100 protein-coding genes, 2 tRNA genes, 1 other RNA gene and 2 riboswitches (1 of these 105 running past the window's edge) are annotated in these 115,343 nt (G+C 43.3%); of the genes, 30 read left to right on the forward strand and 73 right to left on the reverse strand.

The window, feature by feature from the left end:
• Positions 1–42 precede the first annotated feature (42 nt).
• Positions 43–351, reverse strand: coding sequence for a helix-turn-helix domain-containing protein (locus tag FPZ42_RS11735; RefSeq protein WP_146271609.1), 309 nt, complete (start codon positions 349–351; stop codon positions 43–45).
• A gap of 318 nt (positions 352–669) precedes the next feature.
• Here FPZ42_RS11735 and FPZ42_RS11740 point away from each other — a divergent pair, with 318 nt between their 5' ends.
• Entirely contained in the window at positions 670–1,278 is a 609-nt protein-coding gene (locus tag FPZ42_RS11740) for a GIN domain-containing protein (RefSeq protein ID WP_146271611.1), read from the forward strand.
• Positions 1,279–1,365: 87 nt separating this feature from the next.
• On the opposite strand, the gene FPZ42_RS11745 is transcribed toward FPZ42_RS11740, so the two are convergent.
• The 10 genes from FPZ42_RS11745 to FPZ42_RS11790 form a co-directional block, all read right to left on the reverse strand.
• Complete coding sequence (locus FPZ42_RS11745) at positions 1,366–2,727, reverse strand: pyridoxal-phosphate dependent enzyme (protein ID WP_146271613.1); 1,362 nt, start codon at positions 2,725–2,727, stop codon at positions 1,366–1,368.
• Positions 2,728–2,931: 204 nt separating this feature from the next.
• Complete coding sequence (locus FPZ42_RS11750; RefSeq protein ID WP_146271615.1) at positions 2,932–3,792, reverse strand: AMP nucleosidase; 861 nt, start codon at positions 3,790–3,792, stop codon at positions 2,932–2,934.
• Positions 3,793–3,927: 135 nt separating this feature from the next.
• The gene (gene clpX / locus FPZ42_RS11755) at positions 3,928–5,166 is read right to left on the reverse strand and encodes an ATP-dependent Clp protease ATP-binding subunit ClpX (protein WP_146271617.1); all 1,239 of its coding nucleotides are present in this window, start codon (positions 5,164–5,166) and stop codon (positions 3,928–3,930) included.
• A 90-nt stretch (positions 5,167–5,256) separates the two neighbouring features.
• The gene (locus FPZ42_RS11760) at positions 5,257–5,988 is read right to left on the reverse strand and encodes an ATP-dependent Clp protease proteolytic subunit (RefSeq protein WP_146271619.1); all 732 of its coding nucleotides are present in this window, start codon (positions 5,986–5,988) and stop codon (positions 5,257–5,259) included.
• Between the two features lie 362 nt (positions 5,989–6,350).
• Positions 6,351–7,700, reverse strand: a complete 1,350-nt coding sequence (gene tig / locus FPZ42_RS11765) for a trigger factor (protein WP_146271621.1) — start codon at positions 7,698–7,700, stop codon at positions 6,351–6,353.
• Between the two features lie 230 nt (positions 7,701–7,930).
• Positions 7,931–8,659, reverse strand: a complete 729-nt coding sequence (locus FPZ42_RS11770) for a head GIN domain-containing protein (protein WP_146271623.1) — start codon at positions 8,657–8,659, stop codon at positions 7,931–7,933.
• Between the two features lie 125 nt (positions 8,660–8,784).
• Entirely contained in the window at positions 8,785–9,378 is a 594-nt protein-coding gene (locus FPZ42_RS11775) for a GIN domain-containing protein (protein WP_146271625.1), read from the reverse strand.
• A 202-nt stretch (positions 9,379–9,580) separates the two neighbouring features.
• Positions 9,581–11,137, reverse strand: a complete 1,557-nt coding sequence (locus FPZ42_RS11780; RefSeq protein ID WP_146271627.1) for a glycosyltransferase family 39 protein — start codon at positions 11,135–11,137, stop codon at positions 9,581–9,583.
• A 138-nt stretch (positions 11,138–11,275) separates the two neighbouring features.
• Positions 11,276–12,583, reverse strand: a complete 1,308-nt coding sequence (gene murA / locus FPZ42_RS11785) for a UDP-N-acetylglucosamine 1-carboxyvinyltransferase (protein ID WP_146271629.1) — start codon at positions 12,581–12,583, stop codon at positions 11,276–11,278.
• A gap of 153 nt (positions 12,584–12,736) precedes the next feature.
• On the reverse strand, positions 12,737–13,483 hold the full coding sequence (locus FPZ42_RS11790) for a DUF4290 domain-containing protein (protein WP_146271631.1): 747 nt from the start codon (positions 13,481–13,483) through the stop codon (positions 12,737–12,739).
• A 190-nt stretch (positions 13,484–13,673) separates the two neighbouring features.
• Between FPZ42_RS11790 and FPZ42_RS11795 the strand changes: the two genes are divergently transcribed.
• Positions 13,674–14,777, forward strand: coding sequence for a mandelate racemase/muconate lactonizing enzyme family protein (locus FPZ42_RS11795; RefSeq protein ID WP_146271632.1), 1,104 nt, complete (start codon positions 13,674–13,676; stop codon positions 14,775–14,777).
• Positions 14,778–14,853: 76 nt separating this feature from the next.
• Here FPZ42_RS11795 and FPZ42_RS11800 read toward each other — a convergent pair whose 3' ends face one another.
• The 3 genes from FPZ42_RS11800 to FPZ42_RS11810 all read right to left on the reverse strand — a co-directional run bounded on the left by FPZ42_RS11800 (position 14,854) and on the right by FPZ42_RS11810 (position 17,693).
• Positions 14,854–16,224 carry a dipeptidase gene (locus tag FPZ42_RS11800; protein WP_146271634.1) on the reverse strand — a complete coding sequence of 457 codons (1,371 nt, stop codon included), beginning with the start codon at positions 16,222–16,224 and terminating at the stop codon, positions 14,854–14,856.
• A gap of 183 nt (positions 16,225–16,407) precedes the next feature.
• Positions 16,408–16,740 (reverse strand): YbjQ family protein, encoded by a 333-nt coding sequence (locus tag FPZ42_RS11805; protein WP_146271636.1) that lies wholly within the window; start codon positions 16,738–16,740, stop codon positions 16,408–16,410.
• A gap of 26 nt (positions 16,741–16,766) precedes the next feature.
• A complete protein-coding gene (locus tag FPZ42_RS11810; RefSeq protein ID WP_146271638.1) occupies positions 16,767–17,693 on the reverse strand; it encodes an alpha/beta fold hydrolase in 927 nt (308 codons plus the stop codon).
• Between the two features lie 74 nt (positions 17,694–17,767).
• Between FPZ42_RS11810 and FPZ42_RS11815 the strand changes: the two genes are divergently transcribed.
• The 5 genes from FPZ42_RS11815 (at position 17,768) to FPZ42_RS11835 (ending at position 20,457) form a co-directional block, all read left to right on the forward strand.
• Positions 17,768–18,550, forward strand: coding sequence for a Rossmann-like and DUF2520 domain-containing protein (locus FPZ42_RS11815; RefSeq protein WP_146271640.1), 783 nt, complete (start codon positions 17,768–17,770; stop codon positions 18,548–18,550).
• 20 nt (positions 18,551–18,570) lie between these two features.
• Entirely contained in the window at positions 18,571–18,903 is a 333-nt protein-coding gene (locus FPZ42_RS11820; protein ID WP_146271642.1) for a 2Fe-2S iron-sulfur cluster-binding protein, read from the forward strand.
• 43 nt (positions 18,904–18,946) lie between these two features.
• The gene (iscX, locus tag FPZ42_RS11825; RefSeq protein WP_146271644.1) at positions 18,947–19,189 is read left to right on the forward strand and encodes a Fe-S cluster assembly protein IscX; all 243 of its coding nucleotides are present in this window, start codon (positions 18,947–18,949) and stop codon (positions 19,187–19,189) included.
• A gap of 108 nt (positions 19,190–19,297) precedes the next feature.
• On the forward strand, positions 19,298–19,819 hold the full coding sequence (locus tag FPZ42_RS11830) for a KdsC family phosphatase (RefSeq protein ID WP_146271646.1): 522 nt from the start codon (positions 19,298–19,300) through the stop codon (positions 19,817–19,819).
• A gap of 71 nt (positions 19,820–19,890) precedes the next feature.
• On the forward strand, positions 19,891–20,457 hold the full coding sequence (locus FPZ42_RS11835) for a Maf family protein (RefSeq protein WP_146271648.1): 567 nt from the start codon (positions 19,891–19,893) through the stop codon (positions 20,455–20,457).
• 164 nt (positions 20,458–20,621) lie between these two features.
• On the opposite strand, the gene FPZ42_RS11840 is transcribed toward FPZ42_RS11835, so the two are convergent.
• Positions 20,622–22,583: a M1 family metallopeptidase gene (locus FPZ42_RS11840; RefSeq protein ID WP_186458753.1), complete on the reverse strand. Its 1,962-nt coding sequence runs from the start codon at positions 22,581–22,583 to the stop codon at positions 20,622–20,624.
• Positions 22,584–22,665: 82 nt separating this feature from the next.
• Between FPZ42_RS11840 and FPZ42_RS11845 the strand changes: the two genes are divergently transcribed.
• Genes FPZ42_RS11845 through FPZ42_RS11855 form a run of 3 tightly spaced genes read left to right on the forward strand, consistent with a single transcriptional unit; the run spans position 22,666 to position 25,101 of the window.
• Positions 22,666–23,415: a prolipoprotein diacylglyceryl transferase gene (locus tag FPZ42_RS11845; RefSeq protein ID WP_146271650.1), complete on the forward strand. Its 750-nt coding sequence runs from the start codon at positions 22,666–22,668 to the stop codon at positions 23,413–23,415.
• Positions 23,408–24,808 carry a radical SAM protein gene (locus tag FPZ42_RS11850; RefSeq protein WP_146271652.1) on the forward strand — a complete coding sequence of 467 codons (1,401 nt, stop codon included), beginning with the start codon at positions 23,408–23,410 and terminating at the stop codon, positions 24,806–24,808. The genes FPZ42_RS11845 and FPZ42_RS11850 overlap by 8 nt, the downstream gene beginning before the upstream one ends.
• 2 nt (positions 24,809–24,810) lie before the next feature.
• Complete coding sequence (locus FPZ42_RS11855; RefSeq protein WP_146271654.1) at positions 24,811–25,101, forward strand: hypothetical protein; 291 nt, start codon at positions 24,811–24,813, stop codon at positions 25,099–25,101.
• Here FPZ42_RS11855 and FPZ42_RS11860 read toward each other — a convergent pair.
• The 3 genes from FPZ42_RS11860 to FPZ42_RS11870 form a co-directional block, all read right to left on the reverse strand.
• On the reverse strand, positions 25,090–26,028 hold the full coding sequence (locus tag FPZ42_RS11860; RefSeq protein WP_146271656.1) for a Ppx/GppA phosphatase family protein: 939 nt from the start codon (positions 26,026–26,028) through the stop codon (positions 25,090–25,092). The two genes, FPZ42_RS11855 and FPZ42_RS11860, sit on opposite strands and share 12 nt — an antisense overlap.
• A gap of 70 nt (positions 26,029–26,098) precedes the next feature.
• On the reverse strand, positions 26,099–27,343 hold the full coding sequence (locus tag FPZ42_RS11865; RefSeq protein ID WP_146271658.1) for an ABC transporter permease: 1,245 nt from the start codon (positions 27,341–27,343) through the stop codon (positions 26,099–26,101).
• Positions 27,344–27,346: 3 nt separating this feature from the next.
• Positions 27,347–28,252 (reverse strand): ABC transporter ATP-binding protein, encoded by a 906-nt coding sequence (locus FPZ42_RS11870; RefSeq protein WP_146271660.1) that lies wholly within the window; start codon positions 28,250–28,252, stop codon positions 27,347–27,349.
• Positions 28,253–28,500: 248 nt separating this feature from the next.
• On the opposite strand from FPZ42_RS11870, the gene FPZ42_RS11875 reads away from it, so the two are divergent.
• Positions 28,501–28,956 carry a hypothetical protein gene (locus FPZ42_RS11875; protein WP_146271662.1) on the forward strand — a complete coding sequence of 152 codons (456 nt, stop codon included), beginning with the start codon at positions 28,501–28,503 and terminating at the stop codon, positions 28,954–28,956.
• 116 nt (positions 28,957–29,072) lie between these two features.
• Here the strand turns inward: FPZ42_RS11875 and dnaJ are convergent, their stop codons facing one another.
• From dnaJ to FPZ42_RS11900, 5 genes are all read right to left on the reverse strand, one after another.
• Positions 29,073–30,233 (reverse strand): molecular chaperone DnaJ, encoded by a 1,161-nt coding sequence (dnaJ, locus tag FPZ42_RS11880; RefSeq protein WP_146271663.1) that lies wholly within the window; start codon positions 30,231–30,233, stop codon positions 29,073–29,075.
• 128 nt (positions 30,234–30,361) lie between these two features.
• Positions 30,362–30,928 (reverse strand): nucleotide exchange factor GrpE, encoded by a 567-nt coding sequence (gene grpE, locus FPZ42_RS11885; RefSeq protein ID WP_261382280.1) that lies wholly within the window; start codon positions 30,926–30,928, stop codon positions 30,362–30,364.
• Positions 30,929–31,108: 180 nt separating this feature from the next.
• Complete coding sequence (locus tag FPZ42_RS11890; RefSeq protein WP_146271667.1) at positions 31,109–31,792, reverse strand: cell division ATP-binding protein FtsE; 684 nt, start codon at positions 31,790–31,792, stop codon at positions 31,109–31,111.
• Between the two features lie 6 nt (positions 31,793–31,798).
• The gene (locus FPZ42_RS11895; protein ID WP_146271669.1) at positions 31,799–32,002 is read right to left on the reverse strand and encodes a fructose-6-phosphate aldolase; all 204 of its coding nucleotides are present in this window, start codon (positions 32,000–32,002) and stop codon (positions 31,799–31,801) included.
• Positions 32,003–32,107: 105 nt separating this feature from the next.
• Positions 32,108–33,130: an acyl-CoA reductase gene (locus FPZ42_RS11900; RefSeq protein ID WP_146271671.1), complete on the reverse strand. Its 1,023-nt coding sequence runs from the start codon at positions 33,128–33,130 to the stop codon at positions 32,108–32,110.
• Between the two features lie 101 nt (positions 33,131–33,231).
• On the opposite strand from FPZ42_RS11900, the gene FPZ42_RS11905 reads away from it, so the two are divergent.
• The gene (locus tag FPZ42_RS11905) at positions 33,232–33,585 is read left to right on the forward strand and encodes a 4Fe-4S dicluster domain-containing protein (RefSeq protein ID WP_146271673.1); all 354 of its coding nucleotides are present in this window, start codon (positions 33,232–33,234) and stop codon (positions 33,583–33,585) included.
• 105 nt (positions 33,586–33,690) lie between these two features.
• Complete coding sequence (locus FPZ42_RS11910; protein WP_146271675.1) at positions 33,691–34,452, forward strand: C40 family peptidase; 762 nt, start codon at positions 33,691–33,693, stop codon at positions 34,450–34,452.
• On the opposite strand, the gene FPZ42_RS11915 is transcribed toward FPZ42_RS11910, so the two are convergent.
• The 11 genes from FPZ42_RS11915 to FPZ42_RS11965 all read right to left on the reverse strand — a co-directional run bounded on the left by FPZ42_RS11915 (position 34,449) and on the right by FPZ42_RS11965 (position 45,378).
• The gene (locus tag FPZ42_RS11915; protein ID WP_146271677.1) at positions 34,449–35,351 is read right to left on the reverse strand and encodes a WD40 repeat domain-containing protein; all 903 of its coding nucleotides are present in this window, start codon (positions 35,349–35,351) and stop codon (positions 34,449–34,451) included. The two genes, FPZ42_RS11910 and FPZ42_RS11915, sit on opposite strands and share 4 nt — an antisense overlap.
• 116 nt (positions 35,352–35,467) lie before the next feature.
• On the reverse strand, positions 35,468–36,055 hold the full coding sequence (gene hisIE / locus FPZ42_RS11920; RefSeq protein WP_146271679.1) for a bifunctional phosphoribosyl-AMP cyclohydrolase/phosphoribosyl-ATP diphosphatase HisIE: 588 nt from the start codon (positions 36,053–36,055) through the stop codon (positions 35,468–35,470).
• 93 nt (positions 36,056–36,148) lie between these two features.
• Positions 36,149–36,904: an imidazole glycerol phosphate synthase subunit HisF gene (gene hisF, locus FPZ42_RS11925; RefSeq protein ID WP_146271681.1), complete on the reverse strand. Its 756-nt coding sequence runs from the start codon at positions 36,902–36,904 to the stop codon at positions 36,149–36,151.
• A 128-nt stretch (positions 36,905–37,032) separates the two neighbouring features.
• On the reverse strand, positions 37,033–37,782 hold the full coding sequence (locus FPZ42_RS11930; RefSeq protein WP_146271683.1) for a 1-(5-phosphoribosyl)-5-[(5-phosphoribosylamino)methylideneamino]imidazole-4-carboxamide isomerase: 750 nt from the start codon (positions 37,780–37,782) through the stop codon (positions 37,033–37,035).
• Positions 37,783–37,786: 4 nt separating this feature from the next.
• On the reverse strand, positions 37,787–38,377 hold the full coding sequence (gene hisH, locus FPZ42_RS11935; RefSeq protein ID WP_146271685.1) for an imidazole glycerol phosphate synthase subunit HisH: 591 nt from the start codon (positions 38,375–38,377) through the stop codon (positions 37,787–37,789).
• Between the two features lie 80 nt (positions 38,378–38,457).
• Positions 38,458–39,600, reverse strand: a complete 1,143-nt coding sequence (gene hisB, locus FPZ42_RS11940) for a bifunctional histidinol-phosphatase/imidazoleglycerol-phosphate dehydratase HisB (RefSeq protein ID WP_222431574.1) — start codon at positions 39,598–39,600, stop codon at positions 38,458–38,460.
• Positions 39,597–40,703: a histidinol-phosphate transaminase gene (gene hisC, locus FPZ42_RS11945; RefSeq protein WP_146271687.1), complete on the reverse strand. Its 1,107-nt coding sequence runs from the start codon at positions 40,701–40,703 to the stop codon at positions 39,597–39,599. The genes hisB and hisC overlap by 4 nt, the downstream gene beginning before the upstream one ends.
• A 29-nt stretch (positions 40,704–40,732) precedes the next feature.
• Positions 40,733–42,028: a histidinol dehydrogenase gene (gene hisD, locus FPZ42_RS11950; protein ID WP_186458754.1), complete on the reverse strand. Its 1,296-nt coding sequence runs from the start codon at positions 42,026–42,028 to the stop codon at positions 40,733–40,735.
• A 71-nt stretch (positions 42,029–42,099) separates the two neighbouring features.
• A complete protein-coding gene (hisG, locus tag FPZ42_RS11955; RefSeq protein WP_146271689.1) occupies positions 42,100–42,951 on the reverse strand; it encodes an ATP phosphoribosyltransferase in 852 nt (283 codons plus the stop codon).
• 346 nt (positions 42,952–43,297) lie between these two features.
• Positions 43,298–44,833 carry a hypothetical protein gene (locus FPZ42_RS11960; protein WP_146271691.1) on the reverse strand — a complete coding sequence of 512 codons (1,536 nt, stop codon included), beginning with the start codon at positions 44,831–44,833 and terminating at the stop codon, positions 43,298–43,300.
• 53 nt (positions 44,834–44,886) lie between these two features.
• Complete coding sequence (locus FPZ42_RS11965; RefSeq protein WP_146271693.1) at positions 44,887–45,378, reverse strand: D-glycero-alpha-D-manno-heptose-1,7-bisphosphate 7-phosphatase; 492 nt, start codon at positions 45,376–45,378, stop codon at positions 44,887–44,889.
• A 251-nt stretch (positions 45,379–45,629) separates the two neighbouring features.
• Between FPZ42_RS11965 and gltB the strand changes: the two genes are divergently transcribed.
• Both gltB and FPZ42_RS11975 read left to right on the forward strand, forming a co-directional pair.
• Complete coding sequence (gene gltB, locus FPZ42_RS11970) at positions 45,630–50,153, forward strand: glutamate synthase large subunit (RefSeq protein ID WP_146271695.1); 4,524 nt, start codon at positions 45,630–45,632, stop codon at positions 50,151–50,153.
• 8 nt (positions 50,154–50,161) lie between these two features.
• Positions 50,162–51,652 carry a glutamate synthase subunit beta gene (locus FPZ42_RS11975; protein WP_146271697.1) on the forward strand — a complete coding sequence of 497 codons (1,491 nt, stop codon included), beginning with the start codon at positions 50,162–50,164 and terminating at the stop codon, positions 51,650–51,652.
• A 184-nt stretch (positions 51,653–51,836) separates the two neighbouring features.
• Here FPZ42_RS11975 and FPZ42_RS11980 read toward each other — a convergent pair whose 3' ends face one another.
• The 6 genes from FPZ42_RS11980 to katG form a co-directional block, all read right to left on the reverse strand.
• Positions 51,837–52,988, reverse strand: a complete 1,152-nt coding sequence (locus FPZ42_RS11980) for an acyl-CoA dehydrogenase family protein (protein WP_222431575.1) — start codon at positions 52,986–52,988, stop codon at positions 51,837–51,839.
• Positions 52,989–53,015: 27 nt separating this feature from the next.
• Positions 53,016–54,611 (reverse strand): acyl-CoA carboxylase subunit beta, encoded by a 1,596-nt coding sequence (locus FPZ42_RS11985; RefSeq protein WP_146271699.1) that lies wholly within the window; start codon positions 54,609–54,611, stop codon positions 53,016–53,018.
• 230 nt (positions 54,612–54,841) lie between these two features.
• Positions 54,842–55,288, reverse strand: a complete 447-nt coding sequence (locus FPZ42_RS11990) for a MarR family winged helix-turn-helix transcriptional regulator (protein WP_146271701.1) — start codon at positions 55,286–55,288, stop codon at positions 54,842–54,844.
• The gene (locus tag FPZ42_RS11995; protein ID WP_146271702.1) at positions 55,289–55,708 is read right to left on the reverse strand and encodes an EVE domain-containing protein; all 420 of its coding nucleotides are present in this window, start codon (positions 55,706–55,708) and stop codon (positions 55,289–55,291) included.
• Positions 55,708–56,079, reverse strand: coding sequence for a VOC family protein (locus FPZ42_RS12000; RefSeq protein WP_146271704.1), 372 nt, complete (start codon positions 56,077–56,079; stop codon positions 55,708–55,710). The genes FPZ42_RS11995 and FPZ42_RS12000 overlap by 1 nt, the downstream gene beginning before the upstream one ends.
• A gap of 163 nt (positions 56,080–56,242) precedes the next feature.
• A complete protein-coding gene (gene katG, locus FPZ42_RS12005) occupies positions 56,243–58,519 on the reverse strand; it encodes a catalase/peroxidase HPI (RefSeq protein ID WP_146271705.1) in 2,277 nt (758 codons plus the stop codon).
• Between the two features lie 145 nt (positions 58,520–58,664).
• On the opposite strand from katG, the gene FPZ42_RS12010 reads away from it, so the two are divergent.
• A complete protein-coding gene (locus FPZ42_RS12010; RefSeq protein ID WP_146271707.1) occupies positions 58,665–59,903 on the forward strand; it encodes a deoxyguanosinetriphosphate triphosphohydrolase family protein in 1,239 nt (412 codons plus the stop codon).
• Between the two features lie 51 nt (positions 59,904–59,954).
• Here the strand turns inward: FPZ42_RS12010 and FPZ42_RS12015 are convergent, their stop codons facing one another.
• Complete coding sequence (locus FPZ42_RS12015; protein ID WP_146271709.1) at positions 59,955–61,085, reverse strand: cysteine desulfurase family protein; 1,131 nt, start codon at positions 61,083–61,085, stop codon at positions 59,955–59,957.
• A 69-nt stretch (positions 61,086–61,154) separates the two neighbouring features.
• Positions 61,155–61,264, reverse strand: a riboswitch (SAM riboswitch).
• Between the two features lie 391 nt (positions 61,265–61,655).
• Between FPZ42_RS12015 and FPZ42_RS12020 the strand changes: the two genes are divergently transcribed.
• A tRNA-Cys gene (locus FPZ42_RS12020) sits at positions 61,656–61,726 on the forward strand.
• 17 nt (positions 61,727–61,743) lie between these two features.
• A tRNA-Cys gene (locus FPZ42_RS12025) sits at positions 61,744–61,815 on the forward strand.
• A gap of 203 nt (positions 61,816–62,018) precedes the next feature.
• On the opposite strand, the gene FPZ42_RS12030 is transcribed toward FPZ42_RS12025, so the two are convergent.
• Positions 62,019–63,473 (reverse strand): SusD/RagB family nutrient-binding outer membrane lipoprotein, encoded by a 1,455-nt coding sequence (locus FPZ42_RS12030; protein WP_146271711.1) that lies wholly within the window; start codon positions 63,471–63,473, stop codon positions 62,019–62,021.
• A 3-nt stretch (positions 63,474–63,476) separates the two neighbouring features.
• A complete protein-coding gene (locus FPZ42_RS12035) occupies positions 63,477–66,692 on the reverse strand; it encodes a SusC/RagA family TonB-linked outer membrane protein (RefSeq protein ID WP_146271713.1) in 3,216 nt (1,071 codons plus the stop codon).
• A gap of 293 nt (positions 66,693–66,985) precedes the next feature.
• Positions 66,986–67,097: riboswitch (SAM riboswitch) on the reverse strand.
• Positions 67,098–67,313: 216 nt separating this feature from the next.
• On the opposite strand from FPZ42_RS12035, the gene FPZ42_RS12040 reads away from it, so the two are divergent.
• Entirely contained in the window at positions 67,314–68,687 is a 1,374-nt protein-coding gene (locus FPZ42_RS12040) for an aspartate kinase (protein WP_146271715.1), read from the forward strand.
• Positions 68,688–68,690: 3 nt separating this feature from the next.
• On the opposite strand, the gene FPZ42_RS12045 is transcribed toward FPZ42_RS12040, so the two are convergent.
• The gene (locus tag FPZ42_RS12045) at positions 68,691–69,260 is read right to left on the reverse strand and encodes an ACT domain-containing protein (RefSeq protein WP_146271717.1); all 570 of its coding nucleotides are present in this window, start codon (positions 69,258–69,260) and stop codon (positions 68,691–68,693) included.
• A 315-nt stretch (positions 69,261–69,575) separates the two neighbouring features.
• Between FPZ42_RS12045 and FPZ42_RS12050 the strand changes: the two genes are divergently transcribed.
• Entirely contained in the window at positions 69,576–72,839 is a 3,264-nt protein-coding gene (locus tag FPZ42_RS12050) for a S41 family peptidase (protein ID WP_146271719.1), read from the forward strand.
• Between the two features lie 48 nt (positions 72,840–72,887).
• Here FPZ42_RS12050 and FPZ42_RS12055 read toward each other — a convergent pair whose 3' ends face one another.
• The 8 genes from FPZ42_RS12055 to FPZ42_RS12090 all read right to left on the reverse strand — a co-directional run bounded on the left by FPZ42_RS12055 (position 72,888) and on the right by FPZ42_RS12090 (position 78,997).
• Entirely contained in the window at positions 72,888–74,186 is a 1,299-nt protein-coding gene (locus FPZ42_RS12055) for a sensor histidine kinase (protein ID WP_146271721.1), read from the reverse strand.
• A gap of 91 nt (positions 74,187–74,277) precedes the next feature.
• On the reverse strand, positions 74,278–74,604 hold the full coding sequence (locus FPZ42_RS12060) for a DMT family transporter (RefSeq protein WP_146271723.1): 327 nt from the start codon (positions 74,602–74,604) through the stop codon (positions 74,278–74,280).
• 64 nt (positions 74,605–74,668) lie between these two features.
• On the reverse strand, positions 74,669–76,393 hold the full coding sequence (locus FPZ42_RS12065) for a c-type cytochrome (protein WP_146271725.1): 1,725 nt from the start codon (positions 76,391–76,393) through the stop codon (positions 74,669–74,671).
• Positions 76,390–76,581, reverse strand: coding sequence for a hypothetical protein (locus FPZ42_RS12070; protein WP_146271727.1), 192 nt, complete (start codon positions 76,579–76,581; stop codon positions 76,390–76,392). The genes FPZ42_RS12065 and FPZ42_RS12070 overlap by 4 nt, the downstream gene beginning before the upstream one ends.
• A 73-nt stretch (positions 76,582–76,654) precedes the next feature.
• On the reverse strand, positions 76,655–77,005 hold the full coding sequence (locus FPZ42_RS12075) for a hypothetical protein (RefSeq protein ID WP_146271729.1): 351 nt from the start codon (positions 77,003–77,005) through the stop codon (positions 76,655–76,657).
• Between the two features lie 80 nt (positions 77,006–77,085).
• On the reverse strand, positions 77,086–77,484 hold the full coding sequence (locus tag FPZ42_RS12080) for a DUF1634 domain-containing protein (protein ID WP_146271731.1): 399 nt from the start codon (positions 77,482–77,484) through the stop codon (positions 77,086–77,088).
• 12 nt (positions 77,485–77,496) lie between these two features.
• Positions 77,497–78,330 carry a sulfite exporter TauE/SafE family protein gene (locus FPZ42_RS12085; RefSeq protein ID WP_146271733.1) on the reverse strand — a complete coding sequence of 278 codons (834 nt, stop codon included), beginning with the start codon at positions 78,328–78,330 and terminating at the stop codon, positions 77,497–77,499.
• Between the two features lie 10 nt (positions 78,331–78,340).
• A complete protein-coding gene (locus FPZ42_RS12090) occupies positions 78,341–78,997 on the reverse strand; it encodes a FadR/GntR family transcriptional regulator (RefSeq protein WP_261382282.1) in 657 nt (218 codons plus the stop codon).
• Positions 78,998–79,234: 237 nt separating this feature from the next.
• On the opposite strand from FPZ42_RS12090, the gene FPZ42_RS12095 reads away from it, so the two are divergent.
• The 3 genes from FPZ42_RS12095 (at position 79,235) to FPZ42_RS12105 (ending at position 83,014) form a co-directional block, all read left to right on the forward strand.
• The gene (locus FPZ42_RS12095; RefSeq protein ID WP_146271735.1) at positions 79,235–80,590 is read left to right on the forward strand and encodes a Gfo/Idh/MocA family protein; all 1,356 of its coding nucleotides are present in this window, start codon (positions 79,235–79,237) and stop codon (positions 80,588–80,590) included.
• A gap of 3 nt (positions 80,591–80,593) precedes the next feature.
• The gene (locus tag FPZ42_RS12100; RefSeq protein ID WP_146271737.1) at positions 80,594–81,634 is read left to right on the forward strand and encodes a DUF6807 domain-containing protein; all 1,041 of its coding nucleotides are present in this window, start codon (positions 80,594–80,596) and stop codon (positions 81,632–81,634) included.
• A 138-nt stretch (positions 81,635–81,772) separates the two neighbouring features.
• A complete protein-coding gene (locus tag FPZ42_RS12105; RefSeq protein WP_146271739.1) occupies positions 81,773–83,014 on the forward strand; it encodes an alkaline phosphatase family protein in 1,242 nt (413 codons plus the stop codon).
• Between the two features lie 80 nt (positions 83,015–83,094).
• Here the strand turns inward: FPZ42_RS12105 and FPZ42_RS12110 are convergent, their stop codons facing one another.
• The 9 genes from FPZ42_RS12110 to FPZ42_RS12155 all read right to left on the reverse strand — a co-directional run bounded on the left by FPZ42_RS12110 (position 83,095) and on the right by FPZ42_RS12155 (position 92,655).
• Positions 83,095–84,201 (reverse strand): glycosyltransferase family 4 protein, encoded by a 1,107-nt coding sequence (locus tag FPZ42_RS12110; protein ID WP_146271741.1) that lies wholly within the window; start codon positions 84,199–84,201, stop codon positions 83,095–83,097.
• Positions 84,201–85,325, reverse strand: coding sequence for a glycosyltransferase family 4 protein (locus FPZ42_RS12115; protein WP_222431576.1), 1,125 nt, complete (start codon positions 85,323–85,325; stop codon positions 84,201–84,203). The genes FPZ42_RS12110 and FPZ42_RS12115 overlap by 1 nt, the downstream gene beginning before the upstream one ends.
• Positions 85,318–86,622 (reverse strand): O-antigen ligase family protein, encoded by a 1,305-nt coding sequence (locus tag FPZ42_RS12120; RefSeq protein WP_146271743.1) that lies wholly within the window; start codon positions 86,620–86,622, stop codon positions 85,318–85,320. The genes FPZ42_RS12115 and FPZ42_RS12120 overlap by 8 nt, the downstream gene beginning before the upstream one ends.
• Positions 86,623–86,627: 5 nt before the next feature.
• Positions 86,628–87,794, reverse strand: a complete 1,167-nt coding sequence (locus FPZ42_RS12125) for a glycosyltransferase family 4 protein (protein ID WP_146271745.1) — start codon at positions 87,792–87,794, stop codon at positions 86,628–86,630.
• On the reverse strand, positions 87,794–88,300 hold the full coding sequence (locus tag FPZ42_RS12130; protein ID WP_146271747.1) for a serine acetyltransferase: 507 nt from the start codon (positions 88,298–88,300) through the stop codon (positions 87,794–87,796). Before FPZ42_RS12130 ends, FPZ42_RS12125 begins: the two co-directional genes overlap by 1 nt.
• Positions 88,301–88,304: 4 nt before the next feature.
• Positions 88,305–89,690, reverse strand: coding sequence for a lipopolysaccharide biosynthesis protein (locus FPZ42_RS12135; protein WP_146271749.1), 1,386 nt, complete (start codon positions 89,688–89,690; stop codon positions 88,305–88,307).
• A gap of 1 nt (position 89,691) precedes the next feature.
• Complete coding sequence (locus FPZ42_RS12140; RefSeq protein ID WP_146271751.1) at positions 89,692–90,741, reverse strand: lipopolysaccharide biosynthesis protein; 1,050 nt, start codon at positions 90,739–90,741, stop codon at positions 89,692–89,694.
• 579 nt (positions 90,742–91,320) lie between these two features.
• Positions 91,321–91,938 (reverse strand): histidine kinase dimerization/phospho-acceptor domain-containing protein, encoded by a 618-nt coding sequence (locus tag FPZ42_RS12150; protein ID WP_146271755.1) that lies wholly within the window; start codon positions 91,936–91,938, stop codon positions 91,321–91,323.
• A 135-nt stretch (positions 91,939–92,073) separates the two neighbouring features.
• Entirely contained in the window at positions 92,074–92,655 is a 582-nt protein-coding gene (locus FPZ42_RS12155) for a Crp/Fnr family transcriptional regulator (protein WP_146271757.1), read from the reverse strand.
• A 206-nt stretch (positions 92,656–92,861) separates the two neighbouring features.
• Between FPZ42_RS12155 and FPZ42_RS12160 the strand changes: the two genes are divergently transcribed.
• Positions 92,862–93,932 (forward strand): SDR family oxidoreductase, encoded by a 1,071-nt coding sequence (locus FPZ42_RS12160; RefSeq protein WP_146271759.1) that lies wholly within the window; start codon positions 92,862–92,864, stop codon positions 93,930–93,932.
• A 161-nt stretch (positions 93,933–94,093) separates the two neighbouring features.
• Here the strand turns inward: FPZ42_RS12160 and FPZ42_RS12165 are convergent, their stop codons facing one another.
• Entirely contained in the window at positions 94,094–95,227 is a 1,134-nt protein-coding gene (locus FPZ42_RS12165) for a hypothetical protein (protein ID WP_146271761.1), read from the reverse strand.
• Positions 95,228–95,672: 445 nt separating this feature from the next.
• Here FPZ42_RS12165 and bla point away from each other — a divergent pair, with 445 nt between their 5' ends.
• Positions 95,673–96,545 (forward strand): subclass B3 metallo-beta-lactamase, encoded by an 873-nt coding sequence (gene bla / locus FPZ42_RS12170; RefSeq protein WP_146271763.1) that lies wholly within the window; start codon positions 95,673–95,675, stop codon positions 96,543–96,545.
• Positions 96,546–97,138: 593 nt separating this feature from the next.
• Here bla and FPZ42_RS12180 read toward each other — a convergent pair.
• The 4 genes from FPZ42_RS12180 to FPZ42_RS12195 all read right to left on the reverse strand — a co-directional run bounded on the left by FPZ42_RS12180 (position 97,139) and on the right by FPZ42_RS12195 (position 100,963).
• Positions 97,139–98,281: a glycoside hydrolase family 18 protein gene (locus FPZ42_RS12180; RefSeq protein ID WP_146271765.1), complete on the reverse strand. Its 1,143-nt coding sequence runs from the start codon at positions 98,279–98,281 to the stop codon at positions 97,139–97,141.
• A gap of 319 nt (positions 98,282–98,600) precedes the next feature.
• Positions 98,601–98,968: a transfer-messenger RNA gene (gene ssrA, locus FPZ42_RS12185) on the reverse strand.
• A 121-nt stretch (positions 98,969–99,089) separates the two neighbouring features.
• Complete coding sequence (locus tag FPZ42_RS12190) at positions 99,090–100,289, reverse strand: pyridoxal phosphate-dependent aminotransferase (protein ID WP_146271766.1); 1,200 nt, start codon at positions 100,287–100,289, stop codon at positions 99,090–99,092.
• 281 nt (positions 100,290–100,570) lie between these two features.
• Entirely contained in the window at positions 100,571–100,963 is a 393-nt protein-coding gene (locus FPZ42_RS12195; RefSeq protein WP_146271768.1) for a DUF1573 domain-containing protein, read from the reverse strand.
• Positions 100,964–101,100: 137 nt separating this feature from the next.
• Here FPZ42_RS12195 and FPZ42_RS12200 point away from each other — a divergent pair, with 137 nt between their 5' ends.
• Positions 101,101–103,533 (forward strand): alpha-ketoacid dehydrogenase subunit alpha/beta, encoded by a 2,433-nt coding sequence (locus tag FPZ42_RS12200; RefSeq protein ID WP_146271770.1) that lies wholly within the window; start codon positions 101,101–101,103, stop codon positions 103,531–103,533.
• 50 nt (positions 103,534–103,583) lie between these two features.
• Entirely contained in the window at positions 103,584–103,961 is a 378-nt protein-coding gene (locus FPZ42_RS12205; RefSeq protein WP_222431577.1) for a putative quinol monooxygenase, read from the forward strand.
• 95 nt (positions 103,962–104,056) lie between these two features.
• Here the strand turns inward: FPZ42_RS12205 and FPZ42_RS12210 are convergent, their stop codons facing one another.
• The gene (locus tag FPZ42_RS12210) at positions 104,057–105,412 is read right to left on the reverse strand and encodes a DUF6089 family protein (RefSeq protein ID WP_146271772.1); all 1,356 of its coding nucleotides are present in this window, start codon (positions 105,410–105,412) and stop codon (positions 104,057–104,059) included.
• A gap of 340 nt (positions 105,413–105,752) precedes the next feature.
• Here FPZ42_RS12210 and FPZ42_RS12215 point away from each other — a divergent pair, with 340 nt between their 5' ends.
• Both FPZ42_RS12215 and FPZ42_RS12220 read left to right on the forward strand, forming a co-directional pair.
• On the forward strand, positions 105,753–106,331 hold the full coding sequence (locus tag FPZ42_RS12215; RefSeq protein ID WP_146271774.1) for a nitroreductase family protein: 579 nt from the start codon (positions 105,753–105,755) through the stop codon (positions 106,329–106,331).
• A gap of 176 nt (positions 106,332–106,507) precedes the next feature.
• Positions 106,508–107,302 carry a murein L,D-transpeptidase catalytic domain family protein gene (locus FPZ42_RS12220; protein WP_146271776.1) on the forward strand — a complete coding sequence of 265 codons (795 nt, stop codon included), beginning with the start codon at positions 106,508–106,510 and terminating at the stop codon, positions 107,300–107,302.
• 52 nt (positions 107,303–107,354) lie between these two features.
• Here FPZ42_RS12220 and FPZ42_RS12225 read toward each other — a convergent pair whose 3' ends face one another.
• Entirely contained in the window at positions 107,355–108,923 is a 1,569-nt protein-coding gene (locus FPZ42_RS12225) for a L,D-transpeptidase family protein (RefSeq protein ID WP_146271778.1), read from the reverse strand.
• Positions 108,924–109,027: 104 nt separating this feature from the next.
• Here FPZ42_RS12225 and FPZ42_RS12230 point away from each other — a divergent pair, with 104 nt between their 5' ends.
• Entirely contained in the window at positions 109,028–109,555 is a 528-nt protein-coding gene (locus FPZ42_RS12230) for a DinB family protein (protein ID WP_146271780.1), read from the forward strand.
• Here the strand turns inward: FPZ42_RS12230 and FPZ42_RS12235 are convergent.
• From FPZ42_RS12235 to FPZ42_RS12255, 5 genes are all read right to left on the reverse strand, one after another.
• Positions 109,545–110,168, reverse strand: a complete 624-nt coding sequence (locus tag FPZ42_RS12235) for an HAD family hydrolase (protein WP_146271782.1) — start codon at positions 110,166–110,168, stop codon at positions 109,545–109,547. The genes FPZ42_RS12230 and FPZ42_RS12235 overlap by 11 nt on opposite strands.
• Positions 110,169–110,184: 16 nt before the next feature.
• Positions 110,185–111,417 carry an MFS transporter gene (locus FPZ42_RS12240; protein WP_146271784.1) on the reverse strand — a complete coding sequence of 411 codons (1,233 nt, stop codon included), beginning with the start codon at positions 111,415–111,417 and terminating at the stop codon, positions 110,185–110,187.
• 76 nt (positions 111,418–111,493) lie between these two features.
• Entirely contained in the window at positions 111,494–112,585 is a 1,092-nt protein-coding gene (aroC, locus tag FPZ42_RS12245) for a chorismate synthase (RefSeq protein WP_146271786.1), read from the reverse strand.
• A 244-nt stretch (positions 112,586–112,829) separates the two neighbouring features.
• Positions 112,830–114,131, reverse strand: coding sequence for a 3-phosphoshikimate 1-carboxyvinyltransferase (gene aroA / locus FPZ42_RS12250; RefSeq protein ID WP_146271788.1), 1,302 nt, complete (start codon positions 114,129–114,131; stop codon positions 112,830–112,832).
• Positions 114,132–114,238: 107 nt separating this feature from the next.
• On the reverse strand, positions 114,239–115,343 hold the 3' portion of the coding sequence (locus FPZ42_RS12255) for a chorismate mutase (protein WP_146271790.1). 23 nt of this gene lie beyond the right edge of the window; 1,105 of the gene's 1,128 nt are visible here — the last part of the coding sequence; the start codon falls outside the window, past its right edge — the gene reads right to left on this strand; the stop codon is at positions 114,239–114,241.

Below are 115,343 nucleotides of genomic sequence, written 5' to 3' on the forward strand. Positions count from 1 at the left end.
GTCTGCATAATCCACGCAAGCCGCGTGAACGGCTCCTCATGCTTATTTCGACCGCCTGGTGCCAGACTTTTTTCTGATATCAACACCCAGCTCCTTACTGGCTATATCGAGCATATTGTTGAGCAACTCGTTCTTAAGCTGCTCCTTACGGAGTTGGGTCTTCAGCAGCGCTATCTCTGACTGCTCCGATCTGCTGCTCCCTGCATCCCCAATGGGTTCTTCTGCTTGCTTTTTGCTTAACATCTTGTGTATCGTGCTTGCCGGTATCCCGTGTTTGCTTGCTAAGCTACGAAAACTTAATCCGCCCAACTCGCGGTCATGCCTTATCAATAACTCTTTTATACTGTTCATCGTTTACTTTTTTGTGTAAACCTATTTCAGGACAAGACATGGCTTGTCAGCGCGGTTTTCCTTTGCATTAAACACAAACTTTGGGCATAGCATTGAATAGGATCGATCTGTCATATATCAAAATATAGACTTAAATTCTTTAGTGGGGTCAAAATTTCTTCCTCATTTCACCGACCATAAACTGTCATTCACCGACACATTTGCCCCGCCTGTCTATTTCCCGGAAAAGTGCTGTAACGTTTCTTCGTAGTGCTCGTCTTATCAGTGTAATTAATAACAAGAAATAATTAAAACACTTACAATCAAAATATTACAGTCATGAAAGCGAAATTTTTAACCATAGCAACTATCGTAACTTTAGCCTTAGGAACAACTACTGCAACCTTTGCAAACGATAAAAACAACAACGAAGAAGTTAGCACAACTTTAACAAACGTAACCAAGATCAACAAGATAGAATTACACGGTAACGTAGAACTATATGTATCTGATGGCGCCGCAGACCAGGTAAAGGTTTACAACAAATACTATTCTGAAAACGCTTTAGTGCAAAACAAAGATGGTGTGTTACGCATATCTTCTTACAACGACAAAAAATTAGTGGTTTGGGTAACTGCCAATGACCTTAGAGCTATCACCGCTTATGATAATGCCGCAATAAAATCATTTGGCAACCTTTCAAAAATTGAGTTGAACGTAACGCTTAACAACAACGCATCTGCCGATCTGAAATTAGATGCTTATGCTGCCAACATCAACGTTAATGATCGTGCTAAAGCAAACATCAGCGGTAGCGTTAACGATTACAGCATTACTCAAGATCAGTCAGCTACCGTTAACGAAAGTAAATTGGTTGCAGGTAATACTAAAAAAACAACCACTAACAAATATGTAAAGGCTGATAAAGCAGAATTAGCCATCCTGTAAAGCAATTACTTTTAAAAAGTCCAACATATATTAAAATCAAAAGCCATCAGTGTTTGACTGATGGCTTTTTTGTTTGTTTGGTTTTGCTTACGCCGATATAGCGTTGATAATATCGTACTGGGTGATGATCTCGATCTTTCCCTGCTCATCTTCAACTAAAACAGCGATGTTGTCCTTATTGATCATGCCTGAGATACGGTCGATAGATGTATTAAGATCAATGAAAGGGAACGGGGCTGTAGAGATGCTTTTAACCGGCTGAGATTTGATACCCGGATTTTCCATTAACGAGTTAAGAATATCACTCTCTGTGATCTTGCCAATCACCATGCCTTGCTGTGTTACCGGTATCTGGCTTATATTAAGCGATTTGATAACATTAATGGCCTCAAGTACTGTTTTTTCGCAATCGATTGTAATGATTTCGGTGCTTTCTTTTTTAGAGATGATATCCTTAGCAGTAAGTTTGCCATCTTTCAAGAAACCGCGATCGCGCAGCCAGTCATCATTGTACATTTTGCCCAGGTAACGGGTACCATGGTCAGGGAAGATGATCACTACTACGTCGCCTTCTTTAAACCTGTCTTTCATTTGGAGGGCACCTGCAACAGCAGCACCGGTTGAGTTACCTGCAAAAATACCTTCTTTACGCGCAATCTCGCGCGTCATTAAGGCCGCATCTTTATCGCTTACCTTTTCAAAATAATCTATCAGGCTAAAATCAACATTCTGAGGCAGAAAGTCTTCACCGATACCTTCGGTGATGTACGGATAGATCTCGTCCTTATCAAAAATGCCGGTCTCTTTATATTTCTTAAATACAGAGCCATAAGTATCAATACCCAATACCTGTATGTTTGGATTTTTCTCCTTTAAATAACGTGCAGTGCCTGAGATGGTACCACCAGTACCTACGCCCACAATAAGGTGGGTTATCTTACCTTCGGTTTGTTCCCATATTTCGGGGCCGGTTTGCTCATAATGGGCCTGCGAGTTAGATAAGTTATCGTACTGGTTTGGCTTCCAGGAATTTGGGACCTCGCGCTCCAGGCGTGATGATACAGAGTAATATGACCTTGGATCTTCTGGCTCAACATTGGTAGGGCACACGATAACCTCGGCACCAAAGGCGCGAAGAGCGTCAAATTTTTCCTTCGACTGTTTATCGGTACTGGTAAAAATACATTTATATCCCTTTATAACAGCCGCAATGGCCAGGCCCATACCTGTATTACCTGATGTACCCTCAATTATGGTTCCTCCCGGTTTAAGCTTTCCGCTTCTCTCGGCATCCTCTATCATTTTGAGGGCCATACGGTCTTTTATAGAGTTACCGGGATTAGTTGTTTCGATTTTAGCTAATACGGTAGCCGGTATGTCTTTTACTATTTTATTGAGCTTAACCAAAGGTGTTTGGCCAATGGTTTCTAATATATTGTTATACCACATAGTCTATTGTCTACTTATCCTGTATATTTAATTGGATAGTACACAAAATTAGGAAAATTATTGGGCAGATGCCCAATTTAACCATTCACTAAATGTCAAGAAATGATAGGGGTGAACATAATTTCAGGTGTCCCACACGCCGACTATAGCGTAGCGGCAATGCGGGTTTCCGAAATAAAGGAAAGTGATTAAAGCACTTACGCTTTAAAACTTCAGGTGCTTAACGGTTAAGCCACCATTTATGAGTTGTTTTAACGATTCAATACCTACGTGCAGGTGGGTCTCCACATACTTTTCGGTAACTGTTGAGTCGCTTTCTGCGGTCTTTACACCTTCAGGTATCATTGGTTGATCTGATACCAGGAGTAAGGCGCCGGTAGGTATTTTGTTGGCAAAACCGGTGGTGAATATGGTTGCAGTTTCCATATCTATTGCCATGGCACGTAGTTGCTTAAGATATTTCTTAAACTCTTTATCGTGTTCCCAAACGCGGCGGTTAGTGGTGTAGCAGGTTCCGGTCCAGTAGTCACGCGAGTGATCGCGGATGGTGGTTGAGATCGCTTTCTGTAGTGCAAAAGAAGGCAATGCAGGCACTTCCGCCGGCAGGTAATCGTTTGATGTACCTTCACCACGAATGGCCGCAATCGGCAGGATAAGGTCGCCTACGTTATTTTTCTTTTTAAGGCCACCGCATTTGCCCAGGAAAATTACTGCTTTGGGTTTAATGGCAGTTAGCAGGTCCATCACGGTTGCAGCAACCGAGCTGCCCATACCAAAATTGATGATAGTGATACCACCAGCAGTTACGCTTTGCATTGGCTTATCTAAACCCATTATAGATGCGTTATCATTCCATTCAGAAAACAACTGGAGGTACTTTGAGAAATTGGTTAGGATAATGTACTCGCCAAATTGATCAAGCGGCCTCCCGGTGTAACGTGGCAACCAGTTTACAACAATGGCATCTTTGGTTTTTAAACCACTCTTAACAGGGGAGTTTACCTCTTTGGGCGCTTTAACAGTTTGGGTACTGTCGTCTTTTTTAACATCTAATTCTTCGTTCATATGCTATTATTTTAGGCGGCCGGGCGGCCGCAGTGTACAAAAACGAAACGTTTTTACACAGCAAACCCCGGCTAATTGCCAGGGTGCCTTGTGTTTTGAGATATGCAAATATAGTAATTTACTATGATATTTTGGTTAAGCCACCTTTAACTTTTTAAGATCGCTTTTTTCAAACTTCTCTCTTGCATAGTCAAGCGTAACTGTTAAACGCTTTACATCTTTTTTAGAAGGGAACTCAAACATGGCATCTATCATGATAGCCTCACATATAGAACGAAGGCCTCGTGCGCCCAGTTTAAATTCCATTGCCTTATCAACTACAAAGTCTAAAACATCGGCATCAAATTCCAATTTCACACCCTCATATTCAAACAGCTTTTTGTACTGTTTAAGCAGCGAGTTCTTAGGCTCGGTAAGAATGTTGTGTAAAGCTTCGCGATCAAGCGGGTTCAAATAGGTAAGAACCGGCAAACGACCGATCAACTCCGGAATCAACCCGAATGATTTAAGATCCTGTGGCGTAATATATTTGTACAGGTTCTTCAGGTCCACCTCGGTATCTTCGCGTTTAAACTTGTAGCCAACGGTTTGTGTACGTAAGCGGTTAGCTATCTTTTTCTCGATGCTATCAAAAGCACCACCGCAAATAAAAAGGATATTGCTGGTGTTCACCGTGATCATTTTCTGATCCGGATGTTTACGGCCGCCTTGCGGTGGTACGTTTACCATTGTACCCTCTAATATCTTTAATAAAGCTTGTTGCACGCCTTCGCCGCTCACATCACGGGTAATTGAAGCATTATCGCTTTTGCGGGCAATTTTATCAACCTCATCAATGTAAACTATGCCGCGTTCGGCAGCATTTACATCATAATCAGCAGATTGCAGTAAGCGTGTAAGTATACTCTCAACGTCTTCGCCAACGTAGCCGGCTTCGGTTAGCACGGTGGCGTCACAAATACAAAAAGGTACATTAAGCACTTTGGCAAGCGTTTTAGCCAGCAGGGTTTTGCCTGTGCCGGTTTCGCCAACCATAATAATGTTCGATTTTTCTATCTCAACCTCGTCCTTATCAACACGCTGGTTGAGGCGTTTGTAGTGGTTATAAACCGCTACCGACAATACTTTTTTTGCATCGTCCTGACCGATAATGTATTGATCGAGGTGTGTTTTTATTTCAGAAGGTTTCAGCACCGACGGTACGGCAGGGGAAGCCTTAACCTTGCGTACTTTAAGTTCTTCGGCTAAGATCTCGTTCGCCTGGTCAACACACTTATCACAAATATGGGCATCCAAACCGGCGATCAGCATCAGGGAGTCTTGTTTACCTGCGCCACAAAACGAGCATCTGATCTCCTTGCTGTTCTTGTTCATTTTAAAACGGTTTTATCAAAAATAATCAATTAGCGGATGTTTACAAATCCAACTACAGTTAAAGGATCTCACCCGCTAATTGTTTATAAATTATTTACTTGAGCTTGCTCGCAGCACTTCGTCAACCATACCAAACTCTTTTGCTTCTTCGGCAATCATCCAGTGGTCACGGTCTGATGCGTCCCAAACTTTCTGGTAATCGGCACCGCTGTGTTCGGCTATTATCTCGTACAATTCTTTCTTCAGTTTGGTGATCTCGTGGTAAGTGATCTCGATATCAGATTGCTGGCCTTGTGCACCGCCTGATGGCTGGTGTATCATCACCCTTGAGTGTGGCAACGCAGCACGCTTACCTTTTGTACCGGCCACTAAAAGCACAGCACCCATTGATGCTGCCATACCTGTACAGATAGTAGCTACATCGTTAGAGATAAATTGCATAGTATCATAGATACCTAAACCTGCGTATACCGAACCACCCGGCGAGTTGATATAGATCTGAATATCGCGTTTTGCATCAGCCGATTGCAGGAACAATAGTTGCGCCTGGATGATGTTAGCGTTTTGATCGTAAATGGCATCGCCAAGAAAGATGATACGGTCCATCATCAAACGAGAGAACACGTCCATTTGGGCAATATTCATTGGGCGCTCTTCAATGATGTAAGGCGTCATACCGGTGATGCCGGGGCCGGTAACAATACCCGACGGTGTTGACGACCGGTTTACGCCGCCAATAAATTTATCTACGTAAGTGCTGCTTATACGGTGATGTTTAACAGCATATTTTCGGAATTCATTTTTATCTGGAATGCTACTCATGGTATTTAATTATTCTTGTTAGGTATTGGGTAAATATAGTTTTTAGTTGAATAGATTTTGAACAATATAGTTTTTAGAAAGTAAAATTTCTGGCCTGGACCATCCATGTCATTCTGAGCGGGAGCGAAGAATCTGATCTGCGCCGCACTCGTCGGCGAACAGATGCTTCATTACGTTCAGCATTACAAAGGTTGTTTTAAGAGCCCCCTCTAAATCTCCCCCGATAGGAGAGACTTAAGAAAAAGTTCTCTAAAGCTCCTCTCCCTCGGAGAGGGGTTTGGGGAGAGGCTTGCTGCATAAAACACAAAAGCACCTGCCTTTTGGGCAAATGCTTTTGGTAAAGGTTGTATGTAAGAAAAATATTAGTCTTCCAGCTTGTTAAAATCTGTGAACAAAATTTCTTTCTTATCAAGTGTAATTACACTTTTAATGTAATCAAAAACCCTAACGGCTTTCACTTCTTCAAATATCTTGTTTGCATTTTCTTTGTTTTGCAGATATTGAACAGTGTATTGTGCCAATTGCTCGTCAGTTAATGATTGCTGGCTGTACATCCTGAACTGGTTGTTCAGGCTTTGTTTAGCGTAAGCAAAAACCTCGTCGTATTTAATATCGATCTGGTTATCAACTACAATTTTATTGGCAATAAGCGTCCATTTAAGGTTTTTCGCAAAGTCTGCATAACCGCCTTCTAATTCTTCATCAGAAAGTTTTTCGTTGGTTGCTTTTAACCAGCGTTTCAGGAACTCATCAGGCAATTCAAATTGTACTTTATCTAAAGTGTAGTTATAAATATCGTTTTGCAATTTGCGTTCGCTGTCCTGCTGCATCATGGTCTCAAGCTCTTCAGTGATCTTCTCACGGAAACCTTCTTCGGTTGTAACAACACCTTCACCAAATAATTTATCAAAGAACTCCTGGTTAAGATCTGCCTCATCTAAACGGTTTACATTTTTAACCGTAAGCTGGAAGTTTGATTTTAACTCAGCTGCTTCATCTTCTTCAATTTTTAATAAACCGGCAACTTTAGCTGCATCATTTTCAAAAGCTTTTTGAAGATCGATAGTAACTACATCACCCTTTTTTAAACCGATCAAAGATTTTTTAACATCTTCGTTTTTGATCTGATCTAAACGTACAGATGTAGTATTGCTAATGCCTCCTTCAAAAACAGAACCATCCGGAGAAAGTTGCACTAAATCAGAATAAAGCACGTCATCCTCTGCCGATACGTCAGGGTTTGTCATTTTGCCATACGCACGACGGATGTTTTTCTCGCGTGAAGCCAATGTCTCTGCATCAACTTTGATCACGTATTGGGTTAATTTATCTTTTGATGAGAACTCAACGGCAAACTCAGGCGCTAAACCTAATTCGTAAACAAACTCAAACTCATCGTTAAAGTCCCAGTTGTATTCTTTCTCGTCATCAAGCTTAGGTAGGGGCTGGCCCAATACTTCAAGCTTTTCGTCTTCAATATATTTGTTCAGTTTGTCTGATAACAAAGTATTGATCTCGTCAACCAAAATGCTTTTACCGTACATTTTTTTGATGTGGCCTGCCGGAACCATGCCTTTGCGGAAGCCCGGAAGCTGCGCTTTTTTAGCTTGTTCTTTAATAGCTTTATCAACTTGTGGCTGGTAATCTGCCGGGCTAAGACTGATCTTTAACGTTGCATTCAGGGCGTCTTTTTTCTCCTGTGATATATTCATCTTTTACAGTTTTGTTAATGTGTTGTGTATAGCCGTTTTAGGGTAATCGGCAATACAAAATTGAGGCGCAAAAGTATGAATTAATTCTGAGAAAAATCAGGCTTTTGTGTTTTGCTTTGCAGCAGGTGATCTATGGTGCTTAGATATTTGAACCGACATGTTTAAATTACAATGGCGACCAAGGGCCGCCATTGCATATGTTTGGATTAACAAGAAGAGTTAAATCCTGATCAATCTATTTTTTTAACCGATGCAGCACCGGTTTTATCAGTATTAACGGTCGACGGTGTGCCCCTGTATTTCACCTCAGATGCGCCGGTGCTGTGCACGTTAAGTTCGTTTAACACATTAATGTTGCAATCGCTGGCGCCTGTAGTTTCAAGGTTGTAACGGCCAACAACAAATTCAAGTGCATTGATGTTTCCCGAACCGGTCAAGCGCACATCTGCACTTGCAGCCTGGCCACGCAGGTCTAATTCGGTTGAGCCTTTCCCTGTAACGCGAACATTGGTTGCGCTTAGATCCATATTAATTTTGGTAGCTCCCTTTAATTCCAGCTCCAGCTCTTTAGTATTTAAACGGCCGTCAGATTTCAGTTCTATGCCGCCCGAAGCTTTTAAAGCCTCGAGATTGCGCACACCTACAACTAAGTTCATTTGATGGCTACCACATATATTGCGCTTATTTTTTATCAGCAGTGTGTTGCCGCTTACTTCTGTTTGGATGTATTGTAACAGGTTATCATCTGCATTGATAGTTAGGCTTTGGGAACTGTCTTGTTTAAGGGTGACATTGAAGCCGCCCGAAATTTCCAGCTTAGTAAATTCGCCGATCTTGCGGGTTTCGGTTTTGATATTGCCTGATCCTTTTTTACACCTGAACCTTTTGCAAGATGAGCTTAGCACGGTAAGTGAAGCAAGGGCAATAACTAATGATATTTTAAAATAGCGGGTTTTCATAACGGTTTAGTTTTAGTGTTGTATGACTGCTTAAGGCAGGATGAAGTTACATTTAAAATTAAAAAAGCCACCACTAAAAATAATGGTGGCTTTTAAAGAATGATAAGGTCTTAAACTCAACTATATTATAAACTTGATAGGGTATTGGCTTTTATGATCTGTGTTTTTGTTACTTCTGCAGCTACAAGATTGTTATGGTTAATATTTGCAGGTTTTGCACAGGCCAGGTTGTAACTGTTTACGTTACCGGCAAGTGAAACTTCTGCTGCATCGTCTACAGTCACATTAGCTGTATAAGCATCAAGTTTAAGATCAGCTTTTGCGCTGTTATAAAGTTTTACGTCCAGCTCAATTTTTGAAAGGTTACCAAATGACTTTACCTCGGCATTATCGTAAGCAGTGATTGCTCTAAGATCGTTTGCGGTTACCCAAACCACCAATTTTTGGTCGGCGTATGATGAGATACGAAGCACTCCATTTTGGCTTTGCACCAAAGCGCTTTCAGCATAGTACTTGTTGTAAACTTTTACTTTGTCGCTATCACCATCAGATACATATAATTCTACGTTTCCGTGGATCTCAATTTTATTGATCTTGCTAATGTTTGTTAAAACGGTTGCCTCTTTGTCGTTACCATTGAAGGTGTTAGCAAAAGAATTTTTGGTGTTTACCATGGCCATGAACATTACGGCTGCGATGGTTAATATTGTTGTTTTCATGACTGTTAATATTTTGATTATGAATAATATATGTGATGTTGTTTTATTATTTATACTACTATGACGCCCACAAAAAAGAATCGTTACAGCCAATAAGTGTAAATTAGACACAGTGCCGGTTTTGGTCGGTAAGCGGTGTATTTACGTCGGTGAAAACGGTAAGAAAATTTGAAGGGATGGGGGTGCCGGGCTTATTTAAAAGTTATTGCAGGCGTTTTTTGGCCAGTTCGGCACGATAGATCTCGTTCAATTTTGGTGACGGATCGGTAAGAAGATAGATGCGTACGCCATGTTCCCGGGCAAGGGGTGTTTGCACCTGCCCAACCAGTTTATAACTGCCAACCACTTTGCTTAAACGGCGTTCAACATTGTCGTCATCATCCACATAGATAATGTATTTGGCATTCAGGTTATCTGCAGCCCACAATTGGAAACTGCTGTTGAGTGACACTACCTCGGGCAGTCCATATTGATGACGATAATGGTGAAGCGCACCCGCTTCCCCGTAATTATCTGCGTACAATTGTGTATTTTTCTGTTGTTCAGGGGTAAGGCTGTGGTAAACGTCGGCTGCTTTTTTGGCCATCTCATCCCAACCAAGCATGTCGGCATAATCCTGCGTTAGCGGATGTTGCTTTTGATCTTCCCAGGTAATAATAAATTTGAAGAAAGGGTAGCGTTCTGTTTGGCGTTTAATAAAGCTAACGGTATCCTGTAATGATAATATAGGCAATACAAGCGGTAGCAACAGCATGTTAGGGATAACTACAATAAGCAGAGCTAAGCTCCGTAACAGATATGCCTGGCGTTTTAAGATTCGCTCAAAAGCAAAACCACCGGTTGCAAATAACATAGGGTATGCGCCAAAAATGTAATAGCTTTTGCCATTCATCTTAAGCAAAAACAGGAATATCAATATATAAGCTATCGCCATAAACCTGAACCTGCGCAACCTGAATGATGCAAACAAAGCAATAAAGCCCGTTAGCCAAACAAACAAAGCCGTGCCGTTTACCAGTAGTTGCTGCTCTATAAAATCAAGCGGATGAACGTAATCCAGCTGCGTTTCACGCAGCTCGCGCATGTGGGTAATCACCGGCAGGTGGTGGGCAAACTGCCATATCACATTTGGTAGAAATATCACAGTTGCAACCAGTGCGGAATAAAATACATGGCGATTGTAAAGCAGCTTCCGCTCCCGGCTGATAAGGATGCCGATGATAAGCGACCCGGTAAAGAATGCCATGGTATACTTGGTAAGCATACCAAGGCCAACGGCAGCACCAAGCCAGTAAAGGTAGCGAACATCGGCAGTGTTCAAATATTTGCAGAAAAGCCAAACGGTAAGCACCCACCAAAGCTGATCGAAAACTACAGGCTGAAACAAATAACCGCTGGCGGCAAAAGCGGGGGAGAAGATAAGCGCCAAACAAGCTACTGTAATGGCAAAGCGTTTCCCGCCAAGTTCAACGGTGATCAAACCGGTTAACCAAATAATTAAGCCGCTGGCAAGGGTTGAGAAAATGCGCGCGGCAAATACGGAGTCGCCAAATACGCTTAACGTTATTTTGGCCAATAAAGCAATAAAAGGCGGCACTTCTTTGTACCCCCAATCCAGATGATCGCCCAATACCAAATGCAGCAATTCATCTCTGTGAAAGCCAAAATTTTTGATAGCAAAAAGGTTAAGAATAACCTTAAGGGCTACAAATATGAGTATAAACGGGAAGTACGAAGATTTCCGGTTTTTGTAAGGCATCTCAGGTATGTTGTACTGGAAGCGATAAATGTAGTAAAAAGAGCGAAAAGGAGAAAACCCTGTTGATTGACAAAAACAAAGGACAAAAGATTATTGAAAACATCTTTTGTCCTTAATCTTTTAATCTTCAATCTTCGATCAAACGCGTTTGATATCTGCACCAAGTGCGCGCAGGCGCTCATCGATATTCTGGTAACCGCGTTCTATTTGTTCAATATTATAAATGGTAGATTGACCTTGAGCAGATAACGCCGCGATCAGTAACGATACCCCTGCGCGGATGTCAGGAGAGGTCATGGAAATACCACGTAACTGAATTTGTTTATCCAAGCCAATAACGGTAGCACGATGGGGATCGCAAAGAATGATGTTGGCACCCATATCCAAAAGCTTATCCACAAAGAACAGGCGGCTTTCAAACATTTTCTGGTGAATCAGCACTGAACCCTTTGCCTGCGTGGCGACTACTAATACGATGCTTAACAGATCGGGCGTGAAACCCGGCCATGGTGAATCTGCTACCGTTAGTAGCGAGCCGTCAATAAAGGTGTCTATCTCGTAATGGTCTTGCGACGGAATGTAAATGTCATCGCCACGGCGCTCCAGCTTAATACCCAGGCGTTTAAAAACGTCAGGTATCATACCAAGTTCGTCGTAGTGTACATCCTTAATGGTAATTTCAGAACCGGTCATTGCGGCCATACCGATAAAAGAACCGATCTCTATCATATCCGGCAGCATACGGTGCTCGGTACCGCCAAGTTCGGTAACGCCTTCAATGGTCAGCAAGTTTGATCCTATGCCGCTGATTTTTGCGCCCATGCGGTTAAGCATTTTGCAAAGCTGCTGCAGGTAAGGTTCGCAGGCCGCATTGTAAATAGTAGTAGTTCCTTTGGCTAATACTGCAGCCATTACAATATTGGCCGTACCGGTAACAGATGCCTCATCCAGCAGGATATAAGTACCCTGCAGGTTTGATGCATCAACATTATAAAAACCATTTTCGGGGTTAAAGTCAAAACGTGCGCCCAATTTTTCAAAGCCCAGGAAGTGAGTATCCAGCCTGCGACGACCAATTTTATCGCCACCCGGTTTTGGGATAGATGCACTGCCGAAACGTGCCAACAGCGGGCCGAGGATCATGATAGAGCCACGCAGGCCGCCACCTTTGGTTTTAAAGGCTTCGGAATTAAAAAAGTCCTGGTCTATTTCTTTGGCTTCAAACGTTGCGGTATCGCGAGAGATGCGGTTCACCTCAACACCCATATCGCCCAAAAGCTCTATCAGTTTATTCACATCCTGTATATCAGGGATGTTGCTGATGGTCATTTTTTCGCCGGTTAGTAAAACGGCAGATATAATTTGTAAGGCTTCGTTTTTTGCTCCCTGCGGAATGATCTCGCCCTTTAGCTTTTTACCGCCTTGTATCTCAAATGCGTTCTTCATGTTTAGTTAATGGTTGATGGTTCATAGTTCATGGTCCGGATCAGAAAGCCGAAGCATGAATACCGCGCAAAGATTATAAAATAATTGCAATGCCGCAGGCAGTCTGGTTCATTTCTATGATCTATGAACCAATAACTATGAACACATGTTCAATTAATATTTTTTCGCTCCTCCGTTGTTGCGGTTACGGTTATTTTGGTTGTTATTATTGCGGTTGTTCTGGTTGTTATTGTTCTGACGACCGCCGCCGCCTCCGCTACCACCGCGATTATTCTGATTATTAGTACGGCCGCGATTGTTGTTGTTATTATTATTGTTGTTGTTAGTGCGGAATTCAACCTTAGCAAGGTTAACATTCTCTTCAAGTTTAAGCTCACCGTTAGACAATGAATACAGATCATTGATAATGATCTCATCTGCAACAGAATCTTTATTCCACTGCACATATGCCATTTTCATGAAATTGGCAATAGCCTGTACCATGTGGCGCTTACGATCCGGCTCCTCAATACTTTTAGCCTTTTGTATCATTAGCTCTATGGTTTTACCGTAATGGCGGGATTTGATGCGCTGATTAGGGTATTTTAAAGGCTCCGGCTTAATATGGATCGCTTCTTCTGTAGGTTTCGGGTATGGCGAATCAACATCTAATTGAAAGCCCGAAATAATGTGCAGGTGGTCCCAAAGTTTGTGTTTAAAATCGGCCACATCGCGCAGATGGGGGTTAAGGAAACCCATCAGATCAATAACTACCTGTGCGTAGCGGTTACGCTCTTCTTTGGTTGGCAATGCAACAATGTATTTCACCATGTTTTGCACATTGCGGCCGTATTCTGTAAGTAAAAGTTTGCTCCTGGTTGAGTTGTAATCAAACGGACCAGGCAAGTTGGTTAATGCCATGAATATTTTATTATTAAATAAGTTCGTGAAATGTTTTTTAGTTCATGGACAGTTTCACAGACCGAAGGCGGAAACCGGAGAACCAAAATGGAGTACTTTGTAGTAACGCAAATATACAGTAAATGTGTTAAAGTGCAAATGTTGCGTTTACTACTTAATTTCTGCTATTTTAGCATAAAGCATATAACCAATGTGTGTTACTATTACCTCCATCGATATTTACCGCTTCAGCATCCCGATGGAGCCTTTCACCATTGCCACCGGCACTATGGACCATGCAAAGAATGTTTTTATTCGGGTGCATACCGATGCAGGCTTGTACGGTGTGGGCGAATGCTCGGCCTTCCCCATGATCGTAGGAGAAACGCAGGATACCTGCCTGGTGATGGCTAAAGATTTTGCGAAGTTATGGAAAGGCAAGGGTGCTTTGGATATTGAAGCCCGCTTGCAAGAGCTTCACAGCTTTACTGCCGGCAATACCACCATCAAAAGCGCTTTTGATATGGCATTGTATGATATAGCAGCCAAGCACGCCGGCCTGCCGCTGTACAAATTTCTTGGCGGCGAAAAGCGAGAGATTGAAAGTGATATTACTATCGGTATTTCCTCACCGGAGAATATGGCTAAACAGGCTATTGTGTTCAAAAACAATGGAGCAAAGATCCTGAAGGTAAAACTCGGTAAGAACGCGCAAACCGATACAGAACGGATTAACGCCATAAGACAAGCCGTTGGTCCCGATCTGAAAATACGTGTTGATGCCAACCAGGGCTGGGCTTTTGATGAAGCTGTTTTTGCCCTGCAAACCATTGCTAAACACGACATTGAATTTTGTGAACAACCTATGCGTACGTGGTACGATGATAAGCTGCCCGAGTTGATGCAATTATCGCCGGTTAAAATTATGGCCGATGAAAGCGTTTACAATCATCATGATGCACGCCGACAAATTGAAAGCGGAAGTTGCGATCACATCAATATAAAAATGGCAAAGGCTGGTGGCATACATGAGGCCAAAAAGATCCATGATGTAGCAGCAGCACACAGCATCCCCTGTATGATGGGCGGTATGCTGGAAAGCCGTATAGCCCTAAGTAGTAAACTGCACTTTGTGTACGCCAGCCCTAATATCAAATTTTACGACATGGATACCTGTATGCTCGGCCACCTGCAAGACCCTTGCCTTGGCGGGGTGACCTATGACGGTTACAAGCTAAATATCAGCGATGCTGTGGGGATAGGGGCGGATGCGGATGAAGGGTTTTTGGAAAGGTGTGAGAAGATAACGGTCTAAATCAGAATTTTCAGAATTTTAGAATTTACAGGATTAGAAATCATTCTGAAAATTCTATAATCCTGTAAATTCTGATTTACTTACTCAACTCAGCAAAATACTTATGAAACAACGGGATGGTTTCAATGCCTTTGTAGTAATTGAAAATGTCATACTTCTCATTTGGCGAGTGCAGGGCATCACTATCCAGGCCAAAGCCCATTAACACTGTTTTTATACCCAGCTCAGCTTCAAATAAAGCCACGATTGGGATACTGCCGCCGCCACGGGTTGGGATGGGCTGTTTGTCAAAAGCTTCTGCAATCGCTTGTTGTGCCGCGCGGTAAGCAACGCTATCGGTAGGGGTAACAACAGGCTCGCCGCCATGGTGAGGGGTAACTTTAACCTTTACGTATGGCGGAGCTATCTTAAGGAAATGATCTGTAAATAATTGAGTGATCTTTTCGCTGGTTTGGTTTGGTACCAAACGCATCGAGATCTTGGCATTGGCTTTTGACGGCAATACCGTTTTGGCGCCTTCGCCGATGTAACCGCCCCAGATGCCGTTTACTTCAAGCGTAGGGCGGGTGCCAGTACGTTCAAATGTAGTGTAACCTTTCTCGCCCCATACCTCGGCAATGTCCAGGTCTTTTTTGTATTCTTTCTCATCGTAAGGTGCCGCGTTAAGTTCCTTGCGCTCGGTTTCGCTTAGCTCAATTACATCATCATAGAAACCTGGAATGGTGATATGGTTATTATCATCATGCAATGAAGCTATCATTTTAGCCAGGATGGTTGCAGGGTTAGCAACCGCACCACCATAAACGCCGGAGTGCAGGTCGCGGTTAGGGCCGGTCACTTCTACTTCAAGATATGATAAACCGCGCAGACCGGTCTCCAAAGATGGATGCTCCATGCTGATCATCGAAGTATCAGATATGAGTACGACATCTGCCTTTAAGCGATCTTTATTGGCTTTAACAAATGTGCCCAAGTTGTTTGAGCCTACTTCTTCCTCGCCCTCTATCATAAACTTTACGTTGCAGGGAAGGCCATCGGTCTGCATCATCAGCTCAAAAGCTTTTACATGCATATAAAACTGGCCTTTATCATCACAAGCGCCGCGGGCATAAATTTTACCATCGCGCACAGTCGGTTCAAATGGCGGCGTATGCCAAAGCTCAAGCGGATCTGGTGGTTGAACATCGTAATGACCGTATACTAAAACGGTGGGTTTTGATGGGTCGATCAATTTTTCGCCGTAAACAATAGGGTAACCCGCAGTTTGGCAAACCTCCACATTATCAGCACCGGCATCGCGTAGTTTTTGAGCCACATAATCAGCCGTTTTTAGAACTTCGGGAGCATATTTAGGGTCGGCACTTACAGAGGGGAAGCGCAGCAGCTCAAAAAGTTCATCGAGCATGCGCTGTTTGTTATCATCTACATATTGCTTTATAACTTGCATAAGCGTGGTGTTTGTGGCAAATATAGTGTATTCGGATTTTATGCGGGACTCATCGACCTATAATAACTGTGTCATTTCGAACGAGGGCAGCCAGGAGAAATCTTCTGCAAGCAATACTTACACCGTAGAAGATTTCTCCTCGTATCTCGTTCGAAATGACAATAAGTGTTAGCGAACTGGCTATTATTTCGCTTTCTCAACAATAACTGCTGTGCCGTACGCTAAAACTTCGGTAATGCCCTGCATTACCTCGTTAGCATCGTAGCGCATATTAATTATCGCGTTGGCACCAAGTGCTTGCGCGTGTTGTATCAACAGGTGGAAAGCTTCTTCACGGGCATTTTCACAAAGCTCAACGTAAACAGATAAGCGGCCGCCGAATAGCGATTGTATACCACCTGCAAAGTTGCCCACAACGCTGCGGCTGCGAACGGTGATGCCGCGCACAACACCAAGGTGTGTGGTTATTCTGTAGCCCTCTAAATTGGTGCTGGTTGTAATAAGTGACTTGTCCATTGTTTGAATGTGTTTTTGTTTAGATGTTATTTCTTCAGAAATGTTACCAGTGCCGGGTTCACAATGTCCGGTTGCTCCAGGTGAGGCAAGTGTGCTGCATCATCGACCGGTAAAAAATCTGTCTTAACAAGCTTGCGCAACGAATCGCTGTACGTAAAAGGTACAGTCTTGTCTTCCTTACCCCAAATTAATAATACTGGTTTATGTTGATTGTTAAGCGAAGTATAACTTTGTGTTGGGTTGTAATTAGCCAGGTAATCATAATCGGTTGAGATAAGCGCATGCCTGAAGCCTTTGTACTCCATCTGCGGGCGATACTGCTCGGCCCAGTTTGGGTGCTTATCGGGGTGTTTAAAATCTTCCATCTGGCTCAAAGCACGTTTTTCAGGGTCTAAGGCCTCCAGGTAATCGGCGGCTATCCGTGGCAGTTTGGGCTGCCCTGCCACATAAGCGGGATCTATTAGTACTACTTTGTTCACATTAGCCGGATAAGCTGCTGTATAGTCAGTTGCCAACGCCCCGCCGAAAGAAACACCAACCAGGCTAAATGGCTTTTTTAAATGCAGTTGGTCCACAAGTTCATTAAGCTGTTCAAAATAAAGTTGCTTATCGTAGGTAACATCGGGCCTGTCAGATAGTCCGCGGCCGTACATATCATAACGTAAAACCTTGAAGCCATGCGAGGCGAGGTACTCAAAAGTGCCGTTCCAGATGTAGTACGGTACACTAAAGCCATGCAGCATTACAACCAGCTTACCGCTGTCGGGGCCGTCTAATTCGTAATGGGTAAAGCCTTTACTTAGCTCAACGTAGCTTCCATTGGTATTCTTGCGGAGTTCGTAGGTGAGCTCTTTTTTTTCGATGTTTTTAAAATAGTAGACGATAAAAAGGGCAGCGCCACCAAAAATAATGATGATGAGCAGTACGGTGAATAGTTTCCTTAAAAACTTCATTGTGTTAGGGGTATTGGAATTGCCCTTAAAAGTAATGGATTTATTTAATTTTGACGCGTTTATAGTTAGAATCTATGCGTATAACCATCGTCGGGTCTGGCAACGTAGCCACCCATATCTCAGCAGCTTTAAAAAATGCGGGTCATCGCATTGTGCAGGTTTATAGCCGTAATTTGCATAATGCGGCTTTGTTGGCTTACCATGTTGGTGCCGAAGCAACTGATGATCTCAATGCACTCACCATCAATACTGATCTGTTCATTATATCTGTAAAAGATGACGCCGTTGTGCCTACTATAGCGCAACTGGCTAAATACGGTAAACTAATTGCCCATACTTCTGGAGCTGTGGAGCTTTTACCTATGCTTCAGTTTACGCAGCAAGCCGGTGTTTTTTATCCCCTGCAAACCTTTAGTAAAACCAAGGAACTCAATTTCAGAGAAGTGCCGATGTGTATTGAAGGGGTCAGCGAAGCCATCACTAAAACCCTTGAAGACCTGGCGCGCGACATCAGCAACAAAGTTTACCGTATATCATCGCAACAGCGTAAGGTGTTGCACCTGGCTGCCGTTTTTGCTTGTAATTTCACCAATCATCTTTACGGCGTAGGAGAGGGCTTGCTAAAAGATAGCGGTATGAGCTTTGATATGCTTAGGCCATTGATAGCCGAAACTGCCGATAAAATAAAAGAACGTTCGCCGTTTAAGGTACAAACCGGCCCTGCAGTAAGGAATGACGAAACTACCATGGCAGCACACCTGCAATTGCTTGAGCAACAGCCGCATTTGCAGGATGTTTATAAGATGCTAAGTCAGGATATTATCAAAAACCACAACGAGGTTAACGGGGACAGGTAATTTTGTTACTTTTGCCAATAATGAATATTTTTAAAGTAAAGATAAACTTTGAGGAAGCCGATCACGAAAGTGTGGAATTGCCGATAGCGGAGGGTGAATCTGTATTAGACGTCTGCCTTGAGAACGGTATCGAATTGCAACACAATTGCGGCGGCGTTTGCGGTTGTAGTACCTGCCACATCTATGTTAATAAAGGTATGGACAGCTTGCAGGAAATATCTGACAAGGAAGAAGACTTTATTGACCGTGCTGTTAACCCTCGCATCAATTCGCGTTTGGGTTGCCAATGTGTGGTAATAGATGGTGACATCGAGGTTACCCTGCCGGATCAATCAGGCTTTATGGGTCACTAATTATAGCGTCAAGACATTTAGAATCAAGAATCAAGAAAAATCAATGAGTACAGATAAATTCGCACTGCCGATTCACTGGAACGACTACGAAGACATTGCCATGGGCCTTTATGAAAAATTTGGCGATGAATTTGGCGAATCCAAAATATACCGCATCCGCTTCACAGATCTGTTGGAGTGGGTACTTACGTTGCCAAGTTTTGTTGGCACGCGCGAAGAGGCAAACGAGGGCCATCTTGAGCAAATTCAAAGTGCCTGGGTTTACGAATGGCGCGACAACCAATAGTTTTGATGTGCAGTTCCGATAGTTGTCGGAATCAGATGTAGAGATGTGCAGATGATCTTCAGGGACACGAATGAACTAATGAACAATTGAACCGATCAACCAAAGCAGATGGAATCCTTCTTAACCAAGCTTAACGATATTACCACCTTTATTTTTGATGTGGATGGCGTGTTGACCGACGGCTCCGTTTTTGTAACCGAGACCGGCGTGCAAAGTCGATCATTCAACATCAAAGATGGTTATGCTTTGCAGTTAGCTGTAAAGAGCGGTTACAATGTGGCGGCGATATCGGGCAGCAGGTCAAAAAGTGCTTTATATCGGTTAAATAGTTTGGGTATCAAAGATGTTTACCTGGGTACACACACCAAAATAGACCGGTTTAAATTGTATACCAGCGAAAAAGGTATCCATCCGTCCAGGGTGCTTTATATGGCCGATGATATACCCGATCTGGAAACCATGAAAATGGTTGGGCTACCTGTTTGCCCTGCCGATGCTGCCGAAGAGATAAAGGCTATCTGCAGCTATGTATCACCTATCCCTGGCGGTAAAGGCTGCGTACGTGAGGTTATTGAGAAGGTGATGAAGGTACAAGGCACCTGGATGAACGAAAAGGCGTATAGCTGGTAGATTTTAGTTAATAGTTCATGGTTGATAGTTCATAGAAGCCACCATGAACCATGATCTATGAACCATTGAACATGAACCAAAAAATTATTCTTGCATCAAAATCGCCTCGCAGGCAGGAGCTTTTAAAGCTGATGGATATTGATTTCCGGGTAGTTTTAAAAGAAGTAGATGAATCGTACCCTGATGGTTTGAGTCCTGCTGAGATCGCTGTTTACATAGCCTCTAAAAAAGCTGAAGCATTTGACGAGGAAGTGAACGACGAGATCGTTCTCACCGCCGATACCATTGTTGCGATAGATGGCCTGATATTGGGTAAACCAGAATCGCGCGAGCATGCCATCGAGATGTTGCAGCGCTTATCTGGCAAGGTACACGAGGTGTACACCGGCGTTTGTCTGTTCTACAAAGGTGAATACAATAAATTTTACGACCGTTCTGAGGTTTTCTTCCGCCAGTTGACCGATGAAGAGATCATCAGCTACGTTGACGAATACGAACCATATGATAAAGCTGGCTCATACGGCATCCAACAGCGCATCGGCCTTATCGGTATAGAGCGCATTAACGGTTCTTATACCAACGTTGTAGGTTTGCCTACTGAGAAGGTTTATCAGCAGTTAAAAAGACTGGTTCAATAAACGCGTCTTTGCGAGGCACGAAGCAATCTCTATGCTATATAGGAGCCGCTTTATAATAGCCACGTCCTTGCGAGGAGCGACAGCGACGCGGCAACCTCATCGCATGTAGATGATCGCGATGAGATTGCTTCTCCGCCATTCGGCGTAACGCAATGACATGGTTTTTACAGCTTCTTACTATTATTTTTCCTGTTCACATCCGGCAATGCATTATCCGGATCTATAACAACGCTTTCTACCTCTTTTGAAACAGGCACGTTATATGTGTTCACCTTATTTTGCAGCCAGGTTTCTACCGGGAAATAAGTGCGCTGCTTGCTGCCGTCTTTAAATTTTAACTCCACAGTAAACGGCATAGCCATCATCTCTTTATTGGCTATGGTTAGCTGTACAGCCTTTTTGTTATCTGTGTATTTAGCATCTATCAGCGCAATATCCAGCTTGTAATTATTATAGAACCAGCCATTCCAAAACCAGTTCAAGTCTTCGCCACTGCCATTTTCCATAGCGCGGAAAAAATCGTCAGGTTGCGGGTGCTTGTAGGCCCATTTGTGGGTATAGTTTTTAAAAGCATAATCGAACCTGTCGTGACCTAAGATCTGTTCGCGAAGCAACACCAAACCAAAAGCAGGTTTAAAATAAGTAAGCGGGTGGCGGTATTTCTCGGGGATGGCATCGGGCTGTGTCATGATGCTGGGCGAATTAGGATCAATGATATGCTGGATGATCTCATCGGCAGGGTTGCCACCGCCCGGTGCGTACTCGCCATCCCGCTTAGGGGCATACTCGCCGTTGTTAAATGCATCAGACGCGTAAACATCAATAAAGGTGTTCAATCCTTCATCCATCCAGGCAAAACGGCGCTCATCGCTGCCTACTATCATCGGGAACCAGTTGTGGCCTATCTCATGGGCAGTTACCCAATATAGTTCGCTGCCTTTGTCGTTAATGCCATCAAACACAATACCGGGATACTCCATACCGCCGGCTATACCTGCCTCGTTAATGGCAGTAGGCCAAGGGTACGTGAACCATTTTTCTGAGAAATACTCCATTGATTTTTTCAGGTATTCCGTAGCGCGCCCCCAGGCTGCGTTGCCCTGGCTCTCTACCGGGTAAACCGACATAGCCAGCGATTTTTTACCGCCCGGCAGGTTAACCCTTGCTGCATCCCAAATGTAGGCCTTTGATGCACCGAAGGCAACATCACGCGTGTTCAGCATTTTATAATGCCAGGTAAGCGTGCCTTTGTTAACCGGTCGCGATGAGGGCGAATTGATCTCATCCGCGGTGCGTATCATAATAGTTTTATCGCTATTGCGGGCCTGTGCTAAGCGGTTTATTTGTGTAGTAGTCAATACTTCTTTAGGATTCAACAGATCGCCTGGGCCGGCTACAATGATATCCCATGGTGCAGTAACGCTGTAGTCGATATCACCGTACTCGCAATAGAACTCGCCGCTGCCAAGGAAAGGTGCAGTGGCCCAACCGCGGCTGTCATCATAAACACACATTCGCGGGTAAAACTGTGCTATCTCGTAGATCTTACCATTTTTGGTGTCCACAAAATCGGTACGGTTGCCAAAATTACCCGGGATGGTGTAGTGATATTTAATGTTCAACACAATGCTACTTTTCGCTAACGCTTGCGCTAAACGCACCTGCATGCGCGTATCGGTTATTTTATAATCAACCTCTTTACGGTTAGCACCGCTGATGATCTCTACCGACTCAATCTCGTAACCACTGGTATGTTGCTGCGCCTGTGCGCCTGTTACAAAGTTTGAGCGGGCATCTTTTTTATAGGTGTTTTGATCCAATTGCAGCCACAGATACTGCAAAGCATCCGGGCTATTATTGGTATAAGTTATGGTAACGTTACCGCTGATTGTTTTGCGGATGGTATCAAGCGTTACAGCTATTTTATAATCAGCGCGGTTTTGCCAGTATTTTGGCCCCGGTTCGCCGTTGGCCGAGTGGAATTCATCACCCCGCGTTTTGTAAGGCAGCGGAGAGAACAGTACCGATGGTTGGTAGTTGGATGAAATGGTATCAGTAGATTTTTTCTGCGCATTTGCAAAGCTGCCGGTAAGCAGCAATAAAGCAGCAACTGTGAGTTTTTTCATGTTGGAATGATAAGCGGAGCAATATACAAATGATGCTGTTAAACCAAGTTGTTAACGGGCTTTTTAATACCTTAGGCCTTACATGCACTTCCCGCTTAATATATCTTTAGGCAAGGGCCAAATCCCGGTTCACTTTGTTTGCGAAACGCTGGCGTACTTTATCGGCTATCGTTATTACAGTTATCTGCGTCAAAAAACGCATGATAAGATCAGTGCCAACCACCGGCTTATCATTTTCGTTGGTGCGGCAGCAGGGGCTTTTTTTGGTTCGCATATTGTTGGTGTGCTTGAGCATCCAGAGTTACTTTCTAAATTCAGCTTACTATATTTTATGGGTAATAAGACCATAGTGGGTGGGCTGCTGGGCGGGTTGATAGGAGTGGAATACACCAAAAAGCAGATTGGGGTTACCGCCTCATCCGGCGACCTGATGGTTTATCCGCTCATTCTTGCCATGTTTATTGGCCGTGTAGGCTGTTTTTTTGCCGGTTTGGAGGATGGTACTTACGGTACAGCCAGCAATTTGCCGTGGGCTATTGATTTTGGCGACGGTATCCGCAGGCATCCTACCAATTTATATGAGATCATCTTTTGGATTTTACTTTGGGGTGTACTGTCATTTACAGAAGGGAAACGCCAGTTAGCAGATGGGGCGAGGTTTAAGATTTTCTTATCAGCTTACCTTGTTTTCCGGTTTTTGATAGAGTTTATCAAGCCCAATTACGTGTTCAATTTTGGCCTTGGGGTTATACAACTGGTGTGCATTGCCGGTATTTTATATTATTACCGCGTGTTTATTCAACCTAAAAAGCTATTTTTAAAATATGCCTGAACGCCCATACATCTATTACGATTTTACCCTCAGCATATGCTCAACCTGTTTAAAGCGGGTTGATGCCAAAATAGTATTTGAGGACGACAAGGTATTTATGCTGAAGAGCTGCCGCCAGCATGGCTTTGAGAAGGTTTTGATAGCAACCGATGTTGAGTACTATAAAAACTGCCGTAACTACGCCAAGCGCAGCGAAATGCCGTTAAAATTCAACGCCAAAACACATTATGGCTGTCCTTATGATTGCGGTTTGTGCAAGGATCATGAACAGCACTCATGCCTTACGGTGGTTGAGGTGACAGATCGCTGTAACCTTACCTGCCCTACTTGTTATGCTATGTCGTCCCCGCATTATGGCAGGCACCGTACGTTGCAGGAGATAGAGCAGATGCTGGATGTGATTGTTGCCAACGAAGGCGAACCTGATGTGGTGCAGATAAGCGGCGGGGAACCAACCGTGCATCCGCAGTTTTTTGACATACTGGATATTGCTAAAACCAAACCCATTAAACATTTAATGGTGAACACCAATGGCATCCGCATAGCCAAGGACGAGGAGTTTGTTAAACGACTGGCAACGTATCAGCCCGATTTTGAGATCTATCTGCAATTTGATTCATTTAAGAAAGAGGCTCTTGTTGAACTGAGGGGAGAGGACCTGCGCGAGGTAAGGGCGAGGGCGATTGATAGTCTTAATAAACACAATCTTTCTACCACGCTGGTAGTTACGCTTCAAAAAGGGTTAAATACCGATGAGATAGGAGAGATCATAGAATATGCTTTGAAACAACCTTGCATTCGCGGGGTAACTTTTCAGCCAACACAACAAGCGGGTCGCCTTGCTAATTTTAATCCGGCAACAGACCGATATACGCTTACCGAAGTACGATCGGCCATTTTGGAACAAACAAACGTTTTTAATTCAAACGACCTGATACCCGTTCCTTGTAACCCCGATGCGCTGGTGATGGGTTATGCATTGAAATTGAATGGTGAAGTTTTCCCGCTAACGCGAATGATCAACCCTGATGACCTGTTAGATAACTCAAAAAACACAATCGTTTATGAACAGGATGACCGGCTTAAGATGCATTTGCTAAATATGTTCAGTACCGGCAATTCTGTGGATAAAGCAAAGGAGCATCTGCATTCCATTATGTGCTGTTTGCCTGAGATAGATGCCCCGCAGTTGAGCTATGATAATCTTTTCAGGGTGATCATTATGCAGTTTATCGATGCTCAAAACTTTGATGTAAGGGCCATCAAAAAGTCGTGCGTACATATTGTAAACAAAGACATGCAGATCATCCCGTTTGAAACCATGAACCTTTTTTACCGTGATGATAAGCGAGACTACCTGGAACAAATAAGGCACGAAATGCAAATGATGTAATTATGGAACAAGAGCAAATCCCATTTCCGCAACCGAAAAATGGCGGGCCTGACAATAATAACATGAAGTTGGTCGGTATCAACTTTGCAGTTTTTGCCGGCTATTGTTTGATATTGGCAGTAGCATTAAAACGTGGAGAGTGGGAATTCGCCGCTATGGTAGCTGCTGGTATCCACGGCTTCATCTGCTTTGTAATGGCTATCGTTGTAAAAAGATGGGCCTGGGCATTAGCCGGGCTGCTATTACTTATCGCTGGTTTTTCTACCTGCGTGGTTGGGTTGTTAGGAGTGTGACAACAGATTAACCATGGCACCCTCTTTAAGCGACCACGTAGACATCTTCACGTCCGCGATGCCTATCTTTTGCATGATGTAAATGGTGAGCAGGCTGGCTGTTACTATCATATCCACCCGAACAGGAATGATGCCTTTCATGCTTGCGCGAAGCTTGTGGTTTGATTTGATAAGTAACTCTATCAAGCCTAATAATTCATCAATATCAAACTCGTAGGTTTTAACCTGCTTTATATCAAAGCTTCGTTCTTTCTTAAGCTCAACTACTTCCGCAAAGCTTTCAAAAGCGCCGGATGAACCCACCAAAATAGAAGGTTTATATTTGGCAGCTGCAACAAACAGATCGCCAAGCTTACCATTTAAAAAAGTAGTAAGTTCTTTAATAGCTGTCACAGGTATCGGGTCGGTTTTATGAAATCTATCCATTAGCCTGGCTGCACCTATTTCAAAACTCTGCTTCCACAAAACCTCATCGCAATTGGCAATGATGAATTCGACGCTGCCCCCACCGATATCAACTATCAATGCATTATCTTCTGTCAATACGCCGCTTGCATCTATTCCCTGATAAATGTAAGTTGCTTCCTGCTCGCCGGTTATCACATCTATTACAATACCGGTTTGCTGCCTTACTGTAGCAATAAAATCCTGTCCGTTGGTGGCATTGCGAAGGGCAGAAGTAGCAATGGCTTTTAGTTCAACAACGCCGGTATCATCTATCAGCCTTTTAAAGTTTTGCATGGCTATCAAACCACGCTCAAACGCCGCCGGAATAATGATGCCCCTATTTATGCCACCCTCGCCAAGCTTAACAGCGACGGTTTCCCTTGCAACCTCGAGAAAACTATCGCCCAATTTTTCACCTATCAATAAATGGAATGTGTTGGTACCGAGGTCCATCACCGCTACGCGTTTTTGATTGCTCATCGGCCGCTAAAATAAAAAATCCCCGCGAGAATGATCTCAACAGGGATGTTATTATGATGTGGTAAAGGAGTTACTCTTTATAAAAGAACCATTTGGCTAATTCTTTAAAGCTGGCTTTTTTGCCGTACATCAATACACCAACGCGGTAAATGCGCGCCGCCACGTAGGTAGTGAACAGGAACCCGATCACCATCATACCCATTGATAAGAACAACTGCCAATCAGGCACGCCTCCAAATGGCACGCGTATCATCATGGCAATTGGCGCAGTAAAAGGTATCATAGATAACCATACTGCCAGCGGGCTGTCCGGCGCCCTAAACAACACGGTTACAGATAATAAATAAGTAAATAATAGGGGCATGGTGATAGGAAACATAAATTGCTGCGTTTCTGTCTCGCTGTCTACCGCTGAGCCTACAGCCGCAAATAATGCACTGTAAAGCAGGTAGCCGGTTATGAAATAAAACAAAAAGCAAAATAAGATATATCCGAATGGCAGGTTCTGCAAGGTTACCAGGAACTGCGCCATACCACCGGTTGCATGCTGCCCACCGATTTTTGTCGCGATGATAGATAAAATGATCCATGCGCTAAACTGCGTTAAACCCACCAGGCCAACGCCGATAATTTTGCCCAGCATCAGCTGAAAAGGTTTTACCGAAGAAATGATCACTTCTATGATACGGCTTGTTTTTTCCTCGATAACGCCACGCATGACTTGTGCACCGTAAATAAACAACGACATATATATGAGTATGGCACAAGCCACACCTACGCCCATGCTGGTGCCTACATCGGCGTCTTTGGTGCCCGCATCAGTAACTTCAAGAGCATTCACGTTCACCTTGTTTTTCTTTGCCTGGTTAAGCAGTGCTGTATCAATATGGTTAGCCAGCATGGTATTGGTAGATGCTATTTCATTCATCTGGTTTTCCACCTCGCCGGTAAGTACAAGGGATGGTTTCTTTTTTGAAAGGAATTGCACCGGTGTGTGTGCATAATCTTTTGAGATAACCAGGATAGAAAGATCTTCATCTTTATCCAAACCCTTCTTTGCCTTTTCTACTGGTTCATCAGTGGGGATAAAGATGATATTTTTAGCATTTTTAAGTTTACCTGAGAATAACTGGCTTTCATCGATCACCTTAACTTTTTGTGGCTTGCTTAGCTGGTCGCTGTCTTTTGATACGTAGGCTATCAATTTTGTCATGCCGGCAATAAGCAACGGAACCGCAAACATCATCACTAAAAACGCACGTTTGCGCACGCGGGTAATATATTCGCGTTGTATAATAAGTAATACTTTTTTCATGGATCAGGCGGTTAAGTTTACTTTTTCGATAAAAATTTCGTTCATGGTAGGTATCACCTCCTGCAGCATGTTAATGCGGGTTTTGGGCAACAGGTATTGCAACACATCATTGGCGGTGCTGCCATTCAGCTTCATTTTTATGATATGGCTGTCATCCTCTCCTTCTGTTTCAGATACGATGCTGAAAGGCTGAGCCCCATCAAAGGTGAGTTTGCTTCCGGTATACTCAAGCAGATAAGTTTCGTTCTTATAAGAATTGCGGATATGCTTAACCCGCCCATCCAATATCTTATGCGATTTATTAATGAGTGCAATTGAATCGCACAGTTCCTCAACAGACTCCATGCGGTGGGTGGAGAATAGGATGGTAGCCCCTTGCTTATTCAATTCCAAAATTTCATTCTTTATCAGATCGGCATTCACAGGGTCAAAACCGCTGAAAGGTTCGTCAAGGATTATCAGATCGGGCTTGTGCAATACCGTAGCAACAAATTGGGCCTTCTGCTGCATACCTTTAGATAGTTCTTCAATCTTTTTCTTCCACCAGGTTTCCATACCCAGTTTCTCAAACCAGAATTTTAACATAGCAGTTGCTTCCGTGCGGGTAAGCCCCTTAAGACGTGCGAGATAGATCATTTGTTCACCTATCTCCATTTTCTTGTAAAGGCCACGTTCTTCGGGCAGGTACCCAATATGTTCGATGTGAGATTGATTAAGACGTTCGCCGTTAAAATACACCTCTCCGGAATCTGGAGCGGTTATTTGATTGATAATACGGATGAGTGACGTTTTGCCAGCGCCGTTAGGGCCAAGTAAACCAAATATCTTTCCGCTTTCAATTTCAAGGCTTACATCGTTCAGCGCGCGGTGGCCCGCGTATTCTTTAACAATGTTGCGTATGCTTAACATGAGTGTGGGTTTTTGGGAAATTTAGACAAACTCGCGGAAACATTGTTACACCTGTTTTGTTTAAATAGTTGATTTTGGAGTAAGAGTAATTGGTATTTAATATTGGTTATAGCGAAATATTTTTCAATTAGATGCAATATTTTTTATCAATAATGTACATATTTGCGCCAAATGCTATGTATTAAATAATGTAAGTTAATTTGTATACTTTAAATTCTATCTATATTTTTTAATCAATCTATTACTTTATGAAAAAACTATTCTTATTATTTGCAGTAGCTTTCCTTTATTTTGGTAACAGCGCGTATGCACAGCGCGGTTCAACTTCAGCTGGTTTAACCGTTGATTTTGGTGACGGTGCAACTTTAGTTGGTCCTGCCTTGAGGCACGCGTTTACCCGTAACGATTATGGGCAAGCGGAGCTTACCTTTGGTGGCGACAGAACCTACCTTGCTGCCTACTATCAATATCAAGGCAGGATACGTAACTCAGGTGGCTTAGACTGGTATTTAGGTATTGGTCCCCAATTAGGATTTGGCCATGGTAACACTGATTTCTACATTCGCCCTATGGCTGGTTTAGATTACAAATTACGCGGTGCACCGCTTGACCTGTCTTTTGACTGGCGCCCGGCTTTCTACGTTGGTGACAATTCAGATTTCACCGCTGCAAGGTTCGGTTTAGGTTTCCGATTTGTATTTTAATCAATAACACGATATTTAAAAACAGAAAGCCGCTGTATGTACAGCGGCTTTTTTTGTGAGGTAAATAAAAGCCCGATGTTAATTAACATCGGGCTTTTTATCTAAAAATTTACCTCTTACTCAAAATATTCCTTCATCCGTTCAAAGAAACTTTTCTCGTTTTTGCCCGGGTTAGGTTTAAAGTTTGGTGAGCTTTGCAGTTTCTCTAAAGCCTCACGTTCTTCACGACTCAAGGCTTTTGGTGTCCAGATGTTTATGTGGATCAATTGGTCGCCGCGATGGTATGAATTTACTTCGGGTACGCCTTTACCTTTAAGGCGCAATATCTTGCCGCCCTGTGTCCCCGGGTCTATTTTTATTTTGGCTTTACCATCAATGGTAGGCACCTCAATGCTGGTACCCAATGCTGCATCTACGAAACTGATATGCAGATCATAGATCACGTTGTTGCCGTCGCGTTTTAAAGTCTCATGCGGAACTTCCTCTATCAGGATGATCAAATCGCCCGGAACGCCGCCGCGAGGAGCTGCGTTACCTTTGCCGCTCATGCTCAACTGCATACCTTCGCTAACACCTGCAGGAACATTGATAGTAATCGTTTCTTCGCCACGCACAACGCCGTCGCCATGGCAAACATTACATTTTGAAGTAATGGTAGAGCCTTCGCCATTACAGGTAGGGCAGGTGCTGGTAGTTTGCATCTGGCCCAGGATGGTATTGGTTACACGGCGTACCGAACCTTGCCCGCCACAGGTTTTACAGGTTTGGAAAGATGATTTATCCTTAGCGCCGGTACCGTCGCAGGTTTTACAAAGTATTTGTTTGTTTACTTTTATTTTCTTTTCCGTACCATTGGCAATTTCCTCAAGCGTTAAACGCACTTTAATGCGCAGGTTGCTGCCGCGTGCAACACGCCTGCCGCCACCTTGCCGGCCACCGCCGCCAAAGAAACCATCAAACGGGCTGCCACCACCGAAAATATCACCAAACTGGCTGAATATGTCATCCATATTCATACTGCCGCCGCCGTAACCACCACCGCTGGCAGAACCGGCATTAGCCGCATGGCCAAATTGGTTGTAACGCTGGCGTTTCTCAGGGTTACTTAAAACTTCGTAAGCTTCGGCAGCCTCTTTAAATTTCTCTTCAGCGTCCTTATCTCCCTCGTTTTTATCAGGGTGATATTTAATAGCCATCTTACGATATGCCTTTTTAATCTCGTCGGCATCTGCACCCCGGCTCACACCAAGCACATCGTAATAATCTCTTTTAGCCATTTTAATTAGTGAGTTTTTGAATTAATGAATTATTGAGTAATCCCAATCATTATCAACTCTGTTAATCTGTTAAATTTAAATAGGAAATGAATCACTAATTCAGTCATTCATTAAATCAACACTTGTACTTACGCTCCAACAATAACTTTAGCGAAGCGAATAACTTTATCGTTGAGCTCGTAGCCTTTTTCCATTTCATCAATCACCTGTCCTTTTTGATCGTCAGGTACAGGTACGCTGGTAACAGCTTCGTGTATATCGGCATCAAAAGGCTGGCCTATTGATCTCATCTCTTTTAAGCCTTTTTGAGTGAGTATGCCTTTTAGTTTGTTCTGGATCAACTCAACACCCTCTTTCACAGATGCTACTTCGGTTGCTTTGTCCATAGCGCGCAGTGCACGTTCAAAATCGTCTAATACCGGCAGTAGTGCAACAATAACATCTTTGCCTTCTGTTTTACGGGCATCTTCACGCTCTTTAATGGTGCGGCGCCTAAAGTTGTCAAACTCGGCATATAATCTTAAATATTTATCATTAGCCTGACTAAGCTCTTCTTTCAACTTTTCTTCAGCGGCAGGTGTTGCCTCCGCGTCGGTTGATTGCTCTTGTCCGTTTTCTGCCGTTATTTCAGCATTATTGTCAGGCGTTTCTGAATTTTCTTTATTTTTTTTCTTCAACATATCGTTAAAATTCATAGCAAGTAGTGCCAATCAAGTATCCTGCCATAGGGCAAAAACAGACACTGTGACAGCGATTTGTAAGGAGTTGTGACTTGTTATCAGTTATTAATCTGCTTACATGACAGTGACAGGTATTCTTCAGGAATCAATGATTTGATTAGACTAATCTCTGATCACTAATCTCTAATAACTGAACTAAGCTATCTGCACATCCTCTAACACTTTACCATTTTCGCATTTAATAATACGCGACGGGAATGTGCGGATGATGTGATAATCATGTGTGGCAACAACAACAGCAGTACCGCTTTGGCTAATTTGTTTAAGCAATAACACAATTTCCTCTGAAGTATCAGGGTCAAGGTTACCCGTAGGTTCATCGGCCAATATGATCTCGGGGTTGTTTAACAAAGCTCTTGCAATAACTACCCTTTGCTGTTCGCCACCTGATAGCTCATGCGGCATCTTTTTTAGTTTAGAGCGAAGACCAACTTTCTCTAACACATCTAAAATACGTTCAGCGATCTGCGCTTTTTCAGTCCAGCCGGTTGCACGCATCACAAATTGCAGGTTTTGCTCAACCGAGCGATCTGTTAATAATTGAAAATCCTGAAAAACGATGCCCAACTTGCGACGCAGGAAAGGAATGTCTTTAGTGGCCAGCTTGCTCAATTCGTAACCACACGCATGGCCGGTACCAGTTGCAACGCTTAGGTCGCCATAGATAACCTTTAGCAAACTGCTTTTACCAGAACCCGTTTGCCCAATAAGCCAAACAAAGTCGCCTTTATCAATATGCAGGTTAACATTGCTAAGCACCAGGTGCTTTTGCTGAAATATATCTATGTTATTAAGTTTTATAATGGAATTTCCGATCATGATATTTTACAGATCTAATTTTAATATTTTACCGAATGGCAGTTCTTTAACAACGTTCATGATGTAATCATAATGCTCGCTAAGGCCAATTTTGTCTAATGATTTCTCCGGCCTGTCTACCCTAAAGTAAGCCAATAAGGTAAACTTATCGTCCCTTAGCTGCACGTAGTCTGGTATTTTGGCAACGCCTTTTACTTTTATGATATACATTATTTAAAGGTTAAGGGTAAAAGGATAAAGGTAAAAGGTAGGGTTAAAGCACCTTTCATCTTTTGGCTTTCGCCTTTTGCCTAACAATCCAAAGGTATTGCAAATTTAAAGATTAGACAAGAAATCCATTGTATCAACACCATCTGCATAATCCCATAGTTTGGGGCGTTGGCTTTCACCAAAAGTAACCACCTGGTTGGGTACGCTTAGCTTCGCATCGGTAACAATGCATTGCAGGCTATCACTTTGTTGTAATAGTATGTCTTCTGCTTCTTGCAGACTTGTATAGGTTTCATAAAAAACAACCGATAGGGGGGATGTCAGCTTTTCGTCGCGTTTCACCATTAGGAAGCCATTATCCAGGTGCTCATCACGGTTTACCAGGTAGACGGATTTATTGTAGTCGTAATTATTATTGTATTTATGATGATGAATGATGGGCGCAAAATGTTCTATCAATTCAAAAAACTTGTTAAAGTTGTAACCTTCAGGTACCAGCAGTTTAGAAACATTGCGGCAACCTAAACCAAAATAATCGAAAATATCATGGCCTAATGCGCTCAACTCTTCGGTGCTCTCGGTGCCGGTTAGCAAAGCAATGCTATTTCGGTTCTTGCGGATAATGTTGGGCACCTTGCCAAAATAATATTCAAAATACCGCGAGGTATTGTTGCTGCCGGTAGCAATAATGGCATCAAAACCTTCCAGCCGCTCTACAAAACTAAACTGCCCTGCATAGGCCGGATCGATCTCTATTAACTTATTTAATACATATCTTATCAAGCGTGCATCTTGTGATGATGCCTTTATCAGTGCGTAATTACCGGTAACCAAAACGCACAATACATCATGGAAACCAACCATAGGTATATTGCCGGCTAACACAAGCCCCACTTTTTTGTTACCGCGTGCAGCATTAGGATATCGACCAAGCCATTCTTCAAGATCTGCGGGATTTAGCATTTCGCCTACAGCTGTTACTGCACTACGCACACTTTCCGGAGTGAACCATGCGTTGTAATTACGTTCGGTTTCTATGATCTGGTTCAGTTCAGCATCCGGTGCGACCAAAAGCTTGCCGAGTTCAGAAAATGTATTTACGGTGTCGGCTATATTAAAATTTGACATATATATTGTAAGGAGCTAAACCCTTAAACGCTTTTTTTGTTATATTTGCAAGCCCAAAATTGGGGCAAAGTTAAACTAAGTACTTAAGAATTTTTAAATATATGGCGATTATAATCACCGACGAATGTATTAACTGCGGAGCTTGTGAACCCGAGTGCCCAAATAATGCAATATACGACGCTGGTGCTGCATGGCGCTTCAGCGATGGTACATCACTAAAGGGTGTAATTGATTTTGGCGATGGTAACACGTTGAATGCTGAAGAAGCTCAAGCTGCTTTGTCTGATGATATTTATTACATTGTACCTGATAAGTGTACCGAGTGTGTTGGTTTTCATGATGAACCACAGTGCGCTGCAGTTTGCCCGGTTGATTGCTGTGTAGACGATGAGGATGTACGTGAAACTGAGGAAGAACTGCACGCAAAGAAAGACTGGCTGCACGCAAACGGTTAATCATTTTTAAAACGATATAGCAAAGGGGAATGCATTTAAGCGTTTCCCTTTTTTGTTGCTACAACTTTTTTTTCTATTTTACCATAGTATTGCTACTAATTGAATATGGAATACGGAATCTGTAACCTTGCTGTAATCCCTCTACGTGCCGAGCCCAGTGACCGAAGTGAAATGGTTTCCCAAATACTTTTTGGTGAGGCTTTCGAGATTGTGGAATGGAAAGAGAAATGGGTGCAAATAACAACTGCTATTGACCAATACAGCGGTTGGATTGATAGGCTGCATGTAACCAGTTTAGGGCATTTAGCCTATAAAAGGTTGCAGCAATCACCCCCACCGCTAACCTACCGTGCTGTAACGCAGGCCTGGAAGATCATTGACAACACTGTTATATATTTGCCAGCCGGTAGTTCGCTTGTTTTTTTAGAAGGTACCACCAGTTATATTGGTAACAAGCGGTATGAAATAATTGGAGAGATAGGCGAGACAGATAATTTGCGCAACATCGCCATGTCTTTCTTAAACTCGCCTTATTTATGGGGCGGCCGTACGCATTGGGGAATAGACTGCTCCGGATTTACACAGGCTGTATTCAGGTTAAAAGGCCTGCAATTGAAACGTGATGCATGGCAGCAAGCTTTAGAGGGCAGGGAAGTGGAATCATTACTTACCTCACGCTTTGGCGACCTCACGTTCTTTGATAATGCCGAAGGACGTATCACCCACGTGGGTATTATTCTGGGTGGGGGAGAGATCATCCACGCCTCTGGCAGGGTAAAAATTGAAAAAATAGACTCTCAGGGTATCTATTCTGAAGAACTAAAAAGATATACGCATAAACTGCGTACGATAAGGCGCTATTTCTAAAAAGTGATGTCCCAAATCATGACGGTTTTATCGTCGCTTACGGATAGCAGATGGTCACCGTCCCATGCCAGTTTATTAATGGATAGTACATGGGCAGGATAACCTTTCTCGCGGCTGATGATCTTATACAATTTAAAATCGTCAGCACCCCAAATCTTGATGCTTTTGTCCATGCTCGCCGTAGCAAAATACGGCCGTGTAGGGTGGAAGAGGATGTGGTTGATGGCAAACATATGTGCCGGGATGTTTTTCACCAGCGAGTAGGTTTTTGCATCCCAGATCTTTAACTGTGCATCCCGCGCGCCAGACATAAGATATTGCCCATCCGGCGAGTATTGTAATGAGAATACGGCCATAGTATGACTCTCTAAATTTGTAATAAAGCTATAATCGTTCAGGTCAAAAATCCTGATTCGGTTATCGCGGCAGCCAAAGGTCACACGCTCTTCGGCTGGATCGATAGCGATATAACGGACCGTATCGCGTGATACGTTTACGGCATGCAAAAGCTCCAGTGATTTTAGACTCCAAACGGTAACAGTGCCATCTTCTGATGCAACAAGCAACTCATCTTTCTTCAGCGATGATTTAATATCAAATATTGGCTTAACGTGTTTGCGTAAACGGTGGGTGATCTTTTGCTCGATGAAGTTAAACACCAGTACCTCGCCGCTGCGCAGACCGGCAAACATCAGCGGATAGCCTGCCGGGCAATGGATAGCGTATATCGACGTAGGCACCGGGAACATCACTTTGATAAATGAATTATCTGCCAGGTTCCATTCCACCAGTCCTTTATCGTTGCCGCCTGTAAACAAGATGCCCGGCTTCTGAGAAAGCTCCAGGCTGAATATTGGGTTACTGTGGCCGGTTAGGTCTGCTGTTTTTATTACGTGCATTTTTGTCAGTTTGCAGTGACCAGTTCTCAGTTTGCAGCATATCAGTTTGCGGTATGCAGTTTGCGGTTTGCAGGGAGCTTCTGCACTGCTAACTATTAACTGCCAACTCAAGACTGCTACTTATGTCTTTCCTCTAAATTTTTAGCTATTTGCTGCAAACTTAAGCCTTTTTCGCGCAGCAATACCAACAGGTGGAAAACAAGATCGCTTGATTCATCTATCAGTTCCACCTCAGTTTCGTGCAGGGCAGCTATTACCACCTCAACGCCTTCTTCGCCTACTTTTTGGGTAATCTTTTTTAGGCCTTTGTTGCGGAGCTTGTTCACGTACGAGCCTTCTACCGGGTTTTCGTAACGGTCGGCAATGATGTTCTCTAACTCATTAATAAAGTTTTGGTTATACTCCGTTTGGAAACAACTGCGCGAACCTGTGTGGCAGGTAGGGCCATCGGCTTTAACTTTTATCAGCAGGGTATCGTTATCGCAATCAATGTGCATGCTTTTAACATGCAGAAAGTTCTGGCTGGTTTCGCCTTTGGTCCACAGGCGCTGTTTGCTGCGAGAGAAGAAGGTAACCACATTCTCCTGTACAGTTTTATCATACGCTTCCTGGTTCATGTAGCCCAGCATGAGCACTTCAAGCGTTTGCTCGTCCTGTATAATTACCGGCACCAGGCCGTCGGTTTTGTTAAAGTCGATGTTCATAAGCCCCCTCTAAATCTCCCCCGAAAGGTGAGACTTTTATTATTTATTTGTTATTCAAAAGCCCTCCCTTTCGGGGAGGGTTTGGGTGGGGCGTCACAGCCTTACCTCAATATTATTTTCTTTCAGTATCGTTTTCAGGTCTGGTATCAGTATTTCGCCGTAGTGAAATACTGAGGCTGCGAGGGCAGCATCTACATTGGTTTTATGAAATACATCCACAAAATGCTCAACGGATCCCGCGCCCCCCGAAGCGATAACCGGGATATTCACTGCATCATTCACATGTTTAAGTAGACCATTATCAAAGCCGCCTTTGGTGCCGTCATGGTCCATAGAGGTCAACAAGATTTCTCCAGCGCCACGGCTTTCTGCTTCCAGTATCCAGTCTAACGTTTCCTTTTCAGTAGGTAATCTGCCGCCGTTTAGGTGTACGATATTTTTACCATCAAGCACCCGCGTATCTACTGCCACTATCACAAACTGAACGCCAAAGGCCTTAGCCAACTCATCGATCAATGCCGGGTTACGCACGGCGGCTGAGTTGATGGAAATTTTATCTGCTCCGGCATTTAGCAACGCATCTGCATCGGCTATCTCGTTGATACCGCCGCCAATAGTGAACGGAATGTTGATTTGCCTGGCAACTGCTTTTACCAGCTCCACCATGGTTTTGCGGCGCTCTACGGTAGCCGTGATGTCCAGAAAAACCAATTCATCGGCACCTTGCTGCGAATAGTTCCAGGCTAATTCAACCGGGTCGCCGGCATCGCGCAGGTCAACAAAGTTCACACCTTTTACGGTGCGACCGTCCTTAACATCGAGACAGGGGATAATGCGTTTAGAAAGCATGGGTCGTATTCTATATCATTGCAAGCGGTAGCGCGGCAATCTTCTCAACTGCTTGGCCTATTGTAGCGACGAGATTGCCACGTCGCTGTCGCTCCTCGCAATGACATGATGTTTTTAAATTGTTGTGGTTAAATCGATATCAGCGCGTCCAGATTCCAGTTTTTGATCTCTTCGATGCTTATATGATCTTCGTAGATAGCCTTACCAACAACGCATGACTCAACCTTGATCTTACTTAGCTCTTCGATATCTTTCATTGAACTTACACCACCAGATGCGATCAGTTTAATAAAGGGCGAATGATCTAATAGTTTGCTATACAGCTCGATGCCGGCACCGCCCAGTTTACCATCTTTACCAATATCGGTACAAAGGAAACGGAAGAAACCTAAACGAAGGCATTTATCCACATAATCCATTAGTTTAATGGGCGAGCTTTCCATCCAGCCGGAATATTTGATCACCTCGTCTAAGACATCAATAGCTACAATTACCTGGTCGCTGCATTTATCTTTGCCGCAGATCTCTTTGCTAAGATCTTCCAGAAAAGTCGGATTAGTGATGGCTTGTGTGCCTACAATAACGCGTGATACCCCGGCGTCTATCAGTTCTTTTACCTTATCAATACTGCGGATACCACCGCCATACTGTACCTGCATATCAGTTTTTTTGATCACATCAAACAGGTATTGCTGGTTGCTGAAGTCGTTTTTAGCACCATTTAGGTCTATTATATGGATGAGATTGGTGCCGTTGCTCTGGTAACGCTCAATCATCTCTTCTAAGGTAACATCGTATTCTGTTACTTGTGAGTAATCACCTTCTCGCAGGCGGACTACTTTTTTATTCAGAATATCGATAGCCGGAATTATATACATGATTTCAAATGTTTGAAAAGTTTTTTAATAGTGTTTCACCATAGGTGCCAGATTTTTCGGGATGAAATTGGACGCCATAAAAGTTGTTATGCCAAATTGATGCCGAAAAATTATTGATGTAATTTGTTGAGGCCAAAGTATATAATGGATTGTACTCAATAAAGTATGAATGTACGTAATAAAAGTGCGAACCGTTTGGAATATCACGAAAAAGCGGATTATCTTTTTCAGCAAATACCTGGTTCCAACCGGTATGTGGTACTTTAAAATCAGCATCAGAGGCAAATTTTAATGTCTTGATCGGAAAGATGTTCACCAGGTCGGCATCACCTTCTTCGCTGTAGGCGGTCATTAATTGCATGCCCACGCATATACCCAAAGTAGGTTTTTTTAATGCCTTAATAGCCGGTATCAATCCGGTTCCCTGCAATTTTTGCATAGCCGCACCCGCATGGCCAACGCCGGGTATGATATAGCGGTCAAACCCTTCCAGGTCAGCCTCGGTATGCACCATGCCATAGGCAATACCCAGCCTGTCTAAAGCAGCTGTTAAGGAGAATATGTTGCCTGCGCCGTAGCGAATAATTCCTATCATTTTTTAGAGAATCAGGAGTCAAGAGTCAGGAATCAAGAGCGCTCTTTGTCTTGCCTCTTGGTTCTTGCATCTTGATTCTATTATAACAACCCCTTTGTTGAAGGTAAAACCATCTTTTCTGCGTCGCGCTTTACAGCCATTTTTATGGCTTTGGCGAAGGCTTTAAATATAGCCTCTATTTTATGATGCTCGTTATGTCCTTCCGCTTTTATATTAAGGTTGCATTTGGATGCATCGCTAAACGATTTAAAAAAGTGGTAGAACATCTCTGTGGGTACGTCGCCTACTTTTTCGCGCTTAAACTCGGCGTCCCACACAATCCAGTTGCGGCCACCGAAATCGATTGTGGCCTGAGCTAGGCAATCATCCATCGGCAGGCAAAAACCGTAACGTTCAATTCCCATCTTATTGCCTAAAGCTGTGGCAAATATCTCGCCAAGGGCAATGCCTGTATCTTCTATGGTGTGATGTTCATCTATATGCAGGTCGCCTTTTGCCTCAACGGTAAGGTCTAAACCCCCATGGCGGGCTATCTGATCAAGCATGTGATCAAAGAAATGCAAACCGGTTGAAACCTTTGCATCGCCTTTGCCATCAACATTAAGTTTGATATAGATATCTGTCTCTTTAGTGGTGCGGCGGTGTTCTACTACGCGTTGGCCCAGTTTTAGAAATTCGCAGATCTCTTTCCAGTCAGTGGTTTCTAAAGCGATCACATCATTTAATGATTCATCAGCGGCAAATTCTGCATTGCCCAAGCCGCTTTTATTGTTTATCCAGATTGCTTTTGCCCCCAGGTTACGGGCAAGCAGGATGTCGTTCTTGCGGTCGCCTATGGTATAAGAGTTAGCCAGATCGTATTTGGTCTCATCAAGGTACCTGGTCAGCAAGCCTGTAGCCGGTTTGCGGGTTGGCGCGTTGTCTCTGGCAAAAGTGCGGTCTATAGCTTGCTCGCTAAAGTGTACACCCTCGTTATTAAATGTTTTTATGATGAAGTTATGCACCGGCCAGAAAGTATCCTCTGGAAATGAGGCAGTACCTAAACCGTCCTGATTGGTTACCATCACCAGTTCAAAATCAAGTTGGGCAGCTATGCGTGGCAGATATTGCAGTGAACCCGGGTAAAAGGTAAGTTTCTCAAACGAATCTATTTGCTCGTCAACCGTTTCGTTTATCAGCGTACCATCGCGGTCAATAAAAAGTACTTTTTGCAGCTTACTCATGCGTTATATTGCTGTAGGGTTTCAATCAATTTATCGTTTTCCTGTGGGGTGCCGATGGTAATGCGCAGGCATCCCTCGCAAAGCTCTACTTTTGAGCGGTTGCGTACGATGATGCCACGCTCAACCAGGAAATTATAAATGCTGTTGGCATCAGTTGTTTTTACGAGGATAAAGTTGGCATCAGACGGATAGATATCCAGCACAAAGGCCATGTCTTTTAGCGTTAGCACCAGGTTATCGCGCTGCTGCAGGGTTTCCTTTATCCAGGTATTTACCTGTTCAATATTCGCTAAAGCTTGCAGCGCCAGTGTTTGTGATGCCTCGTTGATATTGTAAGGTGGTTTCACCTTGTTCATTACCTCAATAATTTCTTCGCTGGCGAAGGCCATGCCCATTCGTAAGCCTGCCAGTCCCCATGCTTTTGAAAGCGTTTGCAGCACAACTAAGTTGGCGTATTCGGTAAGTTCCTGTATAAAGGTTTTTTGGCGACTGTAATTGATATAAGCCTCATCAACCACTACAATGCCGTTGAAGTTGGCCAGCAGGGTCTCAATGTCATCGCGGTTGATAGAGTTGCCTGTAGGATTGTTTGGCGAGCAGATAAATATCAGTTTGGTGTTGGCATCAATTGCTTCAGCAATACCTTCCAGGTTTAATTGGTACTCTTCAGTAAGCAGGACGCGTTTCAGTTTTACATCATTGATATTAGCCGATACTTCGTACATGCCGTATGTAGGTGGCACAATGATCACATTATCAACGCCAGGGTTACAAAAGCTGCGGAACAGGATATCAATAGCCTCATCGCTACCGTTACCCAGGAAGATGTTGCGTGCCGGAACACCTTTTATCTGACTCAGGCGCATTTTAACCTGGTACTGCATAGGGTCGGGGTATCGGTTATAAGCCTGTACCAGCGGCGAACCGTATGCGTTTTCATTTGCATCCAGAAAAACACTTGCCTCTCCCTGGAATTCATCACGTGCGGATGAATAGGGGGTAAGGTTTTTTATGTTTTGGCGGAGGAGCCCCCCTAACCCCCTAAAGGGGGAGTTGCCATCAGGGCCGCTATAAAGTTGTTGTTGATCTATTTCGTTGCTCATTACTGTATACTTAGGATTTTACTCCCCCTTTAGGGGGTTGGGGGGCTAACTCTCACACTCACTGCATTCCTGTGAGCGTGCAAACCCTCAAGGTCTGCCAATATTTCTACTGATGGGCCTATGTTCTTTATGCCTTCCTCGGTTAAATGCTGAAAGGTGATCTTCTTCACAAAAGAATCTACCGACACGCCGGAATAAGCCCTTGCGTAACTGCTGGTTGGCAAGGTATGGTTAGTGCCCGATGCATAGTCGCCTGCGCTCTCGGGTGTTAAATTTCCGAGGAATACCGAGCCTGCGTTGATGATGCTGTCGGTAATATCTTTCCAGCTCTCTGTAGCTAATATCAAGTGCTCCGGGGCATACTGGTTGCTGAAATCCATTGCCTCTGCTAAGGTGTCCGTAACAACGATATAAGAATTATCCAGTGCTTGTTTGGCTATTTCTGCACGTGGTAATACCTGTAACTGTTTTTCAACTTCTATCAAAGTTTGCTGCGCGATGTTCTCATCGGTACAAACCAATACCGACTGACTATCGATCCCATGCTCTGCCTGTGCCAGCAGATCGGCGGCAACAAAGGCCGGTTTCGCTGTTCCATCAGCAATAACCAAAACTTCTGATGGCCCTGCGGGCATATCAATTGCAGTGGTAGTTGTGCTTTGGATAATGGTTTTTGCCTTAGTTACAAATTGGTTACCGGGGCCAAATATTTTATCCACCTTGGATATGGTTTCAGTGCCATAAGCCATGGCAGCAACAGCCTGTGCGCCGCCTGCAAGATAAACCCTGTCTACACCAAGCATCAAGGCAACCTCGGCGATAAAGGCATTCACTTTACCATTTTTCTGCGGAGGTGAACATACAACAATCTTTTTACAACCGGCTATCTGCGCGGGGATGCCCAGCATCAGAAAAGTTGACGGCAATACCGCCGTACCACCGGGGATGTATAAGCCAACTTTTTCGATAGGTCTTAATTCGCGCCAGCAGGTTACGCCGGGCATAGTTTCTACTTTATCCTCAGCTTTAACCTGCGATTGGTGAAACTTATATATATTATCGTAAGCCACTTTCAACGCTGCCTTTTGATCAGCCGTTACGGCAGAAGCAATTTCCTGCAGCTCAGCCTTGTCCAAATAAAGCTTGCTCAGCTCAACTTTATCAAATTGGTGTGCGTAATCAAACAACGCACGGTCCCCATGTTGCTTAACGTGCGCTATCACATCCTCAACCAGGGTGCGGATCTCGTTAGCCGGGTCAACATTGCGCTGAACCAGGGTTTGGATATCCTGCTTGTTTAAATTGCTGTAATTGTATGTTTTCATTATTGAGTTTGCAGTATGCGGTTGGCAGTTTGCAGCAAACATAACGCCAACTGCAAACTGAAAACTGCGAACTATAATATTATCTTCTCTATCGGCATTACTACGATGCCCTGCGCACCGGCTTGCTTTAGCTGGCTTATGCGGCTCCAGAAATCGCGCTCGGGAATAACCGTGTGCACCGCAACCCAGTCTTCTTCGGCCAATGGCACTACCGATGGACTTTTAACCCCAGGGAGTAACGCTGTAACGGCGTCCAGGTTTTTACGTTCTACATTGAGTACTACATATTTGGTTTCTTTAGCACGCAGAACCGATTGTACTCGCTGTATCAGCTCCTGTACCAGGTCTTCATTCTCGCTGCCTTTGCGACCGATCAGAACCGCTTCGCTGCTCATGACATCAGCAAAGGGCTTTAAGCCGTTGCTTTTTAATGTGCCGCCGGTTGATACCAAATCGCAAATAGCATCGCTTAAGCCCAGGCCGGGTGAGATCTCCACCGAGCCTGAAATTGTGCGTATATCTGAGGTGATACCTTTTTCCTTCAGGTATTTACCAAGGATAACCGGGTAGGTGGTGGCAACCGCTTTGCCATTTAATTCTTCAAGCGTGTTTATGCTGTTGTTGTTAGGCACAGCAATTTTTAATGAGCATTTGCCAAAGCCAAGCTTTTGCAGATAGCTCACCTCAACTTCTGTTTCCTGTATAACATTTTCGCCAACAATACCCAGGTCGGCAATGCCATCCTGTACGTATTCAGGGATATCATCATCACGCAGGAAAAGTATTTCTAAAGGAAAATTTGATACGGGTGAGATCAGCGAGCTCTTGTAATTTTCAAAATTAAGGCCGCAATTTTTCAGTAATTCAACGGATTTTTCGTTGAGACGACCCGATTTCTGGATCGCTATTTTTAATGTTTTCACAAATTGGAATTTTAGTAACTATATAAACGGAGGTTGTTATTTCGCGTAGAAACATACATTATCTATTCACCACAAAGTGGTGATGGTGCAGATGTAGATGATGTAGTTTATACTTTTCCATTTAAGTTACCGGGTGGTAAGTGCTGCAAATATAGTTACTCCATTATCAAATCAAAACGTAATTTAATTTTTATTGAAGAAAATATAAAAAAAGGCTTTGATTTTTGTAAAAATGGCAATATGTATAAGTGCTTATGTAATCTGATCAGAATTTACTGGATTTTAGAATTTTCAGAATAAGAACTGGACTCTCAGATTAAAGAATAATGTATATTCTGTTCATTCCCTAATTCTGTACATTCTGATTCTGACCATCATACTCATAAATCCCACCCTCATCACCAAAATCCTTTATCGTTTTTAGCTTGATGCGTGATTGAATATCCGTTAGATTAATAATCTCCGAATGCTCGAGATTTTTAAACCAGATGAGGTAGAAACGCTTTGTCTTGAAGAATTTTTCTACATCCTTGGGGAAAAACTTATGCGGAACCAGGTATGATGACAGCCCCGAGAAAAAGTAAACCGCTTCATGGGCATCTGAATAGATCACTACATTAGACTTAAAGATGCTTTTATCCATCGTCTTCAGGTACCGGGCAAATTTCGATTCTTTCCAGTCATTATCCGTATAACCTGGGTTGCCGTATTCATCTGCTATCTGGTCTTTGTAACGCAGATGGTCTATCATAAATATCTTGGTGATATAGCCCAGCATTAACCCTATAAAAACTACTGCCACAGCCGTGCGCAATTTTGGATTTCTCAATCTTTTTAAAAAAAGAAGCCCCCAACTGGTGTAGCCCCACAAGGCGGGGATATACATGGGCGATAACAGGCGAGGGTTGATACGCTCGTACCGTGAAAATGTAGACGAGAGCACGATGAATGAGCCGTAAACCAAAGCAAAGGTGATAGCAAGATTTTCGTAACTATTTAACTTGCGGCGATAAAAATTAAAGGCCAGTGCTGCAATAAACCCTATTAAAATGACGATAGCAAGCGTGGTAGCCAGGAAATACATATTGGGAGTAAAACCCAACCACTCACAAAATACAGTACCAAAGTAATACAGGTTTTTAATAAAAGGCGTAATAGATGGTTCGCGCGGACCGGTAACAGTGCCGGTATGCAAGGCATTGAACCACAGATTGCCTACGAGTAATGAAATGGATATGAACCCGAATATGAGTATATGCCCTATCTTTTTGCGGATTGGCAACGTACGATCAAGCAGGAGTATTAAACCGCCGGTACCAACAATGGTAATGGCGGCGTAGCGTGTTATGCACGCAATTGCTGCGATCAGCGCCGCAAAAATTAACCATTTGCCGGCGTGGTTAAGCAGGTATTGCTTAAAGACGATCATGAATAACAGCACCTCTAAGATAAATAGCGTCTCTGACCATAAATAGGTGTAAACCTGCAACAATCCTGGATTTAAAATAATGGCTGCTAATACCAGCCATTTATAAATGCGTGAGGTTGGCACAAACCGCGACATGATATACCCGCTACAATAAATTAGCGCAGCGTACATCAGCGCATCCAGCCACCAGCCAAAAACGGTTGGGTCCAATCGGGTTATGAAACTGACTATACCTAAATAGGTAGGGTAAAAAACCGGGAAGTCTACAATAGGGGCATGGTTAAACGTATGCAAATTACCATGGGCCACAAAATTGCGCGCCGCACTGGTGTACATGATAGAATCGGGCGAAATGCCCACACCATTATAACTGCAAAACAGGTAGATAGCAAAAAATGCTATCGCTGAAAACACCAGCGTATCGTAGTTTTTTAATTTATCGGTAAATGTCATCAATGTTTAGATGCCTTAAAAAGGATCGACACTCTAAAATGTTTTAAATGTGCCTAATCTATCATACCCAAAACCGTACTTATTGGCTGGTCGCTATCAATCAAAATACCTTTAACACCAGCGGCTTCACCTGCTTCAACATCGCGCTCGCGGTCGCCTATAAAGTATGATCTTGAAGGGTCGATGTTATATTTTGCTATGCCTTGCAACAACAAGCCTGGTTTTGGTTTGCGGCAGTCGCAATCGCCGGTAAAGTTGGGGTGGTGGGGGCAATAGAAAAAGTCTGTCAGTTCCACGCCGTGCTCCTGGTAAACCTGTTTCAAGTGATTATGCATTTTTGCCAGCTCATCCTCACTGTACCAACCTTTGGCAATGCCACCCTGGTTGGTTGCTACCAAAAGCATGTATCCACGGTCTTGCAATTCCTTTAGAGCACTGAAATTATCCAGTACATGGAAGTCTTCAAACTTGCAAACATAATCGCCCATTTCTTTGTTCAGCACGCCATCTCTATCTAAAAAAACAGCCTTTTTTTTCTCACTCATATATAAGGTATAAACGTTGTTTTTAACACTTCCTGCACACGCATAAAATTTACTATGTGTGCATATTATTTAAGTGGCCAAAATTATGATTTTGTTATCAAAAGTATATTATAATTGTCGACTTTATAAATTTCTTTCATTAAAAAGGCGCTGTTTTAGATATTTTTAAAAAATAATTGATATTATTATGAAAAAATGATAATTTTCGTAATTTCGTTATTACCACTGATTATAAACGATAGGTAAAAGGTATGGATCAAAGTGAATGCAACCAGCAGGGTTTGTATAGGCCCGAATTTGAACACGACTCTTGTGGAACAGGTTTTATAACCCATATAAACGGACATAAATCGCACGCTATTGTAAGTGATGCATTAACCATGTTAGAGAACATGGAACACCGCGGTGCTTGTGGCTGCGACCCTGAAAGCGGTGACGGCGCCGGTATTCTCATCCAGCTTCCGCATGAGTTTTTGATGGAAGAATGTTCTGACCTGGAGATAAGTTTACCTGAGCCGGGCGAATATGGTGTAGGTATGATGTTCCTGCCAAAAGAGCCTTCTTTAAAAAAGGCTTGCCGTAAAATTATTTCGGCTGCTACGGAAAAGCTTGGATTTGAAACGCTCGGTTTCCGTAAGCTTAATGTTGATTCTTCCGTGATTGGCGAAACCGCACGCCAGGCCGAGCCTGATTGCGAACAGATCTTTGTTGCCCGCCCTCGAGGTATCTTTAATGCCGATGATTTTGAACGCAAACTTTACGTACTGCGTCGCTATATTAATAAAACCGTTTTAGAAACGGTTCCTGCCGCAGGCGAACATTTCTATTTTACATCGTTCTCCTGCAAAACCATCATTTACAAAGGCCAGGTAACCACTTACCAGTTGCGTAAATATTTCACAGATCTTGCAGACGCGCGGGTAACATCAGGCTTAGCTTTGATCCACTCACGTTTCTCAACAAATACATTCCCATCATGGAAACTGGCGCAACCGTTCCGCTTAATTGCACATAACGGCGAGATTAATACGCTTACCGGTAACCTTAACTGGTTCTACTCGGGCGTAAAATCATTCGCATCAGCCTATTTCACTAACGAGGAAATGGAGATGTTGCTGCCGGTTATCGACAACAATCAAAGCGACTCTGCATGTTTAGATAATATCATTGAGGTATTGCTGCACACCGGCCGATCATTACCGCACGTAATGATGATGCTTATCCCCGAAGCATGGGATGGTAACGAGCAAATGGATCCGGTTAAAAAGGCATTCTATGAATATCATGCAACCTTAATGGAGCCATGGGATGGCCCTGCCGCCATTAGCTTTACCGATGGTAAAAAAGTAGGTGCCGTGCTTGACCGTAATGGTCTTCGTCCGCTGCGTTTTGTGATCACCAGCGATAACCGCGTAATTGCTGCATCTGAAGCCGGTACACTTAAGTTAGACGAGAGCACTGTTGTACGCAAAGGCCGTTTGCAACCAGGTAAAATGTTACTGATCGATACCGAGCAAGGTAAGATCATAACTGACGAAGAAATTAAAAAAGAAATAACCAGCCAGCAACCTTATGGTAATTGGTTAGATAATTATAAGATCCGTTTAGGCGATCTGCCCGAGCCACGCGTATCATTCGCGAGCTTAACCTCTGATTCTGTTTATCGTTACCAGCAGGTATTTGGTTACAGCAGAGAGGATATCGATACCATCATTAAGCCAATGGCTTTAGATGGTAAAGAGCCAATAGGATCAATGGGTACCGATGTGCCTTTGGCCATATTGTCTGATAAGCCGCAGCATCTTTCAAGCTACTTTAAGCAGTTTTTTGCGCAGGTAACTAACCCGCCTATCGACCCTATCCGTGAGCGTTTGGTAATGAGTTTAGCTACCTTCATCGGTAATAACGGTAATTTATTGGATGAGGATAAAATGCATTGCCATTGCGTAGTGCTTAACCATCCGATACTAAAGAATCACCAGTTAGAAAAGCTGCGTTCGATAGATACCGGTTTGTTCCACGCTAAAACGCTGCAAACTTATTACAACGCCGATGGTAACCCCGGCTCAATGGAGAAAGGTATAGCAAGACTTTGCCGCTATGCCGAAGATGCAGTTGATGATGGCTTTGAGGTATTGATACTAAGCGACCGGGCTATCGACTCTGAACACGCACCAATACCGATGTTGCTTGCGGTTTCTGCCGTACATCACCACTTGATAAAGAAAGGCCGCCGCGGCGCCGTAGGTATTGTTGCCGAAACCGGCGACATTTGGGAAGTACACCATTTTGCTACCTTATTAGCATTTGGCGCTACAGCCATTAACCCATACCTGGCGCTTTCCACTATCGAGACCTTAAAGAATGAGGGCAAATTAGATACCAGCTTAGACCTTAAATCGCTGTACAAAAACTATGTAAAATCGGTTAATGATGGCTTGTTAAAGATATTTTCAAAAATGGGTATCTCTACGTTGCAGTCATACCATGGGTCGCAGGTTTTTGAAATATTGGGTATCAACAAAGAAGTTGTTGACCGTTACTTTACCGGTGCTGTTACCCGTATTGAAGGTTTGGGGCTGGATGAGATCGCTAAAGAATCACTCTGCAAACACAAGACCGGTTTTAACGCGCCTAAAACAGAAACACATTTATTGCCTGAGGGTGGTATTTATCAGTGGAAGCGCCGCGGCGAGGCCCACTTGTTTAACCCAACAACGGTACACTTGCTGCAGCACGCTACCCGCAGTAACAGCTATCAGGTTTACAAAAACTATGCGGCTGCCGTTAATGAGCAAACAGAAAAACATTACACTATTCGCGGCTTGCTGGATTTTGCACACCACCGCGAATCGATAAGCCTGGATGAGGTTGAACCGGCAGAAAGCATCATGAAGCGTTTTGCTACCGGTGCCATGTCATTCGGCTCTATCTCGCACGAAGCACACAGCACTATGGCTATTGCCATGAACCGTATAGGTGGTAAAAGTAATACCGGCGAGGGCGGCGAGGACGAAATACGTTACGACAAACTGCCAAACGGCGACTCAATGCGCTCTGCCATCAAGCAGATTGCTTCAGCACGCTTTGGTGTTACCTCGCATTACTTAACCAATGCGGATGAGTTACAGATAAAAATGGCGCAAGGTGCAAAACCGGGCGAAGGCGGCCAGCTGCCGGGCCATAAGGTTGATGAATGGATCGCTAAAACCCGCCACTCTACGCCGGGTGTAGGTTTGATCTCTCCGCCGCCGCACCACGATATTTATTCTATCGAGGATTTAGCACAGCTGATCTTCGACTTGAAAAACGCTAACCGCGAGGCGCGTATCAACGTTAAGCTGGTTTCAAAAGCCGGCGTAGGTACCATTGCAGCCGGGGTGGCCAAAGCCCACGCCGATGTAATTTTAGTTGCCGGTTACGATGGTGGTACCGGTGCATCGCCAATAAGCTCGATTAAACACGCAGGCTTACCATGGGAACTTGGTTTAGCCGAAGCACACCAAACACTGGTACGTAACAAACTGCGCAGCCGTGTGGTACTGCAGACTGATGGTCAGTTAAAGACCGGCCGAGACCTTGCAATTGCAACCCTCATGGGTGCCGAGGAGTGGGGCGTAGCTACAGCTGCCCTTGTTGCCGGTGGATGTATCATGATGCGTAAATGTCACTTAAATACCTGCCCTGTAGGTGTGGCCACGCAAGACCCTGAACTGCGAAAACTATTCAGCGGTAGCCCTGATCACGTTGTGAACTTATTCCGCTTTATGGCTGAGGAGTTACGCGAGATAATGGCCGAACTTGGTTTCCGTACCATTAATGAAATGGTGGGCCGTGTGCAGTTCTTAAAAGTTAGAGATAACATTCAAAGCTGGAAAGCAAAAACTGTTAACTTGTCGGCTATCCTGCATCCTGTTAATACCGCTAAAGGCAGCACACTTTATAATAGCGAAAAACAAGATCATGGCATGGATGCCATTCTCGACTGGCAACTGCTTGAGCATGCAAAACCTGCCCTGGCAGATAAAACGCCGGTGTTCGGCACTTTCGATGTGAAAAACGTTGATCGTACAATCGGTACGCTGTTATCTAACGAGATTTCAAAAGTATACGGCTCTGTCGGATTACCTGATAATACTATAAATTTCAAATTCAAAGGCTCGGCAGGTCAAAGCTTCGGTGCATTCAATACAAAAGGTGTTTCTTTTGAACTGGAAGGTGAAGCGAATGACTATGTAGGTAAAGGCCTTTCTGGTGCGCAATTAGCTATCTATCCGGATGCTACAGCTAAGTTTACACCTGAGGAGAACATCATTATAGGTAACGTAGCGCTTTACGGTGCTACCAGCGGTGAGCTTTATGTCCGTGGTATGGCAGGTGAGCGTTTCGCGGTGCGTAACTCTGGTGCTACAACAGTAGTTGAAGGTATTGGCGACCATGGTTGCGAGTACATGACCGGTGGCCGTGCACTTATCCTTGGCGAAACAGGCCGCAACTTTGCTGCTGGTATGAGCGGTGGTTTAGCATTTGTCTACAATCCTAACGGAACATTTGCTGCCAACTGTAATACCGAAATGGTTGACCTTGATCCGCTATCGGTTAAAGATGAAGAGCAAATTAAAGCTCTACTTAAAAAGCATATCAACCTTACAGGTAGTAAAGTGGCGCAGGACATCCTTAAGAACTGGGATAAAGCATCATCGCAGTTTGTGAAAGTATTCCCTAAAGAGTACAAAAAAGTGTTAGAAAAATTAGAGTATCAAACCGTAAGCTAAATTATATAATGGGAAAAGTTACAGGATTTCAGGAATATGGCAGGGAACTCCCGCAAAAAACGCCTGTTGCCGAAAGGGTAAAAAATTATAATGAGTTTGTTGGTTTGTATTCTGATGAAAAACTTAACCAGCAATCGGCGCGATGCATGAATTGTGGTATACCGTTCTGTCACAGCGGTTGTCCGCTGGGCAATGTTATACCTGAGTTTAATGATGCGGTTTACCGCAAGAGCTGGGAAGAAGCATACCAGATATTATCATCAACAAATAACTTTCCTGAGTTTACCGGCCGTATATGCCCTGCACCGTGCGAGTCTGCCTGTGTATTAGGCATCAACAAACCTGCCGTGGCTATCGAGGAAATTGAAAAACATATCATAGAGATAGCTTACTCAAAAAATCTGGTAAAACCGGTTGCACCACTCATTAAAACAGGCAAAACTGTTGCGGTTGTAGGTTCTGGTCCGGCGGGATTGGCTGCTGCTGCGCAATTGAGCAAGGCAGGCCACACTGTTACCGTTTATGAACGTGATGACCGTCCGGGAGGTTTGCTGCGCTACGGTATCCCTGATTTTAAACTGGAGAAATGGGTGATAGACCGTCGTATCCAGATCATGGAAGAGGATGGCATTGAGTTTAAATGTAATGTTGAAGTGGGTAAAGATATTGCTGCAGATGAGATAGCGCGCAATTACGATGCAGTGGTTTTGGCCGGTGGTTCAACTATCCCACGTAACCTGCCTATCCCGGGCCGCGAACTAAAAGGTGTCCATTTTGCGATGGATTTTCTGAAGCAACAGAATAAACGCGTGAGCAGCATTGACGTTACTGCCGAAGATATTTTTGCTACTGATAAAGATGTAGTGGTAATTGGTGGTGGTGATACGGGCAGCGACTGTGTGGGTACATCAAACCGCCAGGGTGCACGCTCTGTAAAGCAATTTGAGGTAATGGTACAGCCGCCAAAAGAGCGTACGGCACACATGCCATGGCCTACCTATCCGATGGTATTAAAGACCACCAGCTCGCACGAGGAAGGCGCAGAGCGTTTTTGGGGTGTTAATACCAAAGAGTTTATTGGCGACGAGAACGGCGAGTTAAAAGCGCTTAAAGTGAGCGATGTAAGCTGGGAGATAGATGTGATGGGCCGCCCGATAAAATTTGCCGAAGTAGAAGGCAGCGAGAGAGAAATACCTTGTCAGCGTGTATTCCTGGCAATGGGATTTGTTAACCCGCAGTTTGATGGTGCTTTGGAGCAATTAGGCGTTGAGCTTGATGAGCGCAAAAACGTTAAAGCCCGCGAAGGTATTTACCGTACCAATGTAAGTAAAGTATTTGCAGCAGGCGACATGCGCCGCGGACAGTCACTGGTAGTATGGGCCATATCAGAAGGCCGCGAAGCTGCCCGTAAAGTAGACGAGTTTTTAATGGGACACTCAAATCTGGAAAGTAAAGATGCAGTGAACCAGTTTGACCAGGTGTTTTATCAGCAGGTATAACCTGCACTTAGGTTGCCAGTAATAGTTAACCGTTTATAAACCCAAACCCTTGCCGGTAAAATGGCAAGGGTTTTTTGTTGGGAAACTTTGTAGGATTGTAGAAGTATACCAGCGGTAAAGTATCAAAAAAAGCCCTTATCATTTAACGATAAGGGCTTTAAACTTATAAATGCAAATGCAAAAATTACTCTTCCAACAGCAATCTCGAAATAACCACTTTCTGAATCTCAGATGTGCCTTCACCGATGGTACAAAGCTTGGCATCGCGGTAAAATTTCTCGGCGGGGTAATCTTTGGTATAGCCGTAGCCGCCATGGATCTGTACGCCTTCGTTGGCTACCTCTACACAAATTTCTGATGCATAGTATTTGGCCATTGCAGCTATCTTTGTGCATTTTTCACCATTGTCTTTCAAGTGCCCTGCCTTACGGATCAATAGCTCGGCAGCCTCAATTTTGGTTGCCATATCTGCCAGTTTAAACGCAATAGCCTGGAACTGTGAAATAGGTTTACCAAATTGTTCGCGCTCTTTTGAGTAGGCAACAGCAGCTTTGTAAGCGCCATGTGCAATTCCTAATGATAATGCTGCGATAGAGATGCGACCACCATCCAACACTTTCAACGATTGGATAAAGCCATCACCAACCTCGCCCAAAACATTAGCATCGGGCACACGGCAGTTATCAAAGAAAAGGCAAGCCGTTTCAGATGCGCGCATACCCATCTTGTTTTCTTTTTTACCTGCAGTGAATCCAGGCGTGCCTTTTTCTACTACAAAGGCCGTCATGCCGTGCGAGTCGCCCTTTTCTCCTGTGCGGACGATGACAACGGCAACGTCACCGCTAATGGCATGGGTAATGAAATTTTTAGAACCGTTAAGTACCCAGTAGTCTCCATCTTTTACGGCGGTGGTGCTCATGCCGCCCGCATCAGAGCCTGTGCCGGTTTCGGTCAATCCCCAGGCACCCAGCCATTGGCCGGTCGCAAGTTTTGGCAAATATTTGCTTTTCTGCTCTTCGTTACCAAACATTAAAATATGGTTAGTACAAAGCGAGTTATGCGCCGCCACAGACAGGCCTATTGACCCGCAAACCTGCGAGATCTCGTCAATAACGGTAATGTATGTTTGGTAATCTAAACCGCTGCCGCCGTATTGCTCGGGCACTAAAACGCCCATAAAGCCGTACTCGCCTAATTGTTTAAAAAGATCAGCAGGGAAATATTGGCGCTCGTCCCAATCCATTATATGGGGGCGGATGTATTGCTCCGCAAATTCGCGCGCGCTTTGTTTTATCATAGCCAACTGCTCGTCAGCTGTAGTGTCATGTACGTTCATAATTTGGTTTATAATTGGTCAGTAAAATCAGGTTTGTATAACGCCAACATTGTAGCGTTCGGTAATAGGGGCGTGGTTGGCCGCCTCAATACCCATTGATATAATTTTGCGGGTCTCCTGCGGGTCTATCACGCCATCCGTCCATAAACGTGCCGCAGCGTAGTACGGACTTAACTCATTGTTATATTTCCGGGTTATCTCGTCAAGCAGTTCTTTTTCTTTCTCAGGATCAACCTCAATGCCTTTGCTTTTCAGGGCTGCTTCTTGTATTTGCAGCAAGGTTTTAGCGGCCGAGGCGCCGCTCATTACAGCCATTTGCCCGGTAACCCAGCTGTAGATAAGCCTCGGGTCGTAAGCCTTACCGCACATGGCATAATTGCCTGCGCCATAAGAGTTGCCCAAAATAAATGTGAATTTAGGCACCACAGAATTCGCCATTGCCGATACCATTTTGGCACCATCTTTTATGATGCCGCCATGCTCAGACCGGCTGCCAACCATAAAGCCGCTTACATCCTGCAGAAAAACCAGGGGTATTTTCTGTTGATTGCAGTTCATGATAAAACGTGCCGCTTTATCTGCCGAGTCGGAGTAGATCACACCGCCCATCTGCATTTCGCCTTTTTTAGATTTTACCATTTTGCGCTGGTTGGCAACAATGCCTACAGCCCAGCCGTTTACGCGACCTAAGCCACAAATAATGGTTTGGCCATAAAGCTCTTTATATTGCTCAAAATCAGAGTTATCAACCAGTCGGTCAATAATTTCAAGCATATCGTAAGGCTTCGTCCTGTCGGCCGGTAAAATGCTGTAGATCTCAGTAGGTTTCTTTTTGGGCAGAATAGGCTCCGCGCGGTCAAAGCCGGCTTTATCATTATGGCCCATCTTGTCGAATACTTTTTTGATGGCATCCAGGCAGGCTTTATCGTCAGGATATTTATTATCGGTAACGCCCGAGATCTCCGAATGCGTGCTGGCACCACCTAATATTTCGTTATCAACGGTTTCGCCGATAGCCGATTTTACCAGGTATGATCCCGCCAGGAAAACGGAACCGGTACCTTCAACAATAAAAGCATAGTCTGACATGATGGGCAAATAAGCGCCACCCGCCACGCAGCTGCCCATAATAGCCGAAACCTGCACCACACCCATTGAGGACATGCGCGCATTGTTCCTGAAGATGCGACCAAAATGTTCCTTATCAGGGAAAACCTCATCCTGCATCGGCAAGAAAACACCGGCGCTGTCTACCAAATAAATGATAGGGATACGGTTCTCCATAGCAATTTCCTGCGCACGCAAAATTTTCTTAGCCGTAATAGGGAACCATGCACCAGCCTTAACAGTCGCATCGTTCGATACGATGATACACATGCGGCCTTTAACGTAGCCCATTACGGTAACCACACCGCCACCCGGGCAACCGCCTTCGTCGGCGTACATGCCATCGCCGGCAAAAGCGCCAACCTCAAGCAGCTCGGCTCCCTGGTCAACAAGATAGCTGATGCGCTCGCGGGCGGTCATTTTACCTTTAGCTTTGTGCGATTCTATTTTTTTAGGGCCACCGCCAAGTTTTACTTTTTCAAGTCTTTGCGATAGTTCTGTAAGTAGATCATCCATTTAGTAACGGTTTATTTAGATAACGCCAAATTAGGAAAAATACTATGCATGCATAGTATTTTTAAAAGAAAATTTTATCTAATTGTTTTATCAGATCGAAAAAACTGGCGTAGTACGCATCAAAAGCCTGGAAATTATCAAGTAAATAAAATGCGGATGGATAGGGAAGGTGTTGTTTAGCTGCGTGACTTAAGGCCTTTGCCTGGTTTGATAAGATTTAAACTTAAATATTATTTTATCAGCCTTATTAGCAGATCGTCAAACACTGCTTTGTCTTTAGCTACGTTTTTGAAAAACACATCATCTACCTGCTTAACAACTTGATAAGCTTCCCTCAAGGTTTGTGTGCCTTTTTCTGTCATTTTTAACCGCTTGGCACGACTATCTCCCGAATCTTTTACTCTCTCTAAAAATTGCTTTTTCTCCAAGGTCATCAAAACTTTAGAGGTCATCATTTTATCGGTATTTGCATAATCTGCTAACTGCTGCTGGGTAACTGTGTGCTGTTTTTGGCTCAACCAGTATAAACCTGCCATCAGCGAGAACTGGGTAAGCGTAAGACTCATTTTGCCTAACGCCCTGTTCATATTAAGTTGCCACTTCATGGTAACTTGCCAAAGCAAATATCCGCTGTTCTCTTCCGGTTCTTTATATGAAAATACCTTTTCTGTATCCATTTAGTTCTGCATTTGAGACGTTATAAAGTCAAAATCATGTTTATTGATCTCAAAGAAACCCGTTCTGAAAATATAGCCCCACTTTTCTTTGACCTTGATAAACTCGAGACCATCGATCAATGGCCTTATCTCGGCTTCATTAATCTTCTCGTACAATGCCTTTCGCCGGTACGGTTTAAAGGTTGATGTCATTTCGTGCTGAAAAATAGTATCATCAGTTATTGTAGCCAGCGCAACAAAACGTTGGCATAATTCTTTTTGGCCGATGAACGTTTTTGAGGCATAGTATAAAACCTTATCTCCTGCAGCCATTCTTTTTAGCGGCGCGTGCTTGCCATGGTTAACCTGTACAATACCGGCTTTTTCACCATCAAGGGCGTGGTCATGTGAGGTGACCACCACCCAAAATCTTGTTGTCATCAGTCTTCTTTTGTTTCCTGTAAAGTTATCGAATAGCCGTCAGGATCAGCTATCACCAGTATCCTGCCAAACGGCGTAGGATGAATGTCTTTAACTATCGATATCTTCTCTGCGTTCTTTTCCAAAAAGGTATCCAGGTTACCTACGCTAAACCATACAGCTACACCCCAGCCAAGCAGGTTTGCTTTAGACAGTTCTATCATTGGTTTTCTGATAGCGAATGCAGCGCCGTTCTTTTGCTCAAATACGATAGCATCCGGCGGGGATTTGGCCACCTGTTTAAAGCCTAAGACTTCCGAATAGAATTTTCCTGATACTTCAAGGTCACTCACCTGGAGCGACACGAAACTAAGTTGTGTTGGATATGACATAATAGTAAATTTAGTAGTTACGACTACTAAATTAGATAAAAGAAATTGAGCTACACTATTTCGATGGTCATCATTTCATCACATTCGTGCCGAACGAAAGTGAATTGAAAAAAAATGCCAAAGCAGTATCGCTTTGGCATTTTTTATAATAAACAATATAGGCTTATTTTTTCACATCAAACCTGTCAAGGTTGGTGATCTTAGTCCAAACGGCCACAAAGTCGTTGATGAATTTTTGTTCTGCATCGGCGCTTGCGTAAACTTCGGCAATGGCGCGCAGCTCAGAGTTTGAACCGAATACAAGATCTGCACGGGTACCAGTCCACTTTTGTTCGCCGGTGCTGCGATCGGTACCGTTGTAAAGCTCAGCATCTTGCGTAGCTGCTTTCCATTGGGTGCCCATATCCAGCAGGTTTACAAACCAGTCATTACTTAACTGGCCCGGGCGGTTAGTGAACACGCCGTTATTAGAACCATCGTGGTTAATGTTGATCACTTTGAGGCCACCCATTAAGGCAGTAAGCTCAGGAGCAGTAAGCGTAAGCAGTTGCGCCTTATCTATCAGTGCCTCCTCGGTAGAAGCTCTTAACCTGCCTTTTCGGAAGTTACGGAAACCATCTGCCTTAGGCTCGAGGTAACTGAATGATTCTACATCTGTTTGCTCTTGTGATGCATCGCCACGACCAGGCGTGAACGCAACTTTTACCTGGTGGCCACCATCTGCAGCTGCTTTTTCGATACCTGCGTTACCTGCCAGTATGATCAGGTCTGCTAATGACACCTTTTTGCCACCGCTTTGTGCGCCGTTAAAATCATTTTGGATGCCTTCTAACACGCTTAATACTTTCTGCAATTGAGCAGGGTTATTTGCCTGCCAGTAGCGCTGCGGAGCTAAACGTATACGTGCGCCGTTGGCCCCGCCACGTTTATCAGACCCACGGAAAGTTGAAGCCGAAGCCCACGCAGTACCTACCAGTTCTGATACGGTTAAGCCAGAGGCAAGCACTTTTGCTTTTAAGCTTTCAATTTCAGCTTCATCGATAAGGGCATGATCCACAGCAGGGATAACGTCCTGCCAAAGCAATTCTTCCTGTGGTACATCAGCACCTAAATATAAAGCACGCGGGCCCATATCACGGTGTGTTAATTTAAACCATGCACGCGAAAAAGCATCAGCAAAAGCATCAGGGTTTTCCAGGAAATGTCTTGAGATCTTCTCGTATGCCGGATCTAACCTTAAAGAAAGGTCGGTTGTAAGCATGGTAGGGCGATGCTTTTTGTTTGGATCGTAAGCATCAGGTATGATATGCTGGTCGGTTTTAGCTACCCATTGGTGCGCCCCGCCCGGGCTTTTGGTTAATTCCCATTCAAAACCAAAAAGGTTTTCAAAATAGTTGTTGCTCCATTGCGTAGGTGTGGTGGTCCAGGTTACTTCTAAACCACTGGTGATGGTATCTGCCCCTTTACCTGAGCCAAATTTGTTGCTCCAGCCAAAACCCTGTTCAGCAAGGTCAGCAGCTTCAGGCTCTTTATCAACATTATCTGATGATGCAGCACCGTGGGTTTTGCCAAAAGTGTGGCCACCTGCAATAAGGGCAACGGTTTCTTCATCATTCATTGCCATGCGGCCAAACGTTTCGCGGATATCCCGCGCAGCCATAATTGGATCGGGGTTACCGTCCGGTCCTTCAGGGTTTACGTAGATCAAACCCATATGCGCCGCACCAAGTGGTTCTTCCAGTTTACGGTCATGCGTATTGCCGTCGGCATTTTCGTCAGATGATACAACCCCATGTGCTGCCACACCCGGTTGGCCATCTGCATAACGTTTATCATTACCCAGCCAGGTAGTTTCGGCTCCCCAAAAAACAGACTCATCTGCTTCCCAAACATCTGCACGGCCACCGGCAAAACCAAATGTTTTAAAACCCATCGACTCCAACGCCACATTACCGGTAAGGATCATCAGATCCGCCCATGATATTTTTCTACCATATTTTTGCTTGATAGGCCAAAGTAACCTGCGGGCTTTGTCAAGGCTAACGTTATCAGGCCAGCTATTTAAAGGTGCAAAACGTTGCATACCCGCACCGGCACCGCCACGGCCATCAGTTACGCGGTAAGTACCGGCGCTGTGCCATGCCATACGGATGAATAAGCCGCCGTAATGACCAAAATCTGCAGGCCACCAGTCTTGCGAATCGGTCATCAACGCGTGCAGGTCTTGTTTAACGGCTTCCAGGTCTAATGATTTAAACTCTTCGGCATAGTTAAACTGCTCATCCATCGGGTTGGTAAGCTGCGAATTTTGGCGTAAAATATTCAGCTTAAGCTGGTTTGGCCACCAATCGCGGTTGCGGGTACCGCCACCTGCGGTGTTATGGGTCAAAGTGCCATTGTGGAAAGGGCATTTGCTGATGTCATTCGAATTGTTTTCCATGTTAAAATTGATTGGTTAGTATCTGATGATTAACAAATGTGAAGGTAGGAGTTAAACAAACACAATACCAATCGAATTTTTCGATAACGAATAGGGAAAAGTTATGAGGCTGATAACTATATTTATAATTATTAAAACCTAAGTCATGATTACAAAAGAACTTCTGGATTATTGTAAAGAAAGAGAAGCACAAATTCAAACAGTTAAAAATATAAGAGTTCATAATGAATACCCTGGTATTACAGATTACTATCGAAATAATGCTGATATAGATTATTCGAGGGTATTATACTCATCGTCTTGTAGACGTTTGCAAGGGAAAATGCAATTATTTATACCTAAGAGTCAAGTATTTTATAGAAACAGATTAACTCATAGCCATGAAGTAGCTCAAATTGCAAAAACTATTAGCAAAAGGTTAAAATTAAAAGATAATTTGACTGTTCAAACTTGTTCACTTGCGCACGATATTGGGAACCCGCCTTTTGGACACGCAGGTGAGATTTTTCTTAGCGGAGTTTGCGTGAGTAGTCCTTATGAAGGAAATGCGCAAACATTTAGGATACTTAATTTTATTGAAGAAAGACATCACGATTTTAATGGATTAAATCTAACTATTCGGACAATGCTGGGGATTGTCAAATATTTCAAACCAGAAACAGAAATTAAAATAGAAGAAGGTGAAGAAAAAATTTTAACTAATAAAAAGTTCCTTTACAAAAAGGACTACGAGTTGGTAGAAAAGTGGCTAAATACCTACAACCTTAGTCATAAGACGATAGATTGTGAAATTATGGATTTAGCAGATGAAATCGCTTATGCGATTCATGATTTGGAAGACGCGCTAAAATTAAAATACTTTACCATTGATGAGCTATTATACGAATTTTCTATTCGAGACGAGTATAAAGATGTAATGTTGAAATTTAAAAAATTCAATGTCCGCGCTCGAAAGTTTGCTGAGCAAGCAGGTGCTTATGAAACATCAGAAGAATATGCCATGCTTTATCGAAAGGAACTAACATCGTTATTAGCTGCTGCATTTGTAACGGATGTAGATTTAATTGATGGTAAATTGGGTTACAAAGCTTTAGGCCTATTGGTTAGCGGATTGAAGAAGTTAGTATTTGAATCAATTAAGAGACAACCGGATATTATTGAATATGAACAATTGGGCAAACATGTTTTAACAAAACTTTATCAAGTTTATAATGATCATGAATACAATAAGGATATGGTTTTATTACCTGCTAATTATCGCAACATTGAAAAATGGGAGAGAAGAGTTCAGGATTACATCGGTGGTATGATGGACATCTATGCAATCCAACAGTATGAAAAATACTTTGGAAAATTGGATAACAAAGGAATATATTTTAAATAAGCATATTCCTTTGTTGGAAGCCTTTCTTGAACGCGATGCCTTATAAAATATTTACGCAGCGATGGGCTGCAATAAAGCAGATAATAAATTCACCACCCGATCAATCTCTTCAGCGGTATTAAAACGGCTGAACGAGAAGCGTACCGTATTGCGACCGGGGCGCAGTTTTAATGCCTGTAATACGTGTGAGGCGGCCCCGGTTGAGCAGGCACTGCCACCGGATACTGCTATGCCTTGTTCGTCCAAACATCGCAGCAGATCGTCCCCGGTATTGGGCAGGCAAACGCTAAGCACCGTGTATAAACTTTTATCTGCGTTGGCAGAATTGCCATTAAAGCTAACGCCGCTGATATTATCTAACAAGCCTGCCACCAACTGGTCTTTTAGTGATTGTATATATAGTTGATGTTGATTCAGATCGGCATAAGCCAGCTGCAGCGCTTTAGTAAGGCCTACTATACCTGCTATGTTTTCTGTACCCGCCCTTAATTTTGCTTCCTGGCCGCCGCCGTGCAGCAGTTGGGTTAGGGGAGTACCCTTGCGGCAGTACAAAAATCCCACGCCCTTTGGCCCATGAAATTTATGTGCCGATGCAGCAAGATAATGAACCTTCAGTTTTTGCAGATCATGAACATAGTGACCTATTGTTTGCACCGTATCGGTATGGAAAAGCGCTTTATATTTTTCGCAAAGTTCGCCGATTGCAGCTATATCATTTAAGTTGCCTATCTCGTTATTTGCATGCATTACTGATACAAAGCTTTTTGGATGCTGTTGTAGCAAGCTTTCCAGATGTATAAGGTCCAATGTTCCCTGAGCATCATGTTCGATGTAGCTTATTTTGATCTTACCTTTTCTCTCAAATTGTTGCAGGGTGTGCAATACTGCATGGTGTTCAAATTTGGTGGTGATAACATGCTCAACTCCTGCACCATAAATAGCAGATTGGATAGCGGTATTATCTGCCTCGGTGCCGCCGGATGTAAATATGATCTCCTCCGGGCTGGCATTCAATAATTGCGCAATGGTTTTGCGGCAACTATCCAGCGTATCTTTAACTTCTCTGCCAAACGCATGATGAGATGAAGCATTGCCAAAGTGCTGCAGGTAATACGGCGTCATGGCTTCAAATACTTGTTTATCTAATGGAGTTGTTGCGGCGTTATCAAGGTAAATTTTCATATGTTAAATAAATTAATGTCTTTATGAAACTTACCAGTTCGCCGGGGCTTGGCAGCAGAACGCTGCTATTGCTTATCTTTCTCCATTAATTACAGGAGCAGGATTTAGCACCTTTTACCAAAGTGGTACAGGTTGCTAAGACGTCGTAGGGCCATTCCCTCGGTCTTTCTGGATAAGTTTTAAAGAACGTTTCGACAACAAATATACAAATAATATATAAAGTCTATAGTTTTTGTAGATTTTTTTTTGATTTTTCATTTCAGGTGTTTACTTTTGTCCTGTCAGATAAGAAAAACAACATGAGCATCAACGCTAAAATATCTACGTCCGCTGTTAAATCGAGCTTTTCTCAAAGGCTTGGTTATTGTTGTTGTTGAATTTTTGCATCCTTTGAAATGCTTTGATTTTACGAGTTTTATATAATAGATCGTTTGGGTCTGTGATTCACACTATTTTTCAAACAATAAATTTTAAGGGATTAGTCCCTTTAAAATCTCTCCAGTAAGGAGAGATTTTTAAAAACAATCTTCTAAAGCCCCTCTCCAAAGGAAAGGGGTGGGGAGAAGCTAAGGTTAGGTGGCCGAGAGGCGAGGCACGGGTCTGCAACACCTGTTACAGCGGTTCAAATCCGCTTCTAACCTCTAGTTAAAAAACAAAAGGCGGGGTGGCCGAGTGGTTAGGCGGGCGTCTGCAAAACGCCAAACAACGGTTCGAATCCGTTCTCACGCCTCTTTTAAGTTTCTCATCTCAGGTTTATAATTGGTTACAAAGTGCCCCTGCCCAACAGGGGCCTTTGTTGTTTATGTCTGAACCCGAATTGAAAGAATTTCAGGGATAACAGAATTCTAAAAATTCAATAAATTATTTCGATTCGCTTTCAGACAAAAAAAGGCTGCGAAATTTCGCAGCCTTTAAAATGAAGTTTTTTAAGTATCAATTCACATCGAACCATAACTTGGTAGTTAATGCGTCAGCGCCCTGGCTGGCAACTGCAGCATTGTAGCTGGTGCCGTTAAGCGATTGCTCTGTACCGGGGTAGATAAACCTTAGCGGTATCTTGCCTCCAAGTGTACCGGCAACTGCCGGGGTAAGTTGCGGATAATCAAGGCGGCGCCATTCGGCATAGGCTTCAAGTCCCTGGCCAAACAGCGCGATCCATTTTTGTTCGCCTATTGATTTACGATAGTTAGCCGCATCATATGCTACGCTACTTTGAGCCAGGTAGGTGTTTATATCGGCCGTGCCTATACCGTATTGCGTTAATGACGCAGTTATAGCCTGCCTGTACAGATCGGCGGCGTTGCCGGCAATAAAGCCGCGCTGGGTGGCTTCGGCCTGGTCAAATAGTACTTCAGCATAACTGATGATCACTGCCGGAGCGCTCGGCGCTAAAAAGTAGGTGCCCGGTTTTGATGTTTTGGTAAAGCCATAGCTGCTGGCATCGCCTACCAAAAGTCCGTTTGGCAAGCCAACATAAGTTTGCGGTGTAGCATCCCTTGTTTTGCTGGCATAAACCGGCAGGCGCGGGTCATTTAATGCAAAAAGCTTATCTACAATTGTTTTGCTGATGCGGTAATCATCCCTGGTATCAAACAAATTGCTGATAGGGTTTTGGTTGGGCGATGCCGCGTAAACCAACTGTGCGGTCTCGCTATTGCTGCTGATGTAGCCGCTGCCATCCGCTTGAATGTCGGCCAGTACCTGCTTCGCCTTTTCAGGCTCCCGGTCTGCAATTCGCAGGGCAATGCGTAAACGCAGCGAGTTGGCAAATTTTTTCCATAGCAATATCTGGTTTGCGCCACTGCTGGTGCCGTAAATGATATCGCCTGCGATTGCAGGACCTGAAGGGCTAAGGAAGGTTTGAGCCGATTTCAGATCATCAAGGATGGCAAAATACACATCCTTTTGTTTGTCGTAAGCAGGTGTCAGGAACTCGTTAATACTGGATGCCTGTGTGTAAGGTACATCGCCATAATTATCGGTCAGCAATTGGAAGACCCACGACCTTAATACTAAAGCCACACCCTTGTAGTTTGGATTAGCTTGTGCATCGGCAATTTTCAAAAGTGCATTGAGGTTCACAACGCCCCTTGTGTAACCTGTTCCCCAAAGCTCATTGAAAGACGTACTGGTGTAGATGTACCTGTCGGGATCGGTGTACTGTATTTTGGCCCAGTTTTGCACCCAAAGCAAGCTGGCATCCATATTATTGGATGTCCCCCAATAGGTATCTGCCAAAGCTTTAGTTACGCCGGTTAAGATATAATCCGGCTGACCGGTTTCTGACGCGTTTGGATTTTTGTTTATATCCTCAATGGTTTTTTTGCAGGCTGTTGCCGATAAAAGCAGTGTTCCTGATATGATGGTGGCTAAATATTTAATTTTCATTGTTTAGAATTTGAGGTTCACGTTAAAACCAAGGTTACGTACAGTAGGCAGCGTAAGGTCTTCTAAACCTTGTGCGTTACCGCTGTTAAATGCTGTTTCAGGATCAATGTTGGGTACCTTTTTGTGTATGATCCAGAGGTTACGGCCAACCAATGATACCGTTGCCGATTGCAGGCCGATGCCTTTAACCCAATTCTGCGGCAGGGTGTATCCCAACTTTACTTCGCGCAGTTTTACGAATGAAGCGCTGTAAACAAAAGCCTCGTCTACGTTAGTATAGCCTTTGTAGTAAGTTTGGGCCGAAACAATTTTGCTGTTTGCAGATCCATCTGCCTTAACACCCTTCCATACCATACCGTCGTCATAAATGGTCTCGCCGTTTGGTGCGTTTGCTCCGGTACCCACTTGTACCGCATTAGCTGATGTGTTGTTGCCTGGGTAGTAGTAAGATAAACCGCCATTCTCGGCACCTCTGCCGGGTAACGTAGATGCCAACACGCCTGTGTAAGTGCCGGTGCGGTTAGTGTTGGAGTAAATAGAACCGCCAATACGGGCATCAACCAGCACACTAAGATTAATGCCTTTGTAAGTGAAGCTATTATTGATGCTGCCCAACCAATCCGGAGTAAATTTACCCAGGGCTTTCTTAGTATTGTTTACAATGGGTGTGCCATTGTCGCCAATAACGATGTTGCCTGATGCATCGCGGGTATACGATGTTCCGAACAGTGTACCATACGGCAGACCTACGGCAGCTACAACATCAACTGTACGATTTGATCCAAGAATGTAGGTTTGCAGGTTGCCTTCACTGTACAGCGATAATACTTTGCTCTTATTACGAGAATAGTTTAAGGTAACATCCCAGTTAAAGTCACTGTTTTTTATTGGGGTTGCAGACAATTGAACCTCAATACCTTTATTGTTAAGATTACCGCCATTGATAAGCTTATAATTAAAGCCGGTGCTCGGGCTTACCAGTACCGCCAGTATCTGGTTAACGCTATTGGTATTGTACAAGCTCACGTCAAGTCGCAGGCGATTATTAAGGAAACCAGCCTCAACGCCGGCTTCTGTAGATGTGGTAGTTTCCGGTTTCAAATTCGGATTAAGGTCTGTTGAGTTAAGCAACTGCTGCGGATTAGCCACTGTACCACCGCCGGGCTGACTCAGATTAAACGGTGCCAGAAACCCATAAGTATTAATTAACTGGTACGGATCGGTTGCTTTACCAACTTTTGACCATCCGCCGCGTACTTTTAGATAGCTTAATATATCGCTTTTTAAATCCAGCGCTTCTGAAAGCACCAAACTACCATTAACAGACGGGTAGAAGTAAGAAAGGTTAGCAGCAGGCAGGGTAGACGACCAATCGTTACGGCCGGTTACGTTGATAAAGGCATAATCTCTAAAACCTATCTGTGCCGAAGCGAAGTAGCTATATGTTTTAAGTTTGCCGTAAACATTTGAAGATACCAGCGGGTCGCGCGAGTTGCTTAGCGTGTACAAGCCTGCAACGGCAAGTTTCGGCGCTATTTGGTCGTTCTGCTCGCGGGTTGTAGTACCAATGTTGCCACCCACAAAAGCGTCTAAAGAAAAATCTTTGTTCAGCTTTTTGGTGTACTGTAAGCGGCCTTCGGTATTGGTCTCGTTTACATAGTAAGCATCTTCTTCATAAGACCCAAATGGGGTACCGTTTGTGCCGTAAGCCACTTTTATCTTTCGTCTGTCGTTATAGAAATCGGTACCGGTGCGCAGGTTGGCAGATAAGCCTTTGATGATCTTGTAGTTTACCTCAGCGCTCCCTATAAAATGATTTTTGAACTGGCCAACGGTATTTTCATAAGCGATAAAATATGGATTACTGTAGTAGCTGTTATTCCAGTTAAACGTATTTCCGTTGGCGTCGCGGTAATTTTTTAGCTGGCTTACATCAACCTGGCGGCCAAACCATGTAAATTGAAGCATGGTGCTTGTTGCACGCCTGCCATAGGTTCCCGGTAAGTTTCCTGCATCGTCTTTGATGTAATTAGCGGTTGTGGTAACGGTAAGTTTATCGTTAGGCCTGAAGGTTGTGTTCAGCGAGAACGAGTTTCGTCCCAATGATGAATTAGGTACCACACCGGTTTGGTGCAGATTATTGTACGATGCTCGGAAATCAAATTTGTCGCTGCTGCCTGCAAAGGCTACACCGTTGTTTAAGGTAACACCGGTATTAAAGAAACTGCGAACATTATCCGGATGCGCTACAAAAGGCACCGGTGTGCCGTTGGAGTAAAATTGCGGTATCAGGCGGCCATCCAAGCGCGGGCCCCAGCTTTCGTCAACACCGTCGTTAACGCCGCCACCCTTGCCATCAACATAACTGAACTTGCCGTTAGCGCCTTGTCCGTATGAATTTTGGTAGTCAGGGAAAACTTTAAGAGTAGCAAAGCTGGTGTTAGAGTTAATGGTAACGCCAATGCCTTTTACACCCTTGCCGGTTTTAGTTTTGATAAGGATAACGCCCGAAGCCGCACGCGAACCGTATAAAGCTGCAGCGTTAGGGCCTTTCAGAACGGTAATAGATTCGATATCCTCAGAGTTGAAATCAGATAGTGAGTTGGGAAAATCGCGCGAACCGTTTGTGCCTAACTGCTGCGTGTTATCCACCAATACACCATCTACCACAAACAGGGGTTGGTTATTGCCGGAGATAGATACCTCGCCACGTATAACAATACGAGATGAACCCATATCGCCCTGGCTGTTGGTAACAGTAACACCGGCTATTTTTCCGGCAAGCGCATTTACAAGGTTGGTTTCTTTAGCTTCGGATATGTCTTTCGACTTAAGTCCCTGAACCGCGTAGCCTAAAGATTTTTTATCCTTGCTGATGTTTAGTGCGGTCACCACCACCTCATTAAGTGAGTTAGGTGCCTCCACTAAAACTATCTGCAGCGGGGCGGAATTTTGCGTAATGGTGATGCGCTGTGTGGTGAAGCCCAGGTAGGATACCTGTAGCACATCATTTACTTTGGCATTGATACTAAAGCGGCCCTGAACATCTGTTTGGGTGCCATTGGTTGTACCTTGTACGGCCACACTAACACCCGGTAAAGGCTGGCCGTCGGCTTTGGCAGTTACCACGCCGCTTACCTTAATTGATTGGGCCGATAAGTGCTGAACAATGATTACCGGTAGTAAAGCCACCAGTAAGAGTTTGTAAATTTTTGACATTTTTTACTGTGAAATAAAGTTTTGAACATGGCATACCTATCTACTTTGCCCGGTAAAACCTACCTGCATTAATGAGTATGCAATAAATTAAATGGAGTTAATGTTACTGGGTTAACAACAGCAGCAACAACACATGCCAGGCATTCGCTTGCATAAAGCAAAAGGGGTTAGGGATAACGATACAGTTTGCGTAAAAGCTGTTTTCATAGTGGTTTGTAGGGTAACGTTTGTTGTTTGTCTTTTTATAAACTCGCCAGGTAAGTACCGGTTAATTGCGGCAAATAAATTGCACTCGCTTATCTTTCTCCTGTTTAACAGGAGCAGGATTTAGCACCTTTCGCCAACGCAGGGGCAGAGGTTGCTAAGACGTCAAAGGGCCATTCCCTCGGTCTTTCTGGATAAGTCTTAAAAAGAACTTCGATGCAAATATAGATTAAAAATATATAATGTCTACGTATTTTGTAGATATTTTTCTAAATGACTTTTTAATGGCATAAAACCGTCATATTAAATCGTAGGGGCACTTTTTAGTGCACAGCATATTTGGTAAACAGCAACTGCCGGGCATTTATTAAAATAGATTAAGTACCCAAATACCGTTTGATATTATACATTTGCGGCATGAATACCCGGTTAACAGTTGAAAAAATTGGCGGCACATCAATGAGTGCCCTTAAAGATGTAATTGATAACATTGTGTTTTACGGCGATTCGCCATACAATCGAATCCTTGTTGTATCAGCGTTCTCCGGCGTTACCAATATTTTACTGGAGAATAAGAAAACTAAAGCGCCGGGTGTTTATCATCGTTTTGCAAAAGGAGAGGATTACCGGACAGCACTTAACGAGGTTTCTGTGGAACTTAAGCGTTTAAATGCAGTATATGGCGATCTGGGCCTTGATGTTACCTGGGCTGATGCGCAGATAGATCAGCACATGGCAAAGGCTATCGTTTACCTGGATAGCGCCTCTACAATGCTGGCTTCCGGTTATCTTAATGAGGGTGTGTTATTGGCTGCCCGAGAGATCCTGGCTTCCATTGGCGAAACGCATTCGGCCATGGTGCTGGCTGCTATCCTTAAAACCAGGGGACTTAATGCCGTGTTGGTAGATATGGCCGGTTTTGACGATTCTCGCGCCATGACAATTGACGAGCGTATTAAAGATGCCTTTGCTAAAATAGATCTGCCAAACAGCATTTGTATTGTAACCGGTTACGCTAAAGGTACAGAAGGCATTATGCGCGAGTTTGACCGCGGGTATTCTGAGGTAACGTTCAGTAAAATAGCATCCATACTTAAGCCTGATGAGGCCATTATCCACAAGGAATATCACCTTTCAACTGCCGACCCTAATATTGTTGGTATCGATAACGTGCACCCAGTAGGTAATACTAACTATGATATTGCCGATCAGCTTGCCGATGTTGGCATGGAAGCTATACACCCAAAGGCTGCTAAGCCATTGGAAATGGCCGGCATCCATCTGCGCATCAAAAACACCTTTGAACCAGCGCATCCCGGTACGCTGATAACCCGCCAATATGTTTCGCAACTGAAAAGGGTAGAGGTGATCACCGGCACCGATAAGCAATTACTGATCGATATTTACGACCCGTTGATGACCGGCAACGTAGGCAGCGACTTAATTATCATGGAGATATTCGCCGCGCACCAGGTTAGTTATACCTTTAAATCAACCAGTGCAAACAGCATATCCATTGTTATTTGGGAAAACGATTTTAAGGAAGCACTGATAACTGATCTGAGAACAAAATTTGAGCGTGTTAAGCACGAGCCGGTTTCCATGGTTTGTTTATTAGGTACCAATATGGATCAGCCCGGTTTGCTGGCTAAAAGCACTGCAGCCCTTGCCCGCGATGAGATAAACATCCTGGCAGCAGGTTTAGCGTATGGCCGGGTTAACATCCAGTTTGTTGTACCGCGCGATCAGTTTAAGGCATCTGTAATAGCGCTGAACAAAGCGTTAGGGTAGATATTACGCTATCTCGGCATACGCACTTTCAGCTGCGGATGGTACGGCTTTGTTAAAAATGCCCGCGGATAGATTTTCATGTTCAGTTACCGAAATGGGCTGATTTACTGTAAGTGGCGAATGATGAAAAGCAAGCAACTGCGGCCCGTCCAATTCGTTAAATAAGCGCTGTATATCGGCTGCTTTGCCTATCTGATGTACCAGTAACTGGTTACCTTCTAAAAGCGTTATTCCACGCGCGTTGTGTTTATTAATGATATCCCATACAGCGTTCGCATTTTTAGTTAGTGATACCCTGTACATAGCAGATCTCAAGACAGAACCAAATGCAATAGTAACATCAATTACCCCTATCACTTTACGTATCCTCAGCAGCATGTTATCTACCTGTTGCGCAGGTATTTTTGCTTCAATGGTTATCAACACGGTATCCGCAACATCAGTTTGAGATTGTGCAAGGGTAATTATCTCGTAGCCCGTCCGGGTAAATAACCCTATAACTTTTGATAGTATTTCCTTCTGATTTTCGCAGCTAAGGCTGAACAGTTTTGAAGTAAGCTTTTCTCGTTTCATAGCAAAAAAAAAGCCTCCCAACTTTCGTGGGAGGCTGCAAATTATTTTATTTAAAATTTAATTATAGCAAGGCGGCCTCCCATTTTGAACAAATGACAATCACAATAATGCTGATCACATTATTTAAGATTTGTACGCCTATAGGTTGTTTGTTCATTTAAATGAAAGTGTATGTTGTAAAACAGGGAAAATATTTTCGAAAATCAAAGGTTGTAACGCATTTTTATTTTCTGGCTTAATTTAACATTTTTTAGGAATCGCCTTGTGCGTTTATTTTCAGTGGTTTAACTATATTTAGGCACTTAATCCTAAGCAATGTTGGTTAAACCCTTATTATCGGTGTTGGCACTGCTGGCAGTGTCAACCTCTTATGGGCAGCAAAAAGGCTACTACCGCACGCCTGCCCTGCATCAAAACACAGTGATCTTTACCGCCGAAGGTGACCTTTGGAAGTACGATCTCAGCAGCAACCAAACCAGCAGGTTAACAACTAACGACGGGGTAGAATTGAACCCCGCCATATCTCCTGATGGTAAGCAGGTGGCTTTTCTGGGTCAATACGAAGGTACTACAGAAGTATACCTTATGGATGTAAACGGCGGGGTGCCCAAACGCTTAACCTATGAACTTACCGGTGGCCAGTACATTTCCGGCTGGACGAAAGACGGCAAGATACTTTACCGAAGCGAAGGGAATACATCCCTACCTCAGCCACAGCTTATAAAATTAGACCCTGTTACCCTCAAACGCCAAACAGTACCATTATGGCAAGCATCCATAGGTACTTATGACGAAAACGGCATCCTGTACTTTACCCGTTTTCCTAACCAGGGCAGCAAGACCAAGCGTTACAAAGGCGGTTTGATAGAGCAACTATGGAAATTTGACGGCAAGCAGGAAGCAAAGAGCCTGACAGGCGATTTCGAAGGTACCAGTACCAACCCGATGTATTACAACGGCCGGGTTTATTTTCTTACCGATAGGGACGGTACCATGAATTTATGGTCGATAGATAAAGAAGGGAAAGATTTAAAGCAACACACCTTCTCAAAAGGCTGGGATCTCCAAACACCATCTATGGACGAGGGTAGGATAGCCTACCAGAAAGGTGCAGATATTTATGTTTATGATATTGCCTCCAATGCAGAAAAGCCGTTAAACATCAGTCTGGTATCGGATTTTGATCAGCGCAAGCCAAAATGGATCAAAAGCCCTGTAAAATCAATCAGCTACTCTGACATATCGCCCAAGGGTACTTATGTGGCTATAGTTAGTCGCGGCCGGTTGTTTGTATCGCCGGCCAAGAGTGACCGTTGGGTTGAAATTACCCGCAAAAGCGGCATCCGTGTAAAAGATGTGCACTTTATTGATGATAAAAGTATCGCGGTTTTATCTGATGAAGGCGGTGAATACGAAGTTTGGCGTGTAAATGCCGATGGCAGCGGCGAGGCTAAACAACTTACCAAAGGCACTAAGGTTATCATTTCTTCTTTCGCTGTTTCGCCTGATGGTAAATTCATCGCTTATACAGATAAGAATGACGTTTTACGCATTGCAGAAACCGCTACCGGTGCGGTAAAATTCACATATGATAAAGCTTACGCCGGGGTTAATGAGATATCATGGTCGCCTAACAGTACTTTCCTCAATATTTCGCAGAACCTGGAAAATTTAAATTCACAGGTAGCGGTAATTGACACCCGCAGCATGAAACTTACGCCGGTAACCACAACGCGCTTAAGCAGTAACAACCCGGCATGGTCTGCAGATGGCAAGTGGCTTTATTTCCTGAGCGATCGTAATCTGCGCTCAGTAGTACGCTCGCCATGGGGGCCAAGGCAGCCGGAACCATACTACACCAAAACCACCAATATTTATGCAATGGCTTTGGATACTGCTGCAAAGTTTCCCTTCCTGCAAACCGATTCATGGCTGACTGATTCGGTATTTACTACCGTAGATAAACAAGGTGTTCCACAAACAAAAAAGGTAAGTAAAAAGAAACCGGGAGTACAACCTGCCAGGGTTTATGATTGGGCTATAGCACAGCGGTCGTTGTACCAGGTACCGGTTAAAAGCGGCAACATCGGCAGCCTCAGCGTTGTAAATGGGTATTTATACTGGGTTGATGCCGGCGATGATGGAGATGAAGGAGGGGCAAAAATATATGCCCTTAAAATTACCGAAAGCAAGAAAATAGAGCCAACAGAGGTAGCATCAGGCGTTCGCGATTATGTGGCTTCTGCCAACGGCAAAAAGATACTAATACGCTACACCAATCAGAATTTAGCTGTAGCAGATGCTGATGGCAGCAAGGTTGATGCAGCTAAAGCCAAGGTAGAGCTCAACAATTGGAGCTTTGCGATAGAGCCGCAGAAAGACTGGCAGGAAATGTTTGATGACGCGTGGCGAATGATGCGTGATTATTTCTACGACCGCGACCTGCATAAGGTAGACTGGGCGGCTGTAAAAAAGCAATATGAGCCTCTATTGCCTCGCGTTACCGACCGATACGAACTGGATGACCTGCTAAGCCAGATGGTGGGTGAGCTATCTGCCCTGCATACCTTTGTATACGGAGGTGATAAACGTACACCTTCTGATAAAATACCGGTGGGTATGCTGGGTGCGAAACTTGCGAAAACAGACAAAGGTTTCAAGATAGAACACATCTACAAAGCCGACCCGGATTTCGACAACGTATCGCCGCTGGGAAAGCCCGAATTGAGAATTAAAGAAGGAGACATTATTACCGAGATCAACAATGTGCCGCTAAAAGATGTAGGGGATATAGGTGAGCTGCTTACTAATAAGGTTGATATACCCGTTAAGCTTACGCTCGCCGATAAGGCCAGCAAACGTTATGAGCAGGTAGTGAAACCGTTTAGTCCACGTAGTTTTTATAATTTGAGATATGCAGAATGGGAATACTCAAGAAGGTTAAAGGTTGATAGCGCAAGCAATAACGATATTGGATACATCCATCTCAAAGCCATGGGGGGCGATGATATGGACGATTTTGTAAAGCAGTTCTATCCGATCTTTAATCGCAAAGGATTGATACTTGACGTGAGGCAGAATTTTGGCGGAAACATTGATAGCTGGGTATTGGAGAAACTGATGCGCAAAGCCTGGATGTACTGGCAGGGCAGAACAGGCGGCCCAACATGGAATATGCAGTATGCGTTCCGCGGGCACATGGTATTGCTGTGCGATCAGCAGACCGCGTCTGATGGTGAGGCCGTATCAGAAGGTTTCCGCAGGCTTGGCTTGGGTAAAGTGATAGGTATGCGTACCTGGGGTGGCGAGATCTGGCTGTCATCAGATAATAAACTGGTTGATGATGGAATTGCCACCGCTGCAGAAACCGGTGTATTTGGCCCCGAAGGTAAGTGGCTGATAGAAGGCCGCGGCGTAGAACCGGATATTGAGGTTGATAACCTGCCTTATGAAAGTTACAAAGGTAGGGATGCTCAGTTAGAAGCAGCCGTAAAGTATCTGCAAAACGAGATCAAGACCAAGCCTATACCCGCAGTGGTCTCACCACAACATCCGGATAAGTCATTCAAATACCAATAACGAAAAAAGGCCCAATAAAGGGCCTTTTTTGTTGACTATAATAACATCTTAGTTGTTAGCAAGTGGGATGATGATCGTGAATACGGAGCCTTCCCCTGCTTTGCTATCCGCTGTGATATGGCCTCCCTGATGATCCATAAATTCTTTGCATATCATAAGCCCTAATCCAACACCTTTTTCATTTTCGGTGCCGTAGGTAGGCTTGGGTTTGCCGTTAAAGATGGTTGATAGTTGCCCCGGCGAAATGCCCGCGCCGTTATCTGCGATGATGATCTTACAATTATCTGCCTCGACTATTGATTTGATGCTGATAGAGCCGCCAGCAGGCGTAAATTTCACTGCATTTTGTAACAAGTTGCGCACCACCAACTGCAGCATATCAGCATCAGCATATATCTTGGTCTCGGGGTCAATATTCTGAATAAAGTTGATTTTCTTATGTGCTGCCTGTACCGCTGCAATTGCCATTGGGTTTTTAAGTGTATTTAAAAGTGACAGCTTCACAATATCTGTGGCGGTACCTTCCATCTGCGAGCGCGACCAGTAAAGCAGGTTGGTAACCATGTGCAGGGTTTGGTCATTTGCTTCGCGAAGTTTTGTCTCCATAGAGTTGCGCTCTGCGGTAGATAACGAAGTGTCATTGAGTAACTCAAGATAATGGCCGATATGTATAAGCGGTGCTCTGAAATCGTGCGATAGGATGGATAAAAGGCGGCTTTTTTCTGCGTCGCGCTGTTCTACTTTTGCTTTCTCGCGGTCGTAGCTACGCCTGAACAGGCCAACCACTATTGCCATACCGATAACGGGCATGGGGAATGCCGTAATACGGTCGATAAATTGCCCCTTGCCATAACGGAAAGGGTATTGGACCAACTGCGGATATTGAAATTCTATCCAGTGAACAATAGCAAAAACAATGAGGTAGGTAATCACCCAGGCTAACTGATATCGGCTGGGGCATATAGTAAGCAACAATACCAGAAAAGCAGGCCACATCAAGTCTGTTGAGCCGCTGATACCGGCGTTAATAAAATAGTTAACCGGCAATATGATCAGCCCCATCAAGCCAAACACGAGGCTACGGTACATAATACCTTTAACTCTCGAATAATAATACTGGTACATGAAAAAGCAGACGATAACTAAACAAGATAGAGATGCTACCCTTAAGCCGGCGTACAAGTTATACGGTATATAAAATGCAGCCAGCACAATTACACCTAAGCTAATAGAATGAAATATGCGCGACTCTAAAGAGAAATCGTCGGCATGGCCTATCAGCTTACGCCATTTGCTGCTGAGGTGATTAATACCTGTATGAAAATTGACAGACAGAATTTTGCTCATCCCGGTGAAGATGGTCTTTTTGCTGTATTACGGATTTGAAGTGGTTTAAGTTGCCTTCAAACAAATCATAGGTCGGCAAGGCTGTATAAAGTCAGTGACTAACAGCTTTTAATCCTACAATAGAGCCAATAAGCGTAGTGATAAAAAACAAGCGCCAAAAGGTTGCAGGTTCTTTAAAGATGAGTATGCCAACAATGGCAGATCCGACGGCTCCAATGCCTGTCCACACGGCGTAAGCAGTTCCTATAGGTAAGGTTTGCGTAGCTTTCATAAGCAGGCCCATGCTGATGATAAGTGATACCAGGAAACCTGCAAACCACATATACATTTCGGTGCCGCTGGTTTGCCTTACCTTGCCCAGGCAAGATGCAAACAACACCTCGAACACGCCACCCAAAATAACCAGGAACCAACTCATAGCTGTAAATTTTGGCAAAAATGCTAATTAATACGCAATTACATCGGCAACTTCGTCAGCAGTATCAGCGGATCCTTTTCCGGGTATTTTTTACCTCTTCGGCAGTTACCATGCTGGCGTTGTTGCCAAACTTGCTGCGTATATAAGTAAGCACTTCCGCAATTTCTTTATCGCTTAACTGACTGAAGGACGGCATAACGCTGTTGTACGAGTGGCCTTTAACTGTTACCGGGCCTTGCAATCCTTTCAGCAATGTTTGGATAGCCATGCGTTTATCACCATAAGGGCCGCCCACAACCCATTCAGACCCTGCAAGCGGAGGGAACAAGTTACCATCACCTTTGCCATCTGGCTGGTGGCAGCTGATACAATATTTACGGTAAAGCGAAGCACCGGGCGACAGCATTGCCCGGCTGTTATCATCGGTTATCGGGTTAGGGTCTTTATAAAGGGTTCTTTTTCTCTGGAGCATTGCTTTTAGGTTGGCCGGGCCAAATGATGCCTTGTTGCCTGCGAAGTTTACACGCCACACACGTCCCTTTTCTGTATCTGAAATAACTAAAGAACCATCGGGCGCTTCGGCAAGTCCCATAGGGCGGTAGGTAGCTTCGCTTGGGCTGAGTATAGTTTGCTTACCGGTAAAACCATCGGCAAACAATTCCCAGGGGCCGGAAGGTTTTCCGTTTTTAAACGGGACAAATGCAATACAGTAACCGGCCTGCGGATAAGGCGAGCGGTTAGTTGAACCGTGAAACGCTACAAAGGCGCCGTTACGGTAACGGGAAGGGAATTGATTTCCTTTATAAAATAACAAATCATTAGGTGCCCAGTGCGCCGGGAAAGCCATAATGGGCTGTGTAAATTTTGCGCCATTCCCTTTTTTAATGCCATTACCTCCATACTCAGGGTTAAGCATGAGTTGCTTCTTGTAAGGATCGTAATAGTAATAAGGCCAACCGGCATTTGTGCCGGGTTTAACCTGTAAAAACTCTTCAGCAGGTAAAACAGCACTCTGCCAGGCGTTAAATTGTTTAGGAAACAGCATATGCAGATCATCGCGACCGTGGGCCACAACGTAGAGGCATTGATTAGCATGGTTCCATGCCATTGCAACCACACTGCGTAAACCTGTTGCATAACGTACACCATCTTTAGGGGTTTGATTTAGTTTGTTAGCATCAAATTGCCATATACCACCAGCACTGTCAAGCAAAGGGCAGTTCTTTATACCGGGCGAACCAGGTACGCGGTTTTTTTCCTGGCAAGCGTTGGAAGCAGCCCCAAAAGGTACATAAATGTGTCCTGCATCATCAAAGGCGATAGGTTTTGCATCATGCTCGTGCCGCCCGCCTGTGTCATGAATGATCAGTTCTGGTTCTCCCTGCGGGATGAGGGAAGATGAATCCAGTTTCATCCTGAAGATATTGGTCTCTGAACTGAAATAAAGGTAGCCATTATGTATGCGCATGGCAGTACCGTAAGTACCCTTATCCTCGTAGTCGGCAAATTTTTGGATGATATCGGCGCGGCCGTCCCCGTTGGTATCCCGCAAAGCGGCGTTGCCGCCTGCTTTGTCGGGAAAACGGAGTTTAACATATATATCGCCACTGCTGCTAACAGCTAAATGGCGTGCCGCACCGGGGATGGTGTCGGCAACAGTAATCGATTTAAAACCCTTAGGCAACGAAAGGTCGCCCGCCTTAAGGGCAGGTTTTTTGTCTGCTATTCCCGCTAATAATAGCGGTACAGCAACGATCATTAATAAAATGCGGCTGCCCGTAGATCTCATTCTTCGTCAACGGCAATATCTGCTAATGCTACCAGGCGTGGAGCGCCAAGATATTCTATCCAGATACTGTTCCATCCGCTGCAGTCATAGCCCAGAAAAATGGCTTTTGTGATCATTTTGTTAAAACCCTCAAAAGGGCGTCCAAGGTACCGTAACGTGGTGCCTATCTTTAATTCATGTTTGCTCATTGTAGTTTCCTTTAAGTAATAAAATGCGCAGGATCTGCCTGCAACTAAGTAGGGGATACAATAAGAACAAGTACTATGTATTAGAATGGAACGGGAAGAGCAATGTTCGGTAAAAACGATGCAACGGAACGGCTGTTATCGGCTGATAAATTTTAATTGCCTGTTCATTTACCAGTGCCTTAGCACCGGTGTTTGTAAGAACCAGCAACTGTAAAGGCCATCTGAATTTAACCTCTAATTGCCGGGTTATCCGTTCATCAACAAGGCAGCCTTCACCGGTTGGTGCCGGCTTTTTGAGGTGGTTCTTACTTTGCTCTTGCTGGGACGTTTCATCGTTTGTTTTAGCCGCATTATCATGCGCCACAGATGGTGTTAGCTTTACAGCCAACAACAATCCAAACAATATCTTTATCCACCACCTCATACTACAAATATATAACTATAACGCAAAGTTGGACTATATAAATGCTAACATTTGTTAAACAAAAAAGGTTTTATTAACAATTACACCTTTAAACCACCAAAAATACTTGTGGTTATTACGGCCAGCACAATCAGGGTTATGCAAACATACATACGGTCTTTTTCAAGGGCAAACCCTACCAGTGAAAATACGATACGTAACACGGGTGTAGCTATTAGTAAAAGCACACCAAGTTGGATAATTCCTGCTGCATTAAAGCTTGATGCACCTTTTATGATACCGCTATAGCTGGTAAAGTTTGCACCCTCACCTACAAATTTATGGTATGAGGGCATAGGGGATTGCCCTTTGGTGCCAATGTATATTACCCCGCCTATCAATGCTACTACTGACGCAGTGAATACCCCGTAGCGCAAAAGCTGACCAACTATTTGTTCAACGTCGGTATCCTGCCATTTATTTTGAATTGTCTTTTTCATCTTTCGTAGAAGTTAAAATTTATGTTGAATACCGTTGTAGATCATCTCCAGCGCTACAAATGTGATAGCGGCACAAAAGATGAACCGTAAAACTTGTGGGTTCATCTTCATCAGCAATTTTGAACCGGTGAAAGCACCGGCCAAAACACCCAGCATAACCGGGAAAGCCAGCCCCGGGTCCATGTACCCACGCTGCAGATAAACAACAGCACTGGCTGCAGCAGTAACGCCTATCATAAAATTGCTGGTGGTAGTGCTTACCTTAAACGGTATACGCATTGCGGTATCCATAGCCAGCACTTTAAGCGCACCCGAACCAATACCCAACAACCCGGAGATAACGCCTGCAAATGTCATGATAGAAAAGCCTGCACCAACGTTTTTTAGTTTGTAATCAACCTCGCCTTGTGGGGTTGGGTAACTGCTGTTGAGCTTAAGTTTTTCTGCCAGCGGGCTCCCTTCTGTAAGAACTTCCTGATTCTTTTTGCGCAGCGTCATAGCTGCGGAAAAGATAAGCACAGCGCCGAATAAGATGGCAATAGTGTTAGTGGGGGTGTAAACGGCAATTAAGGCACCAAGCACCGCACCAATGGTTGTGGCTATCTCCAGGAACATCCCCAAACGGATATTAGTGATTCCCTCTTTTACATAGGCACTTGCCGAACCGCTTGATGTAGCTATAGAAGCAAGCAAGGCTGCCCCAATAGCATAACGTATATCTACCCCGAACACCAGGGTGAGCAATGGAATAACTACAACGCCGCCGCCCAAACCGGTTAGCGAGCCCAACAGGCCGGCCAGGTAAGAGCCAACTAATAATATGATACTGAATGTTAATATGGTCATTTTAATGATTTTAATAGTTGTTATTTAATATGTATTGCAGTACATCTTGCGCCTGTTTAGCTTTTTTACCTTTAATGGCGTTGTAAAGCTGCTCATGCAAATGATGGCTAAGGGCAAAATGAGAAATACCCTGTTTTTCGCGCTCGCTGAAAAAACGCCTGATGGTATCGGTAAAAGATTCGTAAAGGTTTGCCAGAACCTGATTGCCTGATGCTGCGGCAATGCTTTGATGGAAACCGATATCGGCATCCATACAAAGGGTTCGGTCATCTTGCTCTATGGCCTCCCTGCGTTTATCAAGCCAATGTTTAATATCTTCAAGTTGTTCATCGGTACGGTGGGTTGCGGCTAACATTACAATTTCTTTCTCGAGCAGGTTACGCACGCTGTTCACTTCATCAAATTTTGCATGGCGCATTTTATCATCTAATGACTGTGAGGGTGGATGATCGTTAACCGTGGTGCCAGCGCCTTGTTTTACGTTAACCACACCGGCTGCCGCCAATGCTTTTACGGCCTCGCGAATAGAGGAGCGGCCAACAGCATACTGCATCATCAGTTCAGGCTCGGTAGGTAATTTTTCGCCCGGTTTAAATTTGCCTTTGCTAATGTCGTCATGCAGGCGGCGCCTAACTTGTTCGCTTATCTTTATCTTTTCATTCATCATGATGATGCAAAGGTATGATGTTTATTTAAACATCTGATGAATTTTATTAAATATGACATTTCGTGAACTTCCATCATTCAATTCCATCAGCATCAGTTATTGTAAAGAATTTATAGTATTAAGCATAAAAAGCGGTTTAATGCCATTGATTTTTAAATTGCTTTTGTATCTTGAGCTTCAGTTGCGATCCGTATCCCCTAAAGTGATCGTTTTATAAACCAATTCTTCCTACCTGTTATGGATAATTCTCGTCGTAATTTTATCAGGCAAACATCAATTGCCGGTGCCGGGGTTTTACTTGCCAAAAGCGGTTTAAGTGCTAAAAGTTATAAGCGCATCATTGGTGCAAATGACAGGGTACGTGTTGGCGTTATCGGTTTTTCAGACAGGCATAAGGCCTCGCATTTGCCAAGCTTTATGAACCATTATAAAGAGCTCAATTTTGAAGTGGTAGGCGTGTCTGACATCTGGAAACGCCGCAGGGAAGAAGGTGCGGCTATATGGAAGGGTAAGATGCAGAATGACGTAAAGGCTTACCGCAATAACGAGGAACTTTACGATAGCAAAACGGTTGATGCCGTATTTATCAGCACGGCCGATTTTCAGCACGCCCGCCACGCCATTGAAGCTGTTAAAGCCGGGTGCGATGCTTATGTTGAAAAGCCTTTTGCTGAGACCATGGAGGATAACCGGGCTGCACTTAAAGCGATAAAAGAATCAGGAAAGATAGTGCAGATAGGTTCTCAACGCCGCAGCGGTGCCAATTACCATGCAGCAAATGATTTTATACGTGCAGGAAAATTTGGCGACATCACGATGGTTGAACTTACCTGGAACGTGAACCAGCCCGGCCGCTGGCGCAGGCCCGACCTGATACCGTTGCTTAAAGAAGAGGACACTGATTGGAAACGGTTTATCATGAACCGCCCTTATGAAAAATTTGACCCGAGAATATATTTAGAGTACCGCTTGTTTTGGCCGTACTCATCAGGCTTACCCGGCCAATGGATGAGCCACCAAATTGATACCGTTCACTGGTTTACCGGGCTTAAACATCCACGTAGCGTAGTGGCAAACGGCGGTATTTATATGTGGAAGGATGGCCGACGCAACTGGGATACCATTACCGCAGCATTTGATTACGGCCCGCTTGATGATCTTTCAAAAGGCTTCCAGGTTACGTTTGCATCGCGCATGCACAATGGCGATGAACACCCCAAAGAAATCTACTATTCAAACGGCGGCGAACTGAATCTTGACACCAACAAGGTATCGCCAGAAGGCGGCCTTACACAAGATATGGCAAACGCCATGCACATGAAGGCTAATTTGTTGCCTGAAGTAAGCTTGAACAGCACCGAGCGGGTAGTGGCTTCTGCAAATACCGGTGGTGATGTGCTTACCTCAAACCACGTGCGTAACTGGATGGAGTGTGTGCGCAGCCGTAAGCAACCCAACGCACCTGTTGAGGCAGGTTATAGCCACTCCATTGCCAACATCATGACCAATGCTGCTGTGCATACCGGTTACAAAGCCACCTTTGATGAGAAAACGCAGGAGGTGATGGCCAATGGCAAGGTTTTTAAATATTAAGCTATGAACAGGTCTATCCGGGTTCTAATTCTTGCGCTGGCTGCTGCCCCAATGTTTGCACTCGCGCAAAAGGCGGAAACAGTCAAAATAGTTCCGCATAGCACTCAGCATAAAGTTGATGTATTGATAGGTGGTAGGTTGTTTACACAATTCCTGTATCCAGATAGCCTGGAGAAGCCGGTACTGTATCCTTTACATACCGCTGATGGCATAGTAGTTACCCGTGGTTTTCCTTTAGCACCGCGCCCCGGTGAGCCAAATGATCATCCGCACCATATAGGTTTATGGTTCAATTTTGAGAACTTGAATGGATTGGATTTCTGGAATAACTCTTATGCTATCCCGAAGGAAAAAAAGGGAGGTTATGGTTGGATAAAAACAGACAAAATAACCGAAACTAAAAGCGGAAAGACTGGTGCATTGGCTTACCACGCTAACTGGACAAACCAGCATGGGCAAGTGTTGGTAGAGGAAACAACCCATTTTGAATTTAGTGGCAATGCACATAGCAGGACAATAGACCGCATTACTACCCTAAAGGCCGATACCCAGGCTGTTTTCACTGACGCAAAGGACGGCCTTTTGGGTTTACGCCTTGCCCACGAATTGCAGATGCCAACCAATGAAGACCAAAAGTTTACCGATAGTAAAGGCATTGTAACTCTGGTAAAGGGCGGTACCGACCATATTGCCAATGGTAATTATATTACCAGTGCCGGCAAATCTGGCAACGATGCCTGGAGCAGTCGTGCCGTTTGGTGCAAGATTTATGGCAAAATGGGTGCAGATTCGGTAAGTGTAACCATTGTCGATCATCCGCAAAATCCTAATTATCCAACTTTTTGGCATGCCAGGGGATACGGGTTATTTGCCGCCAATCCGCTGGGAGAAAAGGTTTTTACCAACGGCAAAAGCCAGAAAAACCTGACGCTGAAGAAAGGCGAGACGGTGACCTTTAAATACCGCATACTCATAAGCAACGGCAACAAAACGCCAGGCAAGGCAGACCTTGACAAGGCAGCGGCTGATTTTGCAAAACAGTAGTAAATATGGCGGTTTGTTGATTTGATGAATTCGACTTAATAGTCAATTAATATTGGCGCAACATTTTTGGCGGTAGCTTGCTGTGTATCCCAACACGCTGTTCAGCTAATTCCGTTTAATTTAATATCAGATATAGAGATGATAAACCGGTTCGTACTTACTATTGCCCTTGCCTTTTTCGCTGCCAGTGCTTTTGCGCAAAAAACCAATAAAACAGTTTTTGTAATTGCTGATGGTATCCCTGCGGATGTTATTGAACTATTAGACCTGCCAAATATCAAAAAGATTATTGCCGATGGCAGTTACACCCGTATGCATGTGGGCGGTGATGTAAATGCTTACAATCAAACGCCTACAATTTCTGCAGTTGGTTACAACAGTTTGCTAACCGGTACCTGGGTTAACAAACATAATGTGCCCGATAACGATATTAAGGCGCCTAATTACAATTATCAAAACATATTCAGGTTGATAAGGGCACAATATCCGGGCAAGAAAACGGCAATATTTTCGAGTTGGGAGGATAACCGTACTAAACTACTTGGCTACCACTTGCCCAATGCAGGAAATTTAAATGTTGATGATCATTACGATGGTTATGAGTTGGATACGGTAAACTTTAAACATGATGCCGCGCATGATTACATGCACCGCATAGATGAAAAAGTTGTTAGTGAAGCATCTGCGACAATTAAGAAGAATGGGCCTGACCTTTCATGGGTTTATCTTGAGTATACAGATGATATGGGCCACATGCACGGTGACAGTCCCGAGTTTTACGATGGCGTTAAAAAGCTTGATGTGCAAATGGGCAAACTTTATGAAGCAATACAATACCGCAAGGCACACTTTAATGAGAACTGGTTATTGGTGATCACAACAGACCACGGCCGTGATGAAAAAACAGGCAGGGGGCACGGCGGGCAATCTCCGCGGCAGCGCAGCACCTGGATGGTTACCAACTACCGGCCGCTTAATGCTTATGCCGAGCGCTACCACCCCGCCATTGTAGATATTATGCCAACCGTTGCCCGCTTCATGAATATTACCATACCGATGGATGTTAAGCGCGAAGTTGATGGTACGCCACTTATAGGCAAGGTTTCGGTTGCTGAGCCCGCTGCCATACTTGTACAAGGTAATCTTGATATCACCTGGAAAGCCGTAGATCCTGATGGAAAAGTAAAAATATGGGTAGCTAAGACCAATAACTTCAAAACAGGCAGTCCGGACGAGTACCAGCTAATGGGCGAGGTACCGGTTAAAGACCAACATGCTTTTATAAGTGTTAAGGACAGCCCGTCTGATTTTTATAAAATTGTTTTAGAAGCACCTTATAACATCACAAACCGGTGGGTGATAGCAGATGCAAAAAAATGAAGGCTGCAAGTAAATAATCCTATAGCAAAAGGCCCTCAAACTACCATTTGTGGGCCTTTTTAATGGAACGAAAATTAAAATCAGGACTGTTTAAGCTTCGATTGAACAAATTGAAGCATCTGAGCTTTAAATCGGCCTGTAGAGAAACTTTCGGCATGTTCCCTGATCGCAACCGGATCAAATGTGTGTTGAATTGAATCAAAATGCTGAACAGCAGCTATTATATCAGGTACGGTTTGATTTTTAAAAAACACGCCGGTTTTGTTTTCCACAACGCTTTCTAAAGCGCCACCTTTGCCAAAGGCAATAACGGGCACGCCGCATGCCTGCGCTTCAACAGGCAAAATCCCAAAGTCTTCTTCAGCAGCAAATACAAACGCTTTTGCTGCAGAAAGGTATGCCTTTAGTTTGTCAAACGTTTGGTATCCTAACAAAACGGTATTGGCCACAGCTAATTTGCTTACTTTTTTAAAATCCGGCCCGTCACCTATAACCAGTAATTTTTTATCAGGCATTTGCGCAAAGGCCTGTACTATCAGGTCAATCTTTTTGTAAGGAACAAAACGCGAACAGGTAACAAAATAATCGCCTTTTTCCGCCGCCGGCGCAAAATCTTCAGTAGCAACGTTAGGGTATATCACGTCACTGTCGCGCCCGTATACCTTTTTTATCCTTTTTGCTATGTATTTAGAATTTGCTATAAAATGATCTACACGGTTTGTGCTGATGTAATCCCATGTTCTTATGCGATGCAAAAGATATTGTGCCAGGAAACCTTTAAGCCCTTTATTTAGGCCCGATTCGCGCAGGTATTGATGATTTAGATCCCATGCGTAACGCATAGGGGAGTGGCAGTAACAAATATGGATCTGATTAGCATTGGTCAACACGCCTTTGGCAACCGCATGTGATGATGATATGATAAGATCGTAGCCAGACAGATCAAACTGTTCAACCGCAAGCGGGAACAACGGTAAATATGACCTGTATTTCTTTTTTGCGAACGGGAGGCGCTGAATGAAAGAAGTTTGCACTTTATGCCCTTTCAGCCCTAATTTTTCTAATGTTTCTTCTCGTGCTACCAAAGTAAACACATCAGCTTCAGGAAATAAGGATACAATCTCTTTAAATACGTTTTCAGAACCACCGATAACCGTCAACCAATCCTGTACTAATGCAACTTTCATTATTTTGTGTTGTATATAAGCTGATTAAATAATTCTATATGTTTTTGGGCGCTTTGTTGCCAATCAAAAAGTTTAACTCTTTCTGCTCCTTTAGCTATCAAAGTTTCCCGCTCCTGGTCGTTATTCAAAATCCATTCAATTTTAGATGCAATGTCTTCGGCATTTTCCGGATCAAAGTAAACTGCGGCCTCTCCGCAAACCTCATGTAATACCGGTATCTCAGAAGCCAATACAGCGCATTTATTAACCATTGCTTCTAAAGGTGGTAAGCCAAAACCCTCATATAACGATGGGAACACAAAAACAGCGGCATTGTTGTATATGGTTGCCATATCATCATTATCCACGTAGCCGGTAAAATGTAAGTTATCTGACAATGCCTGATTGGAGCTGATCATATCAAATAAATTATCATCTCCGGTTATAAAGCCGTCTTTTTTGCCAACAACCAAAAGCTTGTATCGATCTTGCAGTGCCTTAGGCAGCGCCAAGTAAGCGTTGGCTAAATTTTTAAGATTCTTGTGCGGCTTTACATTGCCTACAAAAAGTATGTAGTTATCGGGCAGCTGGTATTTGGCCTTTAAATTATTTACATCAACCAGTTTAGCTTGTTGCTCTACGCCATTATGGATAACGTTTATTTTGCTTTGATCAACCTTTATAAATTTCAATATCTCTTGCTTGGAGAAATGTGATACCGTAACTATCCGGTTGCTAAGTTTAGATACCAAATTGAACGCTAATTTTGCATAGATCTTTTGCTTAAGACTTAACTGAGAAGCGAATGCAAGGTGAAACACGTCATGAATGGTCACCACCCTTTTTAATGCTTTAACAGGCATGAGCGGCGCGTTATAATGCGGCGACCAAAACAGATCGCAAACAGGTATTACCTTGCGGTATTTTAATTGCTCACTTATCGAGTAGATCGATGCCGGGAAATCGACAACTGCTACGTTGGGGTAGTATGATCCCAGCAACGATGGATCGCCTAATAGCGTTACCTCAAATTTTGAAATAATTGCAGGCAACAGCATTCGCAAATAGGTACCTATACCGGAGTGGTTGATCATCCTTGCATCTATGCAAAGGTGAGGCTTTTTGTTGGTTGGGGTATTATTCATTTAAAGCTTTCTCCTTTGGTTCAAGTTCGGTCTGCATTAAAAAGAACAATACACCCATTAATAACCACGTATAAAAGAAATATATAGCCACACCTAATAGCAGCGGCCCAATTAATGCTAATATCAAATAATTTGAGGCTGGTAAAGGCCTGATGGTTTTGGCCAGCCTAAAGTAAAGCAACAGGTAAATAATAAAGAATATTATGCCTGCTTCAAGTAACATATCAACTATACCGCCCAAACCAGTGGCGTCCCAGAATGATACCGGAATTTCGGGCATGAACTGCCTGTAAGCCGGATTGTTTCTAAGCAGCGGATAGTTACCCCAGCCTATACCCACCCATGCGTTCTTTGCAAGCATGTTTGGGACAATCACCGTTGCCGAGATTCTTCCCATCATAAAGTTGGGGTCTATCTCACCAGGAGCGAAAAGAGAAGCTTTTAACTCAATGTCTGACAAGCTGTCAACGTACATCTGCAACGTAGCTATTGACCCAAATACCATCAATACAATTACCGCAATGTATAACAGGATTTTAACGAATAACCGCTTAAAAAACTTGCCAACTTTAGACATTAAATAAACGGCGCCATTTAAAAATAACAATAGATATCCAGCCTTAGATTGTCCTAACAAAACTAAAATTACCGGGATGATAAGGTACAAAGGCTTTAGCCTTAAACGACGGTAACATGCTACACAAACCGTAAAAATAAACGCGTAGAACAAGCCGAACGGTCCCCCTTCAACAAAGAAACCCTTGAGCCTGTAAACCTGATCGCCCTCACTCGCATCGTAAACTATTAAACTTTCATACTTATCTGTTGCCAGCAAATGCAAAGCATACAAAGAGTAGGTAAGCATAAAGAATAAACCAAATACCATTATTTGCACAAACAGTATCATTTTCAAAAGATTATATGGCTTTTGAGAATGAGATAAAACGTTGGCTGTGAAACAGCAGAACGTCATACAGGTAAGCATCTCCAGGAAGCGTGCAAAGCTGATAAATCCCGGGTTTTTCAGTAACGTCAGGTTTTCGTCGTTAATGTAAAAGTTAGTGTAGTGATTTACAATCAGCGTTTTTACTAATAAAAGGATGTAAAATGCTAAGAAGTATAAAATGGTTTTGCTTTTGGTTAAATGTTTAAACAAAAACGGCATCAACAACAGCATCAATAGTTCTCCGGGCTGAAGGCCGGCTATTTTCAAATCAGGGAACTGAAGACAAATAGTACAGACAAGGACTATCCAAAACTCGGATTTAAATAAAGTAAGTCTGTTTTCTGTCTCCATAATTGTTAATTAACCAACTTGCCAATTAAAGCATTATAGGCCCTAACCATCGTTTTAACATTAAATTTCTCTTCTACTTTTGCCCTTGCATTTTTACGGATGATATCTAACTTTTCGTGATCAAGAAATATTTTTTCTAATGTCTCGGCTAATGAGTTCTGATCATCGCATGTAAAAAGATAGCCGTCTTGTCCATTGTCAATAATTTCCGGTGAGCCGCCTGTATTTGAAGCAGCAACGATCTTTTCAATGGCCATTGCCTCGTAAATAGTTGTGCCCAATGGTTCACTTCCTTCCAGATTACTATTGTTCACAATAACATCGCAAGCATTATAGAAACCGGGCATATCACTTATTTTACCTAAATAATAGATGCCGTTGTCATGTTCAACTGCGTTTAAAAAGTCGTTACCGTAGGCTTCATCGTCTGCCGATAATGGGCCTGCCAACAATAATTTAAACTTAGGATATTGGCTTGAGAGTTTTTTAAAGGCCTGTATTAAACCAAGTTGACCTTTTCTATGCTCGATGGTGCCCGCCATTCCAATCACAAAATCATCGTTTTGGATAGCATGTAAATGTCTAAATTTTTCACCACGACTTGAATCTGGTTGATATTCGTTCAAGTCAAGGCCGTTATACAGCGTTATTACCTTATCGCTTACAGGATATTTCTTTTTTACGGCGTTAGAAACAGTAAGGGTAGCATCATATAACTTAAATGCTGCTGCAGCAAGCTTGTTGTCAAAAGCAGAATAGTATTTAAGATCATGATCAGACCAAACGAATTTCAGATCTTTTCTGAAAATTTTGGCTAAAACAATTGCCGGGAACAAATAAAATGCGGGCACTATGGTATTGGCATGTACAACGGCTATGCTATTCGTTTTCGCGAATTTTAACACCTTGTATGAAACCGTTAAGCAGTTTGAAATAGCTTTAAAATAAAAGCCTAATTTGCCGGCGCTGCTTCTGTTAAGTTTTTTTAACTCATCTAAAAGATGGATAGCATACTTATCCTGATTTGTTTTGATAAGATTATCTGCGTAGGCGCCAGGCGAAACAAACAAATGAGGCTTAACTGCAGACAGGTTATTATCAATTAATCTCTGGATTACTTTTTCTGCTCCCGAGGCTTTTTCGCCGCCAAACACATAAAGGATATTAACCATTAAAGATATCTGATTATTTTTGCAGGGTTACCCGCGGCCACACAATTATCCGGTAGATCTTTAACCACAATGGAGCCGGCCCCAATCATTACGTTATTACCAATTTTTAATGGACCTATTATACAAACGTTGGCACCAATGTCTACATTATCGCCTATTACAGGGCAGCCGCTGTTAAAATCGCCGGCAGCGCTTTTTTTGTTACCCAACGTGGTTGCGTGGCGCAGTATGCAGTTCTTACCTATCTTAACTCCCGGGTTTACTACCAGGCAAAAGCCGTGGTGAAGCTGCAGGTTTTCTCCGGGTTGTACATGCCATGATAACTCTATTGCCATAAACCATTCAACAACAACGAGATAGAGAATCAAGTACCAAAAAAACAGTATGGTGGTAATTTTATTTGTTCTTGCCAGGCAAGCAAAGCGGTACAAAACCATTACAAGCTGGCCCTTAATATTCTTTTTGTTAGCTTTAAAATCCTGGAAAATCCCTCTGTTTGCTGACATATCGTTATACTGCCTTATTAAGCTTTATTTTTTTGTAGGCCAGGTATGGGCCATAAATTGAAAATGGTAATATGCAAACCGCTGAAGCTATGATAACACCTGCCGATCCTAAACCCAGCTTGATAAAATATATACAAAGTGGAACGTTGGCGATTATAGTAAATACTAAATAAGGCAGTTGTTCCTTTATTGCCGAAACGCTGTTTAAAAATACAGAATAGTTGTAATTCCAGGCATACAGAACGTGATAGATAACCATACCGCTGATTAAAAGCACGGGTATCTGATATTCCTTTTGTACCCAAACAAAAAGTATCTGGTCAATAAATACACCTATTAGTGTGAACACCACCGCTACACCCAATACAAAGTAATTGAAGCGTTTAAATACATTTCTGATCCAATCATTATCCTTTTTTTCAAAGGCCTCGGTGAATACCGTCCATAAAGGCATTGATATCAGGCTTAGCAGCACTATCACGGCATTAAATAACTTGTAGATCAGATTGTATTTGGTCACCTCTATATTGCCAAGATATTTATTGATGATTATCGTATCTGTGAATGAGATAACTATTACCTGTATCTGAACGATGAAGAAACCAAAGCTCAGCTTCAGGATATTCATAAGGTAATCAGACCTGAAGTATTTGATGGAAGGTATCAGGTTGGGGTTTTTCTTAAAGAAAATAAAGTTGGCCGTAACCATGCTTATGATCAAAGATACCGCAGTTACCTGTGACATTAAGTTTATAGTTGCCCTTACTTTAAAAACGTTAAAGAATATCAGTATGACTACGGTAATCAAATTGTTTAAAACCATACCCAAGTTTGAGAAGGATATGTTTTGCATAGATGCCGCAATGTTGTAAACAAAATTTAATGTAAAAGAGATGATTATGGTGATACCAATGGTTAAGATAGCTCTTTCAACGTCGTTTGAGGCAATGTCACCAATAGTGAGAATAGACTGGATCTTAGCGAGCTTTACTACTAAAACCAGTATCAGGATCAGAAAAAGCGAGAGCGAAGCAAATACGATATATCCTGTACTTATATATCTTTTTACATCTTCTGTATTGTTATTTGCCAGTGCTATAGTGATCTTATTTTTAAGTCCATTACCCAAGCCGAGATCAAAAAACAGGAAAAAGTTAACTAATGAAAAGATGGTTAACCAAAGACCGTATTCGTTACTGCCAAGCAAATGTATAGATAGCGGCACTATAGCAAAGCTTAAGAACATTGACAGGCCTTTGTAGCCAAAAGATAGCCCGAGTTGAAGAATCAGCCTGAGATTTCTCTTTTTTGCATCATTAGCATGTATACCCTGCTCATCTTTATTTTTAAACTCGCGTATAATGCTGTTTAATTTGCCTTTAACACTCATATTAAGCCGCTGATCCTATAACTCTTTTAACAACTAAAACAAAAGCGGCTAATATGGCTGCAATTGCAAACCCACCCACTAACGCTATTTTTTTTCCTAATTTGTTACTTTCAAGTGGTAATATAGGTGGGTCTATGACCTCTATCAATGGCGTCTCTTTTTGCAGGGCCAGTTTTGATATTTCTAAATTTTTGACGATCTCTCCGTAAACTGCAGCACTTGTTTGCAGATCTACCTGTTTACGTTGCGACGGAACCTTTAGTACTAACAATTGAGGATTTGCATTTGGAGACGCATCCAGAGAACTTGCAGCTGAGCTAATGGACGAGTTAATTACCGCCTTTACGCTATCAGCCTGTTTTTGAAGCAGCGCTACGTTAAACTTAGACTTTTTAGTTTTAGTTTGGCTGTAAAAATCGTTTACATTTTTAACGATCTGATTTGTAAAAGCCTGAGCAAAAAGTTCATCAGTTGATTTTAAAGTAACGTGTATAATGCTCAGTTTTTTATCAGGTTTCACAACACTCAGGTCACTTTTGTTAAGCTTCTTTACAATGTCTGTGACCAAACTGTCCTGCAATCTGCTGAATTTATCTGGAGAGCCTTTGAACTGAATGTTGCCCAATTTTTGTTTTTCCCATTGCTTACGCAACTTATTATTGTCAATGTACCTGTCTATCAACATTTCTTTCTTTCCCTGAAAATTTACCTCCGTGAGTAAAGTTTTCATGATCATGGTTCTGGACCGGTATAGTTCAAATATGTTATCGCCTTTAAACAGTCCGTCGTCGCCGCTTTCAATGTTTATACCTGCAAGGGATGCCAGGCCGGCATATTGGCCAAGGCCGCCGCTTCCGCCATCCTGTAAAACAAAAGTGCACTCGGCCTTATAAACGTTCTTTTTAAAGATCGCGTAACTTAACGCTAAGGCGCCACCAATTATACCGCAAACAAATATGATAAGCCATTTACGCTTAAGGTAACCAAATACGTCTACAGCGATGCCCTTTATATAACCCGAAGTGATCTGATCTGAGTTTTTATCCTGCATAAATGATCAATATTGACTGTTAAAGTTCGTTAAACTAATTTGTAAGACTATTACTCAGCGAGAAATTAAATTCACTGAACAAAAAATATGAAGAGAAGTTTTTCATGTATGAATATACCTAAGGTATATTTTATAATAAAGTTATAAGCCGGGTATTTTAAACTTTATAAATATCTGATGATGGATTAAGAAAGAAATGCTATTATGTGTATGAATGTCAATCTCTTGTGTAAAAGAGATAGTCCGGTTTGCTTTAAAATTATCGATCATTGATCTCAAAATTGATGATATACGGATAGGGAAAAACTGGGGCAAATATAGACTAAATCGTTTGAGTACAACGCAAAATTGATAATCTTCTTATGAAGCTTTAATTGAAAATCCTTAAAGGTAATTGCTAACCCCAAAAATTGAGGTAAGTAAGATTTAAAACATTATGGCGGACTTTTCTCATTTTACCGGTGAATTAGTGCAGTGATTGATTGAAATATTTTCTGTAGGTGAGATTATGCACCTTCATTCCGGTGTTATCTATCTCAAGAGAATTATTTTAACTATCAAGTTAGATTTTGATTTGGGTTAACCCAATTTATTCCCTAAATCCCTGATCAAAAAAGCCTCAAATTCATCATCTAACTGTTTACAACTTTGTTCTAATTTTTTAACAACGTCTTGTAATTGGTCATTATCTTCACCTAAGATTTTAAGCACTTCAACCAAACCAAGCACATTGGCTAAAGGCCGTCGGAGATCATGTGATTGCTGGGAAGCAAGTGTATTAAGCGTTTGAGTGAGAAAGCCAATATGTTCCGGGCGGGATTCAAATGCGGCAACATCATGGCCTATTCCGATAACGCCGGTGATGTTCCCCCCGGCATCAAGATCTGCTTTGTACTCCCAATAAGTAATTATATAGCCTCCTTTGCCATCAAGCTTTCTCAATGTGATCGGAAAAGTCTTGTCGGGATCTGCAACGCATAGCTGATAAGTTTTGAAGCTTGCAGCATGGTCATCTGTATGCAGCGCAATTGAAGCAGGCCTTACTTCCGTTTTGTTATAGAAAGCGCTGTGACGTTCAAGGAAGAGATCGTTCATGTAAACGTAATTACCTTGCGTATCTATTTTAACCAGGTAAAAGTTTTTAGAATCAGCGACCAGTTGTACAGATCTTTGAAAAGAAAAGCTTGTTGACATCATGAAGCGGAGTGCTCTTAAGAAAAGTAGAGCCTTGCAAAGGTAGGAGTTAATTAAGTATGTTGTTAACGAAAATTAACTTACCATCAGAGCGGTTTGAAGATGATTTGATAGGTCAAAGTATCGTGGTAAAAGGCATCATTTTTCTGAGAGTAATTTTTTTTTGATGCGGCTTAATGTTTCGGGCGCTATGCCAAGATAAGAGGCTACTAAATTTTGCGGTAGGCGTCCTATAATCTGAGGGTTTGATTCGGCCAGTAACAAATACCTTTCTTCGGCGGTGTGCGTAATGGAACTCATAAGCCGTTGTTCTTTTGTAACCAGACTGTTTTGATACAAAATACGGAAATAACGGTCCATAACCGGGACATCAATCATCAATGCTTCGTAATTGGATCGTGAAATTAAAAACAACTCGGAGTCTTCGATAGCATCAATATTAAACACGGCTTTTCCGCCTGATAGGAAACTGGCGAAGTCAGACACCCACCAACCTTCCCACCCAAAAATACTCATGTGTTCAGTCCCTTTACTATCCACGTTGTAGGTACGCAGTAAGCCTTTTGCCACAAAGGTCAAGTGTTTACAAATATCGCCTTCCTGTAACAGGTATTGTCTCTTTCTTAGCTTTTTGTGAATGAAGAAGGTTTTTATCCTCTCTTTGTCCTCATTTGTCAGCGTAACCTTTTCCTGAATGTGACCTAAAAGTACATTGATCATGTAGTGACTTACGTTTAAAGCAAAGGTAGATTTTTTGCAAGACATCATTTTATCAGAAATTAGCATCACGTAGATATAGACTTGATACAGGTCAAGTGTATTTCTTGATTCAAATCATCGCCCTTGTAAACTACAGCCGGTAAGTTTGTGAACAAATTATTACAAGTAACACATTAATCTATCTCACTGAAATTAACGCTGTAAATATGATGAACAAAATAGCATTGGTAGTTGGGGCAAGCGGTATTGCCGGTAGCAATTTATCTAAAAAGCTGATATCTAAAGGTTGGGAAACCTACGGTTTAGCCCGTAATCCTAACAATGAGATTGAGGGTTTAAAGCCGGTTTTAGCAGATCTGTTAGATAAAGACAGTTTAGAACAAGCATTATCCGAAATACGGCCTACGCACGTTTACATAACAACCTGGATGCGTAACGACACTGAGGCCGAAAACATCAGGGTAAATAGTTTAATGGTACGTAATCTATTGGATACGTTGTCTTTGAACAGATCAGTTGAGCATGTGGCTTTAGTAACAGGTTTAAAACATTACCTCGGCCCTTTTGAAGCTTATGCAAAAGAGGGTTTTTTGCCTGAGACGCCTTTGCGGGAAGAGCACCCAAGATTAAATATCGAAAACTTTTATTACGCGCAGGAAGATGAAGTTTATGCCGCAGCCAAGCGGGATGGCTTTACCTGGAGTATTCACAGGCCGCATACCGTTATTGGTAAAGCAGTAGGTAACGCCATGAATATGGGGACTACCTTAGCGGTATATGCAACTATTTGTAAAGAAACCAACCGCCGGTTTGTTTGGCCGGGGTCTGCCGCCCAATGGAATGGCTTATCTGACGTAACTGATGCCCGGGTATTAGCAGAACATTTGATATGGGCTTCTACAACTGATATCGCCCGTAATCAGGCATTCAACGTGGTTAATGGCGACGTGTTTCGTTGGAGCAGGCTGTGGAATCGTCTGGCGGAGTACTTCGGTATTCAACCTGTTGGCTTTAATGGTACAATTCAACCGCTTGAAAAAGAAATGGCGGATTATGCAGATATCTGGGAGGATATTGCGCTGAAATATACATTGCGGGAAAAAAACCTCAGCCGATTGGCTACTGCATGGCATACCGATCTTGACCTGGGACGACCGATAGAAGTAATGACGGACATGTCAAAAAGCCGTAAGCTGGGATTCAGCATTTTTCAGGATACGGAAGACACATTTTATGATCTATTTGAAGAATTGCGGGCAGCCAGATTAATTCCATGAAAAGATTCATATAAAATTCGAGTGATTTTGTAGTGCTGTAAGTGAAGCGCTGGTAACCTGTTAAAAGCCTGTCCTGTATCTAAACCTGTGTTCAGTAGCTTACAGATGATCGAACCAGATCGTCTCAGTTTTTCATTACTGCTCGGAAATGCTGCCAACTATCAATTAGCTGTGCGATTCAGGCCAATACGACCGTTCTGATAATCCTCTGCAAAACCGAATACGGTGAAAAAATAAATGCCAAAAACGCTTCGTTTGCTTGATGGATTAAACCGTGTCGAAAAATTTGCCCTCCGCTGATTATAAAAATAGGTTTGACCGAAAGGCAACATAAGTTTTATTATTGGATATTGATCTGCGTGAAGATCTTCCGATGAGGCATTTAAAACGACGCCGGGGTTACCAGAGTCCAAGAGCACACTGACCGGAATTTGTTGACTTTCGGTAGCTATGGCAGCAGCTATTTCGGGGTGATATAAAGGTAATTCGGGGTATGTAGGAAAGTGTCCCGATACTTGTCCTGTTTGTGCTGTCGCTTGAGGGGTAAGTTGGTTGAAACGGTATTTTTGAAAGTCTGCGTTTGTTAAGCCAACTGTTAGTGAACGGCTTGGGCGGCAGCTGCCCGGTATTTTGATTGCACAACCAAATAATTGTAAGGCGCTTAATTTAAAGCCCGGTATCAATCCGTTTCGGTAATTCAAATATTTCAGTGGACTCACTAAATTAAATGTCGTGCGCTCATTTACGCCTGTCACTGTGTTGAAAGTAGTGTTCACGCCGAATACAGATCCAAGCCCGTTTGTTGACTCCTTGCCGTTTGTTGATTTTGCATAAAAGAACATAACGGGCATTTTCCGTAAATTCAAAGCCCCTGTTTGATCGCCCACCATCAGCGTAGCAAAGCCAATATTTCCAAACTCTTTGGTTTCAACGGCCCCTGCAGAGCCATAAACTTTTTGCACGGTAGTACGGGTCACCACTATACCTTTGTATGTTAACGTATCCTGGCCTTTTTTAAATTTAAAACCATGCTCATCTACAAGTTCAGGCGGGAAAATTTTAAGTGCATCCAACGTTACGCCGGCTGAACCGGTATCGAACAGCAACGGAAGTGTAATTGGCACACCGCCTATGCGCATGGCGTTGATATAAATTCGGCCAGGGCCAGACCCATTATTAAGTTTTGCCGGGTATACGTTAAGACTTACGGGTGATGTAATGGAAAAGTCAGTCGTGTCAACCTGTTCGTTTTTAAGTGAAAATCTTGATGCTTGGGCTACAGATGTTATTATCATCAAGCATAAACAAAAAATTAATGGACAACCCGGTACAAAATATTTATTAGCTCTCATAATTAACTGTATCTAAAAAGATGGTCACACAGGCTTTAAAACGGTCGATATTTTAGTTTGTTTTACCATGAGCCTGTAATACACAGTATCGGTTATAGCACCTTGCAAATCATCTAAATTAGACAGATCCAGTCCGTAAAGGGCTTTCGATAAAAAGAGCAAGGAAAGCCAAACCTGCCCCCCGGTAGCGACGTATTTACCCAAGCTTGCCTTCTTGATGATACCAAACTTGCGGAAACTGAGCTATTCGCTCCAAAAGCCGCCAAATACTTTTACTTTAGTGACCCGTGGCAATATGATAACCGTAGTAAGCTGTTCATCAGTAATTTTGGAACTACGTTGTTAACCGCCTCGGTGAGGTACATTTACGAAAAGCAAATTAAAAATTATGAGGAAGGCCTTGTTCATTCTTATGTTTCTAACACTTGCAGCGGCCAGTTACGCGCAAGTTGTGCGAGAACCTACCGCAACGAAATATCCGGAATGGACAAGACCTATCGAACCATTTAGGATAGTTGGTAACCTTTACTACGTGGGCACCGCCGACCTTGCATGTTATTTGATCACCACAAAAGCCGGCCATATCTTAATTAATACAGGTCTGGCATCTTCAGAAGGAAATATATTAGATAATATCAAAAAACTTGGTTTTAAAATAAGCGATGTTAAAATATTATTGACAACGCAGGCTCACTTTGACCACTTAGGCGCTATGGCAGCAATAAAAAAAGTAACTGGTGCAAAAATGGTTGCTGATTATGCTGATGCACCAATTATTACCGATGGAGGGTTGTCTGATTACGACCTGGACGGCAAATATCGCACCTTTAAACCTATTAATGTAGACCGTACCCTTCATAATGCTGATCACATTTTGTTGGGTGAAATGAATTTGACCATGCTGCATCACCCGGGACATACCAAAGGCTCATGCAGCTACCTTTTCAAGGTGAAGGACAAGAGCCGTACGTATCGTGTATTGATAGCCAACCTTCCTACGATAACGACTGAAAAGGGTTTTAATGCCATACCAAGTTATCCACAAATCGCCAAAGATTATAGTTACACCATAGCAGCTTTGAAAAAGCTGAAATTTGATATCTGGCTGGCTTCTCATGGCTCTCAATTTGACCTTCTTCAAAAGTATAATGCCGCAAAAAGCTATCGGCCATCGTTATTTATGGATAAGAAAAACTATTACAAAGAGCTTGACGAGCTGGAGGATGATTATCAGAAAAAGTTAACGGGTAAAAGGTCTTGAGCGGCCTGTTATAATTATTTGCAAGTGCTGCATTTTGATATTATTAACCTTAATTATTACGTTATGTTGGAAAATACCTTCAAACAGGATGATCCTTATCAAGTCTATTTGAAAATAATCATTGATGGTGCCTTTGTTGATTATCAGCCAATATTGCGCAACGTTAAATTGAGTGACAACTCCAACATTCCGTTATTTCCTGCTCAATGTCATGCCAATTACCTTATTCAGGATTAAACCCTGCACAACGATCGAAAATACCACGATCACAAAGCCGGCCGTAAGGATCAGCGGTTTATAATCAGAATCGGGAAGAGACAATGCCAATGCCACGGAAATACCGCCCGTTAGCCCTCCCCAGATCAGGGCAAAGCCGCATTGTGTACGCTCGCTGCAGGTGCTGTTGGCACATTTGTGTGGTGATAATGACTAAAATGGTATGTGGACCTGCAACGCTGGTTTGGTATTGTTAGATGAAGCGGGATATGTAACTGTACCGCAGAACTTATCAGTTTTTTACGGGTATAACATAATAGGGCTTGGAGCGATCCAAGCCCTATTTATATGAAAAAGACAATCTCAAAAAACTCAAATCATTTACTACTCACACCACGTAATGTGGTATTCACCTGTTTCAGCAGATATTCTTTCTTATCATCTGCGTATTCCCAAAACATCACACCGGCCAGGCCATTCTTCTTTACATATTCGCATTTTTTTTGAACAGACCACTCGTTATCATAACTAATGAATTGTTTTGTTGCCCTATTATAAAGATAGGGTGCCATAGCGTCGGTGTCCCGATATTCTTTGAAAGCGTTATTAATAAGCAGGCTGTCTTTTATAAACGTGTATCCGCCTCCGCGCATGTGTTCAACTGTCTTTACACCTAAGCCCCAGTTTGTACTGTCTGCTACGCTCGATGATCGCCCGTAAAAAGCCATGCCCATTACCAATTTGTTACGCGGTACACCCGCAGCCACATATTCTTTTATCGCTTTGTCCGCGTTATCTCGTGTAGCATATTTTTTTGAAGCGAACAGGTTAGTATGGTGTACAGCTATGCCCAGGCTATCCTGGAAATAGTCATAGGTCATCATGTTAACATAATCAAGATAATTAGCCACCTTGTTCATTTCGGTATGTTGCAAAAAACGTTTAAATCCTCCTACAGCTGCCGTTAATAAAAGCTTTTTACCTGTTTCTTTTTGTAGTACGTTTAATTCATGCCTTAATGCTTTAAACATAAGGGTATAATTTTGCTTGTCTACCGGCCGGAACCTATTGCCTGCGCCGATGTTATCGGGATATTCCCAGTCAATGTCTATTCCATCCATCATATATTTTTTGATAATATTTACTGCACTCTTTGCAAAACCCCGCCTTGAAGTATCGCTCAAAGCCATGTCAGAAAAGTTGCTGCTCCAGGTCCAACCGCCTATTGATATTAAGATCTTTAGGTTCGGATTTTTCTTTTTGAGTTTTATCAGGTTTTTAAAGTTGGTAGTATCCGTACGTTCATGGGTTAGCCAGGCCCTATTCTGCTGCACATCAACAAATGCATAATTGATGTGCGTAAGTTTAGATGCATCAACCATACTGGTGTCAAACAAGCCTTGATAGCCCCCTACATAGCCGATAATTACATATTTCTTCTTTTTGGGTGGTTTTGAAAATGCGGAAGAGGCGACAGACATAAGGATGAACGCCGTAAAAAATAGTCTGAGTTTAAGCATTATTAATTAATTAGGTGGGATTTGTTTTTGGCTTTCTCAAATAAAAAAGCAAGCTGACGTTAGTTTCCATAATCTTTTACATTAAAAAGTGATACAACATTAAGCTTACAATCAGCCTGACCAAGATGCTCATATTTTTAAAAATTTAGATTATCAAGTAAAAATAGCAAGCCTAGTGGGTAAGAAATCTTGAAATGTTACTCATCAAATTGCGCTGCTTTTTATCGCTATTTGGTGAATAATATAGCCATTTGACTAAAATAAAAAAAACGCTATAAATCATCGATTTATAGCGTTTTTAACTCAGTTAGACCTGATTTCGTGGAGCCGGAGGGATTCGAACCCTCGTCCAAACATGGTATAAGATAAGCTTTCTACATGCTTAGCTTCTGTTTAATTGTCGGGACAAGGAAGGCCAGTTGCTTGCCTATACCGTATCCGTAGGTGCTTTATCTCGTCCGCTTATCGCACCTTAAGCAGACCAGTTCTGTTTGATGATGCCCCAAATACCGATTCAACAGAACGGAAAACCGGCGGGACAAAAGCTATTCTAATTCTAAATTAGGCAGCTAAGGCGTAGTTATTTTCGCCATTTGTAAGTTTGAGCGTTCAGATTTAAGCGCTAATTCACCCAACGCGCTGCATGCTTACCTATTTATCTCCATCCTGTCAATTCCGGTCGACCCCATTTTTTTTGTTGCTCCCGATAACTGTTTCCAGTTTGCAGTTAAATGAACTACAAATATACGGTTTTTTAGTTTGCAGCGGGCATTCTTAAATCTGTCAACTGCAAACTTGTAACTGCAAACTATAAAGTGCGTCCCGGATACTGCTTCAATCCCTCAGCAAGGCATTCCATTGCTTTACTCAAGTCGTTGTTGTTTAATACGTATGCCATACGTACCTCATTTGCGCCTGCGCCCGGCGAGCTGTAGAAACCTGTAGCCGGTGCCATCATCACGGTTTGGTTATCATGGCTAAAGCTTTCCAGCATCCATTGGCAAAACTTGTCGGCGTTATCAATCGGTAATTTCGCTACCACGTAAAACGCACCGCCCGGGTTAGGGCAGTAAACGCCGTCCATCTGATTAAGGGCGTTAACCAATGTATCGCGGCGTTCTGTGTATTCTTTACTTACCGCTTCAAAATATTCATCAGGCGTATCAACCGCAGCTTCACCGGCAATCTGCTCCACCATGCCTGGTGAAAGGCGGGCCTGTGCAAATTTCAAACCTGTAGAGATGATCTCCTTATTCTTGGTGATCAAACATCCTAAACGGGCACCACATGCGCTGTAACGTTTGCTTACCGTATCCATCACTACCACGTTATCGTCTAAACCATCAAGGTGCATTGGAGAAACAAACGTGCGGCCATCATAGCAAAACTCTCGGTAGGCTTCATCACTAAAAAGGTACAGATCATATTTAAGGCAAAGCGCTTTCAATGCTTCCAATTCCTCGCGTGAGTATAAATATCCGGTAGGATTATTAGGATTGCATATGATGATGGCTTTTGTTTTTTCGGTAATTACCTTCTCAAACTCCGCAATCGGCGGCAAAGCAAAACCATTATCTATATATGACAGAATCGGTTTTACAACGATATCTGTTTGGTTGGCAAAGCCATTGTAATTTGCATAAAAAGGCTCCGGGATGATTACTTCGTCACCCTGATCAAGGCAGGTCATCATGGCTATGGTGATAGCTTCAGATCCACCGGTAGTTACAATAATATTATCGGGCGTAATGTTGTAGCCAAGCTTGTTGTAATACTCAACCAGTTTTTTGCGGTAGCTTAAAGTCCCTTCTGATGGGGTATATGCCCAAACCTTAAAGTCGATATTTTTAATGGCATTAAGCATGCCCTCAGGTGTTTCAATGTCCGGCTGACCGATATTGAGGTGATATACTTTTTTACCATCAGCCTTAGCTTTATCTGCAAACGGGGTTAGTTTACGTATTGGGGAAGCGGGCATATGCAGCCCTTTTTGAGAAATTTTTGGCATGCGCCAAAATTAGTAAAAAAAATGAGCCACATCTAAAGGGAAAACTATTGGAGATACGCAGACCAGGTTAATTATTCCTAAGCTTTTATGGCTATGCCGAACTGTACACTGATGACAACTATTGTTAAGCCTTACCTAAATCCTCTCCAATGCAAAGGGTTTTAAATTGAGAGTTGTTTGAAAGGTATTATTTGGTTCTCTCCATCGAAAGTGATTGGGGAGAGGCCAAAAAAAGGCACCGCTAATGGTGCCTTAACTAAATTTATTTTTAAGCTTTTAACTTATTTACTTGCAGGCGCGCTGCCGGCAACCACTTCACCAACAATATTTAAGTATTTAGTTGGTGTTTTAGCGTTTGATGTAACTACAATTGTTTTGTTAAAGGCAGATACAACAGCAGCGTTGTAAGTGATCTTGATAGTACCTTTACCGTTTTGTGGTACAGGTGTTTTGGTGTAATCGGCAATTGTACAGCCACAAGTAGGCTTTACTTCGGTTAAGATCAACGGGGTGGTGCCAACGTTGGTAAATTCAAACACAGTGGTTACCGGTTTGCCTTGCGGAATTTTACCAAAATCATGCTTTTCTTCGTTAAATTTGAATTCGGCGGTTTGGGCTGATGCAGTGTAGGCGAAACCTAAAACCACTGCGCATATCAGAATAAATTTTTTCATCTTTTTTGTGTTTGACTTTACAAATATAAAAGGTTTAATATAATGTCAAAACTTAAGTGAAATCTAACCGTTTTGCATTAACCAGTTACCGAAACAAAATAGAATTTCCTACTTTTACCGCCTAATCAGAATATAATATGCCAGAAACTGCATTAAACACAGCTACCGGAATCAATTCTGCCGAACTTAGTTTTGACGATTTTAAAAAGATCGTCATTGATGATTATCGTATAGGCTACGAAAGCAGGCAGGCAAGCTTGTTAGGCAGGAGAGAAGTGCTTACCGGAAAGGCAAAATTCGGCATTTTTGGTGATGGTAAAGAGGTTGCGCAACTGGCAATGGCCAAAGCCTTTAAGAAGGGCGACTGGCGTGCCGGCTACTATCGCGACCAAACATTTATGTTTGCTACCGGGATGAGTACCCTTAAAGAGTTTTTTGCTCAGCTTTATGCGCATCCTGATATTGAGAAAGACCCTGCATCAGGCGGCAGGCAAATGAATTGCCACTACGCAACACGGTATGTTGATGCCGATGGCAACTGGACAAACCAGGCTGAAACCATGAACTGCTCTGCCGATATCTCTACCACAGGCGGGCATATGCCGCGTTTGTTGGGATTGGCTTATGCGTCAAAATTGTATCGTCAGAATAAAGAGCTCGAGTACCTGAAACAGTTTTCGGTAAACGGGAATGAGGTTGCTTTTGGTACTATCGGTAATGGTTCAACATCAGAGGGGCTGTTTTTCGAAACCTTTAATGCCGCAGGCGTTTTGCAGGTGCCGATGGCCATTTCCATTTGGGATGATGCTTACGCTATTTCTGTTCCGGCAAGGCTGCAAACTACCAAAGAAGATATATCTGAAGTATTAAGAGGTTTCCAGCGCGATAGCAAAGGAAACGGCTACGAGATATTTAAAGTAAAGGGATGGGATTACGTTGCCCTTTGCGAAACCTACGAGCGTGCCATCAAACTTTGCCGCGAAGAGCATGTACCCGTACTGATTCACGTAATAGAGATGACACAGCCGCAAGGCCACTCTACGTCCGGATCGCACGAGCGCTACAAGACCAAAGAGAGGCTGGCCTGGGAAGAGGAGCACGATTGCCTGGTGCAGATGCGCAAATGGATGATCCAATCGGCCATTATCACTGATGAGGAAATTGATGCTTTGGAAGCTGAAGCCAAAAAGCATGTGCGCAACTCGCAAAAAGAAGCCTGGAATGAGCTTGAGACCGAGATAAAGGAAGAGATGCACCAGGTATTGCAAATGCTTGATGCTATTGCACAGCCATCACAACATCGCGACGAACTGCAAAAGTTGATGTCGGGCTTGCAAACATGTGTTGATCCGGGCAGGAAAGATACGGTTGGCACCGTTCGTAAAGCTTTACGTTTAACTATCAATGAGCCATCGGATGCAAGAAATTCGCTTGTTAGCTGGCTGGCCGCAGAAAATGATAAGAACAAAGAGCGTTATAACTCTAAACTGTTCTCTGATACGCCTAAATCGCCTTTGTATGTGCCTGTTATTGCACCGCAGTATGCAGATGATGCCAAAGTGATGGATGGCCGCGAAGTGCTTAATGCTTGCTTTGATGCAAACTTTGAGCGCGATAAAAGCATTGTTGCCTTTGGCGAAGATGTTGGTGCCATTGGGGACGTGAACCAGGGTTTTGCCGGCCTGCAAGGTAAATATGGCGACCTGCGTATCACAGATACCGGTATTCGCGAAGCTACCATTATAGGGCAGGGAATGGGCCTGGCCATGCGTGGTTTAAGGCCTATTGCAGAGATACAATATCTGGATTACCTGTTGTATTCAATAACCGTTTTAAGTGATGATCTTGCCAGTTTGAGCTATCGCACCCGTGGGGGCCAGCGCGCACCTGTTATTGTGCGGACACGCGGCCACAGGTTAGAGGGCATCTGGCATTCGGGCTCACCGCTTGGGCTTATTTTGGGGGCTGTACGAGGATTGCATATCTGCGTTCCGCGTAACATGACCCAAGCTGCAGGTATGTATAATACGCTATTGCGTGGCGATGAGCCGGCATTGGTTATAGAGTGCCTTAACGGTTACCGATTGAAGGAAAAGCTGCCTGCTAACGTGGGTGAATTTACCGTGCCGCTTGGCAAAGCTGAGATTTTGAAAGAAGGTAAGGATATAACTGTTGTAAGTTATGGTTCTGCGCTGCGTGTGGTGATGGAAGCCATTCCTGATTTGGAAAAATTAGGTATCAACATCGAAGTGATAGATCCGCAAACGCTGTATCCTTTCGATACTGATAATATCTGCGGCGCGTCGCTTCAAAAAACCAATAAATTATTAATTGTAGATGAGGATCTGCCGGGCGGCGGCTCTGCTTACATCCTGCAAAAAATTATAGAGGCGCAAAACGGTTATTATCTGCTTGATGCACAACCACAAACATTATCGGCTGCCGAACACAGGCCTCCGTATGGGTCAGATGGTGATTACTTCAGTAAGCCATCTGTTGATGACGTGATAGAAAAGGTTTACAGGATAATGCACGAAGCAAATCCCGGGAAGTATCCGGCGTTATTTTAAATAAACGAAGCTCAACTAAGGTTGGGCTTTTTTAATGGAAAAAATAAATGATGAACAGAATATTTTACCTTTCGGCTATATGCCTGTTGATGCTATCGATCACCGTATCAGCTCAAACTAAAAAACAAATGGTACGCCTCGCCAAAATCACTGTTGACCCAGCACAACTCGATGCTTACAACACGGCATTGAAAAAGCAAATGGCCACCGCAGTAGCAAAAGAGCCGGGTGTGCTAACCTATTATGCTGTTGCCGATCAGAAAGATCCGTCGCACATAACTATCCTCGAAATTTATGCTGATGTTGACGCTTACAAAAAGCACACTGAAACGGCTCATTTTAAAGAATATAAAGCTACCGTTCAAAATATGGTTAAGTCATTAGAATTGGTAGATGTTGATCTAATAGGCGCTGCTAAAAAGCCATAATATCAAATAGTGTTCAAAACTATCGTGCTATCAATGTAAAAGAAAAGGCCGCTCCTGTTAGAGAGCGGCCTTTGTTATGATCGTATTATTATCTATTAATACAATGTAAACTCTACACGACGGTTTTGCTGACGACCTGCTGCAGTTTTGTTACTTGCAATAGGCTGAGTCTGACCGTAACCTGTAGCCTCGATACGAGATGGGTTAGCACCTTTCTCAACAAGGTATGTTTTAACAGCTTCTGCACGGTCTTTAGATAAACGCATGTTTAAGTCTTTAGAACCAGTGTTATCAGTGTGACCTGCTAATTTCAAGCTGAAGTTTTTGTCAACCAATAAGCGGGCAACCCTGTCTAAGCTTGGGAATGATTTATCGCGGATGGTAGCTTTACCTAAGTCAAACTCAAGGTTTGCAATTGCATCTCTAACCACACGGCGATCTTCTTCTGTTACAACTACTACCGGTTTAGCTAACGGACAACCTGAACCATCTACCTTAGTACCTGATGGGGTGTTCGGACATTTGTCGTTAAGGTCAATTACACCGTCACCATCGCTATCAACTGTGAGTTTTGCAACGTTTGCGTTGGTTTCTTCAAGTCCGCGTTGTAATTCAGCATTTTTAGCTTTCTCAGCGTCAACTTGTGCTTGCAATTGTTGTGCTTTCCATAAGTACTCGGTACGCATTGAGTTTACCGGGTTGTAAGCAGACAATTGAGGTTTTTTGCTGCTACCTAAAGCAAACTCTAAACCGATGTGTGCATAAGAGAACCTGTCATTGGTTGTACCTGCGTTTACACCGTCAAAGTTATCAGCCTGTACAAAGTTAACCTGGTAACCCAAATCAATGTTAACACCTGATGCCACATTAAATTTGAAACCAAGGCCTACCGGTACAAACCATTCTTTGTTGGTACCATTGGTAGATACTGTTGCAGCACCTGGTGTGTTGTTAGTAACTGTGGTTTTGTAACCCATATAACCGGCACCGGCGCTTAAATAAGGTTGTATAGCACCTTTGCGGTTAAACCAGTTAATGTTTGCTAAAGTAAAGTTTGCCTTTAATGCTGCGCTCCAATCTAATTTTGTGTTAAAGCTGCTACCTTCAGAAATAAGGCCTGCCGCTTGTGAATTTGTACCGCTAACCTGGCCTCTTAAGAAATCAGCCTGTAAGCCAAACGCAGGTAAAAATTGTTTAGCGATGTAACCACCGTAACCGATCTCTGATTGCGGTGTTCTGAAATCCTGACGACCATTTGTACCGAAGATAGTGTACGGAGTTAATAAACCACCATGCACACCTATTGTCCAGGTACGGAACGAACCGCCGCCTGAAAATGGCTGTACGTAATTTTTAGTGTCTAAATTAGCGTCGGGGGTTTGTGCGAATAATTTACCACCAATTATTAGGCATGATGCTAATAACGATGCTTTTTTTAAATGTAATTTCATATTGATTGTTTTTAATAAAACTATCGTAGCTACGTTATATAGTACGGGTTACAGGGCATAGTCAACAAAGGTGCCATAGAGCCTTTTGTTGTAAAAGAAGCCCGGAAATGACCATAGGTAGTGCTTAAAAGTGCCTCTAACTATCTTTTAATAAGCATTTAAACAAATATGGGTTTTAAGATGCCAAACAGTAGTTGGTATGCCGATGACGCGAGTTAAACGGTTTAAAAGTGACTAAAAAAATATACAAAAACCTAAAAACAGGCTACTAAATGCGATGTTGAATTACTTACTGCAAGCCAAAAAATCGTAATTTCGCCCACTTTAAAACATCATAATAATGGATAATAATTTTTCAGTAATAGCAAATAACATCAAGGCCCGCCGTACCATTAAGCCATCTACCATGAATGGCCATAAAATACCAAACGGCCACATCGCATCAATAATAGAACTGGCAGACTGGGCGCCTAACCACGGTAATACTGAGCCTTGGCGTTTTATTATTTTTGAGGAACCGGCACATTACAGTAAGCAGCATGCCGAGCTTTACAAGGCAGCAAATCCTGGCGAAAGCTTTAACGAAACTGTTTACAATAACTTAAGCAATCAGGCAAATGCAGCATCACACGTTATTATAGCTTATCAAAAACGCGGCGACCTGCCTAAAATCCCTGTTTTTGAAGAGATAATTGCTACATCGTGCGCTGTGCAGAACCTGCTTTTAGGTGCTACCGCGTTAAACATAGGTGCATTTTGGAGCACCGGTGGTATGGTACTTAAACCGGCCTTTGCAGAACATTTTGGCTTAGGTGCAGAAGATTCTGTATTAGGTGTACTGTTCTTAGGCTATACGGATCAGCAACCGGAAGGTAAACGCAAGGTGCCTTTGGAGGAAAAGATCACTTGGAATAAATAAATTCCAGACCTCTTTTCCGATAATCTTTAAAGCAATAAATTGTCATTAAAGTAGTAAATTAGACTTTAGTGACAATTTATTTCTGTTTTAAGCGTATATTTGAAATACTTGTAACAATTGCAGCAACCTAATCTGCGTTACCCGAACATAAACTTATTGATTAAACCGGATAAAGTATGAGGAAAAACTTGTGGTGGATTGTTTGCGTTTTATTTGTTATATCTGTAGCAATTATAAGCTGGAAGCCGGCAGACGCAATTAAAAACAAATCATTAAAATCATTTACTGCTAAAGAACTTTTTGCAAAATATGTTGCCGATGTGTACAATACGGCCAATTTGCAGCAAAGCGGAATGGACCTTTCTGTTTTCCAGAAAGCATTTACAGGCTATTTAAATCTGAAACTGAACAACAAACTGCACAGCGTTAATTATTTAACCGTTGTTGATTTTAATAAATCAAGCCGTGTTAAACGCATGTGGATAGTTGATATCCTCAACAGATCCCTTGTCTTAAATACCTGGGTTGCACATGGGCAGGGTAGTGGCGATGATATGGCCAGCCGTTTTTCTAATACAAATGAATCGCACGAGAGCAGTTTGGGCTTTTACCTAACTGACGATATTTATTTTGGCAAACACGGCCGTTCTTTACGTTTAGATGGGTTGGAAGCTGGTATAAACAGCGCAGCACGTGCCCGTGGTATTGTTATACACGCTGCAGACTACGTGTGCCAGAATACGATCAACCAGATTGGGCGTTTAGGTCGTAGCTTTGGTTGCCCTGCAGTATCACCGGAGGTATCAAATACGGTGATCAATACTATTAAAGGTGGTTCGTTATTGTATATTAACGGTAACGATAGCAACTATACGTCAAAACTGCTTGACGATACTGCACCAACCAATTTTGTAATGCAGGAAACACCTGCAGTTGATACCCTTTCTGCATCGACCATAGCAAAACTATAACCGCTTATTAGGCATAGAAAAAGGGCCTCCCGAAAATCGGGAGCCCCTTTTTTTATAATGAGGCAAGCGTTGCCAATGTATCAGTATCCGCAAGGAACTTTTTGAGGTGACCGTAAAGCACGGCATCTAAGCCATATACATCCGGGCGATATTGTAGTGTGCCATTTGCATCAACCCAACAGGTTACATATGTGATATACACCGGTATTTTTTTAGATAGATCTAAAGTGGTAGGAGACGGCTTAGGCTCATCCATATCTTTGGCAATGGTATCGTAAGCCGGGGTATCGCCAAACAGGTTTTTAGCCAGTGCCAATGGATCGCCAACACGTACACAACCGTGACTTAAGGCACGCATGCTTTGATTAAATGCGCTTCGGGCAGGTGTATCATGAAGGTAAACACTGCTATTATTTTTGAACAGGAATTTGATCTTTCCCAACGAGTTCTGATCGCCTGGGCGTTGTTTGAGCTCGTACTGGCCAGGTTTTGCGCTTCCCCAATCAATGGTTTCCGGGTCGTCTACTATTTTACCATTCCTGTAAACATCAATCCCCTTGTTTTCCAGATAGTAAGGGTCTTTACCGGCCTCAACCATTATCTCTTTGCTGGCAATGCTTTCCGGGATATTCCAAACCGGGTTCACCTGCGCAGCATAGATCTGGCTGTTCAATTGTGGCGTCTCTCTTGTAAAAGGGCGGTCAATTTTATAACTCTCGTTATATTCAGCTAACGAGATGGTATTATCTGTATTACGACCTTCACCAACAATAACTTTCATGTTTAAAGCTGATTGACCATTCTCCATTACATCCAGGCGGTAATCAGGAATATTTACGATCACATATTTTTCTTCGTACGGTTTATTTCTCCAACGCAAACGTTCCATGTTCACTACCAGGTAGCGTTGAGTTTCTTCTTTACTCATGCCCTCAGCAGCACCACCTGCCATCAACGCCTTTTGCAACGCCAGGTATTGTGGGTTTTTAGGTTGAATGCTATCTAAAAATGCCTTTAAGTTGCTTGCTTTCAATGTAGCAAGCATTGATGTACTATCCGGGCGTTTGGTAGCCATGTAATAACGCTGGTAGATCTTGCGTGGGCTAACCATACCAAATTGCAAAGCATTTGAGTAGTTAAGCAATGAGTTAGCAGTCAAGATCTCTAACTGGGCAATGTCGCGGTAAGCCTCATCAAGGTTCTTGATAGCTTTTTTGTCTTTAAATTTCGCTACGAGTTTTTTTATCTGCTCGGCTTTGAACATACCCGGATCCAGACCATGCTGGCCGGCCTTTTCAAAATAGTTAGCAGTAAGGTCAACATCGCCATTAAAAATATGGTCCATCACAAAAACAGGATCATAGTTGTTGTCTTCATAAAATACAGTGATGATTTGCGGCTGGCTAAGCTGCCCTTTTTGTTTTTGCAGCATATCTTTAAATACTACTTCAAGCCCTTCGGGTGTAGCATCTTTAAAAACTTTATTTTGGGTCTTTTTAAAAAGTTCGGCACCAAGATCTGAGCGGCTTTTTTTAGTACAGCTTTGTATAATGAGGCCTGCTGCAATTAGCAGGGTTACGGATAAAAAATGGAATGACTTTTTGAGTGTATAGTTACGCATCTTTGAAAAATGTTTAAGTAGATGAAACGCTGATTGCAATACTTATTCCAAAAATAATTGCCCTGAGCCGACACGATCATAAACCGCCGGTTTTATATTTGAATATGCATGATAGAAATCTGCCCGAAGTTTGGCTGCGCGGCCCGCTCGATAATATACCTGCGTTGTTACAGCCGGTTGCACATGCTTTGCTTCAAGCAAAAGAGGAAATAAGTACGTTAATGAAAGATTTTCCTGATAAGTCGCTTTGGCAGAAGGTAGCCGGGATGGCTTCGCCCGGGTTTCATCTACAGCATTTAACGGGTGTTATCAACAGGTTATTTACTTATGCACAAGCCAAGCAGTTAAGCGAAATGCAATTAGAATACCTTTCAAATGAAGGAAACCCGACCAATAAAGTATACACATCAGCAGAGTTGGCAGATGCATTTTACCGCCAGGTTGATGAAGCGATAAGGGTATTATCGGCAACAGATACCAATACACTCACCAATTTCAGAGGGGTGGGCCGTAAGCAACTGCCATCAACAGTTATCGGCTTGTACACGCACGCTGCGGAACACACCATGCGGCATTTGGGGCAATTGATCGTAACGGTAAATGTGCTTAAAGCAAATAAAGCTATTGATTGACGATGCCTGCAACGTCGCGGTAATCCTTAGCGCGATAAGTGGCGTGGCTGTCTGTATAACGGTCTTCCGGGTCGAATAAAAAGGTATCGATACCTACCTCTTTAGCAAATTTGATCTCAGATTGCGGATCATCACCGATGATCAGGATTTCTTCGGCATCATAACCGTTATCCATCATTATCTGCCTGAAGATATCACCTTTGTTTAGGTTAGATTGCTCCGGGTCTACCACGTAAATCTTTTTAAAATCTCCGTTGATGCCCAATTGCTTCACCTTGCTCAATTGTAGTTTCGTGAAGCCTGTGGTTACCAAAAACTTGTCTGCTTTAATTTTGCGCAAAGTTTCATACTCCGGATAAGGTTGCATGGGTTCATCGTAGGTAGCATCGCGAAGCAGATCAAGTCCCTGTTGTTTTACATCTTCACCAAAACCAAACTCATCAGCAACATGCTGGTATGGGCGGCGGGTAAGTTCTTCCTTGGCTTTAAGGGCAGCTTGTGCATCATCCAGGCGCTCATCTATCAGCTCAAAAAGCGGCTCAAATAACTTTGCAGATATGGATTTTACGGGGTAGATTGTGTTATCAAGGTCTAATATCAGTACTCGTTTCATAGTTTCGATTGAAGGATCAGATACTCATGTTTGGTTGCCTGTCGTTCGGTTTATGGTAAGCTATCCTGTACAGCAGCCATAAAAAGCATGCAACAACCAGGCAAATACCGCCAAGAGCGTACCATAATAGGGTAAAGCTTCCCCATAAAATAATTTGCCCGCCTAATATTGGTGCCAACACCTGCGCTGCCGACCACGACATAGTATACAACGCTGCATATTGCCCGCGGTTTCGTTCGCCGGAGCGTGAGATCCAAAATGAGTTCATAAAAGGCATGCTAACCATTTCCCCGAATGTGATGATACCGACTACCAAAGCCCCCGAAGCAGCATGCGGCGGCAATATGTTCAGCAATGTGAAGCCTCCGCCTGTAACCAGGATGCCATAAACAATATATTGCAGCATGTGGCGGCGGCCTTCCAAGTAATTGATCATCACCAACTCAACCAGTGCGATGATGATGCCGTTTGATGCCAGCAACAAACCGATAAGCCGGGTATTGAAATGCCATTGGATCTTTAGAAATACGGGCTCCATCACAAAAAACTGGAAGAAGCAAAGGTTAAAGAATGTTATAAGCACAACAAAGATTAGGAAAACCTTATCCTTATAGGCTGATGTTGGCTTTACCTCATCGGGATGAGGTTTAACCGGCTTGGCGACAGAGGAGCGAGGGATAAGCGCCATTAATGCCAATGCAGCAAAGATATTGGTGCAACCATCAACCCAAAATAACAGGTTAAAATTGAACGATGCCAGCAAGCCGCCAAGCGCTGCGCCAACTGCCCAGCCCAGGTTAGTAGCTAACCTATGCAGTGAGTATGAGCGTGTTTTGTTTTTGGGCGCACTAAAATGGGCCACGGCCATGGAATTGGCAGGGCGGAAGGCTTCGTTGCAAAAACTTAAGATGAAAGTGGCTATCCCCAGCGATAGAAAGGTTGTTTGGTAGCCCACAACAATAAACATTACACCACCGCTTAACAAAGTAACTGCCTGCATATCATAGAAGCCTATCCTATCGCTAAGCCAGCCGCCAACGTATGCACCAACTATGGCGCCTGCGCCAAACAAGGCCATAATATAGCCTGCCTGCGCTACACTAAAATGCAGTTGATTGATGCAATAGATGGTCATGAAAGGCACAACCATGGTACCGCTACGGTTGATGAGCATTACCAGGCTGAGGTACCAGTTGTAACGTGCGAGCCCGCTGTACGCTTTTTTGTAAAGTTGGATGATGGAAGGCATTGTCTTATGCAGGGTTAAGGCTTAAAGCTGAAAGACTAAAGCCGAAAGCTTTTTGCTTTAAGCTTTCAGCCTTTCGCTACAATTTAGCGCTTCTGTTGCGCAACAAATGATCTGCAATTACCAAGGCAGCCATAGCCTCAACAATAGGTACGGCACGCGGTACTACGCAGGGATCATGGCGGCCTTTGCCTGATATTTCTGCGGCGTTACCTTCGCCATCAATAGTTTGCTGATTATGCATAATGGTGGCAACCGGTTTAAAGGCAACCTTAAACTCGATAGGCATACCGTTGCTGATACCGCCCTGTATACCACCCGAGAAGTTGGTGCGTGTGGTTACTTTACCGTTTGCATCTTTCTGAAAAATATCATTGTGTTCAGACCCGCGCATTTCGCTACCGCTAAAACCTGAACCAAATTCAAAACCGTGTACGGCGTTAATGCTCAGCATAGCTTTACCCAGGTCGGCATGCAGCTTATCAAATACCGGCTCGCCCAAACCAACCGGAACGTTTTTGATGTAACAGCTCACTTTACCGCCAACGGTATCTCCATCTTTACGAACCCCGTCAATAAAAGCGATCATCTCTTCGGCAGTGGCAGGGTCTGCACAGCGTACAATGTTTTGTTCGCGCTGCGCGATAAATTCATCAGCACTATCAATAAAAACGTTTGGTGCATCAATTTTGCCAACACTGCTTACATGAGCAACAATATCGATACCCTGCGTTTTAAGCAACAGCTTAGCCAATGCACCTGCTGCAACGCGTGCTGCGGTTTCGCGAGCTGATGAACGGCCGCCGCCACGATGGTCGCGGATGCCGTATTTGGTGGCGTAGGTGTAATCAGCATGTGATGGGCGGAATACATCTACGTTGTGGCTGTAATCCTTTGAGCGCTGGTCTTCATTCGGGATAAGCATGGCAATGGGCGTACCTGTGGTTTTACCCTCAAAAGTACCCGAAAGTATTTTAAAGGTATCGCTTTCCTTACGTTGGGTAGTGATCTTAGACTGGCCGGGCTTGCGTTTATCGAGTTCGCCCTGTATGTAATCCAGATCCACATTAACACCCGCCGGGCAGCCGTCGATAATTACGCCGATAGCCTCGCCATGTGATTCGCCAAATGTTGTTATCCTGAATAATTGCCCAAATGAGTTACCTGCCATATAGCCCCCTAATCCCCTAAAGGGGGATTTATGTTAGTTAAGTTTAATAATTGTTGTTCTACAAACCATGTCATTGCGAGGAGGGTAGCAACGTGGCAAACCCCTGGTGTTTATATCAACGAGGAGATTGCCACGCTACCGCTCGCAATGACATGGATTTATTATTGATCCAGTTTCGTTCACAAGCGTTCAAAAGTGTTCACGGTGTTCACAAGCGTTCATGCCGTGAACGTGAACACCACGTTTAAGCCACTTTTTCTGATCTGAAACCTACTTTTTCAAGGTCAGACCAGAACGCCGGATATGATTTGCAGACCACTTCGGCGTCTTCTACTTCCAGTTCAGGTATCAGGATAGCCAATGGTGCAAAGGCCATTGCCATGCGGTGATCATCATACGTGCTGATGAACATACGCTGCGGCAGGTTGCGTTCACTGCAATCTAGTTTGTAAACCTGTCCTTTCTCTATCAGCTTAACACCGATCTTAGCCAGCTCGGTTTGCAGTGCCAGTACGCGGTCGGTTTCTTTGATCTTCAAGGTTTCAAGCCCGGTAAAGGTTGCCTCATGCCCTAAAGCAGCACACACTACGATAACCGTTTGCGCCAGATCCGGGCATTCCTTCATATCAAATATCTTGCGGACGATAGGTTTAGCCTCTTTTGTCAAATAAACGCCGCCATCCTTAAAAACCGATGTGATCCCGAAATTAGCCATTATCTCCGTGATAACGCTATCGCCCTGCAGGCTGTATGATGTTAATCCCGGCAGGAAAAGTTCTGCCTCGTCGCTTAAGGCTGCAATAGCGTACCAGTATGAAGCAGCGCTCCAATCCGGTTCAACCAGTAAGGTTGTTTCCGCAAAATCCTGGTGTTGGATAGCGATAACATTATCGGCCCATGTATGTCTAATGCCCGCCTGGTTTAACATGGCTAAGGTCATTTCCACATATGGCTTTGAGGTAAGCTCACCCTGAATGTGCAGTTCTAAACCTTGCGGCAATTTTGCGGCGATAAGCAACAGCGCAGTAATGTACTGGCTGCTGATATTACCTTTTATCTCGATGACATTTGTTTGCTGCTCAAACCCAGGATGAATGTTGATTGGCGGATAACCATCTTTTTTTTCGTAGTCAATTGTGGCCCCCAACTTGCGCATGGCATCCACCAGTATACCGATCGGCCGCTGCTGCATCCGTTCAGAACCAGTTAAAACGATGTTTTTGTTAAGCAAGGGAAGAAACGCTGTTAAAAAACGCATGGCAGTACCGGCTGGGCCGATATCAATAGTGGAGATTTGAGATTGGTGATCAGAGATTAGTGAATTTGTTTGACTAATCTCCAATCTCTGTTCTCTAATCTCTGATTTCAGTATATCCCTTAAAAGAACCGCATCCGCAGCGTCAGACATATTTTCAACCTTAACTTTACCATCGCTCAGTGCTTCAATAATTAACGCGCGATTACATTCGCTTTTTGAGCCGGTAAGTTGTATGGTGCCGTTTGCAGTTTTGCCTTGTTTAGTAAGTACGATGTTATGTTTTGCCATAGTAGCCTCACCTAAATCCTCTCCAAAGGAGAGGACTTTAAGTATCTTTTGTTATTTGTAACCTCAATTAACCCTTTTCCTTTGGAGAAGGGCAGGAATGATGCGAATTACGCATGCGTTAAACTTTCTTTTGGTTGCTCTATACCCTCGTTTAATATTAAACCTTGACGACGAATAGATTCTGTGTGTACCAGCTCTAACAATTTCTCGGTAAACTCAGGGCTTAATTTCAAGGCCTTACCATAATCAGTGGTTTTCTTCAGGATCTCTTCCCAACGGTTAACCTGCAAAATGGTGATGTTGTTATCTTTTTTGTATTTACCAATTTGCTCTGCAATGGTCATGCGCTCAGCAACTTTTTGGATGATCAGGTCGTCAATTTTATCTATTTGCGCACGCAGCTCAGCCAGTTTATCTTTAACCTCGGTATTTTTTACTTCAGCTTTACGTAAGGCCAGGTTATCAATAATGTCAGATAATGCAGCAGGGGTAACCTGTTGTTTAGCGTCTGTCCAGGCCACGGTAGGGTCAATGTGTGATTCGATCATTAAACCTTGCATATCCAGGTCGATAGCTTTCTGAGAGATATAACCTATCAGGTCGCGGTTACCGGTGATGTGGCTTGGATCGTTGATGATTGGCAACTCAGGCACCAAAGTTTTTAAGCTGATGGCAACATCCCACATTGGTTCATTGCGGAAAGCTGATTTTTCGTATGATGAGAAACCACGGTGAATAGCAGCAAGCTTGGTAATACCTGCGTTGTTGATACGCTCTAAAGCACCAACCCATAAAGAAAGATCGGGATTAACCGGGTTTTTAACCATTACAGGTACATCAATACCTTTAAGGGCATCAGCAATTTCCTGTACAGTGAAAGGGTTTGCAGTTGAACGAGCACCTACCCAAAGGATATCCACACCTGCAGCCAAAGCTTCTTCAACGTGTTTTGCGGTAGCAACTTCAACAGCAGTAGGCAAGCCTGTTTCTTCTTTAGCGCGTTTTAACCACTCTAAACCAATACTGCCAATACCTTCAAACTCGCCCGGGCGGGTACGTGGTTTCCAGATACCTGCGCGTAATGCGCTTACTTTACCGGTTTTCGCTAATAAGTGGGCAGTTGCCACCAACTGATCTTCAGTTTCGGCGCTGCAAGGGCCTGCAATCAATAAAGGCTGTTTACCTTCTTTATTTATCCAGGTATTTAAGGGC

It is taken from the genome of Mucilaginibacter achroorhodeus (assembly GCF_007846095.1).
Classification (GTDB): domain Bacteria; phylum Bacteroidota; class Bacteroidia; order Sphingobacteriales; family Sphingobacteriaceae; genus Mucilaginibacter; species Mucilaginibacter achroorhodeus.

Coding starts and splice junctions, on each gene's coding strand:
- dnaJ (WP_146271663.1), bottom strand. CDS start 30,233: ATGGCTAAAAGAGATTATTACGATGTGCTTGGTGTGAGCCGGGGTGCA.
- FPZ42_RS12050 (WP_146271719.1), top strand. CDS start 69,576: ATGTTGGTTAAACCCTTATTATCGGTGTTGGCACTGCTGGCAGTGTCA.
- FPZ42_RS11875 (WP_146271662.1), top strand. CDS start 28,501: ATGAAAAAACTATTCTTATTATTTGCAGTAGCTTTCCTTTATTTTGGT.
- hisB (WP_222431574.1), bottom strand. CDS start 39,600: ATGAGTAAGCTGCAAAAAGTACTTTTTATTGACCGCGATGGTACGCTG.
- FPZ42_RS12190 (WP_146271766.1), bottom strand. CDS start 100,289: ATGCCAAAAATTTCTCAAAAAGGGCTGCATATGCCCGCTTCCCCAATA.
- FPZ42_RS12225 (WP_146271778.1), bottom strand. CDS start 108,923: ATGCGTAACTATACACTCAAAAAGTCATTCCATTTTTTATCCGTAACC.
- FPZ42_RS11815 (WP_146271640.1), top strand. CDS start 17,768: ATGCGTATAACCATCGTCGGGTCTGGCAACGTAGCCACCCATATCTCA.
- FPZ42_RS11870 (WP_146271660.1), bottom strand. CDS start 28,252: ATGTTAAGCATACGCAACATTGTTAAAGAATACGCGGGCCACCGCGCG.
- FPZ42_RS12130 (WP_146271747.1), bottom strand. CDS start 88,300: ATGTCAGCAAACAGAGGGATTTTCCAGGATTTTAAAGCTAACAAAAAG.
- FPZ42_RS12215 (WP_146271774.1), top strand. CDS start 105,753: ATGGATAATAATTTTTCAGTAATAGCAAATAACATCAAGGCCCGCCGT.
- aroA (WP_146271788.1), bottom strand. CDS start 114,131: ATGGCAAAACATAACATCGTACTTACTAAACAAGGCAAAACTGCAAAC.
- gltB (WP_146271695.1), top strand. CDS start 45,630: ATGGATCAAAGTGAATGCAACCAGCAGGGTTTGTATAGGCCCGAATTT.
- FPZ42_RS12015 (WP_146271709.1), bottom strand. CDS start 61,085: ATGAAAATTTACCTTGATAACGCCGCAACAACTCCATTAGATAAACAA.
- hisD (WP_186458754.1), bottom strand. CDS start 42,028: ATGAAAACATACAATTACAGCAATTTAAACAAGCAGGATATCCAAACC.
- FPZ42_RS11845 (WP_146271650.1), top strand. CDS start 22,666: ATGCACTTCCCGCTTAATATATCTTTAGGCAAGGGCCAAATCCCGGTT.
- hisH (WP_146271685.1), bottom strand. CDS start 38,377: ATGATAGGAATTATTCGCTACGGCGCAGGCAACATATTCTCCTTAACA.
- FPZ42_RS11985 (WP_146271699.1), bottom strand. CDS start 54,611: ATGGATGATCTACTTACAGAACTATCGCAAAGACTTGAAAAAGTAAAA.
- FPZ42_RS12200 (WP_146271770.1), top strand. CDS start 101,101: ATGCCAGAAACTGCATTAAACACAGCTACCGGAATCAATTCTGCCGAA.
- FPZ42_RS12035 (WP_146271713.1), bottom strand. CDS start 66,692: ATGTCAAAAATTTACAAACTCTTACTGGTGGCTTTACTACCGGTAATC.
- FPZ42_RS12080 (WP_146271731.1), bottom strand. CDS start 77,484: ATGAAAAAGACAATTCAAAATAAATGGCAGGATACCGACGTTGAACAA.
- FPZ42_RS11900 (WP_146271671.1), bottom strand. CDS start 33,130: ATGTCAAATTTTAATATAGCCGACACCGTAAATACATTTTCTGAACTC.
- FPZ42_RS11840 (WP_186458753.1), bottom strand. CDS start 22,583: ATGAAAAAACTCACAGTTGCTGCTTTATTGCTGCTTACCGGCAGCTTT.
- FPZ42_RS11745 (WP_146271613.1), bottom strand. CDS start 2,727: ATGTGGTATAACAATATATTAGAAACCATTGGCCAAACACCTTTGGTT.
- FPZ42_RS12115 (WP_222431576.1), bottom strand. CDS start 85,325: ATGAATAATACCCCAACCAACAAAAAGCCTCACCTTTGCATAGATGCA.
- FPZ42_RS12135 (WP_146271749.1), bottom strand. CDS start 89,690: ATGAGTGTTAAAGGCAAATTAAACAGCATTATACGCGAGTTTAAAAAT.
- FPZ42_RS11805 (WP_146271636.1), bottom strand. CDS start 16,740: ATGGACAAGTCACTTATTACAACCAGCACCAATTTAGAGGGCTACAGA.
- FPZ42_RS11850 (WP_146271652.1), top strand. CDS start 23,408: ATGCCTGAACGCCCATACATCTATTACGATTTTACCCTCAGCATATGC.
- FPZ42_RS12120 (WP_146271743.1), bottom strand. CDS start 86,622: ATGGAGACAGAAAACAGACTTACTTTATTTAAATCCGAGTTTTGGATA.
- FPZ42_RS11905 (WP_146271673.1), top strand. CDS start 33,232: ATGGCGATTATAATCACCGACGAATGTATTAACTGCGGAGCTTGTGAA.
- FPZ42_RS11810 (WP_146271638.1), bottom strand. CDS start 17,693: ATGAAGTTTTTAAGGAAACTATTCACCGTACTGCTCATCATCATTATT.
- clpX (WP_146271617.1), bottom strand. CDS start 5,166: ATGAACAAGAACAGCAAGGAGATCAGATGCTCGTTTTGTGGCGCAGGT.
- hisIE (WP_146271679.1), bottom strand. CDS start 36,055: ATGAACATCGACTTTAACAAAACCGACGGCCTGGTGCCGGTAATTATA.
- FPZ42_RS11860 (WP_146271656.1), bottom strand. CDS start 26,028: ATGAGCAATCAAAAACGCGTAGCGGTGATGGACCTCGGTACCAACACA.
- FPZ42_RS12040 (WP_146271715.1), top strand. CDS start 67,314: ATGAATACCCGGTTAACAGTTGAAAAAATTGGCGGCACATCAATGAGT.
- FPZ42_RS11990 (WP_146271701.1), bottom strand. CDS start 55,288: ATGGATACAGAAAAGGTATTTTCATATAAAGAACCGGAAGAGAACAGC.
- FPZ42_RS12195 (WP_146271768.1), bottom strand. CDS start 100,963: ATGAAAAAATTTATTCTGATATGCGCAGTGGTTTTAGGTTTCGCCTAC.
- FPZ42_RS11740 (WP_146271611.1), top strand. CDS start 670: ATGAAAGCGAAATTTTTAACCATAGCAACTATCGTAACTTTAGCCTTA.
- FPZ42_RS11975 (WP_146271697.1), top strand. CDS start 50,162: ATGGGAAAAGTTACAGGATTTCAGGAATATGGCAGGGAACTCCCGCAA.
- FPZ42_RS12085 (WP_146271733.1), bottom strand. CDS start 78,330: ATGACCATATTAACATTCAGTATCATATTATTAGTTGGCTCTTACCTG.
- FPZ42_RS12155 (WP_146271757.1), bottom strand. CDS start 92,655: ATGATCAATGTACTTTTAGGTCACATTCAGGAAAAGGTTACGCTGACA.
- FPZ42_RS11980 (WP_222431575.1), bottom strand. CDS start 52,988: ATGAACGTACATGACACTACAGCTGACGAGCAGTTGGCTATGATAAAA.
- FPZ42_RS11770 (WP_146271623.1), bottom strand. CDS start 8,659: ATGAAAACCCGCTATTTTAAAATATCATTAGTTATTGCCCTTGCTTCA.
- FPZ42_RS12165 (WP_146271761.1), bottom strand. CDS start 95,227: ATGATAATAACATCTGTAGCCCAAGCATCAAGATTTTCACTTAAAAAC.
- FPZ42_RS11775 (WP_146271625.1), bottom strand. CDS start 9,378: ATGAAAACAACAATATTAACCATCGCAGCCGTAATGTTCATGGCCATG.
- FPZ42_RS12090 (WP_261382282.1), bottom strand. CDS start 78,997: ATGATGAATGAAAAGATAAAGATAAGCGAACAAGTTAGGCGCCGCCTG.
- FPZ42_RS12140 (WP_146271751.1), bottom strand. CDS start 90,741: ATGCAGGATAAAAACTCAGATCAGATCACTTCGGGTTATATAAAGGGC.
- FPZ42_RS12075 (WP_146271729.1), bottom strand. CDS start 77,005: ATGAGGTGGTGGATAAAGATATTGTTTGGATTGTTGTTGGCTGTAAAG.
- tig (WP_146271621.1), bottom strand. CDS start 7,700: ATGAATATATCACAGGAGAAAAAAGACGCCCTGAATGCAACGTTAAAG.
- FPZ42_RS11855 (WP_146271654.1), top strand. CDS start 24,811: ATGGAACAAGAGCAAATCCCATTTCCGCAACCGAAAAATGGCGGGCCT.
- FPZ42_RS12055 (WP_146271721.1), bottom strand. CDS start 74,186: ATGAGCAAAATTCTGTCTGTCAATTTTCATACAGGTATTAATCACCTC.
- grpE (WP_261382280.1), bottom strand. CDS start 30,928: ATGAATTTTAACGATATGTTGAAGAAAAAAAATAAAGAAAATTCAGAA.
- FPZ42_RS12110 (WP_146271741.1), bottom strand. CDS start 84,201: ATGAAAGTTGCATTAGTACAGGATTGGTTGACGGTTATCGGTGGTTCT.
- FPZ42_RS12125 (WP_146271745.1), bottom strand. CDS start 87,794: ATGGTTAATATCCTTTATGTGTTTGGCGGCGAAAAAGCCTCGGGAGCA.
- FPZ42_RS11915 (WP_146271677.1), bottom strand. CDS start 35,351: ATGCACGTAATAAAAACAGCAGACCTAACCGGCCACAGTAACCCAATA.
- FPZ42_RS12000 (WP_146271704.1), bottom strand. CDS start 56,079: ATGTCATATCCAACACAACTTAGTTTCGTGTCGCTCCAGGTGAGTGAC.
- FPZ42_RS11790 (WP_146271631.1), bottom strand. CDS start 13,483: ATGGCATTAACCAACTTGCCTGGTCCGTTTGATTACAACTCAACCAGG.
- bla (WP_146271763.1), top strand. CDS start 95,673: ATGAGGAAGGCCTTGTTCATTCTTATGTTTCTAACACTTGCAGCGGCC.
- FPZ42_RS12060 (WP_146271723.1), bottom strand. CDS start 74,604: ATGAGTTGGTTCCTGGTTATTTTGGGTGGCGTGTTCGAGGTGTTGTTT.
- FPZ42_RS12065 (WP_146271725.1), bottom strand. CDS start 76,393: ATGAGATCTACGGGCAGCCGCATTTTATTAATGATCGTTGCTGTACCG.
- FPZ42_RS11895 (WP_146271669.1), bottom strand. CDS start 32,002: ATGTATATCATAAAAGTAAAAGGCGTTGCCAAAATACCAGACTACGTG.
- hisF (WP_146271681.1), bottom strand. CDS start 36,904: ATGCTTTCTAAACGCATTATCCCCTGTCTCGATGTTAAGGACGGTCGC.
- FPZ42_RS12030 (WP_146271711.1), bottom strand. CDS start 63,473: ATGAAAATTAAATATTTAGCCACCATCATATCAGGAACACTGCTTTTA.
- FPZ42_RS12220 (WP_146271776.1), top strand. CDS start 106,508: ATGAGGAAAAACTTGTGGTGGATTGTTTGCGTTTTATTTGTTATATCT.
- FPZ42_RS12105 (WP_146271739.1), top strand. CDS start 81,773: ATGATAAACCGGTTCGTACTTACTATTGCCCTTGCCTTTTTCGCTGCC.
- FPZ42_RS11965 (WP_146271693.1), bottom strand. CDS start 45,378: ATGAGTGAGAAAAAAAAGGCTGTTTTTTTAGATAGAGATGGCGTGCTG.
- FPZ42_RS12230 (WP_146271780.1), top strand. CDS start 109,028: ATGCATGATAGAAATCTGCCCGAAGTTTGGCTGCGCGGCCCGCTCGAT.
- FPZ42_RS11835 (WP_146271648.1), top strand. CDS start 19,891: ATGAACCAAAAAATTATTCTTGCATCAAAATCGCCTCGCAGGCAGGAG.
- FPZ42_RS12010 (WP_146271707.1), top strand. CDS start 58,665: ATGATTACAAAAGAACTTCTGGATTATTGTAAAGAAAGAGAAGCACAA.
- FPZ42_RS11800 (WP_146271634.1), bottom strand. CDS start 16,224: ATGCAAGTTATAAAGCAATATGTAGATGATAACAAACAGCGCATGCTC.
- FPZ42_RS11760 (WP_146271619.1), bottom strand. CDS start 5,988: ATGAGTAGCATTCCAGATAAAAATGAATTCCGAAAATATGCTGTTAAA.
- FPZ42_RS12070 (WP_146271727.1), bottom strand. CDS start 76,581: ATGAGCAAACATGAATTAAAGATAGGCACCACGTTACGGTACCTTGGA.
- FPZ42_RS12045 (WP_146271717.1), bottom strand. CDS start 69,260: ATGAAACGAGAAAAGCTTACTTCAAAACTGTTCAGCCTTAGCTGCGAA.
- FPZ42_RS11960 (WP_146271691.1), bottom strand. CDS start 44,833: ATGACATTTACCGATAAATTAAAAAACTACGATACGCTGGTGTTTTCA.
- FPZ42_RS11830 (WP_146271646.1), top strand. CDS start 19,298: ATGGAATCCTTCTTAACCAAGCTTAACGATATTACCACCTTTATTTTT.
- iscX (WP_146271644.1), top strand. CDS start 18,947: ATGAGTACAGATAAATTCGCACTGCCGATTCACTGGAACGACTACGAA.
- hisC (WP_146271687.1), bottom strand. CDS start 40,703: ATGAGCAACGAAATAGATCAACAACAACTTTATAGCGGCCCTGATGGC.
- aroC (WP_146271786.1), bottom strand. CDS start 112,585: ATGGCAGGTAACTCATTTGGGCAATTATTCAGGATAACAACATTTGGC.
- FPZ42_RS12210 (WP_146271772.1), bottom strand. CDS start 105,412: ATGAAATTACATTTAAAAAAAGCATCGTTATTAGCATCATGCCTAATA.
- FPZ42_RS11735 (WP_146271609.1), bottom strand. CDS start 351: ATGAACAGTATAAAAGAGTTATTGATAAGGCATGACCGCGAGTTGGGC.
- FPZ42_RS11795 (WP_146271632.1), top strand. CDS start 13,674: ATGTGTGTTACTATTACCTCCATCGATATTTACCGCTTCAGCATCCCG.
- FPZ42_RS12160 (WP_146271759.1), top strand. CDS start 92,862: ATGATGAACAAAATAGCATTGGTAGTTGGGGCAAGCGGTATTGCCGGT.
- FPZ42_RS12180 (WP_146271765.1), bottom strand. CDS start 98,281: ATGCTTAAACTCAGACTATTTTTTACGGCGTTCATCCTTATGTCTGTC.
- FPZ42_RS12100 (WP_146271737.1), top strand. CDS start 80,594: ATGAACAGGTCTATCCGGGTTCTAATTCTTGCGCTGGCTGCTGCCCCA.
- FPZ42_RS11865 (WP_146271658.1), bottom strand. CDS start 27,343: ATGAAAAAAGTATTACTTATTATACAACGCGAATATATTACCCGCGTG.
- FPZ42_RS11930 (WP_146271683.1), bottom strand. CDS start 37,782: ATGTATATAATTCCGGCTATCGATATTCTGAATAAAAAAGTAGTCCGC.
- katG (WP_146271705.1), bottom strand. CDS start 58,519: ATGGAAAACAATTCGAATGACATCAGCAAATGCCCTTTCCACAATGGC.
- FPZ42_RS11750 (WP_146271615.1), bottom strand. CDS start 3,792: ATGAACGAAGAATTAGATGTTAAAAAAGACGACAGTACCCAAACTGTT.
- FPZ42_RS11995 (WP_146271702.1), bottom strand. CDS start 55,708: ATGACAACAAGATTTTGGGTGGTGGTCACCTCACATGACCACGCCCTT.
- FPZ42_RS12240 (WP_146271784.1), bottom strand. CDS start 111,417: ATGCCTTCCATCATCCAACTTTACAAAAAAGCGTACAGCGGGCTCGCA.
- FPZ42_RS12095 (WP_146271735.1), top strand. CDS start 79,235: ATGGATAATTCTCGTCGTAATTTTATCAGGCAAACATCAATTGCCGGT.
- FPZ42_RS12205 (WP_222431577.1), top strand. CDS start 103,584: ATGAACAGAATATTTTACCTTTCGGCTATATGCCTGTTGATGCTATCG.
- FPZ42_RS11780 (WP_146271627.1), bottom strand. CDS start 11,137: ATGCCTTACAAAAACCGGAAATCTTCGTACTTCCCGTTTATACTCATA.
- FPZ42_RS11890 (WP_146271667.1), bottom strand. CDS start 31,792: ATGATCGGAAATTCCATTATAAAACTTAATAACATAGATATATTTCAG.
- FPZ42_RS11910 (WP_146271675.1), top strand. CDS start 33,691: ATGGAATACGGAATCTGTAACCTTGCTGTAATCCCTCTACGTGCCGAG.
- FPZ42_RS12150 (WP_146271755.1), bottom strand. CDS start 91,938: ATGATGTCAACAAGCTTTTCTTTTCAAAGATCTGTACAACTGGTCGCT.
- FPZ42_RS12235 (WP_146271782.1), bottom strand. CDS start 110,168: ATGAAACGAGTACTGATATTAGACCTTGATAACACAATCTACCCCGTA.
- FPZ42_RS11820 (WP_146271642.1), top strand. CDS start 18,571: ATGAATATTTTTAAAGTAAAGATAAACTTTGAGGAAGCCGATCACGAA.
- murA (WP_146271629.1), bottom strand. CDS start 12,583: ATGAAGAACGCATTTGAGATACAAGGCGGTAAAAAGCTAAAGGGCGAG.